A 110,796-nucleotide genomic window follows, 5' to 3' on the forward strand; every position below is an offset into this window, starting at 1 on the left:
CCGCTCAAGGCGGGCACTGTCGTTAACGCATTTCATTTCAGTACCGATCAGGCCCAAGCCGCCACAGCCTCCTCCAGACTCTCGACACGCGGATCCATATGCGGCGCGAAGTCCTGCTGGTAAAGCCGAGGGGCATCCTTGCCGGTCTTCGAATTGACGTAGAACGCCTGGAACTGCGCCAGGGCCATCTCGACACGCATGCCCTGGTGCAGCGATCCACGCTTGGTGCGAAACTTCATCCAGACCACAAACTCGGAGTAGGTCATGCGCTCCTGCGCTTCGGCGATGGTGCAGCCGCCGATTCCATTCATGACCAGTTCGCACCAGAGCTCGTCGCTTGGATCTATGGCTTCGTCTTTCCCACGTTCTGCACCTCGCCAATGGCGATCAACAGAAGGTTGGTCAGATCAGGGTCGAGTGCGCCCTTCTCAGGGTCGGCCTCGCCGGTGATATCGGCGACTGTAAACACTGCCTTGCCTTCGGCATCACAGATGCTGGAGGCAATCCGGCAGGCCAGCGGATCGGCGCCGCGGTGAGCAGCGATATCACCGATAGCTGTCTGGTAAGACAGCGGGCGGACAAAGCAGGTGAACGTGGACTTACCCCAGACGATTTCCTTCTCGACAGGGCGAGCAGTGAAAGCCTTGGACTTCTTCAGGTTTGCGACGTTGAGTTCCATTATGCCGATGCCTTACGAATCCAGGCGGAACCACCCGAGCGCTGGATCGACACTGTCGATGCAACCACGGCGTTCTGCGCGAAGGTGAATGGGAAGTCGGCCACGTAGCCCTGGAAAGCGAACCAGGTACGAGTGGGCGGCAGATCGAAGTCATCGCCGGCGGCCAGTGAAACCGTTGCCGCCGCGCCAGAGCCGGCGCCACCGGTAAAGGCAACAGTCGGGGGCGATGTGTAACCAGTGCCCTTGTTGGTGATTGTCACACCAGTGACCACACCGCCGGCCACCGTAGCCGTGCCAGCTGCGCCAGAACCACCGCCACCGGTAAAGGCAACAGTCGGGGCAGTTGTGTAACCGGTGCCGCCAGCAGTGACCGTAGCCACGCCCAGGCTTCCGCCTGCTGCAATGGTCGGCACGATGTCTTTGCCGTCAGACCAGCCCACCACCCACTTGATAGTGGTATCGCCGTTGGCTTCTGAGAGCTTATGCAGGCGAATGTGGCTCGCGTTGTTCGGGTCAGCGTTCAGGCCAAGCGAGGCCTGGCCGGGAGTGCGCAAGCCTTTCTTGTAGCTGCGCTCATCGGCGCTGAGGCAGGTGTCTTCAATCTGCTCCGCCGGCGAGCCGCCCGGGTCGAAGCTGGTGGCGCACTCAACTTCCATGACGGTCATAGGCCCGGTGCCGGAAAGCGGCGGGACCAGTGCGTAGATCTGGGTTCCTTGGGAAAGGATCGACATGGCGTTCTCCAAATGTCGGGCATAAAAAAACCCGCACTCGGCGGGGTTGGTTTGGGTTGCAGCGTTATCGAGGGACGAGCCAGCTCACATCGAAGCTGTACCGGTAATTCTTTGTGGACGGGTCGCGGCTTTCACCACCCCAGCGGATGATGTAGGCCTTCAGCTCGATAGCGTCCCTGATGGCCCTGGCAACGGCCCTGGCGTCCTTCCCCGTCGTGGCGTACACATCTACCTGCAACGTGTAGCCGTCGGTGTCTGGGCGCCCAGCCAGGTAGTTCTCGGGGTCACCACCGATGGTCTGCCATACCGCGTAAGGCTTTTGCCCATCCTGTGGTGCGTCGCCGAATGGATAAAGGCGCTGCGGGGTTGAGCCCAGGACTGCGATGACCCCAGCGTCCAGGGCGCACACGGCGTTGATTGGTGCGAACATCAGCTGCTCCTGGCCTTCTCGGCCCGACGTATTGCCCTGTCGAGGCCTTTCTCGAACTGAGTGGCGAACTCATTGGTGACTTCGCCGATATGATCTTCCAGGGCTGGGCGGGCCACAGGGTCAGCAGCGATATGCTCGGTACCGAACTCAAGCAGACGCCAATGCGGTGTCGGCGCGCTTTTCTCAGTGCTGCCATTCTTGACCAGCACCGCGCCGTGCAGAACACCAACGCGAAAACCCAGGTCACCAGTACGGCGAAACAACCGGCCGTTCCAGCGCAGCACGATGTTGTCGGCAATGGAGCGCCCCGTGTCCGCGTCATCCCAGCGCCGGGCGCCCTCTTTAAAGTTTTTGGCCACCATCTCAGCAGCGCGCCGAAGCGCGGTGCGCCCAGTCTTGCGCTTGACCTCATCGTTCACCGTGGCCAGTTTTGAAAGCAGGCCGTCAATGCCGACAAGGCTGAACTGGATGTCATCAGCCATCATTCACCCCCTCGGAATAGGGTAGCGTCAGGTAGTCCAAGCCGGACTTGGGGTCAGGCAGGACGCCTTGAATGTTGTAGATCCGGCCGCGGTAAACCCCACGCATCTGCGCCTTGATGTCGGTACGGCGGCGAATCACGATGCGCCCCACGACCTCAGACTGAACCGCCTGGGCAGCGATGAATTCCCTACCACTCAAAGGCTCGATAGAGGCATAGACCTTTGCAACGTCGACCCACTCGCCCGCTATAGGCTCTTGGGTTTCAGGATCAACGCCCGGAACCAGCTTCTGAAATTGAATACGGTGCCGCAGGTCGCCGGCCCTCATGGCACATCCTCCGGCTCAGGATCGACAACACCGCGCCAATTTCTGGAAGCCCAAAGGAGCGAATCCACCGCCAGGGGCAGTTCGGCAGTAATGGTGCCGATCACGACCGCTTCACGAGTCGCGTACGAGTGCCCTAGCAGCAGCAAAAGCGCTGCTTTGAAGGACGCAGGGAAGTCAGCCACCAACTTGAGTGCCGGGTTATCGCAATACCACAGCGCCCAAGCCAGAGCGGATTCAGCGTAGAGCTCGATCAGGTCGTCATCGTCTTCATGGTCGACGCGCAGATGCTTTCGCATCAAGGCTATCGGCAGCAGATCGGTGACGGGGATGCTCATTTTTTAGAACCTGCTTTCTTGGGCGAGTTGGTTGCTGGTGCTTCCTGCTCCTGCTCCTGCTCCTGCTCCTGCTCCTGCTCCTGCTCCTGCTCCTGCTCCTGCTCCTGGATTGGATCGGCCTCAACCTCTTCTGCCAAGTCCAATCCGATCAAAGCCTCGGCATATTCGTCCTTGACTTCACGAACCTCGAACTGGCTGAAGTTGCCGGCGTGGTAGTGCGAAAACTGGCGCAACGCGCGAATCCTGATCATGACGCAATCGGGGCAGTTACCTGCCCCGGCCTCGGTTATGGTGCGGTTGCGAAAGGACCGGTGATGATCGCGGTTGGCCGGTAGTGGGCCAGGGCCAGGCGCTCTTCACAGAGGATGGTCAGCATGTTCTTGACGAAGTTGTCGCGATCTTCGCGGCTGACTTCGACGGTTGCGTCCATGCGGTCCCAGACCTGGGATGCCAGATCAAAGCCGCCGACGGTGAACGTGCCCAGGGCTTGAGCTTTAGTGGCAACCACCGGCAGTCCCCACATGACCTTGGCAGCGAACGCAGCTGGTCCGCCGAAGATGTAGCGACCATCAGCGTCTTTCAGCAGCGCGATTGCGTGCCAGTCGCGCGGGTTGAGGATGATGCCGGAGGCTTCAAACTCAGACTCACTGGTCTGGAAGATCGCGTGGGCAATCTTGTCAGCACGGGTGTCACCGGTCACGTTCAGCGCTGCGTCGTAGGCCGTGGCAACCTTGTTCAGCCCGGTCAGGTTGTCGCCGGTACCGTCACCGTTCAGCAACTGCCCCTCCTCAACCAGGGCCAGGCCGAACAGCAGTCGGTTGTTCACGTACGACTCGAGCATCGGAGCATCGTCCATGACCTGGCGCGAGGCCTGAATCCAGTGAGCGATGGTTTTGACGTTCGCCGTTTCCTTGGTGAACGTCAGGTTGGACTCTGGCTTCAGCGTGCCCTCGGCGACCGGTGCAGCGCTGTTGGTAAAGATGTTCTCGCGAACATATTCCAGCGAGTTCGAGCTGATACGGCCCTGGGCGAGCAGGTCCCGAATGGTGAAGCGGCGCAGGCCTGGCATCAAAATGCCGGCATTACGCTGTGGCTCGATCAATGCGCCGGCGGAACCTGCCGTACTGCCGAGCTGCTTGTTGAAGCTCTTGACGTCGACCTTGCCCGAGGACTTGCCATCCCACGACTTTTGAAGATCGATTGCCGTTTGTTCTGCGAAGGACTTCTTCGTTTCCGGATTGTCCAGGTTACCGGCGGCAAGCTTTTGCTCCAGGTCGAACAGGCGAGTGCCGGATTTGGTCAGCTCTTCCTGGACGGTTTGGAGATCGGACTGCAGCTTTTTACTGACCGCACCGGTCTCGGTGATTTCTTTTTTCTGCGCATCGAACAGTTCAGTCATGTTCTTTTGCGATTCTTCAATAGCCTTTTGGATCTGGGCCAATTCGGACATGGTTTATTTTCCTACAGATGGGAAGGACTTGAGGCGATCCAGGATCGCGGTGATTTCGCCACCTTCGGAATCGCTCCGAACTGCGGACTTAATCCGGGCCACGAGGCCCAGAGCTTGCGACTTCGACAGTCCGACCGAATCCCTCAGCCAGTGCTCAACGTCGCGAATAGTTGTGATCGACTCCATGGATTTCATGGACTCGATTGTTGCAAGTTCATTGGCTGGAAACGTGCAGATGCTGATCTCGCGAAGGGCCGCCACGCTCTTGAACGCGCGGCCGGTCGCGATCATGTCGAAATCGTCTTTCATGACGGTGAAGCCGACAGACATGCCCTCGACAGTCTTGTGTTCCATCGCGGCGCGAAGATCGTTAGAAACAGACAGACCTGGCGTCAGCTCGCCGCGGACAATCAGCCCTTTGCTGTCCTCTTCAAGCGACTGCCATTTGCCAACAGGCAAGCCGTAGGTCTGGTGGTTGAAGAACATGCCAACCTGTCGACTCTGCGTGCTCAGGGCTTTCTTAAAAGCCCCTGGCAGGATGATGTCGCCATCTGAATCAATCACGTCAAAAACGCTGGCATACCCCTCGAAGACCCCAACTTTTCCACCGGAGTCGAATTTGATTTCCGCCTCAGCGAAGGCCAGGGTCTTTTGGATGTTTGACATTTGGCAGCTCCAGAAAAACTAAACCCCGCTAGGTGCGGGGTTTGTTTGGCCAAGTTGGGTAAGTGGTATGTTTTGCGATTGGCGCGTTGCGACATCGCCACCAGGCAGCGCAGGTCGGTTATCCAGGCGGCGCCCCTCATTCACGGTGAGCAAGCCTGTATCAACTTGAGTCTTAAGATAGTTGGCGCGCGCAGTGGAGTCGCCTCGCAGCAGCCCTTCCAGGTTATGTTCGGCGTGCAGCCTTCCCAGATCGGACGGTTTTAGAAGCCAGCGCTCAATCGCGTACTCCCACCGATTGATGTAAGGCGAAAGGGTGTACTGCAGGAATCCAAGGTTCTGCTGCTCGATACCAGAGCCCCAGCTTGTGGACTTCTCCACATCACCAACAAGATGGGGTGGAACGCCAAAGAAGCGCGCCACTTCACTCACCTGGAACTTGCGCGCCGCCATTGTCTCGGCATCCTGAGGGCTCACGCCGATGGCCTGGGTAGTGAAGCCGCCCTCGAGAATCCACAGCCGCTTCTTGACCGGCCCGCCGGATATCTCCTTGAAGTTCTCTTCGACTTGCGCACGCTGTTCCTTATTCAGCACCTTGCCGTCGCCGGTCATAAGCAACTGAGGAGACTTGGCGCCGTTGGCGTAGAAGTCCCGCTGCTGATCCTCCATCGCCACGGCAACACTTGCCGTCTTCGATGCGAATGCAATTGGCGAAAGACCGACCAGACCATTGAAGCCGAAACCCTTGAGGTGGAAGATCTCCGCTTGTTTGAAATCGGCGAACTCGGTGTCACGCCTATACCGGTAAACAACCTTTTTGTTATCCAGCCTGACATCCATTTGGGCGGATAGAAGCGGCATCAAGCTGATGACGTCGCCTGCGCTATTGCGCTCGACGAGCGCATAGGCATTGCCATAGAAGCAAAGCTGCATGGTCATTGCTTCACGGAACTCTACGGCCGTCATGTACTGATTCGGGCTGTAGCAGAGAAGCCTGGCCAGCGGGTTGTCGAGGCCAACCTTATTTCGGCTATCGCCCTTAGTTTCGAACACCGCAAGAGGCAGGCCGGCCGTGACGGTTGATATGAGGCGAACACAGGCAAACACGGTAGCGATTTGCAGGGATCTTTCGTCGGTCAGCGTAGAGTCGCCAACTTGCCCGGTCGCCGATACCGGCCCCGTCTGCGACCCCTTGTTAGGAGTGACTAGGCGCCCACCGGTGAAGAAGCTCGCCATACGCGCCCAGAAGGGACTGCGCGTGCGCAGGTCGATGCTGTAGTCGGTATCTGCCATTACATGCTCATCGGTCTGGAGAGGAAGTCGTCGACAGAGCCTTGCACCTCAGCGTTCGCTAGGATGCGGCCTATCGTCATGATCAGCGCAACGGCGCCGTCGATCTTGTTGTCATCACCCTGCTTGATCGGGCGTACGACGTCATCGTTGCCTGGCAAGTTCTTGCCGATAACGTTGCCTATACACCAGGTCATGATCGGGTTGCCGTCATGATGGAAACGGCCGGCCTCTATCGCGGCCTCCAGTTCTTTCATCGGATCGGACATGTTGGTGTAGTTCTGCGTGATCGTGACCGGATTGAAACCTTGGTCATCCAGATCGTGGCTTAGCCCCGTAGCACCGTGGGGGTCAATCGGGCATTCACGCACCGGCGCGTGATGATTTGCCTCTTTGGTGTCTTCAAGGATCTCGCGGTAGTCGACCTCGGCACCGTCGGTCACCTCCAAATGCTTGGTGTGAATCCAAGCCTGGAATCGCTCGGCCATCCGCTTGTTATCGGTGTTGAACGCTGTGTCGTAAGGAACCCAGAATTTCGGCGCGATGCTGTAGTAGTGATTCTTCCCATCGATGACGCGCCAGAACAACCGGGCTCTCGAGTTCATATCGAGCTTTCGCGCCAAGTCGAAACCGGCAATCCACTCCTGCCCCTCGAACTGTTCCAGGGTCAGCGACGTGTCTTCGCATGCCTTCCAGCTTTCCATGTTGTAGAAGCCGGACTTGGCACTTACCCAGAGGTTGAGGTGCTTCGTTTTGAAGGTGTTGGCAAAGCGGGCAGAGCGAATGGCTCGCGCCTGCTGACTCTCCAGGTACTCCTGAAACACCGAGACGCCGTGGTTCGGGTTGGCCTTGGCCAGCATCTTCGGATCGGTCCAGTCGTCGCCCTCGTCGAGCGTCCAGATCCAGCCGAACAACTCTTCGTCCGGCACGGTACCGGCCAGCATCTCAACGACCTGACGGCGCTTGTCGTAGCACGGGCCTTCAATGTCGGCACCGGCCGTGGTGATGATGAACATCAGCGGCTGACGCCGGGCGCCCATGCCTGTGAGCATGGTGTCGTACTGGGCCGAGGTTGGGTGTTCGTGGTATTCGTCGACGATGGCGCAGCTCGGCGATGCACCGTCGCCCGGGTTACCGATCAATGGCTCGAACCGGCTGAAGTCGGACGGAATGTTCATGTTCGAGGCGTTCACCTCGATGCCGGCGGCCTGAATCAGCATCGGCGACTTGCTGACCATCAGCTTGGCGGGCCGGAAAACCTCCCACGCTTGCTTCTCTGTGGTCGCACCGGCGTACACCTCGGCACCGAATTCGCCATCGGCAACGAACATGCTGATGCCAACACCACCGGCAACCACTGATTTTCCGTTCTTCCTGGGCACTTCCCAGTAGCTTTCACGGAACCGGCGGTGGCCGCCCTTCTTCTTGACCCAGCCGAATGTAACGGCCAGGCCGAAAAGCTGCCAAGGCTCCAGCGTGATCAGCTGACGCTTGAATGCCCACTCGCCCTTGGTATGCGGGAGCAACTGCATCAGCTTGAGCTTTTTCTCTGCCTTCGCCGGATCGAACTTGAAACGGAAACCGCGCTTGCGGCTGGCCGCCAGATCATCGAAGTGGCGCTGCACTGCCTGGTGGATATAACGGCACGCCGGCACCTTACCGCGGAGCAATGACCGAGCCCACGCCGTTGCCTTGTCGACATTGGGGTGGGTAGATTTGGTCATCAGGTTCTCAGTAGGTTGGCAAATTCGTTGGTTTCTTTCTCCTTGTTGCCGCCAATCAGTCGGGTGCGGCTGGCCGGGTCCAGGCCCAGCATCGAACCAAAGGTCACCATCTGGCGCATCGTTTCATTCGCGGCGGTAAGCGCGGGATTCTTCATCGGCCCCCCCGTGGCACCGGTGACGACGATGCCATGCTGCGTGATCGATTCCTGCGCAAGCCGCCAGTTGTCGTAGGCGCTACAGAAGGCCTCGACGTTGTGCAGGTCCGTGATCGCAACCACGTTCTCGCGCAGTAGTTCTGGAACAATCATGTTCCACATAGTGGCTGCCCGAGGGCTGAACCAATCCGGTGGGTCGATCTGGGTGATCTTGGAAAACTGCGGCTCGGCTGTATTCAGCGCGCGCTTGCCGGGGTTTCCGGCGAGTGCTTTTTTGGCCGTTGGCTTGGGTTTGCGACCACGGCCGGCGACCGTGGCGGTGCCTCCCATCGCGCAACTCCTGAATTTTTAATTTCGCGGGTGTGAAAAAACGATTGAGGGCGCGGTCTAGAAGCGAAAAGGCCCAGACTTTCGACCCTCCCCCTCCCTTTCTGCGCGAATCGTTCTCATTTGATCGTTTTTCACTGGTTTTTCTGGTTTTTTTTGCTTTCAGCGCCGGGAATTGCCGAAACCACCATCCTCGGAGGCCGTCTTGCTGGAGTGACACGGACCACAGAGGCTCTGCCAGTTGTTCCGGTCCCAGAACAGAACCATGTCGCCCTTGTGTGGGATGACGTGATCAACATCGGTCGCGGCAACCACCTTGCCTGCCTGCTCGCAACACCTGCACAGCGGATGCTTTGCCAGCCAGCCTGCCCTTGCCTGCTGCCACTTGTAGTTGTAGTGACGCTTGGTGCTGCTCTCTCGAGGCTTGGCCCAGGTCGAACTCTTAAGTAGGTGGGCATGTTCATCGCAGTACCGAGGGTTGCGCGTCAGCTTGTTGCAGCCCTGGGCATTGCATGGCTTCTGCGGTCTCAGCGGCACGGGGTGCCGTCCATGTACGTTAGCGGGCGGGCATCAGGGTCTTGCTCGCCCTGATCCTCTTCCAGGGCCTGGATCAGCATCGCTTGATGCGTCTCCATCCGCTCCAGCAGTGCGGTTTGCTTCTTCATCTCGGCCAGCATCTCGGCCTGTAAGCAGTTCGGTTGCTCGCTCATAGGCCAGCCTCTTCATCTTATTGAGCCATTCGCGCCGGGAGGCGCATCCACTGCAAGCCATCACTGACCCACTCGGCTGAGTGCTTCGTCCGCTTTGTCCGCAGCCTGAGCAGCTGTAGTTGCTGCCCTCGACGCCTTGTCAGCGGCAGTGCCGGTCTTTCGGGTCAGCTCTTCAAGACGCTTGTCTCGCTCTTCCATGGCAGTGTCGTAGGCCTTGCGGATGTCGGTGACCTGGTTGCTCTGCTTCTCGGCAAGAGACCAGTACGCGGCCTGGTAGCCAAAGATGGCGCCGCCACCAACGAGAGCTAGCGCGATGACCCAGACCTCGAAGCGCCTCCACCAATGGCGGGCGATGAAGTTGATTGCGCATCTTTCCATCAGTTGTTACCTCCAAGCTGAGTGCGCAACCGGGAGATCTCCTGGCTCTGCGATGTCACCTTGTCAGTGAGTTGAGCGACCTGACTGGTCAGCGCATCAATGCGCCCTTCCATCCGACCTACAGCTGCGGCCAGTTCATTGCGTTCTTTGGCGAACTGATCGGCTCGGGCCTCGGCCTCTTTGCGAGCGACACGCTCCGAATCAAGCAGCTCGTTCAGGCGCCGCACGGTGCCAATGTCGGCATTGTCCATGACGCGCTCTGTGGCATCCCTGGAGAGAAACTTCCTCAGCCAGAGAAAGACGCCGAGCAGGATGGTGCCGCTGCCGCCCAGCCAAGCAAAGGCGCCAGGGCCGAGGTCGTTTGGATCCATCCGATACTCCAGAAACGAAAAAGCCCAACACAATGGCTGGGCTCTGAATTTTGGTCATAAAAAAACCCGACTCAATGGCCGGGCTTTTTTTCAATCCCCGTTACGCGCAGGGATCAGATGATGGATGGCAATTTCGCTCATTTGCTCACTACTGTCAATCTCGATCTGTGTCCTTGCCATCTTTTTTGTCTGTGTCAGACTTTTCGGATCTAACCGGAGGTTTTTTGCCATACAGCCAGTAAGCGGCAATGCCGTAAAGCCCGAGGACCGTAGCTGTCGTCGACGTCATAAACGCAACGATCACTGTGTTGGACAGACTGAACTTCAGGTAGCTCTCATCTGATGAGGGGGCAGGGAAAGGCAAAAACCACTGCCCAAAACCTTGAAGCAGCACGACCAGCCAGATTACTCCGACCCAGCCAATAGTCAGTCCAAACAGCAACCACGCATGCTTGGTTCGAATGGAGTGAAGATCTTTCCTCTCGCTCAACTGCTGCGATAGGTCGTCAATCTCAGTCTCAAGGCGCTTGAATTTATAGTCATCAAGGCTTCTCCCTGGGTCTGGATCTTCTGCTTGAGGAGGCGTGCTTCTTTTGGAAGGTCGAACATCTTCTGGCACAACTTCAATTTCTAACGGCGGCAGGCCTTCCAAGCCTGCCGCTATTATCGTTTCTGCTGTAGGAGTCTGATCTTCTTCAGGCAACCTGGGAGGTTCCTGTGTGCTTGACTCGGTCCGAGTAGTAGCCCCGGATAAGATCGTTCGGTATCTCGCAATACCTCATCCGCCGCTTGTTCCAGATTTCGTCCCACGGAGATCCGTCAAGATGGGATATTTCCGAAAGGGACCACCCGTCTTTTTCACCGTACGCCTTCCACACCGCTCGAATGGCTTGAAACTCTTTACCAGCAGGATCAAGCGTATCGCGAGTCTCAGGGGCAAGCTCTCTAGCCACGTTTCCGCGACCGAATCTTTGGAGCTTTTCGTATAGCGGCGGGATAACCGGCCCAAAGTCCCAAGCTTTCACGGGATCGTGAATGAGAGCTTCACCGAAAGCGGCTAAATGAATCCCATGGGAGAAAAACACCAGCTTCTGAAGCTGCATGTTCGTCAGGGATCGTCCTTCCTTGGCTGCCAGATCAAGGAAAGCTTGTGCAACAGCGATAGCTGAGGTCATTCGTCTCTCCTTTGCATTCGGTTAGATGGTTTTTTAGGGGCGCCGCATTCTAAAGCAAAAAACAGCCATGACAAGCCCCTTTTAAAGAAGGTACACCCCCCTGACTCAGCGCGGCAAGAGGGGGGCAACTAGTATTTACAATTTGGGCCTAGGCATAATTTTCAAGAAGCTGTTCGCGCTCCAGCATTTCCGTGACATGAATTACGGCACCCTCCTCCATCGCATCCAGTCGTTTGTGGATGCCAAGCCTCCACCGCCCACGGGTCGAGTCAGGGCGGGCCTCTACGTCCCAGGTGTTGATGTCGTAGAACTCGTCAGGAAGGATCGCTACGTCGGTGGAGCGTTTGCCCTGCTTGCCTTTCATCTTCGGGATAAACCAGACCGTGGTTGCCTTGTAGATGAATAGGGCGGGCGCCGGCGAAGCGATGCGCGGGATAGTCCGGGAGATCGCCCCCACGCGGTTTCCTTTGCTGGTCGAGTACCGCCCAACCAGGATGTCCCAGTGGGCGGTGCTCAGCTCGCGGTGCAGTAGCGCATGCAGGCAGCAGTCGTAATCAAACTGGTCGCGGGCGGAGAGCAATGCCCTGAACCCGCCAGTCCGAGGACCGGAGTCGATCAGCTTTTGCCAGCTCTGCTTGGTCGAGTTATCGATGTTGTCAGCAGCCAGAACCCGAACAATTGCCGACATAACGGATCGATACACCCCTGGGCTGAAGTCCGCCAGCATCTTGCGCGGCAATGCCGCCGTTACGTTACTCATTTGCGGCACTCCCGAGGCCTTTACAAACCTCCACAGTCACAATTTGTGGATGCGGGGCGCAGGCCCCGCAATACATGGCCTGTAGCGGAAAACGTGAATATTGGAATCTAACGCCTGTCTGCGCGGCATCCGGGCCTTGGGCGATTCCGTCTAACAGATCAGAACTTCTCATCAGTCCTCCTCCCCTTGTACTTGCTGGCGAGTGGGCGCCCCATCTCGACCTCTTCCTCTGATGGATACGGGTTGCCGATAAGCTCAACAAACCGGTGATAGGCGCCCTGGTGCTGAACACGACAGGAACCCGTCGGCCCGTGGCGGTTTTTGTCGACGATAAGTTCTGTGACGCCGGCCTTACCGGCATCGGATTCACCGTCGCGATGCACCAGGATCACCACGTCGGCGTCGGCCTCGATCTGCCCGGAGTCGCGCAGGTCGCTTTTGGTCGGGCGCTTGTTGGGGCGATTGCTCGGGCCTCGGTTGAGCTGGGCCAGCACCACGACGGGCACCGCCAGCTCTTTGGCCAGACGCTTCAGGCCCTTGCTGATCTCGGTGACCGTTTCGTATCGGCTGGACGACTTGCTTTCGCCGTTGACCAGGCCGATGTAATCCAGGGCGACGAACGCCAGCCCATGCTCGCGCTTCACTGTCCGGCAGATCTGGCGAATGTCCCGCAGGGTAAGCGACGAGTCATCACACATGATCAGCGGGGCGTCCATAAGCTTGTTCACCGCCGAGGTTAGGCCCGGCCAATCAGCGTCGGTCATCGAATGGCCTTCGCTGATGTGCTTCAGCTGGACACTGCCGACCGAGGCTAGAGACCTGTTCGTCAGCTCCACGTCGGTCATTTCCAGTGAGAACACCAGCGCCGGTTCCTTTTTGACTAGCGCGACACGCTCAGCAATACCAAGCCCCAGAGTTGTCTTGCCGCTACCAGGTGTTCCGGCCACCACGACCACATGGCCAGGGCAAATGCCGGGGATGAATTCGTCCAGAGACGGCAGGCCGGTATCGAACCCAAGACTTTCCGTTCGGTTGAATCGGCGATCTACGCCATCGATTGCCTCGGGAAGAACGTCCTTGATGAAGCGATACCGGCGGCGCGAGTCGAGCCCTTCCGCTTCAAGCGAAACCCAAGCCTGCTGGCCCTGGCTCATCACCTCGTCAAGTGGCTCGCCATCAATCAACCGCTGACTCATGATTCTCGCTGCGGCGATAACCCGGCGGGCAACCGAGCGCTGCTTGATGATCCTGCCGTACTCATCAAAGTTCGCCGCACTGGGGGTGTTCTGCACAAGAAGCCCTGCGACCGCCAGTGAGCTCTGCCCATCAGCCAGGTGTGGTCGCGCCTCGCAAATCGTCACAACGTCGACTGCGCGACCCTTGGAGCGAAGTCCCGAGACGACCTCGAACAACTCCGCGCAGGCAGGGTGATGGAAATCCCCAACTGACAGCTTTCCGCCAGCATCGTCGATCAGATCGGGGTGCTGAATCATGCTGCCAATGAGGGCGTATTCCGCCTCATGGCTGTAGAGCGCCGAGTCGGGAACCTGCTGGTAGGACGATGAAGAGTCGTCAATTTCAGGGTAATCCATCATGCCAAGCCTCCCGACCGCGCCGACTTCCAGGTGAACGGCGCCAGCAGGCCCTCGTTTTCGCGGAGGCGATCAGCGGCGCGTGGGCCGATGAAGTTGTGCAGATCATCCGGCTTCTGATTGCTCACCAGGATCGTCGGCTTGATCAGTTGATACCGGCGATCGATCACCTCATGCAGCAGACTGGGCGTGAAGTCCTTGCCAGCGCGGACGCTATGCACGCCGACCTCATCGATCACCAGCAGGTCGACAGAGGCCAGTTCGTTGATCAGGTCCGTCTTGGTCGGCCCCGAGTTGTTGCGGAAGCTGTCGGTCACAGCCTGGGTGATCGACTCGGCGGTGACGATCAGACCGGAAAAGCCATGGTTGCGGACAATGCATTGCAAGATTGCGCAGGCCAGGTGCGTCTTACCGGTCCCGATCTCGCCCATCAGCATCAGGGCGCGCCCAGCCTCCAAGTGGCCCTCGAAGCCTTCGGCATACTTGCGGCAGATGCTCAGCGCACGCTGCTTGGCCTTGTCGTCGCCAGTGACGTAGCTGCTCAGGCTGCACTTGCGAAAGCGTGGCGTGATGCCCGTGGCGATGAGGTCCTGATTCAAGCGCTCTTCAGCGACCTCCTTTACCGCTCGCAGATGCTCATCGCGGTCCTTCGGTGTGTTGTACAGCGCTTGCCAGCGGCAGGCCGGGCAGGTGCTGAGCGTCCACGATCCGTCGAACTGCTCGACCAGCGACTGTTTGAACGCTAAGTGCCCAGGGATGCCGCACAACTTTTCACGGGTTTCAGCCAGTTCCGGCGTCATGATGAATTTAGAAACGGTCATTGGGATACATCTCCTGGGTATGGGTTGGCACGCTGAGGACGGCGCTCTGGTGATTGCCGGCCTTGGCGCCCGCTCCAGGAAGTACCGAGTCTGGGTAGATATCCGACCAGCTGCTGGTGGTGGACTTATCCAGCACCGCGTCGGGTTCTGGGTGGTTGGCCAGCTTCTTGGCGATCAACTCACAGGCTCGCAGGGTCAGTGGTGCGCGCTTGGCCTTCCGCATTTCACAGAAGTCAGCCCAGGCTTGTTCCGATGCGTTTGCCGGTTTGGCAGTCAGTGGATCGAACTTCCCAGTCTTTCCCTTATCCCCACCCGAAGGGTTTTCAGTACTTACTGCTTTTCTCAGTCCTTGCTTACCTTCAATACTTACTAGTGTCGGATTTGCCGTATGCGGTCGAGCCGGAAGCGGTTCAGCCGGATACGGTAAATCCGGAAGCGGTGATTCAGACACCAGATAGGTGACCTCACCAAGCACGCCAGCCTCGGTACGCGGCTGCTCTCGGCGCACGTAGCCAGCGTTGATAAGCTCATCCAGAAGGCCATAAATACCGTCCCGACCAGTTGGTTTTGCAGAGCTTGCAGTTTCGCCGCGCAGGTGCGCCGGGGAGACCTTCCAGTGGTCGGGCTTACCCAGCAGGAACACCAACATCCCGCGAGCGCCCCAGCTCAGGCGCTGGTCCTCGCTGATCGTCTTGTTGAGCAGGTAGAAATTTCCCTCGGGGCGAGGGGCGCGAATGATGCTCATGCGGAAACCCTCGGCAATTCACGGAAGTCAATTGTTTTGGTGCCCTTCCAGCTATTGCAGGTGGCGCATAGAGTTTGGAGATTTTCCAGCGCAGTCTCGCCGCCCTCACTTTCCGGGAGTACGTGATCCGCCCTCAGGTTTTTCTGGCTCTTGCAGCGCAGGCATTCATACCCGTCGCGCTCGAAAACCGTAAGCCGCAACCTCGAACCTATGACCTTCTTGCGGTAGGTCCGCGCAATCGGTGCGTCGACGGGCATCGTCAGGATGTACTTACCAAGGGAGTGCCTGAGCACGAATCCCAGGCGCACGAGACGGTCAATGACATGCTGTACTTCACACTCAGGAAGGTTGGTGTAACGAGCAATGCTCGCGTCAGCGACCGTAGCGCGGTTGTCTTGCGCACCGTCACACATGCACAGCAAGACGAACTTATCGACAGGCTCGAGGCTATGCTGCGCCAGCGCCCAAATCATTGTTTCCATACTCATAGGCCCAACTCCCGCGTTACCCGGGCGATGAACGCGTCATAAGTCTCGGCCATGACGACGCCACGGTCCTCCAGGGCGCCGCGTGACGCCTTCGCCATGGCGTAGATCTCCCAACGTTCGCGCTCAGGAAGATGGCGGCAGTTGGAATAGCAGGGCCAGGGGCCGGCGACCACCTCGGCGGTGGTGGGGGTAACTACCGGGATTCCGGTAGTTGATTCCAGGGGAGTAGTCATTGCAGTGTCTCCGAGCCGGTGCCGTTGATCCTGCTGACGATTTGAGCCATATCCGTCAGCGTGCCGCCGGAAAGACGGCGCACCAGGATGCCCAGCGCAGTAGTGACGTTGATCGCCTCCACGGCAACCGTGGCAGTGATCTGGGCGTTTAGTGCCGCCAACGTTCCATGTGACCCCATGCGGACCTTGTCCCCAGCATTGAAAGCTGCGCAAGCCAGCGCCAAGTTGCTGAGCTGGTTGTATTGCTCGGGCGGCGTGGGCCGGACGAATGCTTCGGCGATCGGGATATGCATGTCCGGCGGCTCCTGGCCGGCCAGCAAGCACTTGCTGGCGATATCCCAGTGCTCGTCGGATATCTTCTTGGCGTCGCCGCCAGTCTTGCGTTCAAACAGGACCTTCAGCGCCCAGTACGCTTCGATCAGCCCGACGTACACGTCATCACGCACTTCGATAGCGCCGCCATCCTCAACGAACTCCGTCGCGTCCTTGACGCACTCGAAGCACTTCAGCAGGAGCGCGGCATCGGCGAATTTCTCGAAGAAGGCCTGGTCGATGGTTTCAGCGGCGGTAGTCTTTGGGAAATCGATAACGTTGTTCATGCTGTTGCCCCCTCTTCCACCATCCAGCGCTCGGCAATGATCTGGGCTTTGAAGCCAAGTTCATCCACCCATTTCTTGAGCCGATCTACCTCGGACACGCCAATCTCGGAATCAAGTAGCCCCCCTGCCGCCTCAATGCGGACGGCAGCCACGCAGACTTGCCATGCCGGATAGAAGCTCAGCCCGGTCAACGCCATGATTTGTCGGTAGATGGTCAGCGAGACGCGCTCCAAGTCGATCAATTGCCCTTGGTTCAACGGGTGACGCTTTGTGCGAGGCTTGTCTTCCGGGGCATCAATCAGGTTATGGATGCGCCAGTAGGATTGGACGAGCGATACCAGGTCGCCGCCCTTTGCTGTTGGTTCTGGCACGCTGAGGTGCTGTCGGATGATCGCGGCGATCTCCATGGTGAGACTGGCGACAACAGGACTGTTTTTGATCATTGGGAATCTCCGTCGGCGCCAAACAGGTCAGCCAGGTCAATTTGGTAAACGTCTGCCCAGGCAGCTGCGGGCCAGGAGCGAACCCAGCCGTAACGCGGGTCGTGGACTTTCGGGGCTTGCACTCCTTTCTCAGCGCACCAGTTCTTCAGTGGGCGGAAACCCTGCTTGCCGAACTTGCGCTTGCAGACCTTCTCCACGGCGGCGACCGTGGCCTGCCGTAGGCCGCGCCCGAGCTCTTCCTTCAACTGGTTGGCCTGGCGAACAGCTGCTGACGCTGTGGCCATCGCCGTTGCCTCTCGGCGCGAACCGATCTCGGCCTTGGTTTCGATGGCCTTGTCGCGCTCATCGATCGCCAACCGCTCTGAGCGTTTCGATGCCAGCAGATGCTCCAGGGCGCTGATGTAGTCGCCGGGCAGTGCAGGTGCCAGTTTTGGCGCAGCACGGAAGTATCGATTTACCAACTGCCGCTGAACGTCCCAGGCCAGGTCATCGGTCAAGGATTTGACGATCATCAGATAGCCCTGCTCTGTGAGCACGATCAGCCCTCTGTTTGGGATCTCGGCATCTAAACCTTGGATTTCAAGGTTTTGCGATTTGGCGAGCAAAGAGTAGTCAGCACCATCAATGAACCGCTGGCGGTTCTCGCGGAAATTGCGAGCCGCTGTACCATCGACACGCTGATGTACCTGATCGATCATGGCGAGCGTGACAACACGCTGGCCGCGATACTCAACGATGGGCAGCTGGGTCTGGTGGATGGTGATCGTGTTCATTGGTCACCCTCCAATCCGAAGGCGAGCCAGTGAATATCCACTAGACAGGCGCGAGCTATTTCTGCGAGATAGGAGGTGCGTTTTGTTTTGCCACTTTCGATTTGGCTGATTGAGGTCTGGCGAGTGCCGACCAACTTCGCGAGATCGGCCTGACTGAGGCCAGCAGACTCCCGCGCCAGGAGGACGCGGTCGGCAAGTGAAACCTCAAGCCCCACCGGGATCCGCGCCACGTTTTCGGGTTGCGTATTTTGTGGCGCGGATTCGCCGAGAACCCTGAACTGGTCGATAGCGCTATAAACCCCGCCGAATCCGGTGTCGTTGAAGTATTTCGCCACCTGGAACAAGTCACCAATCCCTTTTCCGCCGTCGTGCAGGTGATCTAGGTGCATGGCCTTGATCAGTGCGTGCTGCCACTCGAGCACATCCTTGGCCGCACACAGCTGAAACTCCGCTTCTTGCGAAGCCTCTTGCATGGTAGGTAGTGGCTCGTTCATTTGGCGGCTCCCTGGTGAGGGATGTTCTGGAGCTTGTAGGCGGCGGCAGCGCCGGCCTCGGCCATGGACATGGACAGGAGCGCCAGCGAATTGATAAGCCAGCCAGCATTCATGGCGACTTCATCAGACAGTTCGCCTTGATTTGCCGCATGCGCGATGAGCTCACCGATAGCGGCAACTCCGCTCAGTGTGCTGATCTGGAACTCGTCGCTGGCGTTCTCTACGCACTGGAGCTGTTCGACCTGGGCAGGCGTGAGCTTTGCCCCCTTCGCGAAGGTAGATGGGAACTCGCGTTCAACGTTGACCAGTAACTGGTTCCACATTGGAGGTTTCATTGTGCGTCCTCCGCTTCGTATGCCGCCTTGAGCCCGCGCTCGGCCGAGCGAGTCAGCGCAGAGACAACATCGCCAATAAAGCCCAGGGTGCGAACCTCGGAGAGAAAAGCGATCTCTCCATCGTTGATTGCGTAGGCAAGACGGCTGCACAACTGGCTGATTCCGTCCGACAGATCGGATGCAACCGAAAGCGCTTCGATTAAGTTTGCGTCAGGGTTGATGCTGAAAAGATCGGTGTACTCCTCCCCAAAAGTGCAAGGCTTGAGCTTTGGGAGTTGCACTGTTTGTTGGGCGGTGCTATTTTTTGCGTGCGTCATATCGTTCTCCAGAACGAAGAAGTACCAAAGCCACCAGCTCCACACTGGTAGCGACTAAGAACCCGCCTCCACAGCGGGTTTTTTATTGCCTGCCGTTCGGGCTAGCCAGAAAATAAAAGGTGGATCGATGCTGCCATTGTGAAACTCCGATACTGGATGCCTAAACAGGCTATTTGTAGGCTGTTAGCAAAATGCTTGTTTTCAGGTGATAATCACACCGTGGTTCAGGGTGAGGCGAAGCAGCCGTGGAAAGAAGCTGATAGCAGCAACCTCACCTTTGGTGGCAAGGTGGATTGCTTCCGCCAACGCCTCAGAAGGCCGTCGCATGCCGCAGGAAATCTGTTTGAGGTAAGCAACGCTGGTGTCGCAGGCCTTGGCCAGCTCAGATTGCTCGCCTGCACTACGACCTTTCATCCAGGCCGCCAATGTGTGGTTGTCCATGGGAAACCTCTTTTGAGCGATGCTGCGAAGATTAGCAAAACGCTTAATTTTGGCAACCATTATTTAAGCAAGCGAGGAACTGATGCTGGATTCAAAGCAGATACGCCGCCAAAATCTTGAACACATTCAGAAGCATTTCGTGTCCCGAAAGATGCTGGCCGTCGCGCTTGAGGTAAGTCCGGCAATGCTCAGCCAGTTATTGTCGGCGACCCCCAAGCGGGAAATCGGCGACAAATTGGCCCGTAAGATTGAGGAGATGCTCTACCTGCGAAGAGGATGGATGGATACACCTCATACCGAGGAAGAGGTCCGCAATCTTCGAGAGCTTAGCCCTGGCTTCCCCGCCAAAGGGGAAACAGCAGAGCAGTACGCTGAGGGGATGATTTCTACCAAGGCAATGCGGGCGAAACTCGAGAGAATTGGCCGGGTTCTGGGTGACGCTCTAACTGATACCCAGGAGGCCGATCACGCTGAACTGGTACAGATATCGACGTGGGACGACGAAACCCCATTGGACTACGACGAGGTATACATCCCCTTCCTGAAGGAAGTAGAGCTTTCTGCAGGGAGCGGTCGCACCGTGATTGAAGAAAGTAGTCATGCAAAGCTGCGGTTTGGAAAACATAGCCTCAAGCGACACAACGTTGACCCAGCAAATGCTGTCTGCGTGCCAATCAAGGGCAACAGCATGGAACCCATCCTAAAAAATGGAGCAACCGTTGGGGTTGACCGTGGAAATCGGACGATCACAGACGGTGATCTCTACGCGATAAGTCATTCCGGGCAGCTCAGGGTCAAGCAGCTCTACAGAACCCCTTCCGGCATCAGAGTTCGCAGCTTCAACCGGGATGAGTTCCCGGATGAGGAATACACCTGGGAGCAGATTGAAACTCAGGAACTGATGATAATCGGCCGAGTATTCTGGTGGGCGATGTTCGCGTAAAAAAATTAAGCAAAAAGCTATTTACATGATTAAGCATTATGCTAAAGTCCATTCCACGAACTTTTGGAGATGGACAGCATGAACGCACTCACCTATGGCAACTGGAAGGCCTTTACCGACAAGGGCCTGGCAGTCATGGAACTTATGTCCTTAATGGGCAAGGCTTCCGGCAAGACCGCCAAACAGGTTGCCCGCGACCTCGATCGCTCCCATCACACTATCGTCCAGCGCATGAAGTCCGTTCGCTTCAAACTCAACGCTGTTTCTGAGTCAGCAGCAGTCGCTGAGGCAATGCGTTTGGGAATAATCTCATTCTGCGTCAATTCCTCGCCCAATCCAGAGCCCGCCCCAGAAGATCACCAAGCCGAGCAAGGAGTGTTCGTCGCCTGATCCAGCGGCGTGCGCCTTCTGCCGGGCGTAGTCCAGTGGATCAGCGAATGCTGAGCGCCTAACCCAACCTGATTTTTTGCGAAAGCCAACAACGCGGCGGGCCTTTGTTCGCCCTGGAGAAAGTGAATGTCACGTAAACCCCTTACCCCGTTCCAGCTTTTCAAGTTGTTGATGGCGATCCTGATCTACATCAGCGTGTCCCTGGGCTGGCTACTTTTTGCTGCCCGCGACCTTATCAGCAGCTCCTCCGACCTGGACGTTGTCGGCGCCTTCTTTGGAACCGCCGTCTGGCTGATCGCCAGCGCCTGCCTGTTCCTGCACATCACCACACCAAAACCCGGCCAACCGGCCAAAACCACGGAGAAAGACCAATGAAGCGGATTGCCGCCATTGCAATGCTGTGCCTGCTCGCCATCACGGCGGGGTGCTCAAAGGTGCCCGCCGGCTATACCGGCGTCATCGTCAACCTGATGGGCAGCGACAAGGGGGTAGCGCCCTCTGAGGCCACTGTCGGCTACAAGTGGCTCACGCCGAACGAGGAACTGTTCCTGTTCCCCACCTTCAACCAGAACTTCAACCTGCAGCAGGTCAAGTTCCAGGACCGGGACGGCATGACGATCAGCGCCCCGATCGGGATCACGCTGCGCGCCAAGCAGGGCGCCGCCCCGTTGCTGTTCCAGACCTACCGCAAGTCGATGGATGAAATCATTGAGGTGAACGTGCCGCAGGTGGTGCGCAATGCCTTCAACAACGCCGGATCGAAGGTCAAGGCGTCTGAGGTTTATGGCCCGGGCAAAGAAGCTTTCCTGAAAGCCATCGAGACCCAGGTTCAGCAACACTTTGACAGCAAGGGCATCGTGGTCGAGTCGCTTTACCTGAACGGCGAAATTGTCCTGCCGCCCCAGGTGGTCGAGGCGCTCAACGCCAGCATCACCGCCACCCAGAAGGCCCAGCAGCGTGAGAACGAGTTGCGCCAGACCGAGGCAGAAGCCGCCAAGGTGCGCGCCGCCGCCCAGGGCGACAAAGACGCCGCCATCCTCAAAGCCCAGGGGGAAGCTGAGTCGCTGAACATTCGCGGCGAGGCGCTGCGGAAGAACCCGGGTGTGGTTGAGCTCAACGCTATTGAGAAATGGGACGGGAAACTGCCCGTGTACATGACCAGTGGCACCGCCACCCCATTCATTGGCATCGGCAAGTAACCGACCACCAACGGCAGGTGGCGCAAATGTGCGCCATCGGCCAGGAGATCCGCATGAAACAGAAACTGATATCGGCATGGATCAGCCTTGTGCTTAGCCTTTGCCTTCTACTGGGCCCTGCTCCAGCGCAGGACTTTGTGTTCTACGTGCTGATGGTGATGACAGCGCTCGCCTGGATCGGCGTTCTGTCCGGCCTGATCAAGGGTGACGTCGCAAAGAAGCTGCTGAGCCACGCGTGGATTAGCGTCCTATCAACAGGGCTGCAGGTATATGCGCTGATAGTAAGCGGTCACCCAGTTCTTGCGGCATCGAGCTTCCTGGTGTCGTTCTTCATGGTGATCGCTGCCATCAATGCAACCAAGGATGAGCCGGGAGTATCCCTATGAGCGCCACAAATTACGATTCCCGCACCGCCGATAAGTTTGTGGTGCGCCTGCCCGACGGCCTGCGCGCCGACATTGAAGCCGCAGCGAACGCCGGCGACCGCAGCATGAATAGCGTTTTCATCCAGGCCGTGCGCCAGTACCTGGATGGGCAGAACCGCCAGCAAATCCTGCTCGACGCGCTGGCCAACACTGTCACCACCCCGATCCGACCTTATACAGATGCTCGCGATCGCGTCGATTCATTGGTGGGCATGACTACGCCAGCTATCGGCGAATACTGGCCTGGACAGGGTGGGATCTACGGCGGCCTGCGCCACTACCCCGAAGGTTTGTGCCACATCATCTTTGCCAGTGTGGACGTGGGCAGGCACGCCTACGGCGAGTACGGCACCAACGTCGAGAACACCAGCAACATCGATGGGCGCAAGAACACCGCCATCCTGGTCAATCGCGACGGCTCGCACCCGGCCGCCGACGCTGCATACGCCTACACCTGCGACGGGCACGACGACTTCTATCTGCCCTCCTCTGGCGAACTTCATCACGGCTACCTGTACCTGCCTGAATCTTTCGAGAAGGACTGGTACATCAGCAGCACGCAGCGCTCCGCCTACTACGCCTACATCATGGTCTTTGAAGGTGGCTGGCTCGACTCCAGCGCCAAGCACTACGAGCGGCTCGCGCGCCCTGTCCGCAGAGTCCTTCAGTAATTCATTCCTTCAATTGCTTTCGCGGCTTCGGCCGCACTGGAGATAGCGCGATGAAACGCCGACAGATATCCCCCGCTGCCCTGCCCTGCCCGCCATCGGCCAGCCGTTCGCCGGCGGCTTCTACGCGGGCAGGATCTACTTCGACGGCGCCGAGTACGCGCTGATCGATGCGGGTCAAGAGTTCGAGACTGCCGCGCACTGGTGGGACCACGAAGGCCCGCGACCACGCATCCGTGGGGCAACCCATCGCTCTGACGGTATGGCCAACACCCTCGCCATGAGCGCGGAAGGCTGCACCATTGCCACCAAGGTTCTGGGCATGAACATCCGTGGCACCTGGGGCTGGCATATCCCGAGCATTGAGGAGCTGAACCTGATGCGGAGCAATCTGCTCCAGCTGCCGGATTGGAATCACCGCATGTGTGAGGCCGCGCCGCAGGCGTTCCGTGGCTCTCATCAGTATTGGTCCAGCACCCAAAAAGAAAACGCGGCGACGGCCTGGCTGATGGGCATGTACCCGTGGGCGGTGCCAGACACCAACTGGGTCAGCGGCTGCAACGGCATACGTCCGGTGAAGGTGTTGCAGATCAAGGCTGACGCCTTTGTGCATGAGCCATCGACCGATATTGCTACGAGCGTAGCAGTTTGCGACCTAGGCGGATTGACCGCCAGCCCGGCCGTGGCAGAGGTGCTGGGCCAGTTCATCAACGAGGACACCGGACGTTTCTATGGCCGCACCGATGACCTGCTGGCCCAGCTGGCTATGATCGCCGTGGAGGCTCGCGCATGAACAAGCTTCAGCGATTCGAGCTCAACACCGCCGGCCGAGACTTCGCCGTCGGGGATATTCATGGCTACTTCACCAAGCTGCAGGCCGCGCTGGATGCTGTCGGGTTCAATCCTGCCGTGGATCGCCTGTTCAGCGTGGGAGATCTGGTTGACCGCGGGCCAGAGTCTGCCGAGGTGGATACCTGGCTGGCCAAGCCGTGGTTCTTCTCCGTCCAGGGAAACCACGAGGCGATGGTCGTAGATGCCCACCACTTCGATCCGGACGGACGTGCAAGCGAAATGCACATCGCAAACGGTGGCGCCTGGATGCTCGGGCTGCCATCCGTAGAGCGTGATTGCTACGCCGCCCTGCTGGCTGACCTACCGGTAGCAATTGAAGTTGTCACGGCAGAGGGCCTTGTGGGGGTCGTGCACGCGGACTGCCCTTACGGCAACTGGCCTGAGTTTACCTGGGCGATCGAAAAATCTGGACCTGCCGAATCTCAACACGTCCAGGCAGTTGCTCAATGGTCGCGTGGCCGGATCACTGGAGAGGTTCGCACCAACGTCATAGGCGTTCGGGCTGTCATCGTCGGGCACACCCCAGTGCGCCAGCCGGCGATCCTTGGAAACGTCTACCACATTGACACCGGCGCCTGGATGGGTGGCCACTTCACGCTGATCGACCTGACCACACTGCAGTGCTACCCGCCGGTGAACCCGAAATTGAACTGGGACTGGGAGTCTCGACCATGAAAACCATCATCACCATGATCCTGCTGCTGATCGTTGGCCAGGCCTCGGCCGGTGAACAGGTGATCGACGTGCAGCACGACAGCGTGCGCGGCGTCACCTGCTGGATATTGAACAACACCGGTATCAGCTGCCTGCCGGACAGTTCGCTCCTACAGACGCCCACCAGCAGCACCACCGACGAAAGACAAGCGGCGCGGGCTTCTCTGGCAACTTCCATGTGCCAAAACGAGCAATTGAGCCCCGGCCTGCTCCCACATGAAAAAGGGTTCCAGCTATGAGTCGCATCAACGGCACCAAGGGGCAGCGCCTGATCGAACTGTTCAACGCCCTGCAGCGCCGGGAAACCACGTTCGGGCAGATATACGCAATGTCGGCATCGTGCGGGATCGACGCTCGCCGGGTGCTGGCTGACCATTTTCAGCGAGGCGAGAGCCATGAATGACCTGATCTGTCGTAAATCAATGACCCGCTGCCAGGCGCCTGGAATGTGCTCCCCGCATGGCGGCTGCCAAACGCCAGAAGCGGCGTCTGCATTCGTTACCCTGCGAACCGAACGCAACTCGCTGGCCTTCCTGCTAAAGCGCTTCGTTGACGGTGAGCACGACCAGGGCGAGAACCAATCCGAGCGCCACATGTACCACGACGAAGCCGAGGCGCTGCTGGCATATCTGGGCGGCGAGGTCCAGGGGCATACGCTGGTGCCGGACGATATCCTGCGCAAGCAGTACGAACAGAGGATGGCCTTGATCGCTGAGAACGAGGCGCTGCGAAAGGATGTCGCTCGGTATCAGTGGCTGCGCGACAAGAGCGAGTCGATGCATCCGTTTTACCTGAGCACCCCGATATGGTTTACCGGTGTTCGCTTTCGCAAGGAGGACGTGGACAGCTCTATCGACTCCGCGATGATCAGTGTCGCGACACAATCCACGGACACCGAAGACGTGTCGCGACACGAAGGCGGGCAGACATGAGCGCGGCTAGAGTTATAGAGTTTGAGGAGTTGCAGCGGATCACCGGCTATACGCGGCGTGCTGATGTGGAGAAGGCGTTGCGCGGGGAAGGAATACGGATATTCCTCGGGAGAAAGGGGCCTTGGACAACCGTCGACCTGGTAAACCAGGCGGGCGGCCTCAAGCCAATCGATCAAGAAAAGTATGACGCGGACATTGTATGAAGCGAGGAAGGAAGCGCCAGCACAACCCGAACATCCCTGGGCATATTGACCAGGCGGCCCTGCCACGCTCGGTGTATTTCGACCACCGCGGGGCGGGGTGCTGGTACATCCTGTATTTCAACGAAGCCGGCCGGCGCCAGCGACAGAACCTGTGCGCGGGCAATGTGACGCTTTCTGAGCTTCACCGACTGATCGAGGAGCGCAACGGCGTAGACCGAGACAGCTTGCAGTACCTCTGTGACGAGTTCCACAAGAGCGACCAGTACAAGGGCCTCAGCGATAACACCCACGACGACTACGTCTACTCCCGCGACGTGATCCTGGCGTTTCCGACAAAGCTCGGCAAGCCGCTGGGCGAGCTGGCGGTGCTCAAGTTCACCCCGGCGCTGATCCAGCGGGTAATCGACAAGATCGCCCAGGAAGGCAAGCCATCGAAGGCCGCACACGCCCTGCGCTACCTGCGCCGCGTAATGCAGTGGGGCCGCAACCGTGGGTTCGTGAAGGAAAACCCGGCAAAGGGCATCGAGTCGCCCAAAGAGCGCAAGCAACGCCGGCTGCCCGACGATACGGTCATGGTCAACTTGATAAGGTTCGCGAAGCAGCAGGGCCAGCTCAAGAGCGGCCAGCCTGGCGCGTGTTCGCCTTATCTGTGGTACGTGATGGAGATCGGCTACCTCTGCCGCCTACGCGGTATCGAGACGATCACACTCACCGACGAGAACGAACTCGCCGAAGGCGTGCTGACCAACCGCCGCAAGGGAAGTCGGGACAATATCGTTCGGTGGACACCTCGGCTGCGTGCCGCATGGGATGCGGCCAAAGCCGTCAGGTCTGAGACCTGGGAGAGAAAGCGTGTGCCGGTACCGATCCGTGCGGACCAGCGCTTCCTGATCATCTCGGCCACCGGCAGGCAGTTGTCGAAGTCAGGGCTCGACACAGCCTTTCAGCGGCTGATCGTCCAGGCGATCGACAAAGGAATCCTCACCGAGGAGCAGCGCTTCGGAATGCATGACTTCAAGCGCAAGGGCATCACCGACACGGTGGGCACCCGGGCAGACAAGCAACAGGCGTCCGGTCATAAGGATGAATCCATGATGGATGTTTACGACTTGAGCGTGCCGACCGTGAACCCATCAGCCGACTGAGCAACTGATTAAAGCCGAAGCAGCTCACAGTCTTATCCACAGGAAGACGGTAGAGAATGCTGGACATTCCTCCAGTCTTTTACGCGTACAAAAAGGCGAGAGAATCCGTAAAGTATGACCCTAAGCCGTGGCCTACGCGTACAATATTACGGCTGAGCGCGTTGTGTTTATTGTGTTGGGTGGCTGACTTGTAATCAGTAGGTCCCGGGTTCGACTCCTGGTGCCGGCACCATACAAAACAAAGCCCTCGCAGAAATGTGAGGGCTTTGTTGTTTCCGGGGTTCGGGATGGAGTGCCTACAAAGCACCCGCATCTTTTTCGCCCTATCTTCGCTGTTGCCAGGCCCTCCTCAGACGCCTGACGTCTGCGCTTCCTGCGTATCCCTGATGTTCCATGGCGTGGCAGCGCCTGACTTTTCAAGACGACAGCCAGTGCCATCCAGTTCACCGTGCCCAAGGAAATCATTGGCAGTTGGTACGGCTCGATAGACTTCATCAGCCGTTTTGCCGGGCTCGTTGGCATTCTGTTGGCTGGCCGGGCCTACGACAGAATCGAGACATACGCTATCTACTCGATACTGGCCGGGGATCCGGTTTGATGCGGGCCCGGCCATAGTGTTTACTTCGCCATCAACCGAGCCATCATCTGCTAGCCTGCTTTGAGCATTGGCTGAGACGCCGCCCATGACCAATACCGCTCCTGCCATCAAGCTCAGTACGCTTCGGCAAATAGCCCCCTATTTGAGTATGCGCGGGGTGGCGCCGCTGGAGTTTTTTCGGCGTTTTGGTATTTCACCCCAGGTGTTTCAAAACCCCGAGGCGTGGGTGCCGCGCGCGGCGTGTTTTCATATCGCCAATGAGATGGCGGCAGCGGCGCAGGACCCCTTCGGCGGTGCGGTGGTGGGGCACTTGACGGAGGTGCGTTCCACCGGTGTGTGGGGCGATTTGATTTTGGGCTCCACCAACCTCGCTCAAGCGTGCGCGTCGGCAGCGGTGCATACCGATTTGCTGCACCAGGGCAGCGAAGTGACCATTCTCACCGAAGGCCGTACGACAAGGCTGATCCAGCAGTTCACCGGCCACCACGGAGCAGATCCGAAGCAGGTGATTTTCGGCACGTTGGCGGTGCTTCGCAAAGTGCCGCTGTTGTCTGGCGCGCCCGGTGCCATCCGTGTGCATCTGAAAAATGCGAGAGAGAAAGGCGACGAGGCCCTTGAAGAATTCCTCGGCCCGAACCTCGAAATGAATGCCGAGTACAACATGATCGAATTTGATCGTGAGTTGCTCGAAATCCCTCTGCAGCCGGTTCGGGACATTGCCTGGAAAACCACCCAAGCCTTGAAGTCGACGTCTGACGCAGCGGATGTGCTCGCGCGGCAGATTTCGGATCAGGAACAGTCCAGGCTGCTCACTATCTCCCGGACGCTCGGGTTGTCTGTGCGCACCTTGCAAAGGCGCCTGGAGCACTGCGGTGTGGACTTCGATGCCTTGCGTGACGAGACCCGCCGCAACGAAGCCTTTCAGTTACTCGCCAGCGGAAAATACAGCGCGACTGAAATCGCCTACATGGTCGGCTACAGCGACCCGGCGCACTTCACGCGAGCCTTCAAGCGCTGGACCGGCAGCCCGCCGTCGCGTTACCGCGCCACCCTCTAACCTCCTCGCCTGACGCTTGGGCACCTTTGCGGTGCGGCTTTCGCGTGCCCGCCCGTCACGCTTTTGGCACCAAATGGCAAGTTTCCAAAAACACCTTCTTATACAGTTTTGCGAGGAAATACCCCCTTACAAACCACGAGGTTTCAATGTCTCTTTCATCCACGGCCTGCGTTCTCACCATGGCGCTGACTGCTTTTGGAAGTGCATACGCTCAATCGTCCCAGACGTCGACAGTCGCGGTTGGCGTGGATAATTTTGCACGTGCCGAGTCCGACCTCTACATGGGCAAGATCGTCGCGCAGGGCGGTTTGGGCCGCTTTGTTCATAGCCGTGAACCGGTGCCCATCGACGCACAGAATGTGATCCGGATGAACCGCGACACCCTGTACTCCTCGGCGGTGTTCGACCTGGACGCCGGCCCGGTCGTGCTCACGCTGCCGGAGGCTGGCGGGCGCTTCATGTCGGCGCAGGTGGTCAATGAAGATCACTACGTGCCCGCCGTCTTTTACGGCGCCGGCCGCCGCACGTTATCGAAAGAGGCTGTCGGCACACGCTATGTCTTTGTGGCGGTGCGCACGTTCTTCGACCCCGCAGACCCCAAGGACCTTGAAAAGGTGCATGCCCTGCAGAACGCCATCCAGGTCAGCCAGGCCAAGCCAGGCGAATTCATCGTGCCGAAGTGGGACGCGGCGAGCCAGGCAAAGGTTCGTGATGCACTCGCCGTGCTGGGTGCGACGCTTCCTGACTACAACCAGTCGTTTGGCCCCAAGGGCAAGGTCAACCCGATCCACCACCTGATTGGCACCGCGACCGGCTGGGGCGGCAACCCGGCCAAGGACGCCATCTACCTCGGCGGCGTGATGCCCGAGAACGACGGAAAAACCCTCTACCGGCTCAAGATCGGGGACGTTCCGGTCAACGGCTTCTGGTCTGTCAGCGTTTACAACGCCGACGGTTACTTCCAGAAAAACCCCTACGACGCCTACTCGTTGAACAACCTCACGGCCAAAAAAAGCCAAGACGGTTCGATTGTTATCCAGTTTGGCGGTTGCGACGCGAAGGTCGCCAATTGCCTGCCAACCCCACCCGGCTGGAACTACACGGTCCGGCTTTACCAGCCGAGCGACCCGATTCTGAATGGCCAATGGCGCTTTCCAAAACCGCAGCCCGTTGCACGCTAACCGGCGCATGCGCCTCTCTGAACGACTGAGTTTTGCACCCAAGGACAGTAACCATGCCAACTATCGGTGATTCACCTTTTTTTAAACGCCCCATGATGCTCATGACCGGCGCGACCCTCGCCCTGGCGACGGCGTTGCCTGCATTGGCAGACGATTCGCCTTCTGTGACCGTCGGCGGCGGCATTGCCGTCGGCCCTTTGTACGAGGGTTCTTCGCATTACGCCGCCTTCCCGTCGCTGAAACTCAAGGCGAAAATGCCCACCGAACACTGGGGCACATTCACCGCCGCGTTCCCGGATGGGCTGCGCTGGGACCTGCCCGGCCTGGCGCCCTTCGGGGTGGCGTTGTTGATCGGTTACGACCAGGGCCGCAAGGAAAAAATCCACACCCTGGGCGGTCGCGATGATGACTTGAGGGGCATGGGCAACCTGGACAGTACGGCGCTGGTCGGGGCTGAAGCGTATTGGATTCTGCCGGCCGGTCGCCTGTTCGTTCGCGGCCTGCAATCCACTCAAAATCGCAATTACGGCGGCGAGAGCCTGGGGCGTACGGCCTACCTGGAAGCCGGGGTCGCCACCGCGTACGCACTGTCTTCCACCTTGACCCTGGATTCGACGTTGTACGGTACCTGGAGCAATGAAAACGACATGATGGCGCGCTTCGGCGTTACCGCCGAGCAGGCGGCGCGCACCCGCTTCGACGAATACCACCCAGGCGGCGGCATGCGTGACGTGACCTTGAAACTGGGTCTGACCTGGCAATGGCAGCCACAGCTGGCACTGGAAGGCGGCATCAAGAGCTACGCACTGGTTTCCGACGCGCGCAACAGCCCGCTGACGGGCGAGAAGGTAGGCGCAGGCGCCTATCTGAATGCCCTGTACCGGTTTTGATCAGCCAGTATTCAATAAGAGAACACGCGATGAATAACCTGCATAAGCACGTGGCGCTGGCCGGCCTGCTCTGGTCAGGGTTGGCACTGGCTGACGAGGCCGCCACCCAAGTCACCGACCCTCATTTCAAACTGGCTCCCGGCTACCTCGATTCAGCGGATTTACCCTTGCGTCTGGCCTTGCTCGGCGCCCCACCCAAGCCTGACTCTGCAGCGTTTGCGCGGGATGAGGAAGCTCGGCGCACGGCACTGTCGCTGCGTGGCACGGCCCGGGAAAAGCTCGCGGCAGCGGATGCGGAGCTGGCATTCCCAGGCCCGGCGCAAGCCTTTTCCTGTGCGATGGGCACACCGATCACCGAGAAAAATACCCCGCATCTCTACACCTTGATGCAGCGCACGCTGACGGATGCGGGCGGTTCCACCTATGCCGGGAAAAATGCCTACAACCGCACTCGCCCGTTCGTGGCGCATAACGAAGGCACCTGCCGCAAAGACATGGAACCGTTGTTGCGCACGGATGGCTCCTGACCGTCCGGGCACTCGGCTGCCGGTTGGGCCTGGGGCCTGTTACTGGCTGAAATCCAGCCTGCGCGCGCCACCGAACTGATGACCCGCGGGTTGGCGTTCGGCCAGAGCCGGGTCATCTGCGACGCGCACTGGCAGAGCGACGTTGACGCCGGCCGCATCATGGGCGCCGCAACGGTGGCGAGCCTGCACAACAACCCTGCGTTCCTGGCGGACCTGGCGGCGGCGAAAGAGGAGGTCAAGGCTGCTCAAAAAGCCGGGCTGAAGCCAACACAGGACTGTGCGGCCGAAAGCGTTGCGCTCTCGCTGACCCAGCACTGATCGGAGAAACACCATGATGCACCGTCACAACGCGCGCCTGGCCCTGCTGTTGGGTACGTTTGCCGCCAGCGGGGCCGGCCTGCCGACACCGGCCATGGCGGCAGACAACGATGGCTGGACGTTCAACGGCGGGCCTTACGTATGGGGCGCCGGTATCCGTGGGCACGTGGGCCACAGCAGCACCGGCACGCAGTTTATCAAGTCCGATTTCTCCGACATCGCGCGCACGGTGGATATGTCGGTGATGTTGATGGGCGAGGCACGGCGTGGCCCTTACAGCGTGCTCGCTGATCTGATGTACATCGACACCGATACCCGCAACCGCCTTCCGGCCGGCGCCCGGGCGTCCAAGCTGGAGTTGGAAAGCAAAACCGCCTCCGGTTTCCTGGGCGGCGGGTACACCGTGTTGGGCGATGAAAACCGCCGGCTGGATGTCGCCGGCGGCGTGCGGGTCTGGTACAGCAGCACCACCCTCACCTTGCATGGAGGGTCTGTCAGCGGCGAATCCGGGTCAGACAAGGCCACCTGGGCAGACGCCATGGCGGGGCTGCGCGGGCACTATGCGCTGAATGAGCGGTTCTGGTTGTCCTCCTGGGGCATGGCCGGTGCCGGGCAATCCCGGGAGGACTGGGACCTGGCGGCGCTGGCGGGCTGGGAGTTTTACCCCGGCTTTTCAGCGGTGGCCGGTTACCGCGCCATGGGTGTGAACTATCGCAATGATGGTTTTGTTTACGACATCGTTCAGAAAGGCCCTCTGCTGGGTATCAGTGGCCGATTCTGACTCTCAGGCGTACGCACCGTTTTTTCTGCGCAGGTAAACCATCTGCGCAGTCAGCCCAATGACCAGCGCAACCGCGATGCTGCCCTGCGCACCTAGCAGTACAGGGGATTGCAGGTCAGTGACAAAGGGGTGGCCATCGGGCACGCGGCGCAGTGTCTCGGACACGGTGGGCACCATCAGAAAGAACGCGGTCAGGCTCAGAAAAATGGTTTCCAGATAAGCCCGCGCTCGCCCCAGCCAGGTCACGTGCCCCACGCCATATCCAGCGAGCAGCAGAGCAAGGGTGATAACGCCAATGATGTTGCTGACCGGCTGCTTCGCCACCAGGAACACGCTGAGTGCCCCGATCAGCATCGACGCAAGGTAGAACCTGCCCGGCGTTGAGCGGGGAACAATGCGGCCGTGCCGGATAAACATATAAGCCGCCAGGGGAATCGCAGGCAGGCTGCCGAGGGTGTGTACCCAGCCAAGGGCGGAGATTCCGAACATGTGAGGTGCTCCAGGTGATTGGATGGTGCGCATCAACGATCACCGTCCCAACGGGTTCGTGAGACTGGCGCCAGCGCGTTATGATCCGGGCCTCAGCTTAGTGAGTGCGTGGGCAAGCCGACATGATGAATCCCCTTGAAAACTTGATCATTCATCCGGAAATGAAACTGGAAGGGCTGGCCAAGGGTGATCTGCTGTCCCAGGTGCTGGCACAGATTCGCCTGACCGGCGACCGTGTTTACTCTGCCGCACTGGAGAGTGCGCAATGCCTCGACCTCGACCAGCAGAGCGCGCACATCTGCGTGGTTCAGCAAGGTCAACTCCACCTTGAAGGTGCCGGGCAGCCGGCCGCGACGCTGGCGCAAGGCGATATCATCCTGCTGCCTCACGACCCCACCGGCATCAGCATCACCGCCTGCGATGGGCCTGCGTCGGTGGTGATCTGCCGCTTCTGGTTCGACGGGAACAGTTTCCAGGCCATGCTGTTTGCTTTGCCTTGGCTGATCCACATTCGCAAAGCCGAGGCGGCGGATTGGGCGCAAGGCATCCTGCATTTCATGTTGCTCGAAGCCAACGACTCGCAGCCAGGCGGGGCGTTGATGATTTCGCGGCTGATCGACCTTACGGTGATTCGTATCCTGCGCACCTGGGTGCACCTGAACGCGGCGTCCGGGTGGCTGGGCGGGTTGTCGGACGCGCGTATTGCGCGGGCATTGAAAGCTATCCATGAAACACCCGGGCAACAGTGGAACATAGCTGCGCTGGCGGAAATTTCCGGCATGTCACGGTCCAATTTTTGCGACCGTTTCAGCGTGTTGGTGGGGCGTTCGCCGCTGCGTTACCAAAATGAATGGCGGTTGAGGTTGGCCAAAACGATGTTGGCCAGACACGACAGCCGCATCGGTGAAATCGGCTTTGCGATTGGCTATGAATCCGAGGCGGCGTTCAGTCGCGCCTACAAAGCGTTTTTCGGCCGCTCGCCCCGCGAGGACAACGCCCCGAGCCGTTAAGGCCAGGGCGTGTTCCGGTCAATGCCCGGCGCTTTGCCCGCCGTCTACGTGAAGAATTTCGCCGGTGACGAACCCGGCGTTTTCCAGGTAGATGATCGCCTGGGCGATATCACTCACCTCCCCCATGTGCCCGACCGGGTGCAGTTGCCCGAGCGCCGCGTGGGTTTCTTCGCCGTGCATCGGCGTCTTGATGATCCCCGGGCTCACCGCGTTCACGCGAATACCGCGCTTGGCGTACTCGATTGCCAGGGATTTGGTCGCCGAATTGAGCCCACCTTTTGTGAGGTTGGCGAGCACCGAGGGCACGCCGTCAATGGCGTGGTCGGCCAGGCTGGTGGTGACGTTGACGATGTGGCCGGTGCGGTTCTTTTCCATCTCGGCGAGGGCAAGTTGAGTGATGTAGAAAAAGCCGTTGAGGTTCACCGCCAGCACGTTCGCGTAATCCTCCTGGGTATAGGCGGTGAAGGGTTTGGCGATGAAAATGCCGGCATTGTTGATCAGGCTGTCGATACGCCCGAAGGTGGCCAATGCTTCGCGAACCACCCGTTGAGCGGTGGCCGGGTCGCCGATGTCACCCGCCACGGTGTGAATGTTCGGGTCGTCTGACGGCTGGATCGAACGCGAAGTGGCAACCACGCGATAGTCCAGCGCGCGGTAGGCCTGGACCACGGCGGCACCGATGCCTTGGGACGCGCCAGTGATGATGACGACTTTGCTCATGATGCTTCTCCGGTAGGGGCTTGGGATTTGCGGTATTCGGTGGTGGTGATGCCGGCATAGCCCCAGTTATCGGTGTCGATTTCTTCGATGACGATGTGGGTCAGCTCCGGGCGTTTGTTGAGCACGCGTTCGAGGGTTTCGGTGAACTCGGCAATGACCTGGGCTTTTTGCTCCGGGGTCACTCCATCACGGGTGATGCGCAGGCTGATAAAGGGCATGGCGTTAACTCCAGTGGTCGGCCATCGAGGGGTGACGGGCCGGCAGTGGGGCTAATTTAGGCGTGCGCCGCGAGCGGATAAATGGGGGGCCGGGTACTTCATTAGTGATGCGGTGTAACAAGCCAGTGCGCGATTGCCAGGCATAAAAAAACCCCGAACAGGTCGGGGCTTTTTATCGCCTGGAATCAGGCGCGACGCCGGATCAATCAGAAAACGTTGATCGGGTAGTCGGCGAACAGGCGGATTTCGTTACCGCCTACGTTGTAGTTGCTGGCGTTGTTGGAAACGCGCAACCAGGACGCACGAGCACGCAGGCTCAGGTCTTTGGCTGGGCCGCTCTGTACCACGTACTTGAACTGGTTCCAGATTTCACGCTCGGTGCCATCGCCACGGCCGCTGCCGTCGTCGATGTTGGTACCGCGCACGTAGGCAATGTTGTAGGTCAGGCCCGGTACGCCGAAGGTGGCGAAATCGATGCCATAACCCGCTTGCCAGGAGCGCTCGTCCTTGCCGTTGAAGTCGGACCAGTAGGAATTGGCCAGCAAGATGGTATTGCCGCCGTCGCCGATGCCGCCAGCGTTGCGGTAGCCGCCGTACAGGTAGCCGGTGTCGCCGGTGCTGCGCTGGTGAGCGAGGGTGAAGCTGTGCGGGCCAACAGCCCAGGTAGCGCCCAGGCTCCAGATTTTGTTGTCGCGGGCGTCGGCGTCACCTTGGTTTTCCAGGGCGAAGCTCTTGTCCAGCTTGGTCTTGTAGCCGTTGAAGTCAAAGGTCAGCGACTGCTTCTCTGGCAGGGCCAGCACGTAGTTGACGTTGACGTATTGCTTCTTCAACACGTCTTGCATGTTGGAGGCATACAGCGCCGCCGACAGGCTTTCGGTGAATTTGTAGCTACCGCCGATGTAGTCGATGCTTTTCAGACGGCCGCTGTCGCTACCTTCGGCGCTCTTGCGAGCTTCTTTGGTGAAGTGACCAGCGTCCAGCTGCAGGCCGGCGATTTCTTTGGAAACGATCGAAGTACCCTCGAAGGTTTCCGAGAGCAGGCGGGAGTTGTCGTACTCCAGGACCGGAACGGCTGGCATCTGCTGACCGTATTTGATCACGGTGTTGGAGATGCGCGCCTTGACGGCTGCGCCGCCTTTGGCCAGGTCATTGGCGGCTTCGCCGCTATCGCCTTGCTTGAAGAAGTCGATACCGCCTGCGCCGCTGCGGCCTTTACCACCGTCCAGACGGATAGCGTATTGGCCGATCACGTCAACACCCACACCGACGGTGCCTTGGGTGAAGCCGGATTCGAACTTGCCGATGAAGCCCTGGCCCCATTCGGCTTTGTCTTGCTTGCCGTTTTTGTAGTCGCGGCTGATGTAAGCGTTGCGTGCTGCGATGTTCAGGTGGCTGTCGTCAACGAAACCCTTGGATTGCTCCTGGTCGTTGGCCATGACTGTCGATGCGCTCAAAATCCCCAGAGCGATCAGACTCATCCGTTGTTTCAACATTTTTTTATATTCCTTATTACTGGTTGATTACGCGCTGTGACACCAAGCTCCGTGTCGCTTTTTTGGTGTCGACTTTTTCCAGAAAAAAGAAGGCCCGCGGACGACTGAACTGCCGCAGGCCTTTTTTATTGGATGAGTCATGGCGGTTAGCCACAGGCGTTGGGCGCAATCCTATGCGCGGGTTGAACTATGTGTCAATTTCGTGAATCGTCTGTATTTAGGCGAAAAAAGTCTAAGCGGTGTGTTCCAGAGCCTTCCCGAGAGCCTGAAAAACCGTCCGATTCGTCAACAAAACACATTAGGTAACACTTCTGGCATCAGGGATGTTTGGTAATAGATAACGCACGCAAATGCAAAGCATTACCATTCGCGCGCAAATTTATTCCCACCCTTTCCGGATACATTCCCCATGCCTGCCCCTCGCCTGACGCCCATCACTTTTGGGCTTTCTGTTCTGCTGTCTGCCGGTTTTGCCTGCGCGGCCACGGTGCTGCCCGAAACCTCGGTGAGCGCCGAAGCCGATGAAGATGACCCACGCGTCAGGGAAACCAACACCGCCACGCGCACCGCGACCTCGGTACGTTACGTACCCCAGGCCATCGACTCGGTAAAAACCGAAAGCCTGCGTGCTTACGGCACCAACGACCTGGGCAAGGCATTGAGCGGCATTCCCAACGTCAGTAGCGGCGCCGACACGCGCTTCGACAGCTTGCGCATTCGTGGTTTCGACGCGAGTAACGACTTCTACCTCGACGGCATCCGCGACGACAGCCAATACGTGCGCGACCTGCACAACATCGAACGCATCGAAGTACTCAAAGGCCCGGCGGCTGTGCTTTACGGGCGCGGCGGCCAGGGCGGCATTGTCAACCGCGTGAGCAAACTGCCCCAAGCCGGGCTTAAATCCAGCATCGAAGCCCAAGGCGGCAGCGAGGATTTGCGCAGCCTGTACGCCGACCTCAACACCGATCCGTCAGACAACATCAGCCTGCGCCTGAACCTGGGCAACCAGGACAACAACAGCTTTCGCGATGGCGTCAGTGGCAACCGCAAGCTGTTCGCGCCCGCCATGAGCTGGCAGCTCACCCCCGACCTCAACTGGCTGGTGCAATACGAATACAGCCGCTACAACCGCACGCCGGATCGCGGCATCCCGAGTGTCAACGGGCGCCCGGCGGACGTGAGCCGCGGCACCACCTACTTCGACAACCGCGACTACATCGACGACAAATCCCAATCCCTGCGCTCCAAGCTGGCCTATGAGCTCAACGCCAACTGGCAACTGCGCCACACCCTCGGCGTGTTCAAACTCGACAGTGATTTCGACAACACCTACCAGACCGGCTATGACTCGAAGACCAACAAGGTCACCCGCCAGCGCTGGCAACAGGACCTGACCACCCGCAACGTGTTCAACAACCTTGAGCTGGAAGGCGGCTTCGACACCTTCGGCCTGGAACATCGCCTGCTCACCGGCTTTGAGCTGGGCAGCCAGCGTCGCGATCCAAAGCTGTACACCGCCACCGCCGTCAACCGTGGCGGCCAGGCCGTGCCGAGCCTGGACCTCAACACCCCCAATCGCCATTTGAGCCACACCGGGCGGATGAGTGCCTCGAGCAACAACCACACCGAAGTCGAGAGCCGCGCCTTGTATGTGCAGGACCAACTGCGCCTGAACGATCAATGGCAACTGCTGGCAGGTCTGCGTTACGACCACTTTGAAGTGGACACCACCAACAAGCTGCTCAACACCCGGCAAAACGTCGAAAGCCGCAGCGCCAGCCCGCGCGTAGGCCTGGTGTGGACGCCACTGGAGCATCACTCGTTTTACGCGTCGTGGAGCAAAACCTTCTCGCCGGCAGGCGGCGGCTTGATCGGCATCACCCCGAACGCCGCAGGCAGCGTCAACGATCTGAGCCCCGAGCTGACCCGGCAAAAGGAAGTCGGCGTAAAAAGCGACTGGCTCGACGACCGCCTCAGCACCACCCTCGCCGTGTACGAGCTGGAACTGTATAACCGCCGCACCAGCGACCCGCTGGACCGCACCATCACCCTGCTCACCGGCATGCAGCGTTCACGCGGCGTCGAGTTGACCGCCACCGGCAAAATCGTCGGGAACTGGTATGTGCGCGGCGGCATCGGCCTGCAGGACGCCAAGGTCGAGAAGGACAATAACGGCTTTGAAGGCAAGCGCGTCAGCGACGTAGCCAAGCGCAATGGCAGCGTGTTCATCACCTGGAAACCGGAGATGGGCTGGTACGCGGAAACCGGTTTGACGCTGGTGGGCGACCGCTATGCCGACAACCTCAACACCGTGATGCTACCGGGTTATGGCCGATGGGATGCGCTGGCCGGGTTCCGCCAAAAGGAATGGGATGTACGGGCGGCGCTGAACAATATCGCTGACAAGCACTACTACGAATCGGCCACCAGCGCAGCACAGATCCAGCCGGGCGAGCCGCGCAGCCTGGTCGTTACAGGCACCTACAGCTTCTAGGTTCTGCACCGTCAATGTGGGAGCTGGCTTGCCTGCGATAGCGGGGTGTCAGCTGGAAATATTTAGCTGACACTCCGCTATCGCAGGCAAGCCAGCTCCCACATTTTCAGATTCCGGTGTTCTTCAGTTGTGCATCAGCTCACACAACGCTTTTACTTCATCCTCACTGAACAACCCCGCCGGGTAACGTTCACTCATCACACTGCGCAGGTCGGTTTGCCTGACCTGTCGCGAGCCGTTTGCCTTCAACCACTGCGCCAGCGCCTGGATAGCATCACCGTTGACCCGCATCGGGTGGAACGGGCGCGTGTAGATCAGGTTGATATCGGCATTCATTTCAGCGCTCTCTCCTACTGCGTGAGCGGCTAACTTACTCAAGGTTTGTGACAGAACTGCGCAGTCATGACCTTGGGTTACTGTGGCAACAGCGATACAAGAGCTATGCCAATGTCCCGTGTTTATAGGTATTCGGACACAAAAAAACCCGCGACCTTGCTGGGCCGCGGGCTTGCTGTGAGCGCCATAAACGGGTGGCTTTAAGCCACTACCGAAAACGCTGTTACAACTGCACTCAGTTTTTGTGCGGGGCTGGCTGCTGTTGAGTCAGGCAATGGATATTGCCCCCACCCAGTAACAGTTCGCGACCCGGCACCATCACCACTTCATGCTGCGGGAACAGACTCTGCAGGATTTCCTTGGCCCTACTGTCCAGTGGGTCGTCGAAACTTGGCGCGATGATGCCGCCATTGACGATCAGGAAGTTGACGTAGGAGCCGGCCAACCGCACGGTCGGGTTCCGTTCCTGCGAACCGTCAACCGGGTCGACACCGGCACATTCCTCTTCAGTGGCATACAACGGGCCTGGAATCGGCATCTTGTGCACTGTGAACGGGCGACCTTTCGCATCGGTGCTGCTTTGCAGCACGTCCATGGCCGCGTGGCAGCGCACGTAGTTCGGGTCTTGCGGGTCATCGGTCCAGGCCAGCAACACTTCGCCCGGGCGCACGTAGCAGCAGAAGTTATCCACATGGCCGTCGGTTTCGTCGTTGAACAGGCCGTCCGGCAGCCAGATAACCTTATCCACCGCCAGGTTGTCGCCGAGGATGGCTTCGATAGCTGCGCGATCCAGGTGCGGGTTGCGGTTGCGGTTCAGCAAGCATTCTTCGGTGGTGATCACCGTACCTTCGCCGTCAACGTGGATTGAACCACCCTCGAGCACAAAGCCTGCGGTGCGATAGCGCGGCGCGCGTTCGATCTCGAGGATCTTGCCGCCCACCTGCGCGTCGCGGTTCCACGGCGCGTACAGGCCGCCGTCAAAGCCGCCCCAGGCGTTGAAGTCCCAGTTCACGCCGCGCACTTCGCCGCTGTTGTTGATCACGAACGTCGGGCCGGTGTCGCGCACCCAGGCGTCGTCGTTGGACATTTCCACCACGCGGATATTGGGCACATCCAAACGCGCACGGGCGTTTTCGTACTGGCCGGCGGAAACCGCGACCGTCACCGGCTCAAAGCGCGCAATCGCCTTTGCTACCGCCACGTGCGCGGCCTGCGCCGGCTTGCCCCCCAGGCGCCAGTTGTCCGGGCGTTCGGGCCAGATCATCCAGGTTTGAGTCTGTGGTGCCCATTCGGCGGGCATGTAAAAGCCATCGGCGCGAGGTGTGCTGTGCAGGGTGGTCATGGCAGGCGGGGCTCCGAATGGGGGGTGAAAGCCAACTTTATAGCGGATAAAAATCGGCTTTAAAAGCGATAAAAGATCATAAGCAATGAATATGACAATAATTAGCCGATAACAATCGACTAACTAGAGTTGTTCGTCCAGCACCTTCGACAGCATGTCGACAAAGAAATCCACGCTGCGTTTCGAGGTGACCATTGGCGGCTTGATCTTGAGAATGTTGAGGTAATCGCCGGTCGGTTGCATGAAAACACCCAGCTCGCGCAGGCGATCGCACAGCAGCATGGTTTCCTCGGTGGCAGGTTCCAGGGTGCGCGGGTCGCGAACCAGCTCCAGCCCCAAATAGAAGCCGGAACCGTGAACGGCGCCCACCAACGGGTGACGGTCGATCAGCGCTTCCAAGCGCGCCTTGAAATGCCCGCCCACCACCTGAGCGTTTTCCCACAGCTTTTCTTCCTCCATCACATCCAGCACCGCCATGCCGATCTTGCAACTGACCGGGCTGCCGCCGGACGACGAGAAAAAGTAACCCTCGGCCTCCAGCGCTTCGGCAATTTCACGCCGGGTGATCACCGCGCCCAGTGGCTGGCCGTTACCCATGCCCTTGGCCATGGTAATGATGTCGGGCACCACGCCCTGCTCTTCAAAGCCCCAGAAGAAATGCCCCATACGGCCATAACCGACCTGGACTTCATCGGCAATGCACACGCCACCTTGGGCGCGCACCAACCCATACACCTGTTGCAAGTAGCCGGGTGGCAGTGAAATCCCCCCGGCATTGCCGTACACCGGCTCGCAGATGAAACCGGCCAGTTGGCGCTTGCTGGCGGCGACTTTCGCCAGGTTATGTTCCACGCTTCGTACGTAGTCCGGGGCGCTGTCCTGCCCACGAAACTCACCGCGATAGGTATTGGGTGCCGTGACCGGGTGGACCCAGTCGGGGCGGCTGCTCAGCGCGTGCGGGTTGTCGGCAATCGAAGTGGATACTGCATCCGCCGCCACCGACCAACCGTGGTAGGCCTCGAGCACGCTGAGCATGTCGCGCCCGCCGCTGTAGGCCCACGCCAGGCGAATCGCCAGGTCATTGGCCTCGGTGCCGCTGTTGACCAGAAATACGCGGTCCATGCCTAGGGGCGCCAGCGCCAGCAAGCGCTCGGAAAACTCCGCGATGGCCGCGTAATGAAAGCGCGAGTTGGTGTTGAGCAACGACCACTGCCGCGCCGCCACCGCCGCCATGCGCGGGTGGCCGTGGCCCAGCACTGCCACGTTGTTGAGCATGTCCAGGTAGGAACGGCCCTGCATATCGATCAGGTGGTTGCGCCAGCCGCGCTCGATGCGTGGCGGGTCGACGTAATAGTGTTTCTGTGAACGGGCAAAACTGGCATCACGCCGAGCCAAAAGAGCCTCGGGGTCCAGTTCGGGCTCGGCATCGCAGGCCAACCCCAGCAATTGCGCGGGCGACGGGCACAGCGCCTGCCAGGCTGGCGCCCTGGACGGTGTGCAAAACAACGGCGGCTCAAGGTCGGCGCGGCATAACTGTACGGTCAGTGGTGCGTGGACTTCGCCAAGCACTTGCCCTTTCACCAGCGCCGAGTCAGGTGCCAACAGGGTTGTCACCCCCCATAAAAGCACGCTCAACTCGCTGCCCTGCAGGCACAGTTGGCCATCGGCGCCGTGGCGCAATGTCCCGGCAAACGGTGCTTCCATCACCGTGCCATGGGGTAGATGCAATGCCACATGAAGGGGGAACGTCTGCGGCTCGGCGGCACTGTCCGGGACAGTGCGTGACAACCGGTATTGCCCATACCGGCTGGCCGCCAGCCCATGCACCGCCGCCGCTTCATCCAGCAAGCGCCGGTCGATACCGGGTTGCTCCCAATTGCCGGCGTCGAAATGCGGGCTGAGCACACCCAGATCGATCAGCGCGAATTCGCGCCCCACCAGGCCCGGCAGCAGGGGCGCGAAATCCTGGCTGGCCAACGGCGGCAGCGTTTCCCCCACGCACCGCAAAATAGCAGCCTCCATCAACTCGAACGGCACCGAAGCCGCCACATGGAAGATTTCCCACTCGTGCTCGGCGTTTTTCAACAAATAAGAGTTGTCCTGGTCCAGCCGTTGCTGCTGCTCGCTGCTCAATACCAGCACTGCAGCGCGGGCGACGATCAACGGCCACAGTGCCTGCAGCTCTTCGCGGCTCAATGGCGTAACCGCGTGACAGGCCTGGATCGCCGGCAGGATGGTAAACGGGTCGCCGTCGGCATGATGCAACAGGGCGGCGCAGGTCACCGACAGGTCAGCAATGCGCCAGGTGTGCACCAGGTCGCCGAAATCGATCACGCCCTGTAGTTGCCAGTGCCGCTTGGCATCGCGCTGCCAGACCACGTTGTCGTCGGTGATGTCCATGTGCACCGCCTGCCACGGCAGGTGCTGTGCCAACGGCTGCAGGCGCGCCCCGACTTGCTCGGCGACTCGCTCCAGCGCGGTGCGATGGGGCAGGTTTTCAAGGGCGCCCAGCAAGTGCTTGATCAAGGCTTGGGCGTGGCGCGGGTCCCATTGCAGGGTGCGGTCCAGGCCCGGGTGCTGGAAGTGAGCGAGTGCCTGGCTCATCTGCCCGCACAACTCGCCAAAACCTGCGATCACGTCGCGGCCAAGGTGCGGCAAGTGGGTCAGCGGCTGGCCCTCGATATAGTCCAGCAACCGCAGGTGCAGGCTTTGCCCGTCGACAACCACGCTCAACAGTTCTTCACCCGTGCGGGCGGGAATGACCTTTGGCACCCGCACCTTATCGCCCAGCTCATGCAGCGCGGCATGCTGGGCCTGCAATTCAACGGCGGCGTAGTCACCCCGGCAAATCTTCAGAACAAACCGCCCACGCTCGCTGTCGACTCTGTAGTTAAGGTCTTGTTGGCTGCCCAGCGACTGCAAAGTGCCAGTAACGCCATAATGCTGTTCCAGCCATTGGGCTGCCTGAGCGGGGCTCACTTGGGGGCACGGCAAACTGGCACGATGGATCAGCGTGGCAAGCAACATTGTGACGACCTCGGCTTTTTTAGGCGTCTATATCGCCATTGTTCGGCCCCGTTAATCAACCCCTCATGCTCACCGCACTTGCACCGGCTCGATTCACAACTCAAGCTATGCATCTTTCGCCCAGTGTCCGTCTAAGGAAAAGGCTCCCGACATGCGCATTCTCATCACCGGCGGTGCCGGATTCATCGGCTCCGCCCTGATCCGCCACCTGATCCAAAACACTGAGCATGAAGTGCTCAACCTGGACAAACTCACCTACGCCGGCAACTTGGAATCGCTGACCAGCATCGCGTCCAATAGCCGTTATGAGTTCGTCCAGGCCGATATCATCGACCAAGCGACCGTCAGCGCGGTGCTGGCACGCTTTGAGCCCCAGGCCATCATGCACCTGGCTGCCGAATCCCATGTCGACCGTTCGATTGACGGCCCGTCGGATTTTATCCAGACCAACATCGTCGGCACCTACAGCCTGCTGGAGGCCACCCGCGCCTACTGGCAAACGCTGGCAGAGCCGGCCAAAAGCGCGTTTCGCTTCCACCACATCTCCACAGATGAGGTCTATGGCGACCTGCACGGCGTGGACGACCTGTTCACCGAAACCACGCCTTATGCACCCAGCTCGCCCTATTCCGCCAGCAAGGCGGCTTCCGACCACTTGGTCCGCGCGTGGCAACGCACCTATGGCCTGCCGGTGCTACTGACCAACTGCTCGAACAACTACGGGCCGTTCCACTTCCCTGAGAAGTTGATTCCGCTGGTGATTCTCAATGCCCTCGCGGGCAAGCCGCTGCCGGTCTACGGCGATGGCCTGCAGGTCCGCGACTGGCTGTTCGTCGAAGATCACGCGCGCGCACTGCTCAAGGTCGTGACCGAAGGCGTGGTCGGCGAGACCTACAACATCGGCGGCCACAACGAACAGAAAAACATCGACGTGGTGCGCGGCATTTGCGGCCTGCTGGAAGAACTGGCGCCGCAGCGCCCGGCCGGTGTGGAAAAATTCACCGACCTGATCACCTTCGTCAAGGACCGCCCGGGCCACGATCAACGCTACGCGATCGACGCCAGCAAGATCGAACGAGAATTGGGCTGGGTCCCGCAGGAAACTTTCGAAACAGGCCTGCGCAAAACCGTGCAGTGGTACCTCGATAACCTCGAATGGTGCCGCAGGGTCCAGGACGGCAGTTATCAAGGTGAACGACTCGGCAACACTGACAGTAAGGATTTGATTGCATGATGAAGGGAATCGTATTGGCCGGCGGCTCCGGCACCCGTTTGCACCCCATCACCCTGGGCGTGTCCAAGCAACTGTTGCCGGTGTATGACAAACCGATGATCTATTACCCGATCTCCGTGCTGATGTTGGCGGGGATCAAAGACATCCTGGTGATCTCCACGCCTGTGGACTTGCCGCAGTACCGCAACCTGCTCGGCGATGGCAGCCAGTTTGGCGTGCGTTTCAGCTATGCCGAACAGCCGTCCCCGGACGGCCTGGCCCAAGCGTTCATCATCGGTGAAGAGTTCATCGGGAATGACCCGGTGTGCCTGATCCTGGGCGACAACATCTTCCACGGCCAGCATTTCGGCGACCAACTGCGCAACGCCGCCCAGCGTCCCTCCGGCGCCACGGTGTTCGGCTACTGGGTCAAGGACCCGGAGCGTTTCGGCGTGATCGACTTCGACAAAGAAGGCCGCGCCCTGTCGATCGAAGAAAAACCGGCGAAGCCAAAGTCGAGCTATGCCGTAACCGGCCTGTATTTCTACGACAACGATGTGATCAAGATCGCCAAGGCGGTCAAGCCTTCGCCACGCGGCGAGCTTGAGATCACCGACATCAACAATGCCTACCTCCAGCGCGGCGACCTGCACGTTGAACGCTTCGGCCGTGGTTTCGCCTGGCTCGACACCGGCACTCACGACAGCCTGCTGGAAGCCTCGACGTACGTGCAGACCATCGAGCACCGTCAGGGCCTGAAAGTGGCTTGCCTTGAAGAGATCGCTTACGAGAACGGCTGGATCGACCGTGATTACCTGCTGGAGCGCGCCAAATACTTCGGCAAAACCGGCTATGGTCAATACCTGTACACACTCGCGGGAGACGCTCAATGAAGGTAACGGCCACTGATCTGCCCGGTGTATTGATCATCGAGCCCAAGCTTTTTGGCGACGATCGTGGCTTTTTCTATGAGAGTTTCAACGCCCGGGCGTTTGCCCAGGCGACCGGAATGCAGTTGGAGTTTGTGCAGGACAACCATTCACGCTCGCAAAAAGGCGTGCTTCGCGGCCTGCACTATCAGATCGAACATGCACAGGGAAAGCTGGTGCGTGTGACGGCGGGTGAAGTAGTGGACGTTGCGGTGGATATCCGCCGCAGCTCGCCCAATTTCGGCAAATGGGCCAGTGTGCGCCTGTCTGCCGAGAACAACCGCCAACTGTGGATTCCACCAGGGTTTGCCCATGGTTTTGTAGTGCTCAGCGACTCCGCGGAGTTCCTCTACAAAACCACGGACTACTACACGCCCACAGCCGAGCGATGCATTCGCTGGGACGACCCCGAACTCAAGATTGATTGGCAACTGGACAGCACTCCCACGCTGTCCGCCAAGGATCAGAGCGGCAAAAGCCTGAAAGAAGCGGATTTGTTTCCATGAGCACTGAGCTGAAAATCCTCATCACCGGCCAGCACGGCCAAGTCTCCCGGGAGCTGCAACAGCGGCTCCAGGGTTTGGGCGAGCTTGTCGTATTGGGCCGTGATCAACTTGATCTGGCCAACGCCGAACAGATTCGCCAACAAGTACGGGCACACCGCCCGGGCCTGATCATCAACGCCGCAGCCCACACGGCGGTTGACCTGGCAGAAAGCGAACCCGACGCCGCGTTTGCCATCAACGCCATTGCCCCTGGCATCCTGGCCGAAGAGGCCAAGGCCTTGGGCATCCCGCTGATCCACTACTCCACCGACTACGTGTTCGACGGCAACAAGCCTGCGCCGTACACCGAAGCCGACGCTCCCAACCCGTTGGGTGTCTACGGCCAGAGCAAACTGGCAGGCGAGCAGGCCATTGCGGCAGTGGGTGGCGAACACCTGATTCTGCGCACCAGTTGGGTCTATTCCAGCCACGGCAAGAATTTCCTGCTGACCATGCAACGTTTGCTCCAGGAAAAACCGCACATGCGCATCGTCGCCGACCAGATTGGCGCGCCGACGTGGGCCGGTACCATCGCCAACAGCACCCGCGCGCTGATCGAACGCTGGCAGGCCGGCCTTGCCGGTGATTGGGGTGTTTATCACCTCACCGCCAGAGGGGAAACCTCCTGGTTCGGTTTTGCCGAGGCGATTGGCGAACACCTGCGCGCCAGCGGCCACGCCTGCGCCGAGCTGGAAGCCATCCCGTCCAGCGCCTACCCGACTCCTGCCAAGCGCCCGCTGAACTCACGCCTGGATTGCAACCGTCTGCAACAGCAATGGCAGGTCAGCCAGCCGCAATGGCAAGACGCATTGCGCGAGTGTCTTGCACAGCAGCACTAGGCATAATGCGCCTGTACCCACAGGCGCATGACTCCCATGACTCCACCCCTCCCGCGAAGACCCCGCTGGCGCAGCCTTGCCCTGCTGGCGTTGTGCCTGGCACCGCTGCTGTGGCCGCTGGAGCATTTGGCCGAGCGCTATTACCGCAGCGAGCTGGCCGGGCAAAACCGCCAGACCCTCGACCTGTACGTCGCCAACTTGTTGGGCACCCTGCACCGTTATGAAGTGTTGCCGCAGATCCTCGGCGACCTGCCTGCCCTGCGCACCGCACTGGACGCGCCGCACGTCAGCACCAACCTGACCAACGCTAACCTGCTGCTCAAGGACGTCGCCGCCCAGGCCGGCGTGGAAGTGATGTACCTGATGGACACCACCGGCAAGACCCTTGCCGCGTCCAACTGGGACAAGCAGGACAGTTTTGTAGGCCGCAACTTCTCGTTCCGTCCGTATTTCAGCGAAGCCATGGCCGGGCGCCTGGGACGGTTCTTCGGCCTGGGTACCACGTCAGCCAAGCGCGGTTACTTCTTCGCCGCCGCCGTGCGTGATGGCGACACGATCATTGGCGTGCTGGTGGTCAAGGTCGACCTGGACCACACCGAAAGCCTGTGGGGCAATACGCCCGAACAATTGCTGGTGACCGACCACAACGGCGTGGTGATCCTCACCTCACGCCCGCAATGGCGATTCCGTGCCACCCGGCCGCTGACCGCTGAAGAGCGCCAGGCGATCATCGCGATCCAGCCCTACCCGACCCGTGACCCGCAGCCGCTGGCCCTCAGCTCCACCGCCTGGTTGCGCCAGTCCACCGCCATCGCCGAAACCGGCTGGACGGTGGAGATCCTTGCGCCGCGCTCCCTGATCAGCCGCCCCGTGCGTACCGTGGTAGCCGTCGGCGGCGCCACCTTGCTGGTGTTGATGCTGTTGTTGGGGCTGATGATGCAACGCCGCCGCCACTATCTGGAACGCATCGCCTTCGAAGCCAAGGCCCGCCGCGAACTGGAAGCCCGTGTGGTCGAGCGGACCAGTGACCTGGAAGGCCTCAACCGGCGCCTGAAACAGGAAGTGCTGGAGCGTGAACACGCCCAGCAGGAACTGGTACGCGCCCAGGATGACCTGGTACAGGCGGGCAAACTGTCGGCGCTGGGCACCATGTCGGCGAGTATCAGCCACGAACTCAACCAGCCGCTGGCGGCGATTCGCAGCTACGCGGAAAACGCCGAAATCCTGCTCGACCATGAGCGCACCAACGATGCCCGCGGCAACCTCAAACTGATCAGCGAACTGACCGGGCGTATGGCCTCGATCATCGCGCACCTGCGTGCCTTCGCCCGCCGCGACCGTCATGCCCCGGAAAGCGTGGCGTTGCAGCCGGCACTGGACGATGCCTTGGCGCTGCTGGCCAAGCGGCGACGCTCGATGGAAGTCGAACTGATTCGCGACTTGCCGGAAGCCACGCTGTGGGTGCAAGCCGGCGAAACGCGCCTGCGTCAGGTGCTCGGCAACCTGTTGGCCAACGCCCTCGACGCGCTCACCGAAAAGGGCCCGCCGCGCAAACTCTGGCTGAGTGCCGAAACCACCGAGCAAGGCGTCAACCTCTACATTCGCGACAACGGCCCGGGCTTTTGCATGGAAGCGTTGGGCCGCGCCAGCGAGCCGTTCTACACCACCAAGACCCGCACCCAGGGCCTCGGGCTGGGCCTGGCAATCTGTGACACCTTGATGCGTGCCTTTGGCGGCGAACTGCTGTTCGCCAACCACAAGGAAGGCGGCGCGTTGTTAACCCTGAAATTGCGTGCCGGCTCGCCGGGCGTCAGTCTGCAACCGTCCGAGGACCGCAGTGTATGAGTATCGATAACGGGATTCAGGTGGTGTTGATCGACGACGATCCACACTTGCGTCAGGCCTTGTGCCAGACCCTGGACCTGGCCGGGCTGAAAGTCCTGACCCTGGGCGAAGCCACCGGCCTCACTGCGCGCCTGTCGCGGGACTGGCCGGGCGTGGTGGTGAGTGACATCCGCATGCCCGGCATGGACGGCCTGGAGCTGCTTGCCGAATTGCACGGCCAGGACCCGGAGCTACCGGTGCTTCTGATCACCGGCCATGGCGACGTGCCACTCGCCGTGCAAGCCATGCGCGCCGGCGCCTATGACTTCCTCGAAAAGCCCTTCGCCAGCGACGCCTTGCTCGACAGCGTACGTCGCGCCCTGGCCCTGCGCCGCCTGGTACTGGACAACCGCAGCCTGCGCCTGGCCCTCAGTGACCGCCAGCAACTGAGCACCCGCTTGGTTGGCCACTCACCGCAAATGCTGCGCCTGCGCGAGCAAATCGGCGCCCTGGCCGCGACCCGCGCCGATGTGCTGATTCTGGGCGAAACCGGTGCCGGCAAAGAGGTCGTCGCTCGCGCACTGCACGACCTGTCAAGCCGCCGCAGCGGGCCGTTTGTGGCGATCAACGCAGGCGCCCTGGCAGAATCGGTGGTGGAAAGCGAGCTGTTCGGCCATGAGCCGGGCGCGTTTACCGGCGCGCAGAAACGCCGCATCGGCAAGTTCGAATTCGCCAACGGCGGCACGCTGTTTCTCGATGAAATCGAAAGCATGAGCCTGGACGTGCAGGTCAAACTGCTACGCCTGTTGCAGGAGCGAGTGGTGGAGCGCCTGGGCGGCAACCAACTGATCCCGCTGGACATCCGCATCATCGCGGCCACCAAGGAAGACTTGCGCCAGTCCGCTGACCAGGGACGCTTTCGTGCCGACTTGTACTACCGCCTCAACGTCGCGCCACTGCGCATTCCGCCGCTGCGCGAGCGCGGCGAGGATGCGTTGATGCTGTTCCAGCACTTCGCCGACGAGGCCAGTAGCCGCCACGGCCTGCCGTTGCACGAACTGCAGCCGGGGCAGCGCGCGTTGCTGTTGCGCCACAGCTGGCCGGGCAATGTACGCGAACTGCAGAACGCTGCCGAACGCTTTGCTCTGGGTTTGGAGCTGGCATTGGACAACTCGCCGGACAACCCGGCGGCCGGCGTGCTGACGTCCACCTCCGGGGGCTTGAGCGAACAAGTCGAGCAGTTCGAAAAAAGCCTGATTGCCGCCGAGCTGACCCGCCCGCACAGCTCCGTGCGCAGCCTCGCCGAAGCCCTCGGCATACCGCGCAAAACCCTGCACGACAAACTGCGCAAGCACGGCCTGAACTTCGCCGACAGCGCCAGCCATGGCGCTGACGACGAATGACCCAGCCCACCCGCCAAGAGGCCCCCATGAACCGCGACAGCCGTTACCTGGAATCCATCCTTCACCACGACATCCCCCTCACCCGGGAAATGGGCCTCAAAGTGCTCGACTGGCAACACGGCCAACTGCAACTGCACCTGCCCTTGCAGGCCAACATCAACCACAAGAGCACCATGTTTGGCGGCAGCCTCTACTGCGGCGCGGTGCTGGCCGGCTGGGGCTGGTTGCATTTGAAGTTGCGCGAGGAAGGGGTTGAAGATGGGCATATCGTGATTCAGGAAGGGCAGATCAGTTATCCGCTGCCTGTCACCCAGGATGCGACCGCGATCTGTGCTGCCCCGGAAGACAAGGTGTGGAAGCGGTTTGTGGCGACCTACAAGCGTTATGGCCGCGCGCGGCTGACGCTGGAAACACGGGTGGTGAACGAAGGCAGTGAAGACCCCGCAGTGACGTTCACCGGCCAGTACGTCCTGCACCGCTGAAAGCCCCAACGCAAAACCAAATGTGGGAGCTGGCTTGCCTGCGATGGCGGTAGTGAATTCACCACCGCCATCGCAGGCAAGCCAGCTCCCACATTAAATCACCACCCGATTCAGGACCGGGCCAGGCTCAGCAACCGCTCACGCCATGCCGCTTTCGCCGGCAGCGCCAAAAAGAACGGGTTCAACAACGAAGCCCGCGCCGGATAGCTGAACCGCTCGCCGCTCAATTCCAGCACCTCGCCACCGGCGCCTTCCAGCACGCCCTGAGCTGCAGCGGTGTCCCACTGCGAAGTGGGCGCCAGGCGGGGATAACAGTCGGCGCTGCCCTCGGCCAGCAGGCAAAATTTCAGCGAGCTGCCGATATTCGCCAGTTTCAGCTCACCCAAACCTTCGCTCAAACCATCCAGCAAACGCTCCTGCTCAGGGCTGGTGTGACGACGGCTGGCAACCACGGTAAATGCTTCACCCGCAGCAGGCGTTTGGCGTACCTGAATCTGCTTGGGCGCTTCCCTCACATCCGAACGCCACGCTCCCAGCCCCGCGCCACCGAAGTAGCAGCGGCCGCTGGTCGGTATCGACACCACACCAAACACCACGCGGCCGTTTTCGATCAGGGCAATATTGACGGTGAACTCTTCGCTGCCGGAAATGAACTCCTTGGTGCCATCCAACGGGTCAACCAGCCACCAACGCTGCCAGCCGGCGCGCACGCTCTGGTCAATATCGGCGTCTTCTTCGGACAACACGGGAATGCTTGGATCCAGCGCGGTGAGACCGGCCAGAATCAAATGGTGAGCAGCCAGGTCGGCAGCCGTTACGGGCGAGTCATCGGACTTGGACGTCACAGCCACATCAGCGCGCCAGTACGGCAGAATCACCTCGCCCGCCTGCCGGGCCAGCTCAATCACGGGGGCAATGAAAGGGTGGCCTAAAAACAGTTCGCTCATGCGATAAACGCTCCACGCTGGGTCAACAGGTCTCGTACCAGGTACAGCGCGGCCAATGCACGGCCCTCGCTGAACTGCTCATTTTGCGCCAGTTGCGACAGCTCGCGCAGGTTCACCCTGTCTACACGCATCGGCTCGGGTTCATCGCCTTCAAGGCGTTCTTCATAAAGCTCGGTGGCCAATACCACCTGGATTTTCTGGCTCATATAGCCAGGCGACAGTGACAGCTCGGTGATGTGCTCCAACTGCCGGGCACCGTAGCCAGCCTCTTCCTTGAGCTCGCGGTCCGCCGCTGCCAGCACATCCTCGCCGGGCTCGATCAGCCCCTTGGGTAAGGAAAGCTCATATTCGTCGGTCCCGCCACAGTACTCTTCGACCAGCAATGCATGCTCGGCGTCGATCATCGCCACGATCATCACCGCACCATAACCGGCGCCACGGCCCACCAGGCGTTCGTAGGTGCGTTCAACGCCATTGGAAAAGCGCAATTGCACTTCTTCAACGCGGAACAAACGGCTACTGGCGACAATTTCGCGGGCGAGGACGGTGGGTTTCTGGCGCATAAGCGGCTCCTTGGCGTGATCGGGTTACTATACCGTGGCTTTTCCGATTGTCTGTGTCGGATATCTTTACTTACATGAGAACGCCCCATGCCCTCTTTGCCCTGGCACGCCATCGACACCATCCTGCTGGACATGGACGGCACCTTGCTCGACCTGCATTTCGACAACCACTTCTGGATGGAGCACCTGCCGCAGCGTTACGCCGAGCTGCACGGGGTAAGCCGGGCCATGGCCGAGATGGAGTTGCAGCCGCTGTTCGAGCGTAACGCCGGACAGTTGCAATGGTATTGCCTGGATTTCTGGAGCACGGAATTGAAGATTCCGGTGCGCGAACTCAAGCTGGAAACCGCTCACTTGATCGCCTTGCGCCCGGACGCGGATACCTTTCTGGCGGCCATCAAAAAAGCCGGCAAGCGCGTGATCATGATCACCAACGCTCATCGCGACGCGCTGTCTCTGAAGCTGGAGCGCATCGAGTTGGCGCCGTATTTCGAGCGGCTGATCAGTTCCCACGATTACGGTTTCCCCAAGGAAAGCCCGCAATTTTGGGACGCCCTGCAAGCCGACATCCACTTCGACCCGGCGCGTAGCCTGTTCATTGACGACACCTTGCCGATTCTGCGCAGCGCGCGGGATTTTGGTGTGGGGCATTTGTTGGCGGTGAAAGAGCCCGATAGCCGCAAAGGGCCAAAGGACACCGCAGAGTTCGCGGCAGTTGATGATTATCGCGACCTTATTGCTGGGCTCTAACCCAATGTGGGAGCGGGCTTGCTCGCGAAGACGGTGTGCCAGTCAATACATTGGGTGACTGATCTACCGCATTCGCGAGCAAGCCCGCTCCCACATTTCGTTCCGCGTATTACTCAGGAATGCGCAGCACCTGCCCTGGGTAAATTTTGTCGGGGTGCGACAGCAGCGGCTTATTGGCCTCAAAGATTTTGTTGTACTTGTTGGCGTCGCCATATTCAGCCTTGGAGATGGCGCTAAGCGTGTCTCCTTTCTTCACCGTTACAAAACGAGCAGCAGCGGTGGCTGGGCCAGTCACGGTGATCTTGTCTTCAACACTGCCGACACCTGCAATGTTACCGGCCGCCAAAATGACTTTTTCCTTTTCTTCCTGGGTCGCCACTTCACCCGTCAGGATGACTTTGTCGCCCTCCACGGTGGCTTGCACATTGGGGTTACCCAGACCGACCTTGGAGATGTGGTCCTTCAACTGCTCACCCGCGTTCGCATTGCCCGGCGTCAGCAAATCGATCAGCTTTTCGCCAGCTTCCTTCACAAAACTAAATAGGCTCATGGTGCACTCTCCTTGGGGGTTTAAATTCCAGATACCCAAGACTAGACCAGTCCTACAGAACCGGGTTCCGGCCCGACCAAAGACTCAAACGCGCTAGAATCCTGCGCCATTGGAATAAGCCTGGAGCGAAGATGGACATCAAGCAGCTGAAATTCCTCATCGCCCTCGACGAAACCCGCCACTTCGGCCAGGCGGCGGCGCGCTGCCATATCACCCAGCCGACGCTGTCGATGCGCCTGCGCAACCTCGAAGAAGAACTTGATCTTCCATTGGTCAATCGCGGCCAGCGCTTCGAAGGGTTTACCGCACCTGGCGAACGGGTGCTGGCGTGGGCGCGCACGGTGCTGGCGGCCTATGACGGCTTGCAGGCCGAGGCGGCAGCCTGCCGCGGCAACCTGGTGGGCACCTTGCGCTTGGGCGTGGTGCCGCTGTCGAGCTTCGACCCTTTGGCATTAATGCAGCAGTTGCATAAAGAGCACCCGAGCCTGCGCTTCGAGCTGTCGGCATTGAGCTCGGAGCAGATTCTTGAACAACTGGCGAGCAACCGGCTGGACCTCGGCGTGTCCTACCTGGAGCGCCTGGACAATGAACGCTTTGACTCGCTGGCCTTGGGCGAAACCCGTATGGGCCTGCTTTACGACCAACGGTTTTTCAGCTTCGGCGACACGCCCCTGAGCTGGGAAGCGCTGATCGAACTGCCGCTGGGCATGCTCACCAGCGGCATGCACTTTCGCCAGTCCATCGACCACAACTTCCACAGCCGAGGGCTCAACCCGCAACCCTTGCTGCAAACTGATGCGGTGCATCAATTGTTACAAGCCGTGCACGGTGGCCTGTGTTGTGCGGTGATGCCGTTGGAAGGCGGCCTGGATGCGCTCACCGAGCATTTGCGCCTGCAACCGATCGAGGAAGCCCACACACTCGCGCGCCTCGGTCTGATCATGCGTCGCAGTGCGCCACGCTCGGCATTGGCAGAGGCCTGTTTTGCACTGTTTCAAAAATCGCAGCAGGAGCCTTGATCGACGCCATCTATCGGTAGATCAGTACTGGCAATTAGACGCGACCCTTTGTCGCGCCTAGTCTAAACACTGATCAATCCGTCGGTGGTACTGCCCCATGAACGCCAAGCGCCCTGCCTGCGCGGCGCCCGCCCCTGAAGTGCCCGCGCCAGCCGCCAGCCAGACCTACCAGTATTGCAACCTCGAACACACCGAAGTCGCCACTACAGCCTTGGCGGAAGAAGTGGCGTTGGCGATTGCCTACAACGACATCAGCCAAGCGGTGATGCTGGTGACGCCGACGGACCTTGAAGATTTCATTGTGGGTTTCAGTATCGGCAGCGGCATTATCGCCGACGTTAGCGACATCTATGACCTGAAACTCAGCGGTTCGGGCTCGGCCCAATACGCGCAGGTGCAGATTTCCAGCCGCGCCTTCTGGAACCTCAAGCAGCAGCGCCGCCAACTGGCCGGTACCAGCGGCTGCGGTTTGTGCGGAGTCGAAGCCGTCGAACAAGCCTTGCCGGACCTGCAAGTGTTGCCCGGCGCGCCGTTGCCGCCCGCCGAATGGCTCGATGGCCTGCGCCAACGTATCAGCGCATTCCAACCCCTGGGCCAATACAGCGGCGCGGTGCATGCGGCGGTGTTCATGAACGGTCAGGGTGAATTATTGCTGGGCCGCGAAGACATCGGCCGGCATAACGCGCTGGACAAATTGATCGGCGCCCTGATCCGCCAAAAGATTCCGACCAACGGCGGCCTGGCGATTGTCACCAGCCGCTGCAGCCTCGAACTGATCCAGAAAGTATTGCGCGCCGGCATCCAGACCCTGGTCAGCCTGTCGTCGCCCACCGGCCTCGCCCTGCAATGGGCCCGCCGGCACAACCTCAATCTCATCCACCTGCCGCAGAAAAGTGCGCCGCGGGTCTATAGCCCTGCGATGGAGAACCAGCCATGAGCCAACATCACCAAGCCGACCAAACCCCGACCCCGCGCTACAAGCCTTACAAAGGCCCGGCCGGCGGCTGGGGCGCACTGATCAGCGTGGCGCAGGCCTGGCTGACCAGCGACAACGCGCTGAAAAACCTGCGCATGATGCTCAAGACCAACCAGAACGGCGGCTTCGACTGCCCGGGTTGCGCCTGGGGCGACTCGCCGGAAAGTGGCATGGTCAAGTTCTGCGAAAACGGCGCCAAGGCGGTGAACTGGGAAGCCACCAAACGCCGGGTGGACGCTGCCTTCTTCGCCAAGCACAGCGTCACCGCATTGCTGGAGCAGAGCGATTACTGGCTGGAGTATCAAGGCCGCCTGACCGAGCCGATGCGTTATGACGCCGAAACCGACCGCTACAAACCTATCAGCTGGGAAGCGGCGTTCGACCTGGTGGGCAAACATCTCAACGCCTTGCCAAACCCGGACATGGCCGAGTTCTACACCTCGGGCCGTGCCAGCAACGAAGCCGCGTATCTGTATCAGCTGTTCGTACGCGCCTACGGCACCAACAACTTCCCGGACTGCTCGAACATGTGCCACGAAGCCAGCGGCGTCGCCCTGGCGCAAAGCGTCGGCGTCGGCAAAGGCACCGTGACCTTTGATGATTTCGAACACGCCGATGCAATTTTCGTGTGGGGCCAAAACCCCGGCACCAACCACCCGCGCATGCTCGAACCGCTGCGCGAAGCGGTTAAACGAGGCGCCCAGGTGGTGTGCATCAACCCGCTCAAAGAGCGCGGCCTGGAACGCTTCCAGCATCCGCAACACCCGCTGGAAATGCTCACCAACGGCGACAAACCGACCAACACTGCCTACTTCCGCCCGGCACTGGGTGGCGACATGGCCATCCTGCGCGGCATGGCCAAGTTCCTGTTGCTGTGGGAGCGCCAGGCCCAGGCTGAAGGCAAGGAAGCAGTGTTCGACCACGACTTCCTCAACGAACATACGGCCAACGTGCTGGATTACCTGGGCAAGATCGACGACACCTCGTGGGACGAGATTGTCGAGCAGTCGGGCCTGACGCTGGTTGAGATCGAGCAAGCGGCACGCATGTACGCCAAAGGCAAGAACGTGATTATGTGCTGGGCGATGGGCATCACCCAGCACCGTCACTCGGTGCCGACCATCCAGGAAATCGCCAACCTGATGCTGCTGCGCGGCAACATCGGCCGCCCGGGCGCTGGCCTGTGCCCGGTGCGTGGCCACAGCAACGTGCAGGGCGACCGCACCATGGGCATCAATGAACGCCCACCGGTAGCGTTCCTGGATTCGCTGGAGCGTCGCTTCCAGTTCCAGGTACCGCGCGACAACGGCCACAACGTGGTCGAAGCCATTCACGCCATGCTCGAAGGCCGCTCCAAGGTGTTTATCGGCCTGGGCGGCAACTTCGCCCAAGCTACACCGGACAGCCCGCGCACCTTCGAAGCCCTGCGCAATTGCGACCTGACGGTACAGATCAGCACCAAGCTCAACCGTAGCCACCTGATGCATGGCAAAGACGCGCTGATCCTGCCATGCCTGGGCCGCACCGACATCGACATCCAGGCCGACGGCCCGCAAGCGGTGACGGTAGAAGACTCGTTCAGCATGGTTCACGGCTCCAATGGCCAACTGCAGCCATTGTCGAAACTGATGAAATCCGAACCCGCAATTCTGGCCGGCATTGCCGCCGCCACCCTGGGCAGCAAACCGGTGGACTGGAACTGGCTGGTGGCCGACTACGGGCGTATCCGCGACCTGATCGCCGACACCATCCCCGGCTTCAAGGACTTCAACGAGAAGATCAAAAACCCGGGCGGTTTCTACCTGGGCAACTCGGCCGGTGCTCGCCGTTGGAACACCCCGTCGGGCCGCGCCAACTTCCGCCCGAACATCCTGCCCAAAGACCTGATCCACGAACGCACCCACGCCACCGGCCGCGTGCCGGACCTGATCATGCAATCCATGCGTTCCCACGACCAGTACAACACCACCATTTATGGCCTCGACGACCGTTACCGGGGCGTGAAGGGCCAACGGGACGTGCTGTTCGTCAACGAAGCCGACATCATCCGCCTGGGCTTCAAGCCAGGTCAGAAAGCCGACATCGTGTCGCTATGGGAAGACGGCCGCGAGCGCCGCGTGAAGGGTTTTACGTTGCTGGCGTTTGATATTCCGGCGGGCCAGGCCGCAGCTTACTACCCGGAAGTGAACCCGCTGGTACCGCTGGAAAGCACCGGTGATGGCAGCCATACACCGACGTCGAAGTTCGTGGCGATTCGCCTGGAAGCGGCAAGTGACAGTGGCTTGATCATGGCCCGCTCTGCCTGACTTGATCCGGGCTCTGCTTTGCTTGAACTACCGCTTTCGCGAGCAAGCCCGCTCCCACACTTGAAATGCGTTCCAAATGTGGGAGCGGGCTTGCTCGCGAAGAGGCCGGCACAGTCGCCCTCTATTTTTCAGGCAGAAAAAAAGGCCGCTTTTGCATAAAAGCGGCCGTTCCGAAGTAGTTAAAGACTCGCAAAAACCACTTAAGTTCCCCATACAAAACAGCAACTTAGCGAATTGTATACAACTGCTGCCACCGGTCGGATTTCGATTGTCAGCGTCTCGATACAACCTCAGGATCGCGCCGTCATCCTCTTGAGGTCTCCCTATGAAGTTCTCCTCGATTCTCTTGTTGTCCCTTGGCCTGGTCAGTGGCGCAGCCATGGCCGGTGGCACCACCGAAGCCGGTGTGGGCGGCGCATTGGGCGGGGTTCTAGGGTCGGTTGTTGGCCAACAAATTGGCGGCAACACCGGCTCGGCCATCGGCGCGGCACTGGGCGGCGCGGGCGGTAGTGCAGTGGGCGCCGACAAGCGCAGCCGTGGCGAAGCCGCTATCGGCGGCGCACTGGGCGCCGCTGGCGGCAACGTAGTGGGCCGAAGCGTCGGCGGCAGCACCGGCAGCCTGATCGGCGCAGCCGCCGGCGGTGGCGCAGGTGGAGCATTGGGCAACTACATGGGCAACAAGAGCGATGATGACGACCGTCGCTACCGTGGGCGTGATAACCGCCGTTATGACCGTGATGACCATCGTGGGCGCGGGCATGCTTATGGGCACCGCAAGAACAAGCATCACCGGCACCACCGGTAAGTTCTACAGAACACCATAAATCCTGTGGGAGCCGGGCTTGCCCGCGATAGCGGTGGGTCAGGTTGGCAAATGTAGCCTGACACTGCGCTATCGCAGGCAAGCCAGCTCCCACAGTTGATCTTCAGGGTTCACAAAATCGGGGTCAGACCACCAATCGCTCCAACGCATCGCGCAACGGCCCCGGAATCGTCACCGGCTGGTTCGACGCCCGATCCACAAACACATGCACAAAACGCCCCGCCGCACAGGCGTCTTCCTCGCCTTCCTTGAACACCGCCAGCTCATACTGCACCGAGCTGTTGCCCAACTTGCCCACCCGCAAGCCGATTTCGATGCGATCCGGAAAGGCAATCGACGCGAAATAATCACACGCCGAACTCACCACAAATCCCACCACCTCACCGTCATGAATATCCAGCGCGCCCTCTTCAATCAGGTAGGTATTCACCGCCGTGTCGAAGAAGCTGTAGTAAGTCACGTTGTTCACATGGCCATACACATCATTGTCGTGCCAACGCGTGATGATCGGCTGGAAGTGGCGGTAATCGGCGCGCCGGGGCATTGAGTCAGGCATGGGCAGGTCTCGTGAGAAGTGGATTCAGAAGTCATTCAAATGGGCCTCGGCCCACTGGCGCACCTCGGCGTACGGGTACTCTTCCAGCGCAGCAAAACCGGGAATACCCCGCGCTTTCAGCTTGGTAAACAACGGTACGCTGATGCCACCGAGGAACCGCGTCAGGCGCTCAGCACCCGGCAAATCCCCGGTAGCTTCATGATGCCTGTGGATAAAATCACCGCACAGCCCCATGAAGTTTTTATCCACAAGCGCCGGCAATTCCGGCGGTGGTGGCAGATGCGCAACGTGACCGTGACATACCGAGCAATGCCCGCAACGCTGAGGCGCATTTTCATCCCCGAAATAACCCGCCAGACGCTGCCCCAGGCAATGTTCGGTGGCAAAAAGATCGAGCATCGCGTGAATTCGCGCCACCTCTCCCACTTCGTGCGCCTTGAAGCCTGTGTATAACTCAGCGCTCAACACCTGCGGGTCGAAGTCAGTGTTGTGCAGGCTGTAGACCTCGGTCATCTGCTTGCTTTCCAGCTCGATCAACCCCTGCTCCTGGAAATAATCCAGCGCCTTCACCACCCGGCTGCGCTCGGCATTGTGCTGCTGGTACAACGCGTCGAAATCCACCGTCGCCCAGGTTCTTGCGCGCGTGCACACCTGGATAATCGCCGCGACGAACTGTTGCCGCTCGCCGGAAAACCGCGCCAGCAGCGCGTCAGGTTCAACCAGGTATTTAAAACGATACTCGGCATAGAACGCATAACGCGGCGCAATCACGCCCTTGAGCTCCAGCTGCACCAGCAGCGTTTTCAGCGGTAGCTCGCGGATGTTGCTGTGGTCCGACAGTGACCGCAGTAAAAACTCCCACTGCCCCTCGGCACGCGCCGCCTGCAACTCCTCCAGCACACGGCGAATGCCTTCCTGTTCAGGTGTGTCGCCGTACACAAAGTTTTCCAGCACATTGAGGCTGTCGCGGTTGGCCAACACCAGGCAGTCGGACGGCTGCCCGTCTCGCCCGGCGCGGCCGATTTCCTGGCTGTAGTTCTCGATGGATTTGGGCAGATCAAAGTGCACCACATTGCGGATATCACTTTTGTCGATGCCCATGCCAAATGCGATGGTCGCAACGATGCAAGTGGAGCGCCCGCCCATGAAGCGCTGCTGGATGCCTTCGCGTTTATCGTGGGGCAAACCGGCGTGATACGCCTCGGCCTGGATGCCGTTTCGGTTCAGGTGCTCGGCAATCTGCTCGGCGGTTTTCTGCAAAGTGACGTAGACGATGCTCGGCTGATTGGCACGCTCGCGCATCCACTCGACCAGACGCCGGCGCTTGTCCACACCGACTACCGGCTCAACCAGCAAGTTGAGATTAGCCCGGTAGAAGCCTGTGGTGATCACATCGGTCGGCGCAATGGCAAACTTGGCCTGCATGTCGGCAATTACCTTCGGCGTGGCTGTAGCCGTCAGCAGCAAGGCTTGTGGGATATTGAACTGGCGCTGGTAGTCCGGCAGCTTCAAATAGTCCGGACGGAAGTTGTGGCCCCACTCGGAAATACAGTGCGCCTCGTCCACCACCAACAGCGAGATCTGCACGCTTTGCAGGAAGTTACGGAAGCGTTCGTTTTTTAAACGCTCCACGGAAATCATCAGGATTTTCAGCTCGCCTGAACGTGCACGCGCCATGACATCGTTGGCGTCCTCGCGGCTCTGTGCCGAATCGATACTGCCCGCTGAAATACCATGGCGTTTCAAAAAGCCGAGTTGGTCCTGCATCAACGCCAACAATGGCGAAACCACCAGCGTCAGGTGCGGCAGCAACACCGCCGATAGCTGATAACACAGGGACTTGCCCGAACCGGTCGGAAAGATGGCCGCCGCCGAGCGACCGGCCAGCACGGCGCTGACCGCTTCTTCCTGGCCCAAACGAAACTGTGAATAACCAAAGACCTGCTGGAGGGTGTCGTGCATAAGCTGTCACTCCATTGACCGCCGAGTTGGCTCAAAAACATAGCCGCAAAAACTCAGCGAATCGAGAAAGGTCGCAAGGAAAAAAGAGACAGGATGATACACAGGCTGGGGCATGGCCGAGGGCCGATGCAGGATTGTTCAGACGATTTCGTGAGAGGAATGCAATCCAATTGTGGGAGCTAGCTCCCACATTTTTAGTTCTGCGTCACTGCTAAACTATCGGCTCTGCGTTCGATTTTTATCCCGCCTGCAAGCCGAAGCATTGCGCTACAATCAAGCCTTGCGACCCAGGAGTACGCTGCAATGAGCGAACCGACGTTTGAGCAAAAGAAGGATCATTACCGCAAGATCCGCCGCTCCAATTACTTGGCCAGCCTGCGCCTGGAAGGGTTCGACACCCAACCGGCTGACGTCGACAAACCGTTGCCGACTCGCGAAGCCGTCCTTGCCAAGTACCGCAAAACCCAACACTGATGCTCGATAAATACGGCGTGGGTCAGGACCCATACTGCTATCCAGATAGCAGCGTCCTGCGCAACCGCCTCGATTTGCGCGACGAAATACTTCTACATCAAGCCGAGCGCGAACTATCCGAAATCGCTGTAGGCAGCCTCCCACTCTATCCGCCGCCCTACGACCTCACACGACTGCAACACATTCACCGCACCCTGTTCGGCGACATCTACGAGTGGGCCGGAGAGTTGCGCAGCGTTAACATCCAGAAAGGCGAAACGCTGTTCTGCACCCCGGAACGCATTCCGCCGGAAGCGGTAAAAATTATTCGGCATATGGAACAGGCCCACTGGTATGTCGGTGCGACCCAGGATGAGTTGGTAGTGCAGATTGCCGAAGCTTATGGCGACCTCAACGTCATCCACCCCTTCCGTGAAGGTAACGGCCGTGCACAACGGATTTTGTTTGAGCAGATCATAGTTAATGCGGGGTTTTCGGTGGACTGGTGGCTGGTGAAAGATGCCGCATGGGTTCCGGCGAACATTGACGCGGCGGCATGCGATTACCGGGGGCTGGAGGCAATTTTCGAGCGGTGTGTCAGCAAGCCAGTGACCGCTTGATCGAACAGCTACCGAATGACTGTGGCCGCACAATTAAAACTGTAGGAGCTGGCTTGCCTGCGATGGCGTCCTTTCAGCCTGTACTGCCGTAGATGACTCACTGCAATCGCGGGCAAGCTCGCTCCCACATTTGCCCGGTTTTCTCCAACAAATCCCCGCCGACCTTAAATTTCGGGAAGTATCCGTAGGAAACTATCAACTACGGCGTAATACCCTTCCCAAACTGCTTTAAATACTCGCTCGCCCCTCTACATAACTCCCCTTCGCCTGACTGAAACTAGCACTTTCTTAATGCCTGTCTACACGGACGAAACTTAGTCATATGGCCCTGTATCTTCAAGCCGCCCTTTTTCTCATGATGTATTTGATGCTGCATTCTCAAGTCAAAGCCCCCCTGTTCAGACTGCGCATCGCAATTACCTGTCTCGCCACGGCGCTTACGATGACTTGCCTGCTGCCCAATGCGGCAGTCACCCTCAGAATGCCTTTATTGCCTGTCTTCATATTCTTGATAGGCTTGGCACTCTTGATCACCCGCAACAAATACCGCCGACATCGCAACCCTCACCCACTCCTGCGTGCCCCGACCATGAACCTGGCCCCCAACTTTCCCGAAGACCCCGTGATGCAGCAGCTACTGCAATTGCTGCACGAAGAAATCGGCCTGCCGAAACACAAGACCATTCGCCTGGAAACCTCGCTCAACTTCGACCTCGCCTGCGACGGCGCCGAGGCCAAGCAGTTCATGGATGCGCTGGAACAGGAATTTGCAGTCGACTTGGGCGATTACGATGCGTATCGCTACTTCAAGCCGCCGGTATTCGATGTCTTTCTGAAGCGTCGAGCCAAGGGCCGTGGCGATAAGGTTCCGCTGACGATTGGCATGTTGTATCTGGCGATCAAAACCCACAGCTGGGACACGCAGACACTGGAAAACCTCAGCTGACGCAAAAACGCTGAGATCCAAATGTGGGAGCTGGCTTGCCTGCGATAGCATCACCACGGTTGGCCTGACCCACCGAGGCGCCTGCATCGCGGGCAAGCCCGGCTCCCACATGGGATCTACGTTAATCTGGCGATTCGACTACACAAAAAGGACCTTACATGGACGTAACAATGGGCCTGCTCGCCGCCCTGCTCTGGGGCGGCACGGACTTTCTGGTGGGCCTCAACGCCCGCGCCGTCGGCGTTAAACGCGCGGTGTACTTTGGCCAAGCCCTCGGCTTTTTGATCATGACCCTGCTGCTGGTCATTTTCCCGGCCTTCCTGTTCAAATCCCTCGATGCTCCGCTGAGCGTCTGGCTCCTGGGCATCGCCGCCGCCCTGCTCACCGTCTCCGGCGCCCTCGCGCTGTCCAAGGCCTTCGCGCTGGGCAAAGCCGCCATCGTCGCCCCGCTGGTGACGTCCTACGGCGTGGTCACCACCTTGCTGTCGTGGGCCGGTGGTGAAGACATCAGTCGGGTCCAACTCGGTTGCATCGCCGTGTGCGTCATCGGCGTGGCCCTCTCCAGCATTCATAAGGACAACGGCACGCCCCACAACAACCCGCGGCAGTCCATCGCCTACGCCATGCTCGCCGCATTGCTGTACGGCACCAGCTTTTGGCTGCAAGGCCGCTACACATTGCCGGCGTTAGGGCCGATCACCATGCTGTGGCTGGGTTATCTGGTAGGCCTGTGCGTTTTGGTGGTGATGGTGCTGAAGATCAAGGATGGCCTGAAAATACCGCCACTGAAAAACTGCGCGACGTTGACCGGGGCGAGCGTGATGAACCTGGGCGGCTTCTCGGCATTTTCGTGGGGCGCGATGGCGGGGTCGGTTTCCGTGGTGACGGTGATCAGCACGTTGTCAGGCGGGATCGCCGCGATTTTAGGGTTCATATTTTTCAAGGAGCGGCTATCCGCCGTACAAGTGCTGGGCGTGGTGTTGGTGCTGGTCGGCGCAATGGTTTTGCACCTCGCCAACTGACCTTTCACGCACAAAAAAGCCGCCCCTGAGGGCGGCTTTTTCACAACAACCGATTCTTACAACTTAGGACCGGCAGCCTTGATCGCATCGCTCACTTCAAACTTCTTGAAGTTCTCGATGAACAGACCAGCCAACGCCTTCGCCGCCTCATCGTAAGCAGCCTTGTCAGCCCAGGTGTTACGTGGGTTCAACAGGCCAGTCTCAACGCCCGGCACGGCCAGTGGCACGTCGAGGTTGATGGTGTCCAGGTGCTCGGTTTCGGCACCGATCAACGCGCCGCTCTGGATCGCTGCGATCACACCGCGCGTGGTCGGGATGTTGAAGCGTTTGCCGACGCCGTAGCCACCGCCGGTCCAGCCGGTGTTGACCAGGTAGACCTTGGAGCCAAAACCGCGCACGCGCTTGATCAGCAGCTCGGCGTATTCACCGGCCGGGCGCGGGAAGAACGGCGCGCCGAAGCAGGTGGAGAACGTCGACTTGATGCCGCCGCCGGAACCCATTTCGGTCGAGCCCACCAGTGCGGTGTAGCCGGACAGGAAGTGGTAGGCCGCTTGTTCTTCGCTGAGGATCGAGACGGGCGGCAGTACGCCGGTCAGGTCGCAGGTCAGGAAGATTACCGCGTTTGGCTCGCCGCCCAGGTTCTGCTCGGAACGCTTGGCAACGTGCTCCAGCGGGTAGGCGGCGCGGCTGTTCTGGGTCAGGCTGACGTTGGTGTAGTCGGCGTGCTTGGCATCGTCGATCACCACGTTTTCGAGCACGGTACCGTGCTTGATGGCTTTCCAGATAACCGGCTCGTTCTTCTCGGAGAGGTCGATGCACTTGGCATAGCAACCGCCTTCGATGTTGAACACCACGCCTTCGCCCCAGCCGTGTTCGTCGTCACCGATCAGGTAACGGCTTTCGTCAGCGGACAGGGTGGTTTTACCGGTGCCCGACAGACCGAAGAACAGGGTCACGTCGCCTGCTTCGCCAATGTTGGCAGCGCAGTGCATCGGCAGCACGTCGGAAGCCGGCAGCAGGAAGTTCTGCACCGAGAACATGGCTTTTTTCATTTCACCGGCGTAACGCATGCCGGCGATCAGCACTTTTTTCTGTGCGAAGTTGAGGATCACGCAACCGTCGGAGTTGGTGCCGTCACGCTCTGGCACGCATTCGAAGTTGGCCACGTTGAGCACTTGCCATTCTTCACGACCGGCCGGGTTGTACTGGGCCGGGTTGATGAACAGGCAACGACCGAACAGGTTCTGCCAGGCGGTCTGGGTGGTCATTTTCACGGCCAGGTAGTGGTCTTCGGCAGCCCCTACGTGAACATGGGAAACGAAGTGCTCTTGCGCGTTGTTGAATGCCTCTACACGAGCCCACAGCGCGTCGAACTTGTCGGCCGGGAACTTGCGGTTGATCGGGCCCCAGGCGATTGCGCCCTGGGTGGAAGGCTCTTCAACGATGAAACGGTCGACCGGCGAACGGCCGGTACGGTGACCGGTTTCGACGACCAGCGCGCCAGTATCGGCGAGCACGCCTTCACCACGCTGCAGGGCTTCTTTAACCAGATCATCAACACTCAGATCGGTGTATACGGCGTTGTTGGCTTGCGTCATGAGGTTCCCCGTCGGCCTATGGCCGAGTGCTCCAAACGTTTTGTAGTAGAAAGTTGCGCACTACTACCGCGAAAAAAGTGGGCCGGATTATGCCAGAAAAGCCCAAAAAGAGTAGGGCCCTCCCGTCAGAACTGCGCTAATCCGGCATTCGTCAGGTGATTTACCTGTGCTTAAACGTTTTAGTGGCGGGTGTCGGAAGGGGTGTCGATGCCTGCGCCGGCGAACAATTGGGCTACATCAGCCGCATCGAACAGGTAACGCTGGTTGCAGAACTGGCAGTCGATCTCGATATTGCCGCCGTGCTCCACTACCAAATTCTGCGCATCTTCCAGGCCCAGGCTGACCAAGGCATTGGCCGAACGCTCACGCGAGCAACTGCAACGGAAGCGCAGACCCTGTTCGTCGAACAGACGCACGGCTTCTTCGTGGTAGAGGCGGTGCAGGATGGTTTCGTTGTCCAGACCCAACAGCTCTTCAGCGGTCAGGGTGCCAGCCAGGGCAGTCAGCTTGCGCCAGCTGTCAGTGCGCTCGTCATCGTCCTTGATGCGGTCCGCCGGCAGTTGTTGCAGCAGCAGGCCCCGGGCGCGCTTGCCGTCGGCGTTGAGCCAGAACTTGGTGCCGACTTGCTGGGACATCACGAAATAGTTGGTGAAGCAGTCCGACAGGGTTTCGCCGTCGAGGTCGACAATGCCCTGGTAGCGCTGGCCTTCAGTCGGGTCGACGGTGATTGCCAGCACGCCGTTGGCCATCAGGTCGGACAGGGTCGCGTCCGGCGCGATCCGGTCGGCCTCGTAACGGGCCAGGCCACGGATTTCACGCTCACTGGAGCACTCGATCATCAGCATCGGCACCGGGCCCTCGGAACGGGCCTGCAGAATCAGCAAACCGTCGAACTTCATGGTACCCACCAGCAGCGCTGCCGCCGCCATCAGCTCACCGAGCAGTTGCGCAACCGGCTCCGGATAGGGGTGCTTGGCGAGGACTTCGGCATAGCTGCGCTCCAGCGAGACCAGTTCGCCGCGGGCGTCGTTCTCGTCGAAGATGAAGCGTTGGGTGAAGTCGGTATCCGGTAGATCAGTCATAGGTCTGGGTATCTGAATTGATGACAAATTGGTGACAAGGTTTATAGAATTAAACGCTTTAGCACCATTTTGGTGCGGTTTTCTAAAGTCGTGGGGGACAGTTTATGAACAATCCGAGTTTGTTCCAAGCCAAGTGGAACCTCGGGCGATGGGCCATTTGCAATCTACTCGCAATCGGACTGCTGTGTTTTTGGCTGTGGCCCACGGGCCAGATGCTGTGTGTGCTTTTCGACGAGTGGCTGTTTCACCTGCTTAATGATCCGCTGGCGAGCCATTCCACATGGCTGCATGTGTGGGCCGTCGCCAGTTTGCGGCCGTTTGATGCCGTGGTGGGCGTGATTCTGCTCATGCTGCTGATTCGCGGCGATTGGGTGTTCAAGGCCGTGCAGGTGCGCCAGGCGTTTTTTGGATTCTTCGGCATTCTGTTGTTGCTGCTGTTTATCCGCCTGTTGTTTTCCAAACTCGCGGCGCAGATGGACTGGCAGCACAGCAGCCCGTCGATGGTGATCAGCGGGGCGATTCATATGAGTGAGTATTTCCCCGGGCTGGAAAAGACGTGGGAGTTGAAGGACCGTTCGAGCCAGAGCTTTCCCGGGGATCATGCCTCGGTGTTGTTGATCTGGGGGATGTTCATGACGGTGTTTGCCAAACGCATCGGCCAGGTGCTGGTGATCTGGGGGCTGGCGCTGCTGTTCATGATGCCGAGGTTGGTGGCCGGTGCGCATTGGGGACAGGACGACTACATCGGCGGGGTATTGCTGGCGTTGCTGGCGTTGGGGTGGGGGTATTACACGCCGTTTGCGGCGAAGGTGTCGGGTGGGTTGATTCGAGTGACGGCGCCGCTGTTCGAGTGGCTTGGCAGGTTGCCGGTTCTGGGGCGATTAAGCGTGATGCGCACAACGGCGTAACACCTCGGTCTTAATGTGGGAGCGGGCTTGCTCGCGAATACGGTGGGTCAGTGAATGAACTCGTTGGCTGACACTCCGCTTTCGCGAGCAAGCCCGCTCCCACATTTTGATCTCCTTTTGGTGGAAGATTGGCGTCATTAATCGTCATTGCCACTGCCGCGAAACTTGAACAGATCACGGCGCTGCTTCTTGCTCGGTTTGCCATCAGTGGTCAGGCCCGTAGCACCGGCCTTGCGCATCGCCGCCGCATTTTCGCGTTTGGCAATGCTGGCTTCGGTCTCGGCGTATAACGTCTGTGCTTCAGGCGCACCGCGGCGCACGATGGAAAGTGCCTGTACCACGACCGTCTTTTCATCAAACCCTGCACGAATTTGAAACTCGTCGCCGACGCGCGGCTCCTTGCCAGGCTTGCAGCGTTCGCCGCGATGGTGCACCTTGCCGCTCTCGATGGCGGCTTTGGCCAGGGCACGGGTTTTATAGAAACGCGCCGCCCACAACCACTTGTCCAAACGGACCTTTTCTTCCTCTTCCTGCTTTTGAGCCACTTGAATTCCTCGCTCTGAAAAATGTCGCAACTTTACCGTTGAAACCCTTCGACGCATAAACCTCAAGGCTCACCTAAGATACGCCAGACACCTCTGGTTTTGCGTGACTTTCCATTGCACCGACTGATTACCGAGACCTGAGAGATATCTGTCGCCATTTGCCGAATATTCTGCGTGAATACCGCGAAATCGGCGCTGAACCCTCGATGAAGGTTTGGGGATTGTCACAATCCATGCGCAGTTGGACGTTACTGTCCTCGACGACTACGAAACATTTCTGAATTGCCGGTTATCCATATTGAAGACATTTGACCATTTGACCGTTGTGGGTCTGCGTGAGTGGGTGGCACTTCCCGACTTGGGAGTGGCGGGCCTGCGCGCGAAGATCGACACCGGGGCCAGCACCTCCAGCCTGCACGCCACCGATATCGAGCCGTTTGAGCGCGACGGTGAGAAGTGGGTGCGCTTCACCGCGCACCTGGGCAGCGTGGTGCAACTGCGTCACCGGCGCTGCGAAGCGCCGCTGGTGACGATGAAAACCATCAAGAGCTCCAACGGCCATGCGCAGGTGCGCTACGTGATCAGCACTACCCTGGCCTTGGGTGATCGGGTATGGCGGGTAGAGTTCACCCTCGCCTGCCGCAAGGCCATGCGTTACCGCCTGTTGCTGGGCTCCAAGGCGTTGATTGACGGCCAGTTGGTCGTCAATCCGGGCGTCAAGTACGTTCAAGACAAGCCGGTGTTCCCGGTCTCTACTATTTCTGCCCCAGGTGCTGCATGAAGATTGCTGTGCTGTCGCGAAACCCGCGTCTGTATTCCACCCGCCGCCTGGTTGAGGCCGGCACCGAACGTGGCCATGAAATGGTAGTGATCGACACGTTGCGTGCCTATATGAACATTGCCAGCCACAAGCCGCAGATCCACTACCGGGGCAAACCGCTGGAAGGCTTTGATGCGGTGATCCCGCGTATCGGCGCTTCCGTGACATTTTACGGCTGCGCCGTGTTGCGCCAGTTTGAAATGATGGGCGTGTTCCCCCTGAATGAATCCGTGGCCATTGCACGCTCACGCGACAAGCTGCGCTCGTTGCAACTGCTGTCGCGCCGAGGCATCGGCCTGCCGGTCACCGGCTTCGCCCACTCCCCGGATGACATTCCCGACCTGATCGAAATGGTCAACGGCGCGCCGCTGGTGATCAAGGTACTCGAAGGCACTCAGGGCATCGGTGTGGTGCTGTGTGAAACCGCGACCGCAGCCGAGTCGGTGATTGAGGCATTCATGGGCCTCAAGCAAAACATCATGGTGCAGGAATACATCAAGGAAGCGGGAGGTGCGGATATCCGCTGCTTCGTGGTGGGCGACAAAGTGATTGCGGCGATGAAACGCCAGGCCAAGCCGGGGGAATTTCGCTCCAACCTGCACCGTGGCGGCAGCGCCAGCCTGATCAAGATCACCCCGGAAGAACGCATGACCGCGTTGCGCGCCGCCAAAGTAATGGGGCTGGCCGTAGCGGGTGTGGATATCTTGCGCTCCAACCACGGGCCGTTGGTGATGGAGGTGAATTCGTCACCGGGTCTGGAGGGGATTGAAACCACCACGGGGAAAGACGTGGCGGGGATCATCATTCAGCATCTGGAGAAGAATGGTGGGCCGAATATGACGCGGACCAAGGGCAAGGGCTGACACACATCAGCCTTTGGCACAATATAGAACCAATGTGGGAGCGGGCTTGCTCGCGAATACGGTAGATCAGTCGAAATTTCTGGTGACTGACACTCTGCATTCGCGAGCAAGCCCGCTCCCACATTTAGATCCCTGTAGAAGATTAAACCGCGTCTCTGGGCAGCATCAAGCCAAGCGGCAACCGCACCCGCGCTTCCAGACCGCCCTCTTCCCGGTTGCGCAACTCAACGTTGCCGCCATGCATCGAGGCAATTCGACGCACAATCGCCAGCCCCAGGCCAGTGCCCTTGCCACCCCGGGCGCGGTCGCCACGGGTGAAAGGGTTGAAGATCCCTTCCAATTCTTCCGGGTCGATCCCTGCCCCACGGTCCATCACGCTCAGCACCACATAAGGCGCAGCGCTGTCACCGGACACATAAGCCGCTACTTCCACATCCGAACCTGCGTGATGCAAGGCATTGCCGATCAGGTTGTTCAGCAGGCGTTTCATCGACACCCGACGCAAGGCAAACGGCTGTATAGGCTCCAGACGCATACGCACCTGTTCACCATTCTGGTTGTAAGGCGCCACCACTTCGCGCACCAGGTCAGTAAGATCGACCTCCTCCACAACTTCGTCGCGGCCGTCGCGGATAAACGCCAGGAACTGGTCGAGAATCGCATCCATGTCCTCGATATCGCGAACCATGTCATCCGTCAGGTCGCTATGGTTCCCCATCAGTTCCAGAGACAGCCGCAAACGTGTCAGAGGCGTGCGCAAATCATGGGACACTCCCGCCAGCATCAGCTCGCGCTCGCGCCCGGCCTGTTCAACATCCTCCGCCATCTGATTGAACGCACCGTACACCTCAGTCATCTCGCTCGGCGTATCGCTGACTGGCAGGCGCACACTGCGCCCCTGCCCCAATTGACGTGCAGCGAACACCAGTCGTTTAAGCGGTTGGTTGAGCTGACGGACAAAAATCCACGCGGATGCCGTGGAAAGCAAGCCGATGGCCAGGAACCAGCCCAATACGTTCCAGATCTTCTGCCCCCGCAACGGATGCGGGTACAGCGGCACTTTCAGCCAGTCCTGGCCCAGGCTCGGCGCGCGCACCCACAGTGCGGGCGAAACATGCATACGCAGCCGCACCTCGGTGTCTTCACCCAGTTCGGCCTGCATCTGGCGCTGGTAAATCTCACTGTAGGGCCAATGTTGCTCGCCTTCGGGTACGCCCGCGCCCGCCACGCGAACCAGAGTAGCGGCTTTGGCGATCTTCTCGCGGTTCTCGGGGTCCGCCGCCCAATAAGCGCGCAGCGTGAGGGCTACACCGTGGCTGTATTGCCGGTCTACCAGCACGTCCTCGTTCATCAACAGATAAACCAGCGTCAGCGCCTTTGAGAACAGAACGACGATCAGCACCAGCCAAAGGGTGCGGGAGAAGAAACTTTGCGGGAACCACAGCGGGGTTTTCATAGGAGACAGCTGGACACCTTGCAGAAACGAGCGGCGCTCGCAGAATTGCGGAGACCGGGCATCCCATCGACCCTCACGGAGTCAAACGCCAGGATGCCCGCCCCTGCAAATCATCGGTCACTTGGTAGCGGTGCCGTCCGGCACAAACACATAACCAACGCCCCACACCGTCTGGATGTACCGCGGCTTGGACGGGTCGGGCTCGATCATCCGGCGCAGACGGGAAATCTGCACGTCGATGGAGCGCTCCAGTGCATCCCACTCACGGCCACGGGCCAGGTTCATCAGCTTGTCGCGCGTCAGCGGCTGGCGAGCGTTCATCACCAGGGCCTTGAGCACCGCGAACTCGCCAGTGGTCAGCATGTGGACTTCTTCGCCACGCTTGAGCTCGCGGGTCGCCAGCGACAGTTCGTAGTCGCCAAACGTGACACTTTCGTCTTCGCTGCCCGGTGCGCCAGGAACCGCTGGCGCCTGGCGGCGCAACACGGCCTTGACCCGCGCCATCAACTCGTCAGGGTTGAATGGCTTGGCGAGGTAGTCATCAGCGCCCAGTTCGAGGCCCTTGATGCGGCTCAGCTCATCGCCCTTGGCGGTGAGCATGATGATTGGAATCTGGTTGTTCGCGCCACGCAGGCGTTTGCAGGCGGTCAGGCCGTCTTCGCCGGGCAGCATCAGGTCGAGCACGACCAGGTTGAACACTTCGCGTCCCAGCAGGCGGTCCATCTGCTCGGTGTTCGGCACCGCGCGGGCGCGGTAGCCCTTGGAGTTGAAGAAACGCTCCAGCAGGCTGCTCAGCCCCGGGTCGTCGTCAACGATGAGAATTTTTTCGCCTTCAGCAGTTTGTGCAGTGCTGCTCATTAGATGCTCCTCTTATCTCGGCGCGCATTATGGCGTAGCTGCCGTTATACGCACCGTGTGCATTGTTAGCAGATTTTTCCTCCAGCGCCACTGAACCCGCGCCCTACAACCATCGGCAAGGTGCCCCCAACGGCAGAACGCTGGTTATAATGCGGCGCCTTTGTGCTGGGCGACATCAGATATTTCCCGTTCACCGCACGGCTTTTTTTCACCCGTTCCCTGTGACTTTTTCGATTTCGAGGGTCAATAGGCTGCCTCTTGACCCAGGCAGCGGCGCCAGTCGGGCCGCTCAACCAGCCTTGCAAGGCCTTGTTTTCCGGGCCTGCGAGCTGCTTTCAGAATTTCAGGTGGTTTTATGGACAGCATCAACAGCCGCATCGCCGAGGAACTCGGTGTACGCCCGCAACAGGTCGAAGCGGCCGTCGCTCTACTGGATGAAGGCTCCACGGTGCCCTTCATCGCCCGTTACCGTAAAGAAGTGACCGGCAGCCTCGACGACATCCAACTGCGTCACCTGGAAGAGCGCCTGCGCTACCTGCGAGAACTCGACGAACGGCGCATCAGCATCCTCGCCAGCATCGAGGAACAGGGCAAGTTGACGCCGCAACTGGAGCGCGACATCAAGCTCGCCGACACCAAGACCCGCCTTGAAGACTTGTACCTGCCGTACAAGCAGAAGCGCCGCACCAAGGGCCAGATCGCCCTGGAAGCCGGCCTTGGCGAACTGGCCGACGGCCTGTTCAACGACCCGTCGCTGACCCCGGACACCGAAGCCGCACGCTTCATCGATGCTGAAAAAGGCGTCGCCGACGTCAAGGCTGCCCTCGAAGGCGCCAAGTACATCCTCATGGAGCGCTTCGCCGAAAACGCCAGCCTCCTGGAAAAACTGCGTACTTACCTCAAGCAGGAAGCCACCCTCAGCGCCCGCGTCATCGCCGGCAAAGAGGAAGAAGGCGCCAAGTTCCGCGACTATTTCGAACACGACGAACCCCTCAAAAGCATGCCGTCCCACCGTGCACTCGCGATTTTCCGTGGCCGCAACGAAGGTATTCTCAGCTCCGCGCTGAAGGTCGGCGACGAGCTGCCGGGCACCATGCACCCGTGTGAAGGCATGATCGGCCAACAATTCGGCATCCAGAATCAGAACCGTCCTGCGGACAAGTGGCTCGGTGAAGTGGTGCGCTGGACCTGGAAGGTCAAGCTCTACACCCACCTTGAAACCGACCTGCTCGGCGAGCTGCGCGACGGCGCCGAAACCGAGGCGATCAACGTGTTCGCCCACAACCTGCACGACCTGCTGCTTTCGGCCCCGGCGGGCCCGCGCGCCACCCTGGGCCTCGACCCGGGCCTGCGCACCGGCTGCAAGGTTGCCGTGGTTGACGCCACCGGCAAGCTGCTGGACCACGCCACCGTGTACCCGCACGTGCCGCACAACAAGTGGGACCAGACCCTCGCCATCCTGGCTGCCCTGTGCGCCAAGCACGCCGTAGACCTGATCGCCATCGGCAACGGCACTGCCAGCCGCGAAACCGACAAGCTGGCCGCCGAACTGATCAAAAAATACCCAGCCATGAAAATGACCAAGGTCATGGTCTCCGAGGCGGGCGCTTCGGTGTACTCGGCGTCGGAACTGGCGTCCAAGGAATTCCCGGACCTCGACGTATCGATCCGTGGCGCGGTGTCCATCGCCCGTCGCTTGCAGGATCCGCTGGCCGAACTGGTGAAGATCGACCCTAAATCCATTGGCGTCGGCCAGTACCAGCACGACGTGTCGCAGCTGAAGCTGGCGCGCGGTCTGGATGCAGTGGTGGAAGACTGCGTAAACGCCGTAGGCGTGGACGTAAACACCGCTTCGGTGGCGCTGCTGGCCCGCATCTCCGGCCTCAACAGCACCCTAGCGCAAAACATCGTCGCCCACCGTGACGAGAACGGCGCATTCAAAACCCGCGCAGCACTGAAAAAAGTCGCACGCCTGGGCGAAAAAACCTTCGAACAGGCCGCCGGTTTCCTGCGTGTAATGAACGGCGATAACCCGCTGGACGCGTCCGCCGTTCACCCGGAAGCCTACCCGCTGGTGCAGCGAATTGCAGCCGAGACCGACCGCGACATCCGCTCGCTGATCGGCGACGCCGCGTTCCTCAAGCGCCTGGACCCGAAGAAGTACACCGACGAGACCTTCGGCGTACCGACCATCACCGACATCCTGCAAGAGCTGGAAAAACCGGGTCGCGACCCGCGTCCCGAGTTCAAGACTGCCGAGTTCCAGGAAGGCGTCGAAGAGCTCAAGGACCTGCAACCGGGCATGATCCTCGAAGGCGTAGTCACCAACGTGACCAACTTCGGCGCCTTTGTGGATATCGGCGTGCATCAGGACGGTTTGGTGCATATCTCTGCGCTTTCGGAGAAATTCATCAAAGACCCGCGCGAAGCGGTGAAAGCCGGTGACGTGGTCAAGGTCAAGGTCATGGAAGTCGACATCCCACGCAAACGCGTGGGCCTGTCGATGCGCATGAGCGATACCCCTGGCGAGAAAATCGACGGCGCCCGTGGCGCACGTCCAGGCTCGGCACCGCGCCCATCGCAGAACAACGCGCCGCGCAAAGAGACCGCAACCGCCGCGCCGAGCAACAACGCCATGGCCTCGCTGTTCGCCAACGCCAAACAGTTGAAGAAACGCTGATGGAAATCCCGGCCGGGTTAACCCAGAGCGCGTTCAGCGAGCTGATCGGCTGCCGCCTGCAACGCCTTGAAGAGGGCGTTGCGGAGGTGGCCCTGACGCTAGAGCCGCAGCTGCGCAACCGCGCGGGCAAGCTCCATGGCGGGGCGATTTTCAGCCTGGTGGACATCACGATGGGGCTGGCCTGTTCCAGCTCCCATGGTTTCGACCAGCAGAGCGCGACCATCGAGTGCAAAATCAACTACATCCGCGCCGTGGAAAACGGCGACGTGCTGTGCACCAGCCGGGTGATTCACGCCGGTAGGCGCACGCTGGTGGTGGAAGCCGATGTGTACCAGGACGAAAAACTGGTCGCAAAAGCACAAGGCACCTTCGCTGTCCTATAGCTCCCCGCCCTCGATTTGAGTTAATTTCGGCGCTGCGATACCAGCGTCGGAATTTTCTTGCCGCGCCATAGCCATATTCAAGGAGTGAAGTCGGCTTTTTCAGAGCGAGTCAAATCGACTCAAAACCAGGCGATCACGCCAGTTTTAACTTCACCCTTGTAGACCGTCCTGCCCACCCCCATATTGGGGCGACTGACGCGTGAAGGAATCCAACTTGAGCGAACTTCTCAACCGCCGCCTGGCCCTGCTCGGCAAGCGCGAACACCTCTCCCTGCTAGAGCAGTGCTTGCACGGCATCGAGCGTGAATGCCTGCGCGTTACCGGTGAAGGTCGCCTGGCGCAAACGCCGCACCCTGAAGCCCTGGGCGCTGCGTTGACCAACGAATTGATCACCACCGACTACTCGGAATCGCTGCTGGAGTTCATCACTCCGGCCCTGCCGAACCCGGCCGATACCCTGAGCAGCCTGGACAAGATCCATCGGTTTGCCTACACCAAGCTCGGCAGCGAATACCTGTGGAGCCCCTCGATGCCGTGCCCGTTGCCGGCCGAGGAAGACATTCCGATTGCCTACTACGGCACGTCCAATATCGGGCAGCTCAAGTACGTGTATCGCAAGGGCCTGGCCCTGCGGTACGGCAAGACCATGCAGTGCATCGCCGGCATTCACTACAACTTCTCGTTGCCCGAAGCGTTGTGGCCGCTGCTTAAAGAAGCTGAAGGGTTTGTCGGCACTGACCGCGACTATCAGTCCACTGCCTATATCGCACTGATCCGCAACTTCCGCCGCTACAGCTGGCTGCTGATGTACCTGTTTGGTGCCTCACCAGCCCTGGACGCCGGCTTCCTGCGCGGTCGTTCGCACCAGCTTGAAGTGCTGGATGCCGACACCCTGTACCTGCCGTACGCCACCAGCCTGCGCATGAGCGACCTGGGTTACCAGAGCAACGCCCAGGCCGGCCTTACACCGTGCTACAACGACTTGAACAGCTACACCGACAGCCTGCGCGAAGCGGTGGCAACACCCTACGCCCCCTACGTCGAAGTCGGCACCCACAAGGACGGTGAGTGGGTTCAGCTCAACACCAACATCCTGCAGATCGAAAACGAGTACTACTCCAACATCCGCCCCAAGCGTGTGACCTATACCGGCGAGCGGCCGATCCAGGCGCTGATGGCCCGTGGCATTCAGTACATCGAAGTGCGTTGCCTGGACATCAACCCATTCCTGCCGATGGGCATCGACCTGCCGGAATCGCGTTTCCTCGACGCCTTCCTGTTGTTCTGCGCATTGAACGACAGCCCGCTGTTCGCCGCCAACGAGTGCGGCAATGCCACCTCCAACTTCCTCAGCGTGGTCAAGGAAGGTCGCCGTCCGGGCCTGCAATTGCAGCGTCAGGGCCAGGCGGTGGACATGAAGGAATGGGCCACCGAGTTGCTGGAACAGATCGCACCGCTGGCCGCCTTGCTTGACGAAAGCCAAGGGATCACCGAGCACAGCCTGGCGCTGGATGCCCAGCTGGCGAAGGTCAAGGATTCATCCCTGACCCCGTCGGCCCAGGTGTTGGCGGCGATGGCCGAGCGCAAGGAAAGCTTTGCGCAGTTCTCGTTGCACCAGAGCCAAGTGCATGCCGAGTACTTCCGCAAGGAACCGCTGGCAGCCGAAGAGCAGGCCCGCTTCGAAGAGCTGGCGCGCAATTCGCTGGCGCAGCAGGCGGAGCTGGAGCAGAACGAAGTGGGCGATTTTGATGTGTTTGTCGGGTCGTACCAAGCCAGTATTCTGGCCATCAGCAATTAAGAACGTTGCACAAAACCCTGTGGGAGCGGGCTTGCTCGCGAATGCGGTCTGTCAGTTACTAATGTGCTGACTGATACACCGCTTTCGCGAGCAAGCCCGCTCCCACATTTGACCTATGCGCCTCAGGATCCACGTTCACTTCTCCTCATAAGCTAATTCGAAAATGTTATTTATTTTCGAGTTCTTAGATCATTTAGTCTCCTCACACGCCGACCCTCGGCCGCCTGATTGAGGAGCTTCCCCTTGAAACTGCTTACCCCTCTGCGCCTCTTGGCTGCATTGTCCCTGGCCGGTGCCAGCCTGTTTGCCCAGGCGGCGGATGTGACCATCGCTTACCAGACCACCGTGGACCCGGCCAAAGTCGCCCAGGCCGACGGCGCGTATGAAAAAGCCATCAACGCCAAGATCAACTGGCGCAAATTCGACAATGGTGCCGACATCATCGCCGCCATCGCCTCGGGCGACGTGCAGATCGGCTACCTCGGCTCAAGCCCGCTGACCGCCGCGATTACCCGCAAAGTGCCGGTAGAAACTTTCCTTGTCGCCACCCAGATCGGCGGCGCAGAAGCCTTGGTCGTGCGCAATGGTTCGGGGATCAACAACCCGCAGGACCTGATCGGCAAAAAAATCGCCGTGCCCTTCGTTTCCACCGGCCACTACAGCCTGCTGGCCGCACTGAAACACTGGAACATCGACCCCTCGAAAGTGACCATCCTCAACCTCGCACCACCGGCGATCATCGCCGCCTGGAAGCGCGGTGATATCGACGGGACCTACGTGTGGGACCCGGCCCTGGGCGTCGCCAAGGAAAACGGCAAGGTGCTGATCACTTCCGGCGAACTGGCGAAAGTAGGCGCACCGACCTTCGATGCGTGGATCGTGCGTAAGGATTTTGCCGAGAAGCACCCGGAAATTGTCACGGCTTTCGCCAAAGTGACCCTGGATGCCTACGCCGCCTACCGCAAAGACCCACAAGCCTGGATCGCCGACAAAACCAATGTCGACAAGCTGGTGAAACTCTCCGGCGCCAAAGCCAGTGACATCCCGTTGCTGCTGCAAGGCAACGTTTACCCACTGGCCGCTGACCAAGTGACCCTGCTGGGCGCACCGACCACCAAGGCTGTCACCGATACCGCCGCGTTCCTCAAGGAGCAGGGCAAGGTTGACGCCGTACTGCCGGACTACGCCCCGTTTGTCAGCGCCAAGTTCATCACTAACTGATTCAGGAGTTCATTGCGATGGCCTTGCTACAGCTGGAGCGCATCAGCGCACAGTACCCAGGCGCCACAGAACCGGTACTGTCTGACATTTCAATCGACCTGGGGCCCCAGCAATTGCTGGTGGCCCTCGGCCCGTCCGGCAGTGGCAAGACTTCGCTGTTGAACCTGATTGCCGGCTTTGTCGAACCCTCTTCCGGGCGCATCACTCTTGATGGCGTGCCGGTCAAAGGCCCCAGCGCCGAACGCGGCGTGGTGTTCCAGGACGACGCGCTGCTGCCTTGGCAGGACGTGCTGGCCAACGTCGGATTCGGCCTGGAGTTGGCGGGTGTGCCCAAGGCGCAACGGGAAGTGCGCGCCCGGGAAATGCTCGCATTGGTGGACCTGGCCGGTTTCGACAGCCGCCGCATCTGGCAACTCTCCGGTGGCCAGAAGCAACGTGTCGGCCTCGCCCGCGCGCTGGCGGCTGACCCTCGCGTGTTGCTGATGGACGAACCCTTCGGCGCCCTCGATGCCTTTACCCGCGAACAGATGCAAGAGCTGCTGCTGCAAGTCTGGCGGCGCACGGCCAAGCCGGTGTTCCTGATTACCCACGACATCGAAGAAGCGGTATTTCTGGCCACCGATTTGATTCTGCTGGCCCCCAACCCCGGCCAGATCGTCGAACGCCTGAGCCTGGATTTCGGCCAGCGCTACGCTGCCGGGGAATCGGCACGGGCGATCAAGTCCGACCCGCGTTTTATCGAAACCCGCGAACACGTGCTGGGCAAAGTGTTCTCCCAACGGCAGGTGTCCGCATGAGCAGCTACGAACTTCCGGCCACCGCCGCCAAACCGGTAGCGCACGCCGTAATCCCTGTGCGCCGCAGTGTGAGTACACGCTGGATCAGCGTACTCACCTTGCTCGCCTTGCTGGCCATTTGGTGGGCCGTCACGGCCACCGGTTTGATCGAGCCGCTGTTCCTGCCACCACCGTCCGCCGTGCTGCAAAAAGGCTGGCTGCTGGCGACCACCGGCTATATGGATTCCACCCTTTGGCAGCACTTGGGCGCAAGCCTCAGCCGTATCGGCCTGGGCCTGGGTTTTGCCGTGTTGACCGCCGTGCCCGTGGGGATTGCCATCGGTTCCAACCGCATCGCGCGCGGCATTCTCGACCCGCTGATCGAGTTCTACCGGCCGATCCCTCCGCTGGCCTATCTGCCGTTGATCGTGATCTGGTGCGGCATTGGCGAGCTGTCCAAGGTGCTGCTGATTTACCTGGCGATTTTTGCGCCGATTGCCATCGCTACCGCGACCGGTGTGCGCACCGTCGACCCGGCCAAATTGCGCGCGGCGCAGTCGCTGGGCGCCACCCGCGCGCAACTGATTCGTCATGTGATCCTGCCAAGCGCCCTGCCCGACATCCTCACCGGTGTGCGCATCGGCCTGGGCGTGGGCTGGTCCACCCTGGTGGCCGCCGAGTTGATCGCGGCCACCAGCGGCCTGGGTTTCATGGTGCAGTCGGCAGCACAATTTCTGGTCACCGATGTAGTGGTGCTGGGGATTCTGGTGATCGCCCTGATCGCCTTCGCCATGGAAATGGGCCTGCGTGCCCTGCAGCGTAAATTGGTGCCCTGGCATGGCCAGGCACACTGAGTGAGAACCGCATGAGCAGCCTGACCGTTACACCCATCAGCACCGCCCTGGGCGCCTTGATCAGTGGCGTCGATATCACCCAGCCGTTGAACATTGAAGAGCACGACGCCATTGAACAGGCGTTGCTCGCACACTCGGTGCTGTTCTTTCGCGGCCAAGCCATCAACCCGCAACAACAAGCGCGGTTCGCGGCGAACTTCGGCGACCTGCACATTCACCCGATCTACCCCAACGTGCCGGAACAGCCCGAAGTGCTGATCCTCGACACCGCCGTGACCGACGTGCGTGACAACGCTGTGTGGCACACCGACGTGACCTTTCTGCCCACTCCGGCGCTCGGCGCAGTGCTCAGCGCCAAGCTGCTGCCGGCGTTTGGTGGTGATACGTTGTGGGCCAGCGGGATTGCGGCGTATGAGGCCCTGTCCGAGCCGTTGAAGCGCTTGCTCGACGGTTTGACGGCCACCCACGACTTCACCAAATCCTTTCCGCTTGAGCGCTTTGGCAACACTGCCGAAGACCTGGCGCGCTGGGAAGAGACCCGCAAGAAGAACCCGCCACTGTCGCACCCGGTGGTGCGCACGCACCCGGTGAGTGGGCGCAAATCGTTGTTTGTCAGTGATGGGTTCACGACCAAAATCAACGAGCTGGAACCGGCGGAAAGCGAAGCGATTCTGAAGCTGCTGTTCGCCCACGCCACCCGCCCGGAATTCACCATTCGCTGGCGCTGGCAGGAAAACGACGTGGCATTCTGGGACAACCGCGTGACCCAGCACTACGCGGTGGATGATTACCGGCCGCAGCGGCGGGTGATGCACCGGGCGACGATTTTGGGTGACGTGCCGTTCTAAAGCCTGGCGCAGATCCAATGAGGGAGCTGCCTTGTGTGGGAGCTGGCTTGCCTGCGATAGCATCACCGCGGTCTAACAGACACACCGAGGTGCCTGCATCGCGGGCAAGCCCGGCTCCGACATTGACCGGGTTGTGCCAACTTTACTCGCAACGCTAGAGAACCAATGTGGGAGCGGGCTTGCTCGCGAAAGCGGAGTGTCAGTCGATACATGTTTGACTGATACACCGGCTTCGCGAGCAAGCCCGCTCCCACAATTTGACCCATGGGTGTCAGGTCATTCAGCGGTGGATGGCTTTTCCCACAGGTTAATCCCGCCTTCCTGCGCAAACCGGTCGATCTCCGCCAGTTCTTCCGCGCTGAAGCTCAGGTTCTTCAACGCACCGACGTTTTCAATGATCTGCTCCGGCCGGCTCGCACCGATCAGTGCGCTGGTCACGCGCGGGTCGCGCAGGGTCCAGGCCAGGGCCAGTTGCGCCAGGCTTTGACCACGGCGCTTGGCAATCTCATTCAGCGCACGCACGTGGGCAATGTTGGCGTCGGACAGGTGTTTGGCCTGCAGCGAACCGCCACCCGGGCGGTTGACCCGCGCATCGGCCGGCACGCCGTTGAGGTACTTGTCGGTCAGCAGACCTTGCGCCAACGGTGTGAATGCAATCACCCCGGCACCGAGTTCTTCGGTGGTGTCCAGCAGGTCTTTTTCCACCCAGCGGTTCAGCAGGTTGTAAGCCGGTTGGTGGATCAGCAGCGGCACTTTCCACTCTTTGAGCAGGGCGGCCATTTCGCGGGTTTTCACGCCCGAATACGATGAGATGCCGATGTACAACGCCTTGCCCTGTTGCACGGCAGTGGCGAGGGCACTGGCGGTTTCTTCCAGCGGGGTGTCGGCGTCAAAACGGTGGGAATAGAAAATATCCACGTAGTCGACGCCCAGGCGTTGCAGGCTCTGGTCCAGGCTCGCCAACACGTATTTGCGCGAACCGCCGCCCTGGCCGTAAGGGCCTGGCCACATGTCCCAGCCAGCCTTGCTGGAGATGATCAGTTCGTCGCGGTAGTGCTTGAAGTCTTCGCGCAGCAAACGGCCGAAGTTGATCTCGGCGCTGCCGTAAGGCGGGCCGTAGTTGTTGGCCAGGTCGAAGTGGTTGATCCCCAGGTCGAACGCCGTGCGCAGCAGGGCGCGCTGGGTGTCGATGGGGGTGCTGTCGCCAAAGTTGTGCCACAGGCCCAGGGACAGTGCCGGCAGCACCAATCCGCTGCGGCCTACGCGGCGATACGGAATAGATTCATAGCGGTTTTCGGCAGCAATGTAAGTCATCGAATCCTCTCTTGAACTTGGGACAAATAAGGCCCGGGAACAACGATATTCCCAGGCCTTTTAAGCAGCTGAATCGCTTAAGTCTGCCGTTCCGTTCTACAGCAATTTCCTACCAGAGGGGAACGACATAGCTGACATAGAAGCGGTTTTCATCCTGCACGGTTGCGCCGGTGATATCCGGGCTGGCGTGGGCATTTTTCCAGGTCACGCCCAGGCCTTTGAGGGTGCCGGTCGGTACCTGATAAGCCACGGCAATGTTGCGTTCCCACTCACTGGTGGTGCCTTGCACGGTACGGATGTCATCACCGTGGGCATAGGCCGCCGAGAACGACAGGCCCGTAAGGCCCAGCTTACCGAAGTCATACTTGTACTGTGCAAGCCAAGTGCGCTCACCGGCGTGTTGAAATTTATTCAACTGCATGTTGGTCAGCGCCGGGGTGTCGGCGCCCGAGCCCGGGCCCTGGCGGTTGTCGCCGCTGTTCAGGCCAGAATCCAGGTACGGGAAATCGCTGTCGCCGCTGTTTTTCTGGATGCCCAGACCAACGGTGTGGCCGTCCAGGCTGTAGCTCTCAAGCAGGCTCGCGGTGGTTTGGTTGATGCGGCCTTTGGAGGTGCCGTCACCGTAGAGGCCGGCACCGGCAAAATCTTTGTCGCCGTCGGCGTTTTCGCCCACACCCAGGCTGCGGAATACGCGGATGTCGGTGTCGATTGCACCGACCGACAAGGCGTCATGCCGCTTGGCACCGAGGAAGAACTGTTGGTAGTAATCCTCAAGGTTGGAATACCACAGGCTGACGGTGGTGTTCTGAATCCCGGTGTAATCCGCGCCACCGAACAGGAAGCGGTCGCTTTCTTTGGTGCCGCCGGCGGTGATCATGCCCTGGTCGCCGGTCTCGTTACGAATCTTGGTTTTGAAGATATCGCCGCCGGTGAAGGTGAAATCCGTGAGGTCTTTGGACACCAACTGCACACCGGTGTTGGTCTGCTGGTACAGGCGCCCGTCAGTGTTGGCCAGCACCGGGTTGTTGCCGAACAACGTACCGACGCGCAGCTCATCCTTGGCAAAACGCATCTTGAACGTCGGGCTCAGCACACCGAACTGGTCGGCGGATTTGCCGTTGTCCAGCGGGAACATGCTGCCGGGGTAGCGGCCCTGGTGATCCTTGTCGTTGAGGTCGCCGCCGGAGTCGAGTTTCAGGCCGTAGAACGCCTGCAAATCGAGACCAAAACCCACCGGCCCCTCGGTGTAGCCGGACTTGAAGTTGAACTCGAAACCCTGGCCCCAATCACGCACGCTGTGCGCCTTCGCGTTGCTGCCCACCACATCACGCCCCTGCTGGTTGAGGTAGCGGTTGAGCAGGGTCACATCGGCGTGGCTGTCATCAATAAAGTCGGCGTGGGCGGACAGCATAAAGCTCGCCATGGCGGCACCCACCATAGGGCTTATTAACGTCTTCATTGTTACCAATCTCCGTCACTGTTCTGAAATGAAAGCGTCAAACGCTTCACACAATTACGCAGTGGCCAGATGACAGTTCGGAGTCAAAACGGTTAGTTCACGAATGAAATTAAATTTAAGCAACCCTTTAACGACGCGGGTTAGCGGGCATTTTCGAAGATTTCGGCCAGCCAATCGACGAACACTCGCACCCTCGGCGACATGTGTCGGTTATGCGGATACAACACCGAAACCGGCATCAACGGCGGCGGTGTTTCGGCCAGGATTTCACGCATCACACCCTGCTCGATCAGCTCGGCCATGCGGTAATGCGGGCACTGGATAATGCCCAAACCGGCCACCGCACTGGCGGAGTAAATTTCCGCGCCGAACACCGAAAGCGCGCTCTCGATTTCCACCTCTTCAAGTTCGCCACCGACCATGAATTCGAACGGGAACAACTTGGCCGTGGTGCGTGAAACGTAGTTCACCGCACGGTGCCGGTTGAGGTCCGCCAGATTCTTCGGCTCGCCGTATTTACGCAGGTAGGCGGGGCTCGCGCAGGTCACCTGGCGCAAGGTCGCCACGCGCCGGCCGATCAGCGCCGAGTCACCCAAAGTGCCGGCGCGCAGCACGCAGTCCACCCCTTCGGCGATCAGGTCGACAAAGCGGTCCGCCTCACTGATCGACAGTTCGATTTCGGGGTAACGCGCCATGAATTGCGGCAGCGCCGGGACCACAAAATACTTGGCCAGGGTGCCGTGCAAATCCACGCGCAAACGGCCCTTGGGCGCCACGCTGCGAAACGCCAATTCAGCCTCTTCCAGTTCGGCCAGCAGTTGTACGCAACGCAGGTAATACGCCTCGCCGTCGAGGGTCGGGCGCACGCGGCGGGTGCTGCGTTCCAGCAGGCGGGTGCCGAGCCAGGCTTCGAATTGATTGAGGGTGTGAGTCAGCGTGGCGCGCGGCAGGTTCAAATCTTCGGCCGCCAGCGTGAAGCTTGAGCGCTCGTATATGCGCACGAACACCTTCATCGCTTTGACTTGATCCACACGGGAATCCTCGGGTTGATTGTTGGCGATTATTGAACAGTCAAGGCAACTCTGGCGCATTTATCGCCCAGGGTAAACATGTGAATCTGCGCTCACACCCACTTCAAGGCATTCACACCATGACAACTCAAGTAGCAATCATCACCGGCGCTTCCCGTGGTATCGGCGCTGTTGTCGCCCAACAACTCGCCGCCGACGGGTATGCCGTGGCCATCAACTACGCCAGCAGCGCCACTGAGGCGTCGAAGCTGGTGGTGGAACTGCGCCAGGCCGGCCACAGAGCCATAGCGATTCAAGGCGACGTGTCAAAGCCCGCCGACATCAAGCGCCTGTTCGACGAAACCGAAGCGCAGTTGGGCAAGGTCGATGTGCTGATCAACAACGCCGGCATCCTCAAGGCACTGCCCCTGGCCCAGCACAGCGACGAGCTCTACAACCAGAATTTCGACATCCACACCCGTGGCACCTTCAACGCCTTGCGCGAAGCAGCCACGCGCCTGAATGACGGCGGGCGCATCGTCAACTTTTCCAGCAGCACCGTGGGCCTCAACTTCCCCGGCTACGCGGTGTACATCGCCAGCAAGGCAGCGGTGGAATCCCTGACCCAAGTGTTTGCCAAGGAGATGCGCGGCCGCGGTATTACCGTGAATGCCGTCGCCCCCGGCCCGGTGGCCACCGAGCTGTTCCTGCACGGCAAGAGCGAAGAGCAGATCCAGGGCCTGGCCAAGATGGCGCCGCTGGAACGCCTTGGCCAACCGGAAGATATCGCCCGCGTGGTGTCGTTTCTGGTGAGCCCGGCGGGTGCCTGGGTCAACGGCCAAATCCTGCGCGCCAATGGCGGGCTGGTCTGAATCCACTCGAGGAGAACAGCATGAAATCGATCATCCTGATTACCGGCGCCTCCAGTGGTTTTGGCGCCCTCACCGCCCGCGCGCTGGCCGACGCCGGCCACACGGTCTACGCGAGCATGCGCGAAACCCTGGGGCGCAACGCAGCGCAGGTGGCCGAGGTGCAGCGCTATGCCGACCAACACAGCGTGGATTTGCGCAGCGTCGAACTGGACGTGGCCTCCAGCGATTCGGTAGAGGCTGGCGTCGCCAAGATCGTCGCCGACTGCGGGCGCCTGGATGTGATCATCCACAACGCCGGGCATATGTCGTTCGGCCCTGCCGAAGCCTTCACGCCGGAGCAGTTTGCGCAGCTGTACGACATCAACGTGCTGAGCACCCAGCGGGTCAACCGCGCGGCGCTGCCGTACTTGCGCAAGCAAGGCAAAGGCTTGGTGGTGTGGGTGTCGTCCAGCAGCGCACGGGGCGGTACCCCGCCGTTTCTGGCGCCGTATTTTGCGGCGAAGGCGGCGATGGACTCACTGGCGGTGTCCTATGCCAGCGAGCTGACGCGCTGGGGCATCGAAACCTCGATCATCGTGCCGGGGGCATTTACCAAGGGCACCAACCACTTTGCGCACTCAGGTAAACCGGCGGATCTGGCGCGCGTTGCGCTGTACAACGATGGCCCTTATGCCGGTGTGGCGGATGCCGCGTTGCACGGTTTGGCGGCGCTGGAGCCTGCGGACGCGGATGTGGGCGAGGTGGCCAAAGCCATCGTCGAGATTGTTGATTTACCGTTCGGCACACGCCCGTTCCGTCGGCATATCGACCCGTCCGAGGATGGCTGTGAAATCGTCAATGGCGTGGCCGATCGGGTGCGGGCGGAGTTGTTTTGGAAAGTCGGTTTGCAGGACTTGCTCAAACCCACTACACCTCTTCAGTAGGAATGCAGTGCCTCATGTGGGAGCGGGCTTGCTCGCGAAAGCGGTTCATCAGAAACATATTCAGTGGCTGACACTCCGCTTTCGCGAGCAAGCCCGCTCCCACAGGAGATCACCGTAATGCACACCTTTATCGTCATCAGCTGCGGCTTGATTCTGCTAGCACTGACGCTCTTCATCGGGCAAAAACTCGGCATCAGCCGCACGGTGCTGGCCTACAGTTTTGTCGGCATCTGGCTGATCGCTGCAGTGGCCAACGGCGCTATCGGCGTCATCACCGCCGGCCAGCCCCTGGTGTCGGAGCTGGTGATCGGCAGTGGGGTGTTCGGCGCGCCGTTGGTGGCACTGGCCCTGTACCTCAGGGCCTGAACCTCAGCGCACCAGGTGCAGGAACTGCAAGTGCCGTTCGTACTGGTCGAGGATGTCGTTGATGATCTGCTCTTTGGTGTAACCGACCAAATCGTAGTCCTGACTGCCCTCGCTCAAGTGCACTTCAGCGCGATAATAGCGACGGTTGTTGAGCTCCTTGGAACCCATGCCGCCACGGGCGAAAGACGGCGTGAAGTAGCCACGCATCTGCACTTGGTAAACGAACGGATGTTCCTCGCCATGGCCGATTTCCAGGCTGACGCTGTCGTTGGCCGGGTCAGGCTGGGTGACAACATTCAGGCCTTTCTCGACAAACACGGCGGTCACTTCTTCGATTGCCGGGCGCACCGTGGTGTCGAGGAAACGGTACACCTCGTCCCGCGAAGGGAAATGCACGGCCTGGCTCAAGCGCTGTCGCCAGCCGCCCCGGCCCTTGCGCGCCGTGGAGATAGGCGCCAGGGAATGCAACTGGGCGATCTGTTTCTGGGACTCCAGGTAGAACGCCTTGTGCAGGCCCCACATCATCAACAGCAGGATCATCGAGAACGGCAGCGAGGTCAGCACCACGGCTGATTTGAGCGAGTCGATACTGCCGGCAAACAGCAACGCGCTGGTGACCAGCGCGGTCATCGCGCCCCAGAACACGCGCAGCCATTTCGGGCCGTCCTCATCGGCGTTGCCGCCTTTGGACGACAGGGTCGAGAGCACGACGGTGCCGGAGTCGGCCGAGGTGACGAAGAACACGAAGCTGATAAACACCGTGACCGCGATCACCGTTTTGCTCCACGGGTAGGTTTCCAGCAGCAGGTAGAGGCTCATCGACGGATCATCGATGGCCGACTGGCCGAGCGCGGTCAAACCGTGGTTGAGCACTTGGTCGATGGCGCTGTTGCCGAAGATCGACATCCACGCCAGGGTGAACCCCAGCGGGATCAGCAGCACGCCGAACACGAATTCGCGGATGGTACGGCCACGGGAAATGCGCGCGATGAACAGGCCCACAAACGGCGACCATGCAATCCACCAGGCCCAGTAGAACACCGTCCAGCCGCCCAGCCAGTCGCTGGGTTTGTCGTAGGCGTAGACGTCGAAACTCTTGGTCGGCAAGGCGCCAAGGTAGTCGCCGATGTTCTGGATCAAGGTGTTGAGCAAATGCTGGGTGGGCCCGGCGAACAACACAAACAGCAGCAGCGCACATGCCAGCAGCATGTTGATGTCCGACATCACCCGCACACCCTTGTCGACGCCGGCCACGGCGACCAGGATCGCGGCGCCCATCATCAAGGTGATCAGGCCGACCTGAATCCATTGGGTGTGGGCGATGCCGAACAAATAATCCAGCCCGGAGTTGAGGTGCAACACACCAAAGCCCATGTCGGCACCAAGGCCAAAGACCGTGGCGATGATGCCGAAGCCGTCCACCGCGTAGCCAATCGGCCCATTGATGCGCTTGCCGATCAGCGGGTACAGCGCTGAACGCAGCGCCAGCGGCAGGTTATGCCGGTAGGCGAAGTACGCCAGGGCCATGCCGACAAAGGCGAACACGCCCCAGCCGTGCAGGCCCCAGTGCAGAAACAGGATCTGCATGGCCTGGCGCGCGGCGTCGGCGTTCATTGGCGCGCCTTGCGGCGGTTGCACCAGGTGCGTCAGCGGCTCGGAGACGCAGAAGAAGAACAGCGTGATGCTGATCCCGGCGGCGAACAGCATGCCGGCCCAGGACAGGTAACTGAATTCGGGCTCGTCGTGGTCGGCACCGAGTTTTATCTTGCCGTAGCCCGATAGCGCGGTGACCACCACGAAGACCAGATACAGCGTCATCGCCAGCATGTAGTACCAGCCGACCGTATTGGCCGCCCAATTTTGCGCCGCCAGGAGCCAGGCACCGGCCTGTTCCGGGATAGCGATGACCGTGATGCCGAACAGCAGGATGAAGGTGGCGGCGAAGTAGAAAACCGGCGCATTCATGCGCACTTGGCCGCTGGCAGGGGTGGACGATGCACTCATGAACGATGCACCCCGAGGGTGTGGGATGTGGCTGTAAATAACGGACTCAGCAAAGGTAAGCCTCCTGTTGTGAGCGGGCAGCGAACCACCGGGTTTAACTTGAACGAGCATTCAAGTTAAACATGGATAGGCGGTCTGGGACTAATTGCAGGGCTGAGTGGTAGGTAATTCCTACACTAGCTCAAGGAAAGGTATGACGGGCGGGGATGGCAAATCGTTCAGCAACTTGAAATTGAAATGCAGATAAATGTGGGAGCTGGCTTGCCTGCGATGGCGGTGGGTCAGCAACACAGCTGGTGGCTGATATACCGCTATCGCAGGCAAGCCAGCTCCCACAGGGACGGGGGTGTGGCTTACTTTTGCGCACCATCCTCATGCTGCAAGTTCGCCTGGGTGATATTCGCCCCCGCCGGCACGCTGCGGGTCAGCCACACGTTGCCGCCGATGGTCGAGCCTTTGCCAATGGTGATGCGCCCCAAAATGGTCGCCCCGGCGTAGATCACCACATCGTCCTCGACAATCGGGTGGCGTGGGTGGCCCTTCTGCAACTGCCCGTCTTCATCCGCCGGGAAACGCTTGGCGCCCAGGGTCACCGCCTGATAGATGCGCACGCGCTCGCCGATGATCGCCGTTTCGCCAATCACCACACCGGTCCCGTGGTCGATAAAGAAACTCGGGCCGATCTGCGCGCCCGGGTGGATATCGATACCGGTGGCCGAGTGAGCAATTTCTGCGCTGATCCGCGCCAGCAACGGCAACCCGGCGCGGTACAGGTGATGGGCCAGGCGATGGTGAATCACCGCCAGAATCCCCGGGTAGCACAGCAGCACTTCATCCACGCTGCGCGCCGCCGGGTCACCGTGGTAAGCGGCCAGCACGTCGGTGTCCAGCAAGCTGCGCAAGGACGGCAACGCCAGGGCAAAGTCCTGGATCAGGCGAATGGCGAGCGCGTCGACTTCACTGTCATCCTTGGCGCCCTGGCGAGCGGCGTAACGCAGCTCCAGGCGAGCCTGGCCGAGCAAGGCATTCAAGGCGACATCAAGGGTGTGGCCAACATAGAAATCTTCACTTTCTTCACGCAGGTCCACCGGCCCCAGGCGCATCGGAAACAGCGCGCCGCACAGCGCTTCAAGAATCTGTGCCACGGCCTCGCGGGACGGCAGCTCGCGACCGCCGTGCTCGCCACTCAGGCGGCCATTGCGCGTGCGCCACTGGTCCCGGGCGCTGCGCAGCTGGCTGACGATGGTCTGCAATTGCCAATGACTGGAACGCTCACTCACGGTATTCACTCCTGACGTAATGGCCGTCACTTTACGGTATGCACCCTGATCGCCCTTAAGAACCAATGGTGTGATGCCAAGAACTTTCCGTCATAAGCGATTGCAGGTTGCCCGATGAAAAGTGCCTGCCTATAGTCGCCCCATCACTTAGCCACTGTGCGTCGTCATGATCAAAAGACAGCTCGACCGTTTTAACCGCCTGGAACTGCTGGGCGGCGCCACCGCCCTGGAAAAACTCGAGCGGCTGTCGGCCTGGCTGGGCCGGGACGTCTACGTCAAACGCGACGACACCACGCCACTGGCCATGGGTGGCAACAAGCTGCGCAAACTCGAATACCTTGCGGCCGACGCCATCGCCCAAGGCGCCGATACGCTGGTGACGGCGGGTGCGATCCAGTCCAACCACGTTCGCCAGACCGCCGCGCTGGCCGCCAAGCTGGGCCTGGGCTGCGTCGCACTGCTGGAAAACCCTACGGGTACTGAAGACCCGAATTACCTCGGCAACGGCAACCGCCTGTTGCTGGACCTGTTCGACGCCAAGGTGGAATTGGTCGAGAACCTCGACAATGTCGACGCCCAGCTCAACGCCCTCGCAGACCGCCTGCGCAGCAACGGCAAAAAACCGTACCTGGTGCCGATTGGTGGCTCGAACGCGCTCGGCGCCCTGGGTTACGTGCGCGCCGGGCTGGAGCTTGCCGGGCAAATTCAAGACAGCGGCATCCAATTTGCCGCCGTGGTGCTGGCCTCCGGCAGTGCCGGGACGCACAGCGGCCTGGCGTTGGCCCTGAGTGAAGTGCTGCCAAACTTGCCGGTGATCGGCGTGACCGTGTCGCGCACCGACGAAGCCCAGCGTCCGAAAGTGCAAGGTCTGGCCGAGCGCACCGCCGAGTTGCTGGGCGTGGATATTCCCGAAGCCTTCAAAGTCATTCTGTGGGACGAGTATTTCGGCCCACGCTACGGCGAACCGAACGCCGGCACCCTGGCTGCGGTCAAGCTGCTGGCCAGCCAGGAAGGGTTGCTGCTGGACCCGGTCTACACTGGCAAGGCCATGGCCGGCTTGCTGGATGGCATTGGGCGCCAGCGGTTTGAAGATGGGCCAATCATTTTCCTGCACACCGGTGGCGCGCCGGCGTTGTTTGCTTACGACGCTGTTCTAACGGGCTGAACACGGACCCAATGTGGGAGCTGGCTTGCCTGCGATAGCGGTGGGTCAGCAACACATCTGTTAGCTGATACACCGCCATCGCAGGCAAGCCAGCTCCCACATGAAATGAATTGCATATTCTTAAATCGAATATCAAATTAATTTTATATTATTTTCAAGTCTTAAAAACTGGCTTTATAGTCGCGCCGTAGGCGAAGACGCGCTACGCGCTTTAAGGCAGGATACGACTACTGCGTCACCTGCTTCGCTCAACATAAAAAACACAGGGGCTCTTCATGACTATTTCTGTATTCCGTCGCACGTTGTTGGTTGGCACTTTGGGCTTGGCGCTCGGCGCGAGCCTGATGGGCCAGGCAATCGCCGGCGAGCAGTTGGGCAACATCAAAAAGGCCGGCGAAATCAAAATCGGCCTGGAAGGCACCTACCCGCCGTTCAGCTTCGTCGATGAAAGCGGCAAGCTCAGTGGTTTCGAAGTGGAGCTGTCCGAAGCGCTGGCCAAAGAGCTGGGCGTGAAGGTCAAGCTGCAAGCGACCCCATGGGATGGCATCCTCGCGGCCCTGGAGTCCAAGCGTCTGGACGCGGTGGTCAACCAGGTCACCATCTCCGAAGAACGCAAAAAGAAGTATGACTTCTCCACGCCGTACACCGTTTCCGGTATCCAGGCGCTGGTGTTGAAGAAGAACGTCGACAGCATCAAGACGGCCAACGACCTGGCCGGCAAGAAAGTCGGCGTAGGCCTGGGCACCAACTACGAACAATGGCTCAAAGACAACCAGCCTAAAGCGATCATCAAGACCTACAACGATGACCCGACCAAGTTCCAGGACCTGCGCATCGGCCGTATCGACGCCATCCTGATCGACCGTCTGGCCGCGCTGGAATATGCCAAGAAAGCCCCGGACACCGCGGCTGCCGGTGATGCCTTCTCCCGTCAGGAAGCCGGTATTGCGCTGCGCAAAGGCGAGCCTGAACTGCTTGACGCTGTGAACAAGGCCCTCGACAAGCTGCGCGCCGACGGCACCTTGAAAAAGCTGTCCGAGAAATACTTCAACGCTGACGTTACTGAATAATGGAAGCAGGTTTCCAACTCGCGCTGGATTCCGCGCCCTTTCTGCTCAAGGGCGCGTATTACACGGTGATTCTTAGCCTCGGCGGGATGTTTTTCGGCTTGCTGTTGGGCTTCGGCCTGGCCTTGATGCGCCTCTCGCGCTTCAAGCTGGCGAGCTGGACCGCCCGGGTCTACGTGTCGTTCTTTCGCGGCACGCCCTTGCTGGTGCAGCTGTTTTTGATCTACTACGGCTTGCCACAAGTGGGCATCGAGCTGGATCCAATTCCGGCGGCCCTGATCGGCTTTTCGCTGAACATGGCCGCCTACGCCTGTGAAATCCTGCGTGCCGCGATCAGCTCCATCGAGCGCGGCCAGTGGGAAGCGGCAGCCAGTATCGGCATGACCCGCGCGCAGACCCTGCGCCGGGCCATCCTGCCGCAGGCCATGCGCACGGCCTTGCCGCCACTGGGCAACAGCTTTATTTCGCTGGTCAAGGATACGGCGCTGGCCGCCACCATCCAGGTGCCCGAGCTGTTCCGTCAGGCCCAGCTGGTGTCTGCGCGGACCTTCGAAATCTTCACCATGTATCTCTCCGCCGCCCTGATCTACTGGATTTTGGCGAGCATCCTGGCGCACTTCCAAAACCGCCTGGAAGACCGGGTCAACCGGCATGACCTGGAGTCTTGAAGCATGATCGTGGTTGAAAAACTGACCAAACAATTCAAGGGTCAGGTGGTACTCAACGGCATCGACCTTGAGGTCAAGGAAGGCGAAGTCGTTGCCATCATCGGCCCCAGCGGTTCCGGCAAGACCACCTTGCTGCGCTGCCTGAATTTCCTCGAAGAACCCACCAGCGGCCGCATCAAGGTCGGTGACATCGAGATCGACAGCAGCAAGCCGCTCAACCAGCAGCAAGGCCTGGTGCGGCGCCTGCGCCAGCATGTGGGTTTTGTGTTTCAGAACTTCAACCTGTTCCCCCACCGCACCGCGCTGGAAAACGTCATCGAAGGCCCGATCGTGGTCAAGAAGATGCCACGCGAGGCGGCCACCGCCCTGGGCCTCAAGCTGCTGGCCCGCGTGGGCCTGTCGGGCAAGGAAGCGGCTTACCCGCGGCGGTTGTCGGGCGGCCAGCAACAGCGCGTGGCGATTGCCCGTGCATTGGCCATGGAGCCGGAAGTGATTCTGTTCGATGAACCCACCTCGGCGCTGGACCCGGAGTTGGTCGGCGAAGTGCTGGCGACGATCCGCAGCCTGGCCGAAGAAAACCGCACCATGGTCATCGTCACCCACGAAATGAGCTTTGCCCGTGATGTGGCTAACCGGGTGATCTTCTTCGACAAGGGTGTGATTGTGGAACAGGGCGAAGCCAAGGCGCTGTTTGCCAACCCGAAGGAAGAACGGACCAAGCAATTCCTGAGCAAGTTTCTCGCCCACTGAGCTGCGCAATGGCCTTGTGTGGGAGCGGGCTTGCCCGCGATAGCATCACCCCGGTTTGCCTGATAAACCGAGGCGCTTGCATCGCAGGCAAGCCAGCTCCCACCGGGTTCGGGTCCTACAGAGAAACCTCGTACCAGCCTGTAAAACACCTCGCTGCCCTTGTCTAAAAATACCCCCGCCAGTCAGCCCCTTCTGAATATCTGCGAACCCGCCGTTTAGCCCTTTGCAGCCATTGACGCTTCACGACCAACCCTCTTATCTAGCGCTCAGAGGATTGGATCCTATCCCGGCAATTCATCAAATCGTTCCTTTCGGCACCCTGCGCACCCGCGCCACAGGCGCCGGAACGATTGCTGCTGGCTGCACCAAGGAGATTACTTATGACGCGCATGCTCACCGCCCCGACTTTGCCCCAGGCCGTTCGCAACGGCATCAACGCCCTGGCCGCCGCCCACCTGCAGGTCGACATCGCCCCGTACACCGGCATGGATGAGGGGGATCTGATCGAGCTGTTCTGGAACAACTGCTTCGCTGCCGCACGACGGGTAACCGCCTGCAAGGTCGGCATGCCTACGCTTCTACGAGTCCCCGAGAGCTTCGTGCAGGACGGCCTGGCCCGGGTTCATTACCAAATCATGCAGATCGGCCACGGCCCTGCGCGCTCGGCGGTGACGACCGTGCGGGTGAAGACCCACTTCCCGGGCGGCCAGCCTTCGAATCTGTACGCTGATGAAAACCAGAACCTTGCCCCGGTCAGCCTGCCAGAAACCATTCGGCGCTACGGCGTCAACAGGAGCCAAGTGCGGCGTGGCGTTCCGCTTACCATCGAGCCCTACCTGAACATGGCCATCGGTGACGCCATCACCCTGCGCTGGGGTGACGTGCGCCTTGACCTGCCAAAAATCCAGGGCAAAAGCGTAGGCTTGCCGACTCAAGTGTGGGTGCCATCGTCGGTGATTATCGAAGCCGGTGACGACTGCCGCCTGGAGGTCACGTACTGCATTCTTGATCGCGTGGGCAATAATTCACGCTGGGCACCGCCCCGCACCCTGGCCATCGCCGCCTGCTCGCCCCAGGCGCCAGCCCGCCCAGCCAGTGCCCTGTCGATCTATCAACCGCGTCACCTTGGCTCCCCCTGTGAGCCTGGGTGAAGGCCCTTCTATGCTTATTCCCATAAGTTAGTTTATTTAAAGATTTAACACGCTTAGGGTATATGCACCGGACCACCGGACATCTCTGATTTTTCTGTTTTTATTTCATTGAATGCGAGGTCGGTATGGTCAGAATTACCCCGGTGCATAACGCCAGGGCATTACGTGCAGCCAAGGAGCGGCGCTGATGTCTAACTTGGCTCTAACACCCCCCCAGAGTGAACTGGATGTAGCCCCTCTGCTGTTGCCGGCCGCCGTACTGCGCAATGACGCCCAGGCACTGGACGCAGCCCACACACTGGCCCAGGCTGCGCGCCTGCAAGCCGGCAAACGCGACCAGCAACGCAAGCTGCCGTGGGCCCAGATCGAGCAGTTCACCCGCAGCGGGTTGGGCAGCATTTCCATTCCCCGCGAATTCGGCGGCCCAGAGGTTTCGTTTGTAACCCTGGCCGAGGTGTTCGCGATCATCAGCGCGGCAGACCCGGCTCTGGGCCAAATTCCGCAAAACCATTTCGGCATCCTGCACCTGTTGCAGGGTGCGGCCACCGAGCGCCAGAAAAAGCAGCTGTTCCAGAGCGTCCTCGATGGCTGGCGCATCGGCAACGGCGGCCCGGAACGTGGCACCAAAAACACCCTTGAACTGAAAGCACGCATCACCGCCGAGGGTGATGGCTATGTGATCAGCGGCCAGAAGTTCTACTCCACCGGCGCGCTGTTTGCGCACTGGGTGGCGGTAAAGGCGCTGAATGATGACGGCAAGCAAGTCATGGCGTTTGTGCGCCGTGGCACCGAAGGCCTGCGCATCGTGGATGACTGGTCGGGCTTCGGCCAACGCACCACCGCCAGCGGCACAGTGTTGCTGGACCAGGTGCCGGTGGATGCCGAGCTGGTGATCGAAAACTGGCGCATCGGCGAAACCCCGAATATCCAGGGCGCCGTCTCGCAACTGATCCAGGCCGCCATTGACGCCGGTATCGCTCGCGGTGCGCTGGACGACACCATCACCTTCGTCCGTGAACGCTCGCGCCCGTGGATCGACGCCAAGGTCGAACGCGCCAGCGATGACCTGTATGTGATCGCCGATATCGGCAAGTTGAAGATCGAGTTGCACGCCGCCGAAGCCCTGCTGCGCAAGGCCGGCCAGGTGCTGGATCAGGTCAACGCAGCGCCGATCACCGCGCAATCTGCTGCCCGGGCGTCGATCGCCGTGGCCGAGGCGAAAGTGCTGACCACCGAAGTGTCGCTGCTGGTCAGCGAAAAGCTCTTCGAGCTGGCCGGCAGCCGCGCCACCCTCGCCGAATTCAACCTCGACCGCCACTGGCGCAACGCCCGCGTGCATACGCTGCATGACCCGGTGCGCTGGAAGTATCACGCCATTGGCGCCTTTCGACTCAACGGCACCCTTCCGGCCCGCCATTCCTGGATTTGACCGACCAGACCTCTGGAGAAATACGCATGACCCTTTCTCACCACGTCGCGGTCATAACCAGCGACGAACAAGCCCTTATTGTCGCCAGCGACCTGGCCGAAGACTTCCGCCGCGACAGCGCCCAGCGTGACCGCGAGCGCCGCCTGCCCTTGCCCGAACTGGATGTGTTCTCACGCTCCGGCCTGTGGGGCATCAGCGTGCCGAAGGAATACGGCGGCGCTGGCGTGTCCAACGTCACCCTGGCCAAGGTGATCGCGTTGATCGCCCAGGCGGATGCTTCGCTGGGCCAAATCCCGCAAAACCATTTCTACGCGCTGGAAGTGCTGCGCGTGAACGGCAGCCCGGCCCAGCAGCAACGCCTGTACACCGAAGTCCTCGCCGGCCAGCGGTTCGGCAATGCCCTGGCGGAACTGGGCACCAAGACCGCCCACGACCGCGTGACGTCCCTCACCCGCGACGGCGACGGTTTTCGCATCAGCGGCCGCAAGTTCTACTCCACCGGCGCGATCTATGCGCAGCGCATCCCCACCTCGGTGGTGGATGAACACGGCGTGCAGCAACTGGCCTTCGTGCCGCGCGACAGCGAAGGCCTGAGCGTGATCGACGACTGGAGCGGCTTCGGCCAGCGCACCACCGGCAGCGGTTCGGTAGTGTTCGACAACGTATGGGTGGCCGCACAAGACGTGATCCCGTTCCAGAGCGCCTTCGAACGCCCGACCACCGTCGGCCCGCTGGCGCAGATTCTCCACGCCGCCATCGACACCGGCATTGCCCGCGCCGCCTTTGAAGACGCACTGCACTTTGTGCGCACCAAAACCCGCCCGTGGATCGATTCGGGCAACGACAAGGCCACTGAAGACCCTTTGACCCTGAAAAGCTTCGGCCACCTGAGCATCCGCCTGCATGCCGCCGAGGCGTTGCTGGAACGCTCGGGTGAATACCTCGACCGCGCCCAGGCCGACAGCACTGCCGAAACCGTCGCTGCCGCTTCAATCGCCGTCGCGGAAGTGCGCGCCCTGAGCACCGAGATTTCCTTGGCCGCCGGCAGCACCTTGTTCGAACTGGCCGGCAGCCAGGCGACCCTGGCCGAGCATGGCCTCGACCGCCACTGGCGCAACGCCCGCGTGCATACGCTGCATGACCCGGTGCGCTGGAAGTACCACGCCGTGGGCAATTACTACCTCAATGATGAAAACCCGCCACTGCGGGGGACTATCTGATGGCCAAGAAAAAGATCCTGCTCAATGCCTTCAACATGAACTGCATCGGGCATATCAACCACGGCTTGTGGACCCACCCACGGGACAACTCGACCCAGTACAAAACCGTCGAGTACTGGACCGAGCTGGCGCAAACCCTGGAACGCGGGCTGTTTGACGGGCTGTTCATCGCCGACATTGTTGGCGTGTACGACGTCTATCAAAACGCCATCGACGTGCCGTTGAAAGAATCGATCCAGTTGCCGGTCAACGACCCGCTGCTGCTGGTGTCGGCCATGGCTGCCGTGACCAAAAACCTCGGCTTCGGCCTCACCGCCAACCTCACCTATGAGCCGCCGTATCTGTTCGCCCGGCGCATGTCCACCCTCGACCACCTGAGCCGTGGCCGAGTGGGCTGGAACATCGTCACCGGCTACCTCGACAGCGCTGCCAAGGCCATGGGCCTGACCGAACAGGTCGAGCATGACCGCCGCTACGACCAGGCCGACGAGTACCTGGAGGTGCTGTACAAACTCTGGGAAGGCAGTTGGGAAGACGACGCGGTGCTCAATGACCCGCAAGCGCGGGTGTATGCGCAGCCGGGCAAAGTGCACAAGGTCGAGCACAGCGGCGAGTTCTATCAGGTGGCGGGTTATCACCTGTGCGAGCCGTCACCACAACGTACACCGGTGCTGTTCCAGGCCGGCAGTTCGGACCGGGGTTTGCTGTTCGCCGGGCGGCATGCCGAGTGCGTATTCATCAGCGGGCAGAACAAGGCGGCGACCAAAATCCAGGTGGACAAGGTGCGCGCCAGCGCCGTGGCAGCCGGGCGCAACCCGCAGGACATCAAGGTGTTCATGGGCCTCAATGTGATCGTCGGCGCCACTGAAGAGCTGGCCTGGGCCAAGCACGCCGAGTACCTGAGCTACGCCAGCCCGGAGGCGGGTGTGGCGCATTTTTCAGCGTCCACGGCGATTGATTTTGCCCAGTACGAACTGGACGAACCGATCCAGTACGTGAAGAGCAATGCCATTCAGTCGGCAACCAAGAACCTGCAGAACAACGACTGGACCCGGCGCAAATTGCTTGAACAGCACGCGCTGGGGGGCCGCTATATCACCCTGGTCGGCTCGCCCGGGCAGGTGGCGGATGAGCTGGAATCCTGGATCAGCGAAACGGGGCTGGATGGCTTCAACCTGACGCGCATTGTGACGCCGGAAAGCTATGTGGATTTTATTGATCTGGTGGTGCCGGAGTTGCAGAAGCGGGGGTCGTACAAGACCGCTTATGAGCAGGGAACGCTGAGAGAAAAAGTCTTCCACGCTGGCGCTCGCCTTCCCGAACAACACACCGGTTCCCAATATCGCCACTGAACAAAATGTGGGAGCGGGCTTGCTCGCGAATGCGGTGTGTCAGTCGGCACATTCGCCAGCTGACCCAACGCTTTCGCGAGCAAGCCTGCTCCCACATTTGGATCTTCATTGTTTTCACCAACACCTTATGACTGGAAAACCACTATGAAAAAAACACTGCTCACCCACCCAGTCAAAGCACTGGCCCTGGCTTTCGGCTTATTCAGCTCGGCGGTGTTCGCCGCCGATGCCCCGTTGAAAATCGGCACCACCGCCGCTTTCGCCATTCCGCTGGAAGCCGCTGTGGCCGAGGCCGACAAGCAGGGCCTCAAGGTCCAGTTGGTGGAATTCACCGACTGGATCGCCCCCAACGTCAGCTTGGCTGCCGGCGACATTGACGTGAACTACTTCCAGCACATCCCTTTCCTGGAAAACGCCAAGGCCGCCGCCGGGTTTGACCTGGTGCCGTACGCGCCGGGCATCATCAACAACGTTGGGCTGTACTCCAAGAAATACAAAAGCATCAACGATCTGCCACAAGGCGCCAGCGTGGCGATTGCCAATGATCCGATCAACAGCGGCCGTGGCCTGCAATTGCTGGCCAAGGCGGGCTTGATCACCCTCAAACCGGGCGTGGGCTACAAGGCCACCGAAGAAGACATCGTCAGCAACCCGAAGAAGATCAAGATCCTGCAAGTGGAAGCCGTGCAACTGGTGCGCGCCTATGACGACGCCGACCTGGTGCAGGGCTACCCGGCGTATATCCGCCTGTCCAAGACCTTCGATGCCGAATCCGCGCTGCTGTTCGACGGCCTTGACCACCCGGAATACGTGATCCAGTTTGTGATTCAACCGAAGAGCAAAACCGACCCGCGCGTGATCAAGTTCGTCGACATCTACCAGCATTCGCCCGTAGTGCGTGCGGCGCTGGATAAATCCCTTGGCAAGCTCTACCAAGTCGGCTGGGAAGACAAAAAATGACCGCCGCGAATGCCCAACTGCGCGACCTGGGCTTGCCGCCCAGGGACGCCGAGCAGACCGAGCTGCACCCTGACTTGAACCGCGCCCACGTGCGCTTTATCAACCTGGGCAAGACCTACGACGGCAACGTGCACGCCTTGCAAGGCATTGACCTGGCGATCCAGCGCGGTGAAGTGTTCGGCATCATCGGCCGCAGCGGCGCGGGTAAATCCTCGCTGATCCGCACCATCAACCGCCTGGAGCAACCGAGCAGCGGGCGCGTGCTGATTGATCAGGTCGACATCGGCGGTTTCGACGAAGACCGCCTGGTAGCGCTGCGCCGCCGCACCGGCATGATCTTCCAGCACTTCAATTTGATGTCGGCCAAGACCGTGTGGCAGAACGTCGAGTTGCCGCTCAAAGTCGCTGGTGTGCCCAAGCCGCAGCGCGAGCAAAAGGTGCGTGAGCTGTTGGAACTGGTGGGTTTGCAGGACAAGCACAAGGCTTACCCGGCGCAACTGTCCGGTGGGCAGAAACAGCGCGTGGGCATCGCTCGTTCGCTGGTGCACGACCCCGAGATTCTGCTGTGCGACGAGGCCACCTCGGCCCTCGACCCGGAGACCACGCAATCGATCCTCGGCCTGCTGCGCGAGATCAACACGCGCCTGGGCCTGACCATCGTGTTGATCACCCATGAAATGGCGGTGATCCGCGAAATCTGCGACCGCGTGGTGGTGCTGGAGCACGGGCGCATCGTCGAACAAGGCCCGGTGTGGCAAGTGTTTGGCAACCCGCAGCACGAGGTCAGCAAAACCCTGTTGGCGCCGTTGCAGCACGGTTTGCCGGAAGAACTGCAAAGCCGTTTGCAGGCGCTGCCAGCCTCGGCTGATGCCGCGACGGTACTGCGTTTGCAATTCACCGGCAGCAACACCGACGAGCCGGACCTGGCCGCACTGTTCAGCGCCCTTGGCGGCCGCGTGCGCTTGCTGCAAGGCGGGGTGGAGCGGATTCAGGGGCATGCCCTGGGGCAACTGTTGCTGGCGGTCAATGGCTCGCCTCACGACGCCGAAGACCTGTGCAAGCGTGCCGCGCGCTGGGCACACAACGTGGAGGTGCTGGGCTATGTGGTTTGATCGTTTGTTGCAGGGCGCCATCGACACGCTGCTGATGGTGGGCGTGTCGTCATTGATCGCGCTGCTGGCAGGGATTCCGCTGGCGGTGTTTCTGGTGACGAGCGACAAGGGCGGGATCTACCAGGCACCGGCGCTGAACCGCGTGCTGGGCGCTTTCGTGAACCTGTTCCGCTCCATTCCATTCCTGATCCTGATGGTGGCGCTGATCCCGTTTACCCGGCTGATCGTCGGCACCACTTATGGCGTGTGGGCAGCGGTGGTGCCGTTGACCATCGCCGCCACGCCGTTCTTTGCGCGCATCGCCGAAGTGAGCCTGCGCGAGGTCGACCATGGTCTGATCGAAGCCGCCCAGGCCATGGGCTGCCGCCGCTGGCACATCATCTGGCATGTGTTGCTGCCGGAAGCGCTGCCGGGGATTGTCGGCGGGTTTACCATCACCCTGGTGACCATGATCAATTCGTCGGCCATGGCCGGGGCGATTGGCGCGGGCGGCCTTGGGGATATCGCCTACCGCTACGGCTATCAGCGCTTTGATACGCAAATCATGCTGACCGTGATCGTGCTGCTGGTGGTGCTGGTGGCGGTGATTCAGCTGGGTGGTGACCGGTTGGCGCGGGTACTCAACAAGCGGTGAGGTATAGTCGGGCCACCGAACAAGCCTGGTATCACCCGCCATGACCCTCAAGCCCGACGACCTCAACCAGATCACCTCCACCACCCTCGGCCACTACAACAAGGTGGCCGAAGACTTTCGCGAAGGCACCCGCGATCACGATGTGAGCCAGAACATCGACGCCCTGCTGCGGCATATCCAGGGTTCAGCGCCGTTTACCGTGCTGGATTTCGGTTGCGGGCCGGGGAGGGATTTGCAGACGTTTACGCGTATGGGCCACATCGCGGTTGGGCTCGATGGCTCGGAGCGGTTTGCACAGATGGCGCGCGAAGACAGTGGCTGCGAGGTATTGCAGCAGGACTTTCTGAAGCTGGACTTGCCTGCCGGGCGCTTTGACGGGGTGTTTGCCAATGCCGTGCTGTTTCATATCCCCAAGCAGGAGCTGCCGCGTGTGCTCAAGCAATTGCATGGGGCGTTGAAGCCGGGTGGGGTGTTGTTCAGTTCCAATCCCCGGGGGGAAAACCAGGAAGGCTGGAATGGGCCAAGGTATGGGTCTTATCACGATCTGGCGGCGTGGCAGGCACTGCTGAGCGAGGCCGGGTTTGTGGAGCTGGAGCATTACTACCGGCCTGCTGGTTTGCCGCGGGAGCAGCAGCCTTGGTTGGCGAGTGTGTGGCGCAAGCTGTAGAACTGTATTGCCTGAACCGGCCCCATCGCAGGCAAGCCAGCTCCCACAGCGAAATGCATTCCAAAAGTGGGAGCTGGCTTGCCTGCGATTGCGGCCTGCGCGGCGCTACTGATCGACCTGATACACCACAGGTTTTTCACCCGCCACGAACGCCGTCACACTACGCCCGGCGTATCCCGCTTTTTCCCCGGCGGCAAAGTTCGCCACCAACCGCGTGCCGTCGGCAAACGTGGTCTCCTGCGCCTGCCGATCCGTCGTCAACCAACGAAACCCGGTCATTTCCTGAGTCGCCAGACGCTGATGCAGCGGCCGGAAAAACAGGTCCTGGCGCTGGATCATCGGCAGCCGTTGCTTAACCGTCGCAGCACTGAGGTGGTACAACGGCGGCACGTTATAGAGCAGTTGGGTCAACTCGTTTTCGGCCTGTACATTGCTCAATTTGAGGCTGTCGAACAGCCAGTGATGGGTGGTGATCACCGAGCCGTGGAACACGGCCTGATACAGCGGCAAACGCATGGCCGGGTCAAAATACACCGTACGAAAAGGTTCTTTCAGCGGCACGGATTTGAAGAATACCGCTGGCTGCTCCGGTGGGAACCAGTTGCCGACGTAATATGGCGACTGCTTGTCCTTTGTCATCTCCCGATCCCCCCACCCCAGCACCGGCGTCTGCATGCCGTGGGCGAACAGAATGCCCAGGGCGGTAATCGCGTTGCCGTCTTCGGAACCGGCCGGCAGCTTGAGCGCAGTATTCAACCAGCGTGATGCGTCGATATTGCCCTCGGCGTTTTGCGCCTGGGTCATGGGCGCGCCGTCGCGGTAGCTGTCAAAGACCATGGCGGTGGCGTAGGCGTCGAGGAACCAGGCGTTGAAACCAGTCTTGGCCTGCACGGCTTTCACCCGCGCTTCCAGCAAAGGCCGTACGCAGCGCGGGTCGGTGTAGTGGCCGGACTGCTGGAAGCCGGTTTTCAGCTTGCCGTCCTTGAGCATGATGGCGCAGTTGCGGTAGGCGTTGCTGCCCAGGTGGGCGGTGGTCCAATCCGGGTTTTCGGTGGCGGATAACGCCGTTTCATAGGAGTCGTACGGCGCCATCAGATAACCGGCACCGACACCGGTGCGGATCGCTTCCGGGTGCCACAGGCCGCCTTCCCAGCCTTCGCCCAAGGTCACCAGCAAGCGTTGGAGCCCAGCGGCTTTCAGGGATGCAATGACCTTGTTGCCCCAGTTTTCAGGGGTGTCGCTCAGGGCGCCGGCAAAGGTGACAGCCAGTTCACCCCGCAACTCGCCATAACGGGCCGCAAGCCGGGCTGCGTCGGGCTCCTCAACCTGCCACGCCTGCCGGGCCTGCTTGTTGATGGCCGCATTGAGGCCGCGCAGCAACACGGTCTGTTCATAACGATTGAGCACAGAGGTCTGTTTCAGGACCTGCGTGGACTCCTTGTCCAGCAGCCCCTTGAGTTCATTGGCGCGCAGCAACGTCACCAGCCTGGACCAGTCCCGCACATCCTCCAGCGCCAGCAAGTCATTGCCCCATAGATAAACGTGGCTGGCCCCCAGCAATTTCTCAGCCTCTGGCGTCTGCCGCAGCTTGTCCGACAAGGGTTCATAACGCCTCTGGTCCACCAGCCATTGACGATAACGTTTGGCGCCCGCCAAAGGGTCGGCACCGCCCAGGTGCAGGCGCAGCGTCATGGGTGCCGAGGGGTCGAGACGGGTAAAGTCGTGAGCCACGGACAGCGCCAGCCCCCCGCCCTCGGCTTGCCACTGCAAGCGATTGTTGTAGGGGTTGGTCAGCAACCAGTTCAACGTGAAGCCGCCATGATCCACGCCCCACAGCGGCAGGCTGAGGTCCTGGGTGGTGTTGAGTTCGCCCTGTTCCAGCAAAAACGCTTTCCAGACAGGGTTGCCAGCGGGTACGTAATGCCCCTCGGCCAAGGGCCAGATCACGCCTTTGCCCATGGCCTCGGCGGGCTGGCGCAACAGCGGCAACTCGCCTGGCTCGCGGGCGGTGATGGTCAGCGACAGGTCGCGTTGCTCAAGGCGCGCGGTCAGGCGATAGGCGCCGTTGTCCCATTGCCAGGCGGCCTGTTCGGCGCTGGCTTGCAGATCGCTGACGGCATGTGGGGTGACGCCACTGGAGGCCTGCACCGGGGCTTCGCCGCTGGGCGTGACGCGCAGGGCCAGCGTGGCGGGGTCGAGATCAACGCGCCACAGGGGGTTTTCGAGTAAGGCTGCTGAGGTAATCGGCGAAAGAAACACACCGCAGACCAGCAAAACGTAACGCAGGAAGTTCATGGGGTTCGACCTTTGTGCAAGGGGGTCGAGGGTAAAGCACTCGATGGCTTGTCGGAGGAGCATCAGTTATTTCCGGAAGTCTCCTACATCCCCCGAGGCCTTGTGGAGATCCAAATGTGGGAGCGGGCTTGCTCGCGAATGCGGTGTGTCAGTTGATACATTCGTCACTGATACACCGCATTCGCGAGCAAGCCCGCTCCCACATTTTTTAACCGCGTTTTTCCTGATGCTCCTGCTTCGGCTCGCGAATCTTGTACCAGGCCACGTACAGCGCAGGCAGGAACAGCAGCGTCAGCAAGGTCGCGATGATGATCCCGCCGATCATCGCGTACGCCATCGGCCCCCAGAACACTTCCCGGGCAATCGGGATCATGCCCAGGCTGGCGGCTGCCGCCGTGAGCAGGATCGGCCGGCGCCGGTGCTCGGTGGCTTCCACCACCGCATCCCACGGCGTATAGCCCGCCACTTCGTACTCATGAATCTGCGTCACCAGAATCACCGAGTTGCGGATGATGATGCCGATCAGCGCCAGAATCCCCAGGATCGCCACAAAGCCCATCGGCGTGCCCGTGGGAATCAGCGCCAGCACCACGCCGATCAACCCCAGCGGGGCGACACTGGCCACCAGGAACATCTTCTGCACGCTGTGCAGCTGGATCATCAGGAAGGTCGCCATCAGGAACAGCATCAGCGGCACCACTTTGGCAATCGGGCCCTGGGCCTTGCCGCTTTCTTCCACGGTGCCGCCAGTGGCGACCTTGTAGCCCACCGGCAAGCCGGCGCTGAATTTCTCGATGGTCGGCGCCAGTTGTTTCACCAAGTCCGTAGGCTGCATTTCATCGCGCACCGAGGCCTTGATGGTGATGGTCGGCTTGCGGTCGCGACGCCACACCAGCGGCTGCTCCAGCTCATAGCGAACCGTGGCGAAGGCCAGCAGCGGAATCGAGGTGCCGTTGGGCGTGACGATCTGCAGGTTTTGCAGGGTTTCCGGCGTACCCCGCTCGGCGTCTTCGGCGCGGCCGACCACGTTGATCAGGTAAATGTCGTCGTGCACCTGGGTCACCGAGGCGCCGCTGACCACGCTGTTCATCAACTGCGCTACGTCTTCGGACGACAGCCCCAGTTGCCGCGCCTTGTCCTGGGCGATGTCCACGCGCAGCACTTTGCCCGGCTCGTTCCAGTCGTAGATGATCTCGCCCAGGTGAGTGTTCTGGTCCAGCAAAGTCGCCAGTTCGATGGCGTGCTTGCGCACCTGGTCGATGTCTTTACCCGACACGCGATACTGAATCGGACGCCCCACCGGCGGGCCCATTTCCAAAGGCTGCACAAAGCTGCCGATGCCGACAAAATCATCCCGCAGGCGTTTTTGCAGGCGCGCAATCAGCGCGCCGCGCTCTTCCAGGCCTTTGCTGACGATCACCAACTGCGCGTAATACGGGTTTTCCAGTTGCTGGTCGAGGGGCAGGTAGAAACGGATCGCACCCTGGCCGATATAAGTGCTCCAGCGCGCGATGTCCGGGTCATCCTTGATGATCGCTTCGAGGCGGTCGACGGCCTTGCGGGTCTCGTTGATCGAGGCGTTTTGCGGCAGGTTGAGGTCGACGAGGATTTCCGGGCGGTCCGACGACGGGAAGAACTGGTTCTGCACAAACTGCATCGAGAACACCGACGCCACAAACAGCGCCACGGTGATACCAATCGCCCACCAGCGGTTGCGCATGGCCCACAACATGCCGCCATTGAAGGCGCGGCCAATGCGCCCGGGCTCGCCACCGTGGGGTTTCACGTTGGCGCTGAGAATATGCACGCCGATCACCGGCGCAAACAGCACCGCCACGACCCACGACACCAGCATTGCCACGGCGATGACCGCGAACAGGGTGAAGGTGTATTCACCTGCCGAACTGGCGTTGAGGCCAATCGGCACGAAGCCCGCCACGGTCACCAGGGTGCCGGTGAGCATCGGGAAGGCCGTCGAGGTATAGGCGTAGGTCGCCGCCTGCTCTTTGGTTTCGCCCTTTTCCAGGCGCGTGATCATCATCTCCACCGTGATCATCGCGTCGTCCACCAACAACCCAAGGGCGATGATCAAGGCGCCCAGAGACACGCGCTGCATGGTGATGCCGCTGTACTCCATGAACACAAACACCAGCGCCAGCACCAGCGGGATCGAGCATGCCACGACCAATCCCGCGCGCATGCCGAGGCTGATAAAGCTCACCACCAGCACGATGATCACCGCCTCAAACAGCGCGCTGGTGAAGCCGCCGACAGCCTCTTCCACCACTTCTGCCTGGTCGGACACCTTGTGCACGCCAACGCCTACCGGCAGGTCGGCAGTCAGCTCGTCCATGCGGGTGTGCAGGGCCTTGCCGAAGGACTGGATATTGCCGCCCTTCTGCATGGCAATCGCCAAACCAATCGCCGGTTTGCCGTTGAAGCGGAACATGGGCCGCGCCGGGTCGACGTAGCCACGGCTGATGTCGGCAATGTCCGCCAACCGATAGAACCGGTCATTGAGGCGCAAGTTGACGTCTGCCAGGTCTTTCTCGGAAGCGAACTGCCCCGAGGTGCGCACCGAAATCCGCTCCGGCCCAGCCTCGATCACGCCGGCCGGGGTCACCGCATTCTGCGATTGCAGGCTTTGCACGACCTGGCGCTGATCAATCCCCAATGCCGCCAGTTTGCGCGTGGAGAAATTCAGGTAAATCACTTCATCCTGCTGGCCGATCATCTCGACCTTGCCCAGGCCCGGCACCGAACGGATTTCGGCGCGAACCTGTTCCACATAGTCGCGCAGCTGGCGCATCGACAGGCCGTCGCCGGTAAAGGCGTAGACCGAGCCGAACACGTCACCAAATTCATCGTTGAACGACGGCCCCTGCAACCCCTGGGGGAAGGTACCGCGAATATCGTCGATCTTCTTGCGCACCTGGTACCAGATTTCCGGAATGTCCTTGGCGCCGGTGGTGTCCTTGAGGAACACAAACACCGTGGACTCACCCGGGCGGGTGTAGCTCTTCACATAATCGAGGGAGTCCAGCTCTTCGAGTTTTTTCTCGATGCGGTCGGTGACCTGCTTGAGGGTTTCTTCCTGGGTCGCGCCCGGCCAGCGGGTCTGGATCACCATGGTCTTGATGGTGAACGAAGGGTCTTCCTCGCGGCCCAGGTTCATGTACGAAAACACGCCCATCAGCAGCGCAACGAACATCAGGTACCAGACGAAGGACTGATGCTTGAGGGCCCAGTCGGATAAGTTGAAGCTCCCTTTCATCGCGGGCTGTCCTCGTCGATTTTGACTTTTTGCCCGGGTTTCAGGCTGTTCACCCCAGCGGTGACGATGCGCTCGCCGGGTTTGACGCCGCCATTGAGCAAGGCGCTGTCGGCGTCACGGCTGATCACGCTGACGTCACGCGGTTGCACGGTCTGGCTTTGGGTGTCGAGGATCCAGATGCGGGTTTTGCCATCGGCTTCCTGCAACGCAGTCAGCGGCAATTCGATGCGCGGCGCGATGGCGCTGCTCAACGTCACGCTGATCGCCGTGCCGAGGCGGAAGGCCGGCGGTGTCTCGGCCAGGGTCAGGCGGGCACGGCGGGTACGTGTGGCGCTTTGGGCTTGAGGTTCGATTTCACGCACGATGGCGGTGGTGTTGACGCTCGGGTCGAGTTGCCCGGCCACGAGAAATACAACATCCGGCGGCAGGCGTTCGGCGAGGCCGGCGGGCAGGTCGATCACCGCTTCCTTGATGTCCGGGCGCGCGAGGGTCACCACTTGTTGCCCGGCGCTGACCACCTGGCCGGCCTCGGCATTCCAGGCGGTGACGATGCCCGCGTGGTCGGTGCGCAGTTCGGCGTAGTTGAGTTGATCTTTAGCCTGGTTGACCGACGCTTTGGCCTGATCGAGTGTGGCCTGGGTGGTTTTCAGGTCGGTCTGGGCAATGTCCAGCTGAGCCTGGGCACCCACGCCACGGTTGAACAGCTCCTGCTGACGGCGGGCGTTGGCCTGGGCATTGATGAACTGCGCCTGCACGCGGGCAAGATCACCTTGGGCCGAACGCAGCTGGTTTTGCTGGTCGGTCGGATCGAGGACCGCGAGCAACGCGCCCTTCTCGACCTCCGCGCCCACGTCCACCGCGCGGCGGGCGATACGGCCAGGCACACGGAAACCCAGGTTGCTTTCGTAGCGGGCCTGAATGGTGCCGGCGAAGCGGCCGAGGTTTTCCTGGTCTTCGGACTTCACTTGCATCGACAGCACCGGGCGCACGGGCTCCGGTGGCGGCTCTTCCTTGGAGCACGCGGCCAGCAACAGGCTGGCGGCCAGTAATGCCGTCAGGCGCTTCATGGCTGGGCTCCTCTGTCGGCGATTTCGACAATCATCCCCGGGTGCAGCAATTGCCCACCGGCCACCACGACTTTTTCGCCGCCTTTGAGGCCGTCGCCAATGATTACTTTGCCGGTCAGGTAGCGCGCCACGGTGACCTTATGCAGTTGCGCCTTGCCGTCACCGTCGATCAGCCACACGGCGGGCTCGTTCAGGTCTTTGGTCAGCGCCGCCCATGGCAGCTCGATACTCGCCTTGGCCGGGCCATTGGCGGTGGCACTCACCACCGAACCCAGTTCCATACCCTTGGGCAGGCTTTGCAGGGCGATTTTGACCTGGACAGTACCGGTATTGGCGGCGACGGCCGGGGTCACTTCGCGGACCTTGCCCACGGCCTTGATGCTTGGGTTATCCAACAGGCTCACGGTGATCGGCGCATCCGGCGGCGGCTCGACCAGCAGTGATTCATAGACGTTGAACACTGCATCGCGCTCACCATCGCGGGCCAGGCTGAAAATCGGCACCGTGGCTTGTACGACCTGGCCGACTTCGGCCTGTCGCGCGGTAATAATCCCCGGTGCGTCGGCAATCAACGAGGTGTAGCCGAGCTGCTCACGGGCGTTGGCCAATTGGGCCTGGGCGGCGGCCAACGCGCTTTGGCTGCTGCGCAAGGCAGCCTGGGCGGAATCGTACTCGCTGCGGCTGGTGTAGCCCTTGGGCAGCAGCTTTTCCTGACGCACAAAGGCGGCGGCGGTTTGCTTGACCCGCGCCTGCTCAGCCACGACCTGGGCCTGGGCGGAGTCGACGTTGGTCTGCAAGTCCTTGGGGTCAAGCTTGGCCAGCACTTGTTTGGCGCTGACGCGGTCGCCCACGTCGACCATGCGCTGGATGATCTTGCCGCCCACGCGAAAGGACAAATCGGTTTGTACGCGGGCTTGAATATCGCCCGTCAACGTGACGGCTGCGGCAAAGTCCGCCGACTGCACGGTCTGCACAAACACGCGCGAATGTTCCTTGGGCTCAGCCTTTTTCTCACCACAGCCGCTTAGCAGCGTCAGTAGGCCGATTCCGATGATAAGTGTGAAAGTACGACCGCCCATGCAGGCTCCTTTTGCGTGATGCCGACGTGCCAGTGTCTATGCGACTGTGAGCTTAGATCAGGGTTCCACGTTATAGGGGGCAAGTGGTAAAGACTAAAGATATTTCCGACGCTCACCCCCGGTTCCGGCGCAGGTAATATGCAATCCCCCCTCCAATCGCGACGATTCCCATGCTCAAAACCCTCGCGGTGGCCAATTACCGCTCGATCAACAAATTGGTAGTGCCACTGGACCGGTTGAACCTGATCACCGGCCCCAATGGCAGCGGCAAGTCCAACTTGTACCGGGCGCTGCGCCTGCTGGCCGAAACCGCCCAAGGCGGGGTGATCAACGCGCTGGCCCGTGAGGGCGGGCTGGACTCGACGTTCTGGGCCGGGCCGGAAACCATCACCCGGCGCATGCGCACGGGCGAAGTGCCGATTGAGTCCAGCGTGCGCCAGGGCGTCAAACGCTTGCGCCTGGGGTTTGCCGGGGAAGATTTCAGCTACGCCATCTCCCTCGGGTTGCCCGAACCCAGCAAGTCGTTCTTCTCCCTCGACCCCGAAGTGAAAAAAGAATGCATCTGGGCCGGCCACAGCTATCGCCCGGCCAGCCTGTTGGTGCAGCGTTCCGGCCCGATGGTGCGCGCGCGCGAAGGCCGCGCCTGGGACGTGCTCGCCCAACACACGCCAAATTACAACAGCCTGTTCGATCAGGTCGGCAGCCTGCGCGGCTCACCCGAGGTGCTGTTGCTACGTGAAAGCATTCGCGGCTGGCGCTTTTATGATCACTTTCGCAGCGACGTGGACGCGCCGGTGCGCCAGCCACAACTGGGTACTCGCACGCCGGTGTTGCATCACGACGGGCGGGATCTGGCGGCAGCGTTACAAACCATCCGTGAAATCGGCGACCCCGAGGCGTTGCAGCGGGCGGTGAGCGATGCGTTCCCCGGTGCACGGTTGAACATCGAGCCCTTGCAGGGTGGGCGCTTCGCGATTGAGTTTTATCAGGAAGGCTTGCTGCGGCCACTGTCGGCGGCGGAGTTGTCGGACGGGAC

119 protein-coding genes and 2 pseudogenes (1 of these 121 only partly in view) are annotated in these 110,796 nt (G+C 60.3%); 64 read left to right on the forward strand and 57 right to left on the reverse strand.

Annotated features, from left to right (window positions below; all coding sequences use genetic code 11):
- Positions 1-47 precede the first annotated feature (47 nt).
- The 31 genes from AB4P94_RS04665 to AB4P94_RS04815 form a co-directional block, all read right to left on the reverse strand.
- Positions 48-311, reverse strand: coding sequence for a hypothetical protein (locus AB4P94_RS04665; protein ID WP_395609593.1), 264 nt, complete (start codon positions 309-311; stop codon positions 48-50).
- Between the two features lie 32 nt (positions 312-343).
- Complete coding sequence (locus tag AB4P94_RS04670) at positions 344-679, reverse strand: phage tail assembly chaperone family protein, TAC (RefSeq protein ID WP_322143562.1); 336 nt, start codon at positions 677-679, stop codon at positions 344-346.
- The gene (locus tag AB4P94_RS04675; RefSeq protein WP_395609594.1) at positions 679-1,410 is read right to left on the reverse strand and encodes a phage tail tube protein; all 732 of its coding nucleotides are present in this window, start codon (positions 1,408-1,410) and stop codon (positions 679-681) included. Before AB4P94_RS04675 ends, AB4P94_RS04670 begins: the two co-directional genes overlap by 1 nt.
- 64 nt (positions 1,411-1,474) lie before the next feature.
- Positions 1,475-1,840 carry a DUF3168 domain-containing protein gene (locus AB4P94_RS04680; protein WP_134658158.1) on the reverse strand — a complete coding sequence of 122 codons (366 nt, stop codon included), beginning with the start codon at positions 1,838-1,840 and terminating at the stop codon, positions 1,475-1,477.
- Positions 1,840-2,322, reverse strand: coding sequence for an HK97-gp10 family putative phage morphogenesis protein (locus AB4P94_RS04685; protein ID WP_395609595.1), 483 nt, complete (start codon positions 2,320-2,322; stop codon positions 1,840-1,842). Before AB4P94_RS04685 ends, AB4P94_RS04680 begins: the two co-directional genes overlap by 1 nt.
- The gene (locus AB4P94_RS04690; RefSeq protein ID WP_322143559.1) at positions 2,315-2,650 is read right to left on the reverse strand and encodes a phage head closure protein; all 336 of its coding nucleotides are present in this window, start codon (positions 2,648-2,650) and stop codon (positions 2,315-2,317) included. The genes AB4P94_RS04685 and AB4P94_RS04690 overlap by 8 nt, the downstream gene beginning before the upstream one ends.
- On the reverse strand, positions 2,647-2,985 hold the full coding sequence (locus AB4P94_RS04695) for a head-tail connector protein (protein WP_258717855.1): 339 nt from the start codon (positions 2,983-2,985) through the stop codon (positions 2,647-2,649). Before AB4P94_RS04695 ends, AB4P94_RS04690 begins: the two co-directional genes overlap by 4 nt.
- Complete coding sequence (locus tag AB4P94_RS04700; protein ID WP_395609596.1) at positions 2,982-3,236, reverse strand: hypothetical protein; 255 nt, start codon at positions 3,234-3,236, stop codon at positions 2,982-2,984. Before AB4P94_RS04700 ends, AB4P94_RS04695 begins: the two co-directional genes overlap by 4 nt.
- 35 nt (positions 3,237-3,271) lie before the next feature.
- Entirely contained in the window at positions 3,272-4,435 is a 1,164-nt protein-coding gene (locus AB4P94_RS04705) for a phage major capsid protein (protein ID WP_395609597.1), read from the reverse strand.
- A 3-nt stretch (positions 4,436-4,438) separates the two neighbouring features.
- Positions 4,439-5,101: an HK97 family phage prohead protease gene (locus AB4P94_RS04710; protein ID WP_146476566.1), complete on the reverse strand. Its 663-nt coding sequence runs from the start codon at positions 5,099-5,101 to the stop codon at positions 4,439-4,441.
- Between the two features lie 18 nt (positions 5,102-5,119).
- Positions 5,120-6,391: a phage portal protein gene (locus AB4P94_RS04715; RefSeq protein WP_322143556.1), complete on the reverse strand. Its 1,272-nt coding sequence runs from the start codon at positions 6,389-6,391 to the stop codon at positions 5,120-5,122.
- Positions 6,391-8,112, reverse strand: coding sequence for a terminase large subunit (locus tag AB4P94_RS04720; protein ID WP_395609598.1), 1,722 nt, complete (start codon positions 8,110-8,112; stop codon positions 6,391-6,393). The genes AB4P94_RS04715 and AB4P94_RS04720 overlap by 1 nt, the downstream gene beginning before the upstream one ends.
- A complete protein-coding gene (locus AB4P94_RS04725) occupies positions 8,112-8,597 on the reverse strand; it encodes a phage terminase small subunit P27 family (RefSeq protein WP_028619174.1) in 486 nt (161 codons plus the stop codon). The genes AB4P94_RS04720 and AB4P94_RS04725 overlap by 1 nt, the downstream gene beginning before the upstream one ends.
- 159 nt (positions 8,598-8,756) lie before the next feature.
- Entirely contained in the window at positions 8,757-9,131 is a 375-nt protein-coding gene (locus AB4P94_RS04730; RefSeq protein ID WP_395609599.1) for an HNH endonuclease signature motif containing protein, read from the reverse strand.
- Positions 9,122-9,304: a hypothetical protein gene (locus AB4P94_RS04735; protein WP_395609600.1), complete on the reverse strand. Its 183-nt coding sequence runs from the start codon at positions 9,302-9,304 to the stop codon at positions 9,122-9,124. Before AB4P94_RS04735 ends, AB4P94_RS04730 begins: the two co-directional genes overlap by 10 nt.
- Positions 9,305-9,364: 60 nt before the next feature.
- Complete coding sequence (locus tag AB4P94_RS04740) at positions 9,365-9,682, reverse strand: hypothetical protein (RefSeq protein WP_395609601.1); 318 nt, start codon at positions 9,680-9,682, stop codon at positions 9,365-9,367.
- Positions 9,682-10,053 carry a hypothetical protein gene (locus AB4P94_RS04745; RefSeq protein WP_054917196.1) on the reverse strand — a complete coding sequence of 124 codons (372 nt, stop codon included), beginning with the start codon at positions 10,051-10,053 and terminating at the stop codon, positions 9,682-9,684. Before AB4P94_RS04745 ends, AB4P94_RS04740 begins: the two co-directional genes overlap by 1 nt.
- Before the next feature lie 154 nt (positions 10,054-10,207).
- Positions 10,208-10,756, reverse strand: coding sequence for a hypothetical protein (locus AB4P94_RS04750; protein WP_395609602.1), 549 nt, complete (start codon positions 10,754-10,756; stop codon positions 10,208-10,210).
- Entirely contained in the window at positions 10,749-11,228 is a 480-nt protein-coding gene (locus AB4P94_RS04755) for a Panacea domain-containing protein (protein WP_395609603.1), read from the reverse strand. Before AB4P94_RS04755 ends, AB4P94_RS04750 begins: the two co-directional genes overlap by 8 nt.
- A gap of 148 nt (positions 11,229-11,376) precedes the next feature.
- Entirely contained in the window at positions 11,377-11,988 is a 612-nt protein-coding gene (locus tag AB4P94_RS04760; protein ID WP_395609604.1) for a hypothetical protein, read from the reverse strand.
- 158 nt (positions 11,989-12,146) lie between these two features.
- A complete protein-coding gene (locus tag AB4P94_RS04765) occupies positions 12,147-13,583 on the reverse strand; it encodes a replicative DNA helicase (protein WP_395609605.1) in 1,437 nt (478 codons plus the stop codon).
- Complete coding sequence (locus tag AB4P94_RS04770) at positions 13,580-14,401, reverse strand: ATP-binding protein (RefSeq protein ID WP_395609606.1); 822 nt, start codon at positions 14,399-14,401, stop codon at positions 13,580-13,582. The genes AB4P94_RS04765 and AB4P94_RS04770 overlap by 4 nt, the downstream gene beginning before the upstream one ends.
- Complete coding sequence (locus AB4P94_RS04775) at positions 14,388-15,146, reverse strand: hypothetical protein (protein ID WP_395609607.1); 759 nt, start codon at positions 15,144-15,146, stop codon at positions 14,388-14,390. The genes AB4P94_RS04770 and AB4P94_RS04775 overlap by 14 nt, the downstream gene beginning before the upstream one ends.
- Positions 15,143-15,634 (reverse strand): HNH endonuclease, encoded by a 492-nt coding sequence (locus AB4P94_RS04780; protein WP_395609608.1) that lies wholly within the window; start codon positions 15,632-15,634, stop codon positions 15,143-15,145. Before AB4P94_RS04780 ends, AB4P94_RS04775 begins: the two co-directional genes overlap by 4 nt.
- Positions 15,635-15,863: 229 nt before the next feature.
- Positions 15,864-16,466: a hypothetical protein gene (locus AB4P94_RS04785; RefSeq protein WP_395609609.1), complete on the reverse strand. Its 603-nt coding sequence runs from the start codon at positions 16,464-16,466 to the stop codon at positions 15,864-15,866.
- Positions 16,463-16,909 (reverse strand): hypothetical protein, encoded by a 447-nt coding sequence (locus AB4P94_RS04790; RefSeq protein ID WP_395609610.1) that lies wholly within the window; start codon positions 16,907-16,909, stop codon positions 16,463-16,465. Before AB4P94_RS04790 ends, AB4P94_RS04785 begins: the two co-directional genes overlap by 4 nt.
- On the reverse strand, positions 16,906-17,682 hold the full coding sequence (locus AB4P94_RS04795) for an ORF6N domain-containing protein (RefSeq protein ID WP_395609611.1): 777 nt from the start codon (positions 17,680-17,682) through the stop codon (positions 16,906-16,908). Before AB4P94_RS04795 ends, AB4P94_RS04790 begins: the two co-directional genes overlap by 4 nt.
- Entirely contained in the window at positions 17,679-18,176 is a 498-nt protein-coding gene (locus tag AB4P94_RS04800) for a helix-turn-helix domain-containing protein (RefSeq protein WP_395609612.1), read from the reverse strand. The genes AB4P94_RS04795 and AB4P94_RS04800 overlap by 4 nt, the downstream gene beginning before the upstream one ends.
- The gene (locus tag AB4P94_RS04805) at positions 18,173-18,511 is read right to left on the reverse strand and encodes a hypothetical protein (RefSeq protein WP_395609613.1); all 339 of its coding nucleotides are present in this window, start codon (positions 18,509-18,511) and stop codon (positions 18,173-18,175) included. The genes AB4P94_RS04800 and AB4P94_RS04805 overlap by 4 nt, the downstream gene beginning before the upstream one ends.
- A complete protein-coding gene (locus AB4P94_RS04810; RefSeq protein ID WP_395609614.1) occupies positions 18,508-18,828 on the reverse strand; it encodes a hypothetical protein in 321 nt (106 codons plus the stop codon). The genes AB4P94_RS04805 and AB4P94_RS04810 overlap by 4 nt, the downstream gene beginning before the upstream one ends.
- Positions 18,829-19,029: 201 nt before the next feature.
- The gene (locus AB4P94_RS04815; RefSeq protein WP_395609615.1) at positions 19,030-19,269 is read right to left on the reverse strand and encodes a hypothetical protein; all 240 of its coding nucleotides are present in this window, start codon (positions 19,267-19,269) and stop codon (positions 19,030-19,032) included.
- Between the two features lie 82 nt (positions 19,270-19,351).
- Here AB4P94_RS04815 and AB4P94_RS04820 point away from each other — a divergent pair, with 82 nt between their 5' ends.
- From AB4P94_RS04820 to AB4P94_RS04915, 20 genes and pseudogenes are all read left to right on the forward strand, one after another.
- Positions 19,352-20,212 (forward strand): helix-turn-helix transcriptional regulator, encoded by an 861-nt coding sequence (locus AB4P94_RS04820; protein ID WP_395609616.1) that lies wholly within the window; start codon positions 19,352-19,354, stop codon positions 20,210-20,212.
- A gap of 78 nt (positions 20,213-20,290) precedes the next feature.
- A complete protein-coding gene (locus tag AB4P94_RS04825; RefSeq protein ID WP_395609617.1) occupies positions 20,291-20,602 on the forward strand; it encodes a helix-turn-helix transcriptional regulator in 312 nt (103 codons plus the stop codon).
- A 126-nt stretch (positions 20,603-20,728) separates the two neighbouring features.
- Positions 20,729-20,977 carry a hypothetical protein gene (locus AB4P94_RS04830; RefSeq protein ID WP_034111983.1) on the forward strand — a complete coding sequence of 83 codons (249 nt, stop codon included), beginning with the start codon at positions 20,729-20,731 and terminating at the stop codon, positions 20,975-20,977.
- Positions 20,974-21,801, forward strand: a complete 828-nt coding sequence (locus tag AB4P94_RS04835; protein WP_060772807.1) for an SPFH domain-containing protein — start codon at positions 20,974-20,976, stop codon at positions 21,799-21,801. Before AB4P94_RS04830 ends, AB4P94_RS04835 begins: the two co-directional genes overlap by 4 nt.
- Positions 21,802-21,854: 53 nt before the next feature.
- A complete protein-coding gene (locus AB4P94_RS04840; protein WP_395609618.1) occupies positions 21,855-22,187 on the forward strand; it encodes a hypothetical protein in 333 nt (110 codons plus the stop codon).
- Positions 22,184-22,897, forward strand: coding sequence for an Arc family DNA-binding protein (locus AB4P94_RS04845; protein ID WP_395609619.1), 714 nt, complete (start codon positions 22,184-22,186; stop codon positions 22,895-22,897). The genes AB4P94_RS04840 and AB4P94_RS04845 overlap by 4 nt, the downstream gene beginning before the upstream one ends.
- Positions 22,898-23,156: 259 nt before the next feature.
- Positions 23,157-23,687: a hypothetical protein gene (locus AB4P94_RS04850; protein WP_395609620.1), complete on the forward strand. Its 531-nt coding sequence runs from the start codon at positions 23,157-23,159 to the stop codon at positions 23,685-23,687.
- A complete protein-coding gene (locus AB4P94_RS04855; protein WP_395609621.1) occupies positions 23,684-24,421 on the forward strand; it encodes a metallophosphoesterase in 738 nt (245 codons plus the stop codon). Before AB4P94_RS04850 ends, AB4P94_RS04855 begins: the two co-directional genes overlap by 4 nt.
- On the forward strand, positions 24,418-24,699 hold the full coding sequence (locus tag AB4P94_RS04860; protein WP_395609622.1) for a hypothetical protein: 282 nt from the start codon (positions 24,418-24,420) through the stop codon (positions 24,697-24,699). The genes AB4P94_RS04855 and AB4P94_RS04860 overlap by 4 nt, the downstream gene beginning before the upstream one ends.
- Positions 24,696-24,863 (forward strand): hypothetical protein, encoded by a 168-nt coding sequence (locus AB4P94_RS04865; RefSeq protein ID WP_395609623.1) that lies wholly within the window; start codon positions 24,696-24,698, stop codon positions 24,861-24,863. The genes AB4P94_RS04860 and AB4P94_RS04865 overlap by 4 nt, the downstream gene beginning before the upstream one ends.
- Positions 24,856-25,392, forward strand: a complete 537-nt coding sequence (locus AB4P94_RS04870; protein ID WP_395609624.1) for a hypothetical protein — start codon at positions 24,856-24,858, stop codon at positions 25,390-25,392. The genes AB4P94_RS04865 and AB4P94_RS04870 overlap by 8 nt, the downstream gene beginning before the upstream one ends.
- A complete protein-coding gene (locus AB4P94_RS04875; RefSeq protein ID WP_025858917.1) occupies positions 25,389-25,595 on the forward strand; it encodes a hypothetical protein in 207 nt (68 codons plus the stop codon). Before AB4P94_RS04870 ends, AB4P94_RS04875 begins: the two co-directional genes overlap by 4 nt.
- Positions 25,592-26,740 (forward strand): tyrosine recombinase XerC, encoded by a 1,149-nt coding sequence (gene xerC / locus AB4P94_RS04880; RefSeq protein WP_395609625.1) that lies wholly within the window; start codon positions 25,592-25,594, stop codon positions 26,738-26,740. Before AB4P94_RS04875 ends, xerC begins: the two co-directional genes overlap by 4 nt.
- Before the next feature lie 415 nt (positions 26,741-27,155).
- Positions 27,156-27,320 (forward strand): annotated as a pseudogene (locus AB4P94_RS04885) (MFS transporter); the annotation flags it as partial.
- 103 nt (positions 27,321-27,423) lie between these two features.
- The gene (locus AB4P94_RS04890) at positions 27,424-28,395 is read left to right on the forward strand and encodes a helix-turn-helix domain-containing protein (protein WP_395609626.1); all 972 of its coding nucleotides are present in this window, start codon (positions 27,424-27,426) and stop codon (positions 28,393-28,395) included.
- Positions 28,396-28,541: 146 nt separating this feature from the next.
- The gene (locus tag AB4P94_RS04895; RefSeq protein ID WP_395609627.1) at positions 28,542-29,576 is read left to right on the forward strand and encodes a DUF1254 domain-containing protein; all 1,035 of its coding nucleotides are present in this window, start codon (positions 28,542-28,544) and stop codon (positions 29,574-29,576) included.
- Positions 29,577-29,629: 53 nt separating this feature from the next.
- The gene (locus tag AB4P94_RS04900; RefSeq protein WP_395609628.1) at positions 29,630-30,466 is read left to right on the forward strand and encodes a MipA/OmpV family protein; all 837 of its coding nucleotides are present in this window, start codon (positions 29,630-29,632) and stop codon (positions 30,464-30,466) included.
- Positions 30,467-30,495: 29 nt separating this feature from the next.
- Positions 30,496-30,993, forward strand: a complete 498-nt coding sequence (locus AB4P94_RS04905) for a hypothetical protein (RefSeq protein ID WP_395609629.1) — start codon at positions 30,496-30,498, stop codon at positions 30,991-30,993.
- A gap of 12 nt (positions 30,994-31,005) precedes the next feature.
- Positions 31,006-31,311: pseudogene (locus AB4P94_RS04910) on the forward strand (phosphatase PAP2 family protein); the annotation flags it as partial.
- Positions 31,312-31,324: 13 nt separating this feature from the next.
- The gene (locus AB4P94_RS04915) at positions 31,325-32,092 is read left to right on the forward strand and encodes a hypothetical protein (protein WP_395609630.1); all 768 of its coding nucleotides are present in this window, start codon (positions 31,325-31,327) and stop codon (positions 32,090-32,092) included.
- Between the two features lie 3 nt (positions 32,093-32,095).
- On the opposite strand, the gene AB4P94_RS04920 is transcribed toward AB4P94_RS04915, so the two are convergent.
- Positions 32,096-32,581 carry a hypothetical protein gene (locus tag AB4P94_RS04920; protein WP_395609631.1) on the reverse strand — a complete coding sequence of 162 codons (486 nt, stop codon included), beginning with the start codon at positions 32,579-32,581 and terminating at the stop codon, positions 32,096-32,098.
- 122 nt (positions 32,582-32,703) lie between these two features.
- Between AB4P94_RS04920 and AB4P94_RS04925 the strand changes: the two genes are divergently transcribed.
- Positions 32,704-33,591: an AraC family transcriptional regulator gene (locus tag AB4P94_RS04925; protein ID WP_395609632.1), complete on the forward strand. Its 888-nt coding sequence runs from the start codon at positions 32,704-32,706 to the stop codon at positions 33,589-33,591.
- Between the two features lie 18 nt (positions 33,592-33,609).
- Here the strand turns inward: AB4P94_RS04925 and AB4P94_RS04930 are convergent, their stop codons facing one another.
- From AB4P94_RS04930 to AB4P94_RS04940, 3 genes are all read right to left on the reverse strand, one after another.
- On the reverse strand, positions 33,610-34,311 hold the full coding sequence (locus AB4P94_RS04930) for an SDR family NAD(P)-dependent oxidoreductase (protein WP_395609633.1): 702 nt from the start codon (positions 34,309-34,311) through the stop codon (positions 33,610-33,612).
- Positions 34,308-34,529, reverse strand: coding sequence for a 4-oxalocrotonate tautomerase family protein (locus tag AB4P94_RS04935; protein WP_395609634.1), 222 nt, complete (start codon positions 34,527-34,529; stop codon positions 34,308-34,310). The genes AB4P94_RS04930 and AB4P94_RS04935 overlap by 4 nt, the downstream gene beginning before the upstream one ends.
- Before the next feature lie 206 nt (positions 34,530-34,735).
- Positions 34,736-36,022 (reverse strand): OprD family porin, encoded by a 1,287-nt coding sequence (locus AB4P94_RS04940; RefSeq protein ID WP_395609635.1) that lies wholly within the window; start codon positions 36,020-36,022, stop codon positions 34,736-34,738.
- A gap of 409 nt (positions 36,023-36,431) precedes the next feature.
- Here AB4P94_RS04940 and AB4P94_RS04945 point away from each other — a divergent pair, with 409 nt between their 5' ends.
- Positions 36,432-38,519, forward strand: a complete 2,088-nt coding sequence (locus tag AB4P94_RS04945; protein WP_395609636.1) for a TonB-dependent receptor — start codon at positions 36,432-36,434, stop codon at positions 38,517-38,519.
- A 123-nt stretch (positions 38,520-38,642) separates the two neighbouring features.
- Here AB4P94_RS04945 and AB4P94_RS04950 read toward each other — a convergent pair whose 3' ends face one another.
- The 3 genes from AB4P94_RS04950 to AB4P94_RS04960 form a co-directional block, all read right to left on the reverse strand.
- Positions 38,643-38,855 carry a hypothetical protein gene (locus AB4P94_RS04950; protein WP_395609637.1) on the reverse strand — a complete coding sequence of 71 codons (213 nt, stop codon included), beginning with the start codon at positions 38,853-38,855 and terminating at the stop codon, positions 38,643-38,645.
- A 235-nt stretch (positions 38,856-39,090) separates the two neighbouring features.
- Positions 39,091-40,197 carry an agmatine deiminase gene (gene aguA / locus AB4P94_RS04955; RefSeq protein ID WP_395609638.1) on the reverse strand — a complete coding sequence of 369 codons (1,107 nt, stop codon included), beginning with the start codon at positions 40,195-40,197 and terminating at the stop codon, positions 39,091-39,093.
- Positions 40,198-40,320: 123 nt separating this feature from the next.
- On the reverse strand, positions 40,321-43,224 hold the full coding sequence (locus tag AB4P94_RS04960; RefSeq protein WP_395609639.1) for an aminotransferase: 2,904 nt from the start codon (positions 43,222-43,224) through the stop codon (positions 40,321-40,323).
- Between the two features lie 151 nt (positions 43,225-43,375).
- Here AB4P94_RS04960 and rfbB point away from each other — a divergent pair, with 151 nt between their 5' ends.
- From rfbB to AB4P94_RS04995, 7 genes are read left to right on the forward strand one after another with little or no spacing between them, the layout of a single operon-like run.
- Complete coding sequence (gene rfbB / locus AB4P94_RS04965) at positions 43,376-44,458, forward strand: dTDP-glucose 4,6-dehydratase (protein WP_395609640.1); 1,083 nt, start codon at positions 43,376-43,378, stop codon at positions 44,456-44,458.
- Positions 44,455-45,330: a glucose-1-phosphate thymidylyltransferase RfbA gene (gene rfbA, locus AB4P94_RS04970; protein ID WP_395609641.1), complete on the forward strand. Its 876-nt coding sequence runs from the start codon at positions 44,455-44,457 to the stop codon at positions 45,328-45,330. Before rfbB ends, rfbA begins: the two co-directional genes overlap by 4 nt.
- On the forward strand, positions 45,327-45,872 hold the full coding sequence (rfbC, locus tag AB4P94_RS04975; protein WP_395609642.1) for a dTDP-4-dehydrorhamnose 3,5-epimerase: 546 nt from the start codon (positions 45,327-45,329) through the stop codon (positions 45,870-45,872). The genes rfbA and rfbC overlap by 4 nt, the downstream gene beginning before the upstream one ends.
- On the forward strand, positions 45,869-46,750 hold the full coding sequence (gene rfbD / locus AB4P94_RS04980) for a dTDP-4-dehydrorhamnose reductase (RefSeq protein ID WP_395609643.1): 882 nt from the start codon (positions 45,869-45,871) through the stop codon (positions 46,748-46,750). The genes rfbC and rfbD overlap by 4 nt, the downstream gene beginning before the upstream one ends.
- Before the next feature lie 36 nt (positions 46,751-46,786).
- Positions 46,787-48,595 carry an ATP-binding protein gene (locus tag AB4P94_RS04985; protein ID WP_395609644.1) on the forward strand — a complete coding sequence of 603 codons (1,809 nt, stop codon included), beginning with the start codon at positions 46,787-46,789 and terminating at the stop codon, positions 48,593-48,595.
- Entirely contained in the window at positions 48,592-49,977 is a 1,386-nt protein-coding gene (locus tag AB4P94_RS04990) for a sigma-54-dependent transcriptional regulator (RefSeq protein WP_395609645.1), read from the forward strand. The genes AB4P94_RS04985 and AB4P94_RS04990 overlap by 4 nt, the downstream gene beginning before the upstream one ends.
- A 26-nt stretch (positions 49,978-50,003) precedes the next feature.
- Positions 50,004-50,459 carry a YiiD C-terminal domain-containing protein gene (locus tag AB4P94_RS04995; protein WP_395609646.1) on the forward strand — a complete coding sequence of 152 codons (456 nt, stop codon included), beginning with the start codon at positions 50,004-50,006 and terminating at the stop codon, positions 50,457-50,459.
- Between the two features lie 110 nt (positions 50,460-50,569).
- Here AB4P94_RS04995 and cysQ read toward each other — a convergent pair whose 3' ends face one another.
- Positions 50,570-51,406, reverse strand: a complete 837-nt coding sequence (cysQ, locus tag AB4P94_RS05000; protein WP_395609647.1) for a 3'(2'),5'-bisphosphate nucleotidase CysQ — start codon at positions 51,404-51,406, stop codon at positions 50,570-50,572.
- Complete coding sequence (gene nudE / locus AB4P94_RS05005) at positions 51,403-51,969, reverse strand: ADP compounds hydrolase NudE (RefSeq protein WP_395609648.1); 567 nt, start codon at positions 51,967-51,969, stop codon at positions 51,403-51,405. Before nudE ends, cysQ begins: the two co-directional genes overlap by 4 nt.
- Before the next feature lie 87 nt (positions 51,970-52,056).
- Between nudE and yrfG the strand changes: the two genes are divergently transcribed.
- Positions 52,057-52,719 carry a GMP/IMP nucleotidase gene (gene yrfG / locus AB4P94_RS05010; RefSeq protein ID WP_395609649.1) on the forward strand — a complete coding sequence of 221 codons (663 nt, stop codon included), beginning with the start codon at positions 52,057-52,059 and terminating at the stop codon, positions 52,717-52,719.
- A 109-nt stretch (positions 52,720-52,828) separates the two neighbouring features.
- Here the strand turns inward: yrfG and lysM are convergent, their stop codons facing one another.
- The gene (gene lysM / locus AB4P94_RS05015) at positions 52,829-53,269 is read right to left on the reverse strand and encodes a peptidoglycan-binding protein LysM (RefSeq protein ID WP_395611297.1); all 441 of its coding nucleotides are present in this window, start codon (positions 53,267-53,269) and stop codon (positions 52,829-52,831) included.
- Positions 53,270-53,400: 131 nt separating this feature from the next.
- Between lysM and AB4P94_RS05020 the strand changes: the two genes are divergently transcribed.
- The 4 genes from AB4P94_RS05020 to AB4P94_RS05035 all read left to right on the forward strand — a co-directional run bounded on the left by AB4P94_RS05020 (position 53,401) and on the right by AB4P94_RS05035 (position 58,375).
- On the forward strand, positions 53,401-54,288 hold the full coding sequence (locus AB4P94_RS05020; RefSeq protein WP_395609650.1) for a LysR family transcriptional regulator: 888 nt from the start codon (positions 53,401-53,403) through the stop codon (positions 54,286-54,288).
- Positions 54,289-54,385: 97 nt separating this feature from the next.
- Positions 54,386-55,225: a formate dehydrogenase accessory sulfurtransferase FdhD gene (fdhD, locus tag AB4P94_RS05025; RefSeq protein WP_395609651.1), complete on the forward strand. Its 840-nt coding sequence runs from the start codon at positions 54,386-54,388 to the stop codon at positions 55,223-55,225.
- Positions 55,222-57,570 carry an FdhF/YdeP family oxidoreductase gene (locus tag AB4P94_RS05030; protein WP_395609652.1) on the forward strand — a complete coding sequence of 783 codons (2,349 nt, stop codon included), beginning with the start codon at positions 55,222-55,224 and terminating at the stop codon, positions 57,568-57,570. The genes fdhD and AB4P94_RS05030 overlap by 4 nt, the downstream gene beginning before the upstream one ends.
- Before the next feature lie 325 nt (positions 57,571-57,895).
- Positions 57,896-58,375 (forward strand): glycine zipper domain-containing protein, encoded by a 480-nt coding sequence (locus tag AB4P94_RS05035; protein WP_016972200.1) that lies wholly within the window; start codon positions 57,896-57,898, stop codon positions 58,373-58,375.
- A 142-nt stretch (positions 58,376-58,517) separates the two neighbouring features.
- Here AB4P94_RS05035 and AB4P94_RS05040 read toward each other — a convergent pair whose 3' ends face one another.
- Both AB4P94_RS05040 and AB4P94_RS05045 read right to left on the reverse strand, forming a co-directional pair.
- Entirely contained in the window at positions 58,518-58,949 is a 432-nt protein-coding gene (locus AB4P94_RS05040; RefSeq protein WP_395609653.1) for an acyl-CoA thioesterase, read from the reverse strand.
- Between the two features lie 24 nt (positions 58,950-58,973).
- On the reverse strand, positions 58,974-60,911 hold the full coding sequence (locus AB4P94_RS05045; RefSeq protein ID WP_395609654.1) for an ATP-dependent DNA helicase RecQ: 1,938 nt from the start codon (positions 60,909-60,911) through the stop codon (positions 58,974-58,976).
- 303 nt (positions 60,912-61,214) lie between these two features.
- Here AB4P94_RS05045 and AB4P94_RS05050 point away from each other — a divergent pair, with 303 nt between their 5' ends.
- The 4 genes from AB4P94_RS05050 to AB4P94_RS05065 all read left to right on the forward strand — a co-directional run bounded on the left by AB4P94_RS05050 (position 61,215) and on the right by AB4P94_RS05065 (position 63,952).
- Positions 61,215-61,385: a YhfG family protein gene (locus tag AB4P94_RS05050; protein ID WP_016972197.1), complete on the forward strand. Its 171-nt coding sequence runs from the start codon at positions 61,215-61,217 to the stop codon at positions 61,383-61,385.
- Positions 61,385-61,984, forward strand: a complete 600-nt coding sequence (locus AB4P94_RS05055; RefSeq protein WP_395609655.1) for a putative adenosine monophosphate-protein transferase Fic — start codon at positions 61,385-61,387, stop codon at positions 61,982-61,984. The genes AB4P94_RS05050 and AB4P94_RS05055 overlap by 1 nt, the downstream gene beginning before the upstream one ends.
- 589 nt (positions 61,985-62,573) lie before the next feature.
- Positions 62,574-62,930, forward strand: coding sequence for a DUF1493 family protein (locus AB4P94_RS05060; RefSeq protein WP_395609656.1), 357 nt, complete (start codon positions 62,574-62,576; stop codon positions 62,928-62,930).
- 158 nt (positions 62,931-63,088) lie between these two features.
- On the forward strand, positions 63,089-63,952 hold the full coding sequence (locus AB4P94_RS05065; protein ID WP_395609657.1) for an EamA family transporter: 864 nt from the start codon (positions 63,089-63,091) through the stop codon (positions 63,950-63,952).
- A 56-nt stretch (positions 63,953-64,008) separates the two neighbouring features.
- Here AB4P94_RS05065 and AB4P94_RS05070 read toward each other — a convergent pair whose 3' ends face one another.
- Together AB4P94_RS05070 and hslO are read right to left on the reverse strand one after the other, a co-directional pair.
- Positions 64,009-65,550, reverse strand: a complete 1,542-nt coding sequence (locus AB4P94_RS05070) for a phosphoenolpyruvate carboxykinase (RefSeq protein ID WP_395609658.1) — start codon at positions 65,548-65,550, stop codon at positions 64,009-64,011.
- A 179-nt stretch (positions 65,551-65,729) separates the two neighbouring features.
- Positions 65,730-66,632: an Hsp33 family molecular chaperone HslO gene (gene hslO / locus AB4P94_RS05075; protein WP_395609659.1), complete on the reverse strand. Its 903-nt coding sequence runs from the start codon at positions 66,630-66,632 to the stop codon at positions 65,730-65,732.
- 104 nt (positions 66,633-66,736) lie between these two features.
- Here hslO and AB4P94_RS05080 point away from each other — a divergent pair, with 104 nt between their 5' ends.
- On the forward strand, positions 66,737-67,540 hold the full coding sequence (locus AB4P94_RS05080) for a phosphatase PAP2 family protein (RefSeq protein ID WP_395609660.1): 804 nt from the start codon (positions 66,737-66,739) through the stop codon (positions 67,538-67,540).
- A gap of 137 nt (positions 67,541-67,677) precedes the next feature.
- Here AB4P94_RS05080 and AB4P94_RS05085 read toward each other — a convergent pair whose 3' ends face one another.
- A complete protein-coding gene (locus tag AB4P94_RS05085) occupies positions 67,678-68,085 on the reverse strand; it encodes an RNA-binding S4 domain-containing protein (RefSeq protein WP_395609661.1) in 408 nt (135 codons plus the stop codon).
- 364 nt (positions 68,086-68,449) lie between these two features.
- Between AB4P94_RS05085 and AB4P94_RS05090 the strand changes: the two genes are divergently transcribed.
- Together AB4P94_RS05090 and rimK are read left to right on the forward strand one after the other, a co-directional pair.
- On the forward strand, positions 68,450-68,866 hold the full coding sequence (locus tag AB4P94_RS05090) for an ATP-dependent zinc protease (protein ID WP_231124439.1): 417 nt from the start codon (positions 68,450-68,452) through the stop codon (positions 68,864-68,866).
- Entirely contained in the window at positions 68,863-69,768 is a 906-nt protein-coding gene (rimK, locus tag AB4P94_RS05095; protein WP_003171022.1) for a 30S ribosomal protein S6--L-glutamate ligase, read from the forward strand. Before AB4P94_RS05090 ends, rimK begins: the two co-directional genes overlap by 4 nt.
- 142 nt (positions 69,769-69,910) lie before the next feature.
- Here rimK and AB4P94_RS05100 read toward each other — a convergent pair whose 3' ends face one another.
- Positions 69,911-71,224 (reverse strand): ATP-binding protein, encoded by a 1,314-nt coding sequence (locus tag AB4P94_RS05100; protein ID WP_078740177.1) that lies wholly within the window; start codon positions 71,222-71,224, stop codon positions 69,911-69,913.
- Between the two features lie 117 nt (positions 71,225-71,341).
- Positions 71,342-72,082 (reverse strand): two-component system response regulator OmpR, encoded by a 741-nt coding sequence (gene ompR, locus AB4P94_RS05105; RefSeq protein WP_003187669.1) that lies wholly within the window; start codon positions 72,080-72,082, stop codon positions 71,342-71,344.
- A gap of 355 nt (positions 72,083-72,437) precedes the next feature.
- Between ompR and AB4P94_RS05110 the strand changes: the two genes are divergently transcribed.
- The 7 genes from AB4P94_RS05110 (at position 72,438) to tauD (ending at position 80,642) form a co-directional block, all read left to right on the forward strand.
- Positions 72,438-74,762, forward strand: a complete 2,325-nt coding sequence (locus AB4P94_RS05110) for a Tex family protein (RefSeq protein ID WP_395609662.1) — start codon at positions 72,438-72,440, stop codon at positions 74,760-74,762.
- A complete protein-coding gene (locus tag AB4P94_RS05115) occupies positions 74,762-75,145 on the forward strand; it encodes a PaaI family thioesterase (RefSeq protein WP_395609663.1) in 384 nt (127 codons plus the stop codon). Before AB4P94_RS05110 ends, AB4P94_RS05115 begins: the two co-directional genes overlap by 1 nt.
- 214 nt (positions 75,146-75,359) lie before the next feature.
- The gene (gene gshA / locus AB4P94_RS05120) at positions 75,360-76,943 is read left to right on the forward strand and encodes a glutamate--cysteine ligase (RefSeq protein WP_395609664.1); all 1,584 of its coding nucleotides are present in this window, start codon (positions 75,360-75,362) and stop codon (positions 76,941-76,943) included.
- Positions 76,944-77,186: 243 nt separating this feature from the next.
- Positions 77,187-78,164, forward strand: coding sequence for a taurine ABC transporter substrate-binding protein (tauA, locus tag AB4P94_RS05125; protein ID WP_395609665.1), 978 nt, complete (start codon positions 77,187-77,189; stop codon positions 78,162-78,164).
- Between the two features lie 17 nt (positions 78,165-78,181).
- Complete coding sequence (gene tauB, locus AB4P94_RS05130) at positions 78,182-78,961, forward strand: taurine ABC transporter ATP-binding subunit (RefSeq protein WP_124526214.1); 780 nt, start codon at positions 78,182-78,184, stop codon at positions 78,959-78,961.
- Complete coding sequence (tauC, locus tag AB4P94_RS05135) at positions 78,958-79,794, forward strand: taurine ABC transporter permease TauC (protein WP_395609666.1); 837 nt, start codon at positions 78,958-78,960, stop codon at positions 79,792-79,794. Before tauB ends, tauC begins: the two co-directional genes overlap by 4 nt.
- A gap of 11 nt (positions 79,795-79,805) precedes the next feature.
- Complete coding sequence (tauD, locus tag AB4P94_RS05140) at positions 79,806-80,642, forward strand: taurine dioxygenase (protein ID WP_395609667.1); 837 nt, start codon at positions 79,806-79,808, stop codon at positions 80,640-80,642.
- A gap of 276 nt (positions 80,643-80,918) precedes the next feature.
- Here tauD and mgrA read toward each other — a convergent pair whose 3' ends face one another.
- The 3 genes from mgrA to AB4P94_RS05155 form a co-directional block, all read right to left on the reverse strand.
- The gene (gene mgrA / locus AB4P94_RS05145; protein WP_176997361.1) at positions 80,919-81,956 is read right to left on the reverse strand and encodes an L-glyceraldehyde 3-phosphate reductase; all 1,038 of its coding nucleotides are present in this window, start codon (positions 81,954-81,956) and stop codon (positions 80,919-80,921) included.
- A gap of 109 nt (positions 81,957-82,065) precedes the next feature.
- The gene (locus tag AB4P94_RS05150; protein ID WP_395611298.1) at positions 82,066-83,394 is read right to left on the reverse strand and encodes an OprD family outer membrane porin; all 1,329 of its coding nucleotides are present in this window, start codon (positions 83,392-83,394) and stop codon (positions 82,066-82,068) included.
- A 161-nt stretch (positions 83,395-83,555) separates the two neighbouring features.
- Positions 83,556-84,446, reverse strand: a complete 891-nt coding sequence (locus AB4P94_RS05155; RefSeq protein ID WP_395609668.1) for a LysR family transcriptional regulator — start codon at positions 84,444-84,446, stop codon at positions 83,556-83,558.
- Between the two features lie 119 nt (positions 84,447-84,565).
- On the opposite strand from AB4P94_RS05155, the gene AB4P94_RS05160 reads away from it, so the two are divergent.
- The 3 genes from AB4P94_RS05160 (at position 84,566) to AB4P94_RS05170 (ending at position 86,586) form a co-directional block, all read left to right on the forward strand.
- On the forward strand, positions 84,566-85,297 hold the full coding sequence (locus tag AB4P94_RS05160) for an SDR family oxidoreductase (protein ID WP_395609669.1): 732 nt from the start codon (positions 84,566-84,568) through the stop codon (positions 85,295-85,297).
- Positions 85,298-85,317: 20 nt separating this feature from the next.
- Complete coding sequence (locus AB4P94_RS05165) at positions 85,318-86,220, forward strand: SDR family oxidoreductase (protein ID WP_395609670.1); 903 nt, start codon at positions 85,318-85,320, stop codon at positions 86,218-86,220.
- 117 nt (positions 86,221-86,337) lie between these two features.
- Positions 86,338-86,586, forward strand: a complete 249-nt coding sequence (locus tag AB4P94_RS05170; protein WP_395609671.1) for a hypothetical protein — start codon at positions 86,338-86,340, stop codon at positions 86,584-86,586.
- A gap of 3 nt (positions 86,587-86,589) precedes the next feature.
- Here the strand turns inward: AB4P94_RS05170 and betT are convergent, their stop codons facing one another.
- Positions 86,590-88,551, reverse strand: coding sequence for a choline transporter BetT (gene betT / locus AB4P94_RS05175; protein WP_395611299.1), 1,962 nt, complete (start codon positions 88,549-88,551; stop codon positions 86,590-86,592).
- Between the two features lie 392 nt (positions 88,552-88,943).
- The gene (gene epsC / locus AB4P94_RS05180) at positions 88,944-89,870 is read right to left on the reverse strand and encodes a serine O-acetyltransferase EpsC (protein WP_395609672.1); all 927 of its coding nucleotides are present in this window, start codon (positions 89,868-89,870) and stop codon (positions 88,944-88,946) included.
- A gap of 166 nt (positions 89,871-90,036) precedes the next feature.
- Between epsC and AB4P94_RS05185 the strand changes: the two genes are divergently transcribed.
- The 12 genes from AB4P94_RS05185 to AB4P94_RS05240 all read left to right on the forward strand — a co-directional run bounded on the left by AB4P94_RS05185 (position 90,037) and on the right by AB4P94_RS05240 (position 102,045).
- Positions 90,037-91,035 (forward strand): D-cysteine desulfhydrase, encoded by a 999-nt coding sequence (locus tag AB4P94_RS05185; RefSeq protein ID WP_395609673.1) that lies wholly within the window; start codon positions 90,037-90,039, stop codon positions 91,033-91,035.
- Between the two features lie 275 nt (positions 91,036-91,310).
- Positions 91,311-92,105: a cystine ABC transporter substrate-binding protein gene (gene tcyJ, locus AB4P94_RS05190; protein WP_395609674.1), complete on the forward strand. Its 795-nt coding sequence runs from the start codon at positions 91,311-91,313 to the stop codon at positions 92,103-92,105.
- Positions 92,105-92,770: a cystine ABC transporter permease gene (tcyL, locus tag AB4P94_RS05195; RefSeq protein WP_016972173.1), complete on the forward strand. Its 666-nt coding sequence runs from the start codon at positions 92,105-92,107 to the stop codon at positions 92,768-92,770. Before tcyJ ends, tcyL begins: the two co-directional genes overlap by 1 nt.
- 3 nt (positions 92,771-92,773) lie before the next feature.
- On the forward strand, positions 92,774-93,520 hold the full coding sequence (gene tcyN / locus AB4P94_RS05200) for an L-cystine ABC transporter ATP-binding protein TcyN (protein ID WP_395609675.1): 747 nt from the start codon (positions 92,774-92,776) through the stop codon (positions 93,518-93,520).
- Positions 93,521-93,900: 380 nt separating this feature from the next.
- Positions 93,901-94,671 carry a hypothetical protein gene (locus AB4P94_RS05205; RefSeq protein WP_395609676.1) on the forward strand — a complete coding sequence of 257 codons (771 nt, stop codon included), beginning with the start codon at positions 93,901-93,903 and terminating at the stop codon, positions 94,669-94,671.
- 187 nt (positions 94,672-94,858) lie between these two features.
- A complete protein-coding gene (locus AB4P94_RS05210; protein ID WP_395609677.1) occupies positions 94,859-96,100 on the forward strand; it encodes an SfnB family sulfur acquisition oxidoreductase in 1,242 nt (413 codons plus the stop codon).
- A 26-nt stretch (positions 96,101-96,126) separates the two neighbouring features.
- Positions 96,127-97,320, forward strand: a complete 1,194-nt coding sequence (locus AB4P94_RS05215) for an SfnB family sulfur acquisition oxidoreductase (RefSeq protein ID WP_395609678.1) — start codon at positions 96,127-96,129, stop codon at positions 97,318-97,320.
- A complete protein-coding gene (locus tag AB4P94_RS05220) occupies positions 97,320-98,672 on the forward strand; it encodes an LLM class flavin-dependent oxidoreductase (RefSeq protein ID WP_395609679.1) in 1,353 nt (450 codons plus the stop codon). The genes AB4P94_RS05215 and AB4P94_RS05220 overlap by 1 nt, the downstream gene beginning before the upstream one ends.
- A 144-nt stretch (positions 98,673-98,816) precedes the next feature.
- Positions 98,817-99,632: a MetQ/NlpA family ABC transporter substrate-binding protein gene (locus AB4P94_RS05225; protein ID WP_395609680.1), complete on the forward strand. Its 816-nt coding sequence runs from the start codon at positions 98,817-98,819 to the stop codon at positions 99,630-99,632.
- Entirely contained in the window at positions 99,629-100,744 is a 1,116-nt protein-coding gene (locus AB4P94_RS05230) for a methionine ABC transporter ATP-binding protein (RefSeq protein ID WP_395609681.1), read from the forward strand. The genes AB4P94_RS05225 and AB4P94_RS05230 overlap by 4 nt, the downstream gene beginning before the upstream one ends.
- A complete protein-coding gene (locus AB4P94_RS05235) occupies positions 100,734-101,378 on the forward strand; it encodes a methionine ABC transporter permease (protein ID WP_395609682.1) in 645 nt (214 codons plus the stop codon). The genes AB4P94_RS05230 and AB4P94_RS05235 overlap by 11 nt, the downstream gene beginning before the upstream one ends.
- Positions 101,379-101,418: 40 nt before the next feature.
- Entirely contained in the window at positions 101,419-102,045 is a 627-nt protein-coding gene (locus AB4P94_RS05240; protein ID WP_395609683.1) for a class I SAM-dependent methyltransferase, read from the forward strand.
- A gap of 105 nt (positions 102,046-102,150) precedes the next feature.
- On the opposite strand, the gene AB4P94_RS05245 is transcribed toward AB4P94_RS05240, so the two are convergent.
- The 4 genes from AB4P94_RS05245 to AB4P94_RS05260 all read right to left on the reverse strand — a co-directional run bounded on the left by AB4P94_RS05245 (position 102,151) and on the right by AB4P94_RS05260 (position 109,760).
- The gene (locus AB4P94_RS05245; RefSeq protein ID WP_395609684.1) at positions 102,151-104,340 is read right to left on the reverse strand and encodes a glycoside hydrolase; all 2,190 of its coding nucleotides are present in this window, start codon (positions 104,338-104,340) and stop codon (positions 102,151-102,153) included.
- Positions 104,341-104,548: 208 nt separating this feature from the next.
- Positions 104,549-107,614 (reverse strand): efflux RND transporter permease subunit, encoded by a 3,066-nt coding sequence (locus AB4P94_RS05250; RefSeq protein WP_395609685.1) that lies wholly within the window; start codon positions 107,612-107,614, stop codon positions 104,549-104,551.
- Complete coding sequence (locus AB4P94_RS05255) at positions 107,611-108,681, reverse strand: efflux RND transporter periplasmic adaptor subunit (protein ID WP_395609686.1); 1,071 nt, start codon at positions 108,679-108,681, stop codon at positions 107,611-107,613. The genes AB4P94_RS05250 and AB4P94_RS05255 overlap by 4 nt, the downstream gene beginning before the upstream one ends.
- Positions 108,678-109,760, reverse strand: coding sequence for an efflux RND transporter periplasmic adaptor subunit (locus tag AB4P94_RS05260; protein WP_395609687.1), 1,083 nt, complete (start codon positions 109,758-109,760; stop codon positions 108,678-108,680). The genes AB4P94_RS05255 and AB4P94_RS05260 overlap by 4 nt, the downstream gene beginning before the upstream one ends.
- A gap of 170 nt (positions 109,761-109,930) precedes the next feature.
- Here AB4P94_RS05260 and AB4P94_RS05265 point away from each other — a divergent pair, with 170 nt between their 5' ends.
- A protein-coding gene (locus AB4P94_RS05265; protein WP_395609688.1) for an AAA family ATPase crosses the window boundary here: on the forward strand, positions 109,931-110,796 show its 5' portion. 295 nt of this gene lie beyond the right edge of the window; 866 of the gene's 1,161 nt are visible here — the first part of the coding sequence; it begins with the start codon at positions 109,931-109,933; its stop codon lies beyond the right edge, outside the window.

Origin of the sequence: Pseudomonas sp. B22129, assembly GCF_044218875.1 — a bacterium.
Lineage (GTDB): Bacteria > Pseudomonadota > Gammaproteobacteria > Pseudomonadales > Pseudomonadaceae > Aquipseudomonas.

Coding starts and splice junctions, on each gene's coding strand:
- AB4P94_RS05060 (WP_395609656.1), top strand. CDS start 62,574: ATGAACCTGGCCCCCAACTTTCCCGAAGACCCCGTGATGCAGCAGCTA.
- tcyJ (WP_395609674.1), top strand. CDS start 91,311: ATGACTATTTCTGTATTCCGTCGCACGTTGTTGGTTGGCACTTTGGGC.
- AB4P94_RS04905 (WP_395609629.1), top strand. CDS start 30,496: ATGAATAACCTGCATAAGCACGTGGCGCTGGCCGGCCTGCTCTGGTCA.
- yrfG (WP_395609649.1), top strand. CDS start 52,057: ATGCCCTCTTTGCCCTGGCACGCCATCGACACCATCCTGCTGGACATG.
- AB4P94_RS04870 (WP_395609624.1), top strand. CDS start 24,856: ATGAATGACCTGATCTGTCGTAAATCAATGACCCGCTGCCAGGCGCCT.
- AB4P94_RS05205 (WP_395609676.1), top strand. CDS start 93,901: ATGACGCGCATGCTCACCGCCCCGACTTTGCCCCAGGCCGTTCGCAAC.
- AB4P94_RS05260 (WP_395609687.1), bottom strand. CDS start 109,760: ATGGGCGGTCGTACTTTCACACTTATCATCGGAATCGGCCTACTGACG.
- AB4P94_RS05170 (WP_395609671.1), top strand. CDS start 86,338: ATGCACACCTTTATCGTCATCAGCTGCGGCTTGATTCTGCTAGCACTG.
- AB4P94_RS04860 (WP_395609622.1), top strand. CDS start 24,418: ATGAAAACCATCATCACCATGATCCTGCTGCTGATCGTTGGCCAGGCC.
- rfbD (WP_395609643.1), top strand. CDS start 45,869: ATGAGCACTGAGCTGAAAATCCTCATCACCGGCCAGCACGGCCAAGTC.
- AB4P94_RS05100 (WP_078740177.1), bottom strand. CDS start 71,224: ATGAAAACCCCGCTGTGGTTCCCGCAAAGTTTCTTCTCCCGCACCCTT.
- AB4P94_RS05020 (WP_395609650.1), top strand. CDS start 53,401: ATGGACATCAAGCAGCTGAAATTCCTCATCGCCCTCGACGAAACCCGC.
- AB4P94_RS04990 (WP_395609645.1), top strand. CDS start 48,592: ATGAGTATCGATAACGGGATTCAGGTGGTGTTGATCGACGACGATCCA.
- AB4P94_RS05150 (WP_395611298.1), bottom strand. CDS start 83,394: ATGGTGGGTGCCGCCATGGCGAGCTTTATGCTGTCCGCCCACGCCGAC.
- AB4P94_RS04715 (WP_322143556.1), bottom strand. CDS start 6,391: ATGGCAGATACCGACTACAGCATCGACCTGCGCACGCGCAGTCCCTTC.
- AB4P94_RS04670 (WP_322143562.1), bottom strand. CDS start 679: ATGGAACTCAACGTCGCAAACCTGAAGAAGTCCAAGGCTTTCACTGCT.
- AB4P94_RS04845 (WP_395609619.1), top strand. CDS start 22,184: ATGAGCGCCACAAATTACGATTCCCGCACCGCCGATAAGTTTGTGGTG.
- nudE (WP_395609648.1), bottom strand. CDS start 51,969: ATGCGCCAGAAACCCACCGTCCTCGCCCGCGAAATTGTCGCCAGTAGC.
- AB4P94_RS04925 (WP_395609632.1), top strand. CDS start 32,704: ATGATGAATCCCCTTGAAAACTTGATCATTCATCCGGAAATGAAACTG.
- cysQ (WP_395609647.1), bottom strand. CDS start 51,406: ATGAGCGAACTGTTTTTAGGCCACCCTTTCATTGCCCCCGTGATTGAG.
- mgrA (WP_176997361.1), bottom strand. CDS start 81,956: ATGACTTACATTGCTGCCGAAAACCGCTATGAATCTATTCCGTATCGC.
- AB4P94_RS04725 (WP_028619174.1), bottom strand. CDS start 8,597: ATGGGAGGCACCGCCACGGTCGCCGGCCGTGGTCGCAAACCCAAGCCA.
- AB4P94_RS05240 (WP_395609683.1), top strand. CDS start 101,419: ATGACCCTCAAGCCCGACGACCTCAACCAGATCACCTCCACCACCCTC.
- AB4P94_RS04815 (WP_395609615.1), bottom strand. CDS start 19,269: ATGGACAACCACACATTGGCGGCCTGGATGAAAGGTCGTAGTGCAGGC.
- AB4P94_RS05250 (WP_395609685.1), bottom strand. CDS start 107,614: ATGAAAGGGAGCTTCAACTTATCCGACTGGGCCCTCAAGCATCAGTCC.
- AB4P94_RS04825 (WP_395609617.1), top strand. CDS start 20,291: ATGAACGCACTCACCTATGGCAACTGGAAGGCCTTTACCGACAAGGGC.
- AB4P94_RS04850 (WP_395609620.1), top strand. CDS start 23,157: ATGGCCAACACCCTCGCCATGAGCGCGGAAGGCTGCACCATTGCCACC.
- AB4P94_RS04755 (WP_395609603.1), bottom strand. CDS start 11,228: ATGACCTCAGCTATCGCTGTTGCACAAGCTTTCCTTGATCTGGCAGCC.
- AB4P94_RS05065 (WP_395609657.1), top strand. CDS start 63,089: ATGGACGTAACAATGGGCCTGCTCGCCGCCCTGCTCTGGGGCGGCACG.
- AB4P94_RS04690 (WP_322143559.1), bottom strand. CDS start 2,650: ATGAGGGCCGGCGACCTGCGGCACCGTATTCAATTTCAGAAGCTGGTT.
- AB4P94_RS05110 (WP_395609662.1), top strand. CDS start 72,438: ATGGACAGCATCAACAGCCGCATCGCCGAGGAACTCGGTGTACGCCCG.
- AB4P94_RS04680 (WP_134658158.1), bottom strand. CDS start 1,840: ATGTTCGCACCAATCAACGCCGTGTGCGCCCTGGACGCTGGGGTCATC.
- rimK (WP_003171022.1), top strand. CDS start 68,863: ATGAAGATTGCTGTGCTGTCGCGAAACCCGCGTCTGTATTCCACCCGC.
- AB4P94_RS04935 (WP_395609634.1), bottom strand. CDS start 34,529: ATGCCCTTTATCAGCCTGCGCATCACCCGTGATGGAGTGACCCCGGAG.
- AB4P94_RS05055 (WP_395609655.1), top strand. CDS start 61,385: ATGCTCGATAAATACGGCGTGGGTCAGGACCCATACTGCTATCCAGAT.
- AB4P94_RS05050 (WP_016972197.1), top strand. CDS start 61,215: ATGAGCGAACCGACGTTTGAGCAAAAGAAGGATCATTACCGCAAGATC.
- AB4P94_RS04895 (WP_395609627.1), top strand. CDS start 28,542: ATGTCTCTTTCATCCACGGCCTGCGTTCTCACCATGGCGCTGACTGCT.
- AB4P94_RS05040 (WP_395609653.1), bottom strand. CDS start 58,949: ATGCCTGACTCAATGCCCCGGCGCGCCGATTACCGCCACTTCCAGCCG.
- AB4P94_RS05225 (WP_395609680.1), top strand. CDS start 98,817: ATGAAAAAAACACTGCTCACCCACCCAGTCAAAGCACTGGCCCTGGCT.
- AB4P94_RS05220 (WP_395609679.1), top strand. CDS start 97,320: ATGGCCAAGAAAAAGATCCTGCTCAATGCCTTCAACATGAACTGCATC.
- AB4P94_RS05035 (WP_016972200.1), top strand. CDS start 57,896: ATGAAGTTCTCCTCGATTCTCTTGTTGTCCCTTGGCCTGGTCAGTGGC.
- AB4P94_RS04900 (WP_395609628.1), top strand. CDS start 29,630: ATGCCAACTATCGGTGATTCACCTTTTTTTAAACGCCCCATGATGCTC.
- tauC (WP_395609666.1), top strand. CDS start 78,958: ATGAGCAGCTACGAACTTCCGGCCACCGCCGCCAAACCGGTAGCGCAC.
- AB4P94_RS04810 (WP_395609614.1), bottom strand. CDS start 18,828: ATGACGCACGCAAAAAATAGCACCGCCCAACAAACAGTGCAACTCCCA.
- AB4P94_RS04705 (WP_395609597.1), bottom strand. CDS start 4,435: ATGTCCGAATTGGCCCAGATCCAAAAGGCTATTGAAGAATCGCAAAAG.
- AB4P94_RS04930 (WP_395609633.1), bottom strand. CDS start 34,311: ATGAGCAAAGTCGTCATCATCACTGGCGCGTCCCAAGGCATCGGTGCC.
- AB4P94_RS05080 (WP_395609660.1), top strand. CDS start 66,737: ATGAACAATCCGAGTTTGTTCCAAGCCAAGTGGAACCTCGGGCGATGG.
- AB4P94_RS04780 (WP_395609608.1), bottom strand. CDS start 15,634: ATGAGTATGGAAACAATGATTTGGGCGCTGGCGCAGCATAGCCTCGAG.
- rfbA (WP_395609641.1), top strand. CDS start 44,455: ATGATGAAGGGAATCGTATTGGCCGGCGGCTCCGGCACCCGTTTGCAC.
- AB4P94_RS04805 (WP_395609613.1), bottom strand. CDS start 18,511: ATGAAACCTCCAATGTGGAACCAGTTACTGGTCAACGTTGAACGCGAG.
- AB4P94_RS05185 (WP_395609673.1), top strand. CDS start 90,037: ATGATCAAAAGACAGCTCGACCGTTTTAACCGCCTGGAACTGCTGGGC.
- rfbC (WP_395609642.1), top strand. CDS start 45,327: ATGAAGGTAACGGCCACTGATCTGCCCGGTGTATTGATCATCGAGCCC.
- AB4P94_RS05070 (WP_395609658.1), bottom strand. CDS start 65,550: ATGACGCAAGCCAACAACGCCGTATACACCGATCTGAGTGTTGATGAT.
- tauB (WP_124526214.1), top strand. CDS start 78,182: ATGGCCTTGCTACAGCTGGAGCGCATCAGCGCACAGTACCCAGGCGCC.
- fdhD (WP_395609651.1), top strand. CDS start 54,386: ATGAACGCCAAGCGCCCTGCCTGCGCGGCGCCCGCCCCTGAAGTGCCC.
- AB4P94_RS04790 (WP_395609610.1), bottom strand. CDS start 16,909: ATGATCAAAAACAGTCCTGTTGTCGCCAGTCTCACCATGGAGATCGCC.
- AB4P94_RS05210 (WP_395609677.1), top strand. CDS start 94,859: ATGTCTAACTTGGCTCTAACACCCCCCCAGAGTGAACTGGATGTAGCC.
- AB4P94_RS05215 (WP_395609678.1), top strand. CDS start 96,127: ATGACCCTTTCTCACCACGTCGCGGTCATAACCAGCGACGAACAAGCC.
- lysM (WP_395611297.1), bottom strand. CDS start 53,269: ATGAGCCTATTTAGTTTTGTGAAGGAAGCTGGCGAAAAGCTGATCGAT.
- AB4P94_RS05255 (WP_395609686.1), bottom strand. CDS start 108,681: ATGAAGCGCCTGACGGCATTACTGGCCGCCAGCCTGTTGCTGGCCGCG.
- AB4P94_RS05165 (WP_395609670.1), top strand. CDS start 85,318: ATGAAATCGATCATCCTGATTACCGGCGCCTCCAGTGGTTTTGGCGCC.
- AB4P94_RS04840 (WP_395609618.1), top strand. CDS start 21,855: ATGAAACAGAAACTGATATCGGCATGGATCAGCCTTGTGCTTAGCCTT.
- tcyN (WP_395609675.1), top strand. CDS start 92,774: ATGATCGTGGTTGAAAAACTGACCAAACAATTCAAGGGTCAGGTGGTA.
- AB4P94_RS04940 (WP_395609635.1), bottom strand. CDS start 36,022: ATGTTGAAACAACGGATGAGTCTGATCGCTCTGGGGATTTTGAGCGCA.
- AB4P94_RS04865 (WP_395609623.1), top strand. CDS start 24,696: ATGAGTCGCATCAACGGCACCAAGGGGCAGCGCCTGATCGAACTGTTC.
- AB4P94_RS04820 (WP_395609616.1), top strand. CDS start 19,352: ATGCTGGATTCAAAGCAGATACGCCGCCAAAATCTTGAACACATTCAG.
- AB4P94_RS04700 (WP_395609596.1), bottom strand. CDS start 3,236: ATGATCAGGATTCGCGCGTTGCGCCAGTTTTCGCACTACCACGCCGGC.
- tauD (WP_395609667.1), top strand. CDS start 79,806: ATGAGCAGCCTGACCGTTACACCCATCAGCACCGCCCTGGGCGCCTTG.
- hslO (WP_395609659.1), bottom strand. CDS start 66,632: ATGACTGATCTACCGGATACCGACTTCACCCAACGCTTCATCTTCGAC.
- AB4P94_RS04830 (WP_034111983.1), top strand. CDS start 20,729: ATGTCACGTAAACCCCTTACCCCGTTCCAGCTTTTCAAGTTGTTGATG.
- AB4P94_RS05230 (WP_395609681.1), top strand. CDS start 99,629: ATGACCGCCGCGAATGCCCAACTGCGCGACCTGGGCTTGCCGCCCAGG.
- AB4P94_RS05115 (WP_395609663.1), top strand. CDS start 74,762: ATGGAAATCCCGGCCGGGTTAACCCAGAGCGCGTTCAGCGAGCTGATC.
- AB4P94_RS04695 (WP_258717855.1), bottom strand. CDS start 2,985: ATGAGCATCCCCGTCACCGATCTGCTGCCGATAGCCTTGATGCGAAAG.
- AB4P94_RS04745 (WP_054917196.1), bottom strand. CDS start 10,053: ATGGATCCAAACGACCTCGGCCCTGGCGCCTTTGCTTGGCTGGGCGGC.
- AB4P94_RS04740 (WP_395609601.1), bottom strand. CDS start 9,682: ATGGAAAGATGCGCAATCAACTTCATCGCCCGCCATTGGTGGAGGCGC.
- AB4P94_RS04800 (WP_395609612.1), bottom strand. CDS start 18,176: ATGAACGAGCCACTACCTACCATGCAAGAGGCTTCGCAAGAAGCGGAG.
- AB4P94_RS04675 (WP_395609594.1), bottom strand. CDS start 1,410: ATGTCGATCCTTTCCCAAGGAACCCAGATCTACGCACTGGTCCCGCCG.
- betT (WP_395611299.1), bottom strand. CDS start 88,551: ATGAATGCGCCGGTTTTCTACTTCGCCGCCACCTTCATCCTGCTGTTC.
- AB4P94_RS05030 (WP_395609652.1), top strand. CDS start 55,222: ATGAGCCAACATCACCAAGCCGACCAAACCCCGACCCCGCGCTACAAG.
- AB4P94_RS04795 (WP_395609611.1), bottom strand. CDS start 17,682: ATGAACACGATCACCATCCACCAGACCCAGCTGCCCATCGTTGAGTAT.
- AB4P94_RS04995 (WP_395609646.1), top strand. CDS start 50,004: ATGAACCGCGACAGCCGTTACCTGGAATCCATCCTTCACCACGACATC.
- tcyL (WP_016972173.1), top strand. CDS start 92,105: ATGGAAGCAGGTTTCCAACTCGCGCTGGATTCCGCGCCCTTTCTGCTC.
- AB4P94_RS04720 (WP_395609598.1), bottom strand. CDS start 8,112: ATGACCAAATCTACCCACCCCAATGTCGACAAGGCAACGGCGTGGGCT.
- AB4P94_RS04760 (WP_395609604.1), bottom strand. CDS start 11,988: ATGAGTAACGTAACGGCGGCATTGCCGCGCAAGATGCTGGCGGACTTC.
- AB4P94_RS05245 (WP_395609684.1), bottom strand. CDS start 104,340: ATGAACTTCCTGCGTTACGTTTTGCTGGTCTGCGGTGTGTTTCTTTCG.
- AB4P94_RS04685 (WP_395609595.1), bottom strand. CDS start 2,322: ATGGCTGATGACATCCAGTTCAGCCTTGTCGGCATTGACGGCCTGCTT.
- AB4P94_RS04710 (WP_146476566.1), bottom strand. CDS start 5,101: ATGTCAAACATCCAAAAGACCCTGGCCTTCGCTGAGGCGGAAATCAAA.
- AB4P94_RS04950 (WP_395609637.1), bottom strand. CDS start 38,855: ATGAATGCCGATATCAACCTGATCTACACGCGCCCGTTCCACCCGATG.
- AB4P94_RS05160 (WP_395609669.1), top strand. CDS start 84,566: ATGACAACTCAAGTAGCAATCATCACCGGCGCTTCCCGTGGTATCGGC.
- AB4P94_RS04785 (WP_395609609.1), bottom strand. CDS start 16,466: ATGAACAACGTTATCGATTTCCCAAAGACTACCGCCGCTGAAACCATC.
- AB4P94_RS04770 (WP_395609606.1), bottom strand. CDS start 14,401: ATGACCGTTTCTAAATTCATCATGACGCCGGAACTGGCTGAAACCCGT.
- AB4P94_RS05235 (WP_395609682.1), top strand. CDS start 100,734: ATGTGGTTTGATCGTTTGTTGCAGGGCGCCATCGACACGCTGCTGATG.
- AB4P94_RS04920 (WP_395609631.1), bottom strand. CDS start 32,581: ATGTTCGGAATCTCCGCCCTTGGCTGGGTACACACCCTCGGCAGCCTG.
- AB4P94_RS04665 (WP_395609593.1), bottom strand. CDS start 311: ATGAATGGAATCGGCGGCTGCACCATCGCCGAAGCGCAGGAGCGCATG.
- AB4P94_RS04945 (WP_395609636.1), top strand. CDS start 36,432: ATGCCTGCCCCTCGCCTGACGCCCATCACTTTTGGGCTTTCTGTTCTG.
- AB4P94_RS04985 (WP_395609644.1), top strand. CDS start 46,787: ATGACTCCACCCCTCCCGCGAAGACCCCGCTGGCGCAGCCTTGCCCTG.
- aguA (WP_395609638.1), bottom strand. CDS start 40,197: ATGACCACCCTGCACAGCACACCTCGCGCCGATGGCTTTTACATGCCC.
- AB4P94_RS04835 (WP_060772807.1), top strand. CDS start 20,974: ATGAAGCGGATTGCCGCCATTGCAATGCTGTGCCTGCTCGCCATCACG.
- rfbB (WP_395609640.1), top strand. CDS start 43,376: ATGCGCATTCTCATCACCGGCGGTGCCGGATTCATCGGCTCCGCCCTG.
- AB4P94_RS04735 (WP_395609600.1), bottom strand. CDS start 9,304: ATGAGCGAGCAACCGAACTGCTTACAGGCCGAGATGCTGGCCGAGATG.
- AB4P94_RS05045 (WP_395609654.1), bottom strand. CDS start 60,911: ATGCACGACACCCTCCAGCAGGTCTTTGGTTATTCACAGTTTCGTTTG.
- xerC (WP_395609625.1), top strand. CDS start 25,592: ATGAAGCGAGGAAGGAAGCGCCAGCACAACCCGAACATCCCTGGGCAT.
- AB4P94_RS04775 (WP_395609607.1), bottom strand. CDS start 15,146: ATGAGCATCATTCGCGCCCCTCGCCCCGAGGGAAATTTCTACCTGCTC.
- AB4P94_RS04855 (WP_395609621.1), top strand. CDS start 23,684: ATGAACAAGCTTCAGCGATTCGAGCTCAACACCGCCGGCCGAGACTTC.
- AB4P94_RS04915 (WP_395609630.1), top strand. CDS start 31,325: ATGATGCACCGTCACAACGCGCGCCTGGCCCTGCTGTTGGGTACGTTT.
- ompR (WP_003187669.1), bottom strand. CDS start 72,082: ATGAGCAGCACTGCACAAACTGCTGAAGGCGAAAAAATTCTCATCGTT.
- AB4P94_RS04890 (WP_395609626.1), top strand. CDS start 27,424: ATGACCAATACCGCTCCTGCCATCAAGCTCAGTACGCTTCGGCAAATA.
- AB4P94_RS04875 (WP_025858917.1), top strand. CDS start 25,389: ATGAGCGCGGCTAGAGTTATAGAGTTTGAGGAGTTGCAGCGGATCACC.
- AB4P94_RS04765 (WP_395609605.1), bottom strand. CDS start 13,583: ATGATGGATTACCCTGAAATTGACGACTCTTCATCGTCCTACCAGCAG.
- AB4P94_RS04960 (WP_395609639.1), bottom strand. CDS start 43,224: ATGTTGCTTGCCACGCTGATCCATCGTGCCAGTTTGCCGTGCCCCCAA.